The organism is Planifilum fimeticola (assembly GCF_003001905.1).
Taxonomy (GTDB): domain Bacteria; phylum Bacillota; class Bacilli; order Thermoactinomycetales; family DSM-44946; genus Planifilum; species Planifilum fimeticola.
The window spans coordinates 1-115,343 of the sequence record NZ_PVNE01000003.1 but is presented as its reverse complement, the minus strand read 5'-3'; the positions used below and the strand labels follow the sequence as shown (position 1 = coordinate 115,343).

The window sequence follows — 115,343 nt, the reverse complement described above, 5'->3', positions numbered from 1 at the left end:
GATGTTCCGCTCCGCCAAACTGATGAACCAGGCGGCGAGCAACGCCCCGATCAGTCCTCCGCGTCCCGGGACGAGGGCGGTGCCGAACAGGGTGATGTCCGCAATTTCGGGCAGGATGATCAATCCTCCGGCGACGCCTCCCAAGGCCGGCGTTCCGCCGAATTCCCGGGCGGTGTTGATGCCGACGAAGACGGCGAGGTAGGTGAACACCACCTTGCTGATGGCGTTCAACAGCAGGACCAGGGTGCTCTCCTGGTCGAGATCGAAGGAATAGACCACCGTGTTGGTCAGTCCCATGATGATCCCGCCGGCGATGATCGCCGGGATCAGCGGGACGAAAATGTTGGCAAGCTTACGCAGAAAGCGCTGGACCGGCCCGCGGCTGCGATCCTGTTTCTCCGCCTCCGGATCCCGCACTTCCCCGAGTTTGAGCCCCGTTTCCTCGGCCATCTCCCGAGCGACCTGTGCGGCGGTTCCCGGCCCCAGAATGATTTGAAGCTGATTGGATGAGTGCACGATTCCGGCCACTCCGGGAATCGCTCGGATTTCATCTTCCTTCACCCGATCCGGGTCGTGCAGGGTCAACCGGATGCGCGTCATGCAATGTTGGAGTGTGTCGATGTTGGTCACCCCGCCCACTTTCTCCAGAATGGACCGGGCGATTTCCCGCTTCTTTTCGGACAATGCCGTTCCCCCCTCGGAAAAATATTGAAGGCAGTACCCTAAGTACCCGATTTTCGTCTAATTTAATCGTACTATCCTCCTTTTTCATTATATTCCGTCCGGTCGTATTTTTGGGTCATAAATTGAAATATTTTGTCGAAGTGCTTATTCTTAGAAGGAAATTCGGTGCAAACAATGGAAAGATGATGAGAGGGACTTCGACATCGGGGACAAAATTCGGGGTGCTGAGGTGGTGATGCTCGTGTGGGAATTGACGGATCGGCTGGATGCCCTGACCATTCCCCTGACAGCGTTGACCGATCCGTCGACACGTTGGGCCGTGTTCGGCGGTGTCCTTCTCTTTCTGATCCTGTGGCTGTCGCTGTTTCGGAAGCTTCCGGCCTTTCTCTACCTTGCGGGCGCTTTGTGTGCACTCATCCTTCTTCGTGCGCTGTTCACGGACGGATGGCTCCCCCTTCTGTGGGTGTTTCTGCTTACCCAGGCGGTCGTTTCCTTCCGCTTCTCCCGGGAATGCACGTTCCTGGTCACTGCGATGATGTTCCTGGTGTATCAGGGGATGCCCTGGATGGATGACGTGTTGGCGGGCCGCTTCCATGCCGGGCTGATTTACGAAAATTTTCCCGCAATCCTTGAAGTCGGCCTCTATTTTGTCCTCAACGCCTGTCTCATCCGGACCCTCCGGAAAGTCCGGAAGGAGAACTTCCAGTTGAAGCGGGAAAACCGGCAGCTGATCGAACGGGTGAACGAAGCTCATCGATCGCTGCACGAGTACATCGTCCAACTGGAGGAGATGTCCCGGCGCGATTACCTGACGGGGCTCTACAACTTCAGCGGATTTCAGGAGCAGTTGACGCGCAGCTTGGCCCGCTGCGCGCCGGACCAGTCTTATCACGTCATCTGTATCGACCTGGTTGATTTTCAGCAGATCAACCTGCAGGAAGGAACCGATGCCGGGGACCAGCTGTTGGTCACCATCGCCCGACGCCTGAAGCGAAGTCTCCCCTCCTACGCCCAGGTGGCCCGATACGAAGGGGATCAGTTCGCCGTGGGATTGATCGGTGACGATTCGGATCTGCGCCATGCCTTGGAGGCCATCGAGTCGGTGTTTTCCGAACTGCGGGAGGAGCGAAGCTTCATCCATTTCTGCTGGGCGACGGCCAGCTATCCCCGGGAGGCGCAGAGCGCCGCCGAGCTGATTCGCCTGGCCGAACACCGGCTCTCGATTGAACAGCGGCGGATCAGGCACGAAGAGGAAGAGCGGCAGCGCCATCTGGAAAAACTGTCGGCAATCGGTCAACTGGCGGCGGGACTCGCCCACGAGATCCGCAATCCCCTCACCTCCATCCGCGGATTTATCCAGATCTCCATGATGGAATCCGAGGAGATGAAAAAGTGGGAGTCGATCATCCTCCCCGAAATCGACCGGATCAACGATCTTCTGAAGCAATTCCTCGACTTGAGCGATACGAGGCCCTCCCGCTTTGTCCGGTTTGAGTTGGACGGGCTGATCGCCGACGTGCTCCGCCTGCTGGAACCGAAGGCCATTTTGGACGGGCATCAGCTGACGGCCGAGCCTCCCCCCTCCCCCGTCATGATGGAAGGGGATCCGGAAAGGTTGAAGCAGGTGCTGATCAATCTGATCAAAAACGGCCTGGAATCCCTCGGGGAGAAGGGACGGGTGTGGATCCGATGGAAGGAGCTGCGAGACCGGATTCATATTCGCGTGCAGGATAACGGGTGCGGAATCCAGCCGGAACACATGTCCCGGATCTTCGATCCCTTCTTCACCACCAAGGGAGACGGAACGGGAATGGGCCTGTCCATCTGCCACCGCATCATCTCCGATCACGGAGGACAGATCCACGTCACCAGCCAGCCGGGCCGCGGCACGATCTTTAACATCCACCTTCCGATCCAGCAGTTAAACGCATCCCCGGTCGCCATTCCCCCGGTGGCGGGAAAGGAAGAAGGAAATCCCCGGCGGGGCGGGTACGCCGAAGCGGAACCTTCAGCGCGTCGCGGGAAGGAGAAGGAAGAGACGGCCGCCGAGGAAACCATCCTGGCTTTGCGCCCCCCCTTGTTGTGAGATAAAATAGGAGAAACAGGGGGAACGTAGCATGAAAAAGGGAAAAAAGGGTTTCAACATCATCTCTCGTTCCGGTGATTTCACCACCCACGGTGGGTATGTGACGGGGACGCTCAACTTGAGCAACCTCTCCTCCGTGCTGATCCACGGTGACGAGGCCAAGATCGATCTGGGTCTCATCCACGCCAAGAGTTCCGTGGAACGGGGAATCAAATTTTCCACCAACAAGGAGGACGTCCCCAACGGCGAGCTTTATTGGGTGGTTTGGGTGACGGTGGACCAGAATGAAAAGGGTCCGTATTACGCCGGTGTGGCGGCTTGCCCGATGTTGATCGACCGGGAGGCCCGCCGGGGATGGAAGATCCTCGCCCACCACGTGAACCGCATGGATGATGCCCTGAAGCGGCGCATTCGGGTAAGCGAGCTGGGGCAGGTGGAGAAAAAGGCCCTCAGGGATTTGTTGATCAGCCACGATGAAAAAATGTGGGACAATTCATCGGAGGAATTGAAGCAGGCGCTGGCCGTCGACGAAGAAAAATGAACGCTGTGTGAACAATTCACAAGTTGCCTTGTTTCCGCCCACAAGGGGCAGTACACTGGGTATAGGTTGGCGTGGAGTTTCCGTTTTGAAAGCGGAAACCAACCGTTTCAACACAGGCTCCGCCGGGTTCGGCGGGAGCGGAAGCCAAGTGACCGGAACACCATCTAGCTAGGACACCGAAGCGGCGGGCATCGAGCCCGCCGTTTCGGTTTTTTTTTGCGCATATGAGGTTGTCTGATCCGCATGAACGATAAGGAGCGAGGGGGAAGAGACTCTCGCTCTTTCCGGTTGGGTTTTGGCTAATCCGACCCGGGGCGGATGCGAAATCGGGCTGCAGCTCGATGGACCGGGAGGAACGTCCTTGTAAAATGAAGGCGGTAGTCGGCGGAACCCGGTCGATGCAGCGATCCGTGGGTCTGGCGTTGGAAAAGGACCAAGGGCGGTCCCTGACGGCAGAAAGGGACGATGACCGGAAGGTGATGGGGCTTTAGGTCCATGGCGTCGCTCTTTCCGACATGTTCAACTGAAGGAGCCGATGTCCCCATGAATCACAAGCATATATACCTGGTGTTCACGAGGACGGGAACCTGGCTTTCCAGGATGATTGGCATCATCTCGAGCCTGAAATATCCCCATGCCTCCATCAGTTTTGACGACCGTTTTACCAACATGTACTCCTTCGGGCGGCTGAATCCTGACAATCCCTTTGCCGGGGGTTTTGTCGTAGAGGACCTGCGCGATGGAGTCTACAGGAAGTTCCCCGACAGCGAATGCCTGATATACGAAATCGAAGTGAGTGAGGAACAGCATCGCTCCATACGGGAACAGATCGAGGAATTCCTGAAGGAAAAGGAAAAGTACCGGTACAATTTCCTGGGGTTGTTCGGAGTGATCACAAACAGGCCCGTCAAAAGGAAGAACCGCTATTTTTGTTCCCAGTTTGTGGCCCATATTCTGATGAACGCCGGTGTCTTTCACAGCGATAAGGCGCCGGAGCTCGTCCGACCGGATGATCTTTTCGCCGTGGAAAACAAACGGCTGATTTATGAGGGACCTGTAAAGGGGATCAAGCCTGCCTCACCGGGCGGATCCATCGGGAAGATCGCGGCGGTTCCGCTGGGAAAGTGCGGATGACATGTCCTTCCTCCCCCATAAACCGGGGCCTTTTCGCACAACCTAAGGGGGAAAGGAGGGAGGGATCCATGCCGGAACGGCAGGAGCACTTTGCCCGCCACGGGGGCGTTCATTTCTCCAACCGGGTTCCGCCCGAGGAGATCAACCGATTTGTCCGCGAACTTCCGCCCGAAAAGAGGGAAAGCCTGTTTGAAGTGCTGAAGGAGCTGGAACAGGCGGGAATGATCGTCATTCACAACGACGGGGTCTGGGCCGACGGCGAGGGGGAAACCGGCGGCAGCCAAGAGTGCTGAAGCCTCGCCGCAGTCCCGGCTTGCATAGCAAACCCTCGACAAAGTATCAGGGGGCGATTTTCCGCCGAGCGACTTTTGTCGCTGTATGGAGTGAGGCGGAAAATCGCTTCCCGACTCCCGGGATTTGAGTTTATCAGCAGTCTTGCAAACCCTGAGGCAGCGCCGCAGGGTTTGCTTTTTTCAGAGGCCCGGAATCCATTTTCTGATCCAATCCCAGAGGGACCCTCCGCCCTTCTCCTCCGTTTCCGGCGAGGGGTGAACGGGACAGCTCTCTTTCGGCTCGGTGCCGGCGATAAAGTATTCCCAGCGCACCTTGGGGCATCGCTTCGTGGCCAGATGTCCCGTGTCCGGATCCACGTAAACCCCCTTCACCCCGTCCGGGACGGTGAAGGTGCGGGCGGATTTTCCGGAGTGGGACTTCTGCATGAAGGTCCCCCAGATCATTTGGGCGAGCCGTCCCTCTTCATGGGGCAATTTTTTGGCGCGGTCGTATCCCACCCAGACCGTCGCGGCCAGATCGGGCGTGTACCCCGCCAGCCATCCGTCCCAGTCCGTCGAACCGGTTTTGCCGGCGCTCGGATAGGGGAAGATCTGCTTGACCCGGTGACCCGTTCCCCCGGACTCGAAGACGCTTCGAAGCAGATGGGTCAGTACGAAGGTCTCCGCTTCCGAAGCCACGCGCCTTTGTTCCGGACGGCTTTCGGCGATCGTTTTTCCCTCGGCGTCTTCGATCCGCAGGATGCCCACCGGTTCGGTGAGAACGCCCCCGGAGGCCAGGGCGGCGTAGGCCCTGGTCATCTCGTAGGGAGAGACCGGAATGCTGCCCAGGGCGAGGGAGGGAACCGGCTTGAAGGGAGAGGTGAATCCCAACCGGCGTGCCATTTCCACGAGCCGATCCCGCCCGATCAGGAAATGGGTTTGCACGGCGTAAACATTGTCCGAACGGGCGATGGCTTCCCTCAGGGTGATGGGACGGCCCGCGTATCGGTTCCGAAAGTTGGCGGGACGATAGGTTCCCCCTTCATAGGGGAAGGCGGTCGGCTTGCTTTCCAGCTTGGTGACGGGAGTGAACCCCTTTTCCAGGGCGGCCAGGTAAAGAATCGGTTTGAAGGAGGATCCGGGTTGCCGGCGCGCAAAGACCCGGTTATATTGGGATGTTCGGTAATCCTTTCCGCCGACCATCGCTCGGATGTGCCCGTTTTTCGGATCGATCGCCAACAGCGCTCCCTGCAGCCCTTCCCTGTTCCCCAGATACCGCTTCACGGCCTCTTCCGCCTCGCGCTGCATATCCATATCCAGCGTCGTGTAGATGCGGAGTCCGCCGCCCCTCAGCTCCGATTCCTTCAATCCGTAACGGTTGATCGCCGTCTGGATGATGTAATCCCGAAAATACGGGGCCCTCGAGGGAGAGGGTTTCGGTTTTGGGGCCAAGGCGATGTGTTGGGCCTTTGCCCGGGCGGCTTGGGAGGGCGTGATCCAGCCGGACCGGACCATGGTGTCCAGAATGGCGTGTTGCCGCCGCTTGACCCGTTCCATCGACGTATAGGGCGAATACCATTTGGGCCCCCGGGGCAGGCCGGCCAGGAAGGCGCTTTCCGCCAGGGTGAGCTGCTTGGCCGGTTTACCGAAATAGGTTTGCGCAGCCCGCTGGATGCCGTAGGCACCGTTGCCGTAATACACTTCATTCAGGTACATCTCCAGGATTTTGTCCTTGGAGAAATGCAGTTCCAGCTGGACGGCGAGCACCGCCTCCTTCCATTTGCGGGACCAGGTCCGGTCGCTGGTCAAATACAGGTTTCTCGCCAGCTGCTGGGTGATCGTGCTGGCCCCTTGGGCGATACGCATTTCCCGCAGATTGACCAGCGCGGCCCGGGCGATGCCGCGGAGGGAAAGGCCGAAATGGTCGTAAAAGGTTCGGTCTTCGGCGGCGAGGGTGGCCAGGATCAGGTGGCGGGGAACGTCCCGGAGCTGGACGGGATCCCGGTGTTCTCCCCTGTCCATCTGGTCGATCAGGTTTCCGCGGATATCGTAGACCTTGGTGGTCATCGGGATGTCCGGCGGCGGGAGGGGGCGGGACTTCAGGTAAAGGAGGGTCACGAGAAGGATGGCCGCCAGGGACAACAGGATGATTCCCGAAAGTTTCAGCAGGCGTTTTCCCCGAGCCATCCACCGCCAAGCGGGAATCCCCTCCAGCGTCGGATCCGGGGGAAGTTGGTTCATGCCGTCGCCCATCCCGTCACGCTCCCTTTTCGATGTCGGCTCAACCGGTTGTGGATGGTTTGTCAACAGTATGGGAGAAGGGGTGGAAGATTATACCTTTCGGGAAGGTGACGTGTTTTTCGTTGAGGTTGGAGGAGAGTTGCTTTATTCTAAGGATGGTGTTGGAAAAAATATCGGAGACTCTTACTTGAAGGGATGGAAGGAGAGCCTTATGGATAAGCTTCAGATGGAATTGTGGTTTACGGAAAAGCAAACGCCCGATCACGGGATCACCAGCAAGATTGTACGCACTCTTCATCACGAAGAGACCAAATACCAGACTGTCGATGTGATTGAGACCCGGCAATTCGGCAACATGCTTCTGCTCGACGGCATGGTGATGACCACGGACAAGGATGAATTCGTTTATCACGAAATGATCGCTCACGTGGCGATGAACACCCATCCCGAGCCGAAGGACGTGTTGGTGATCGGCGGCGGGGACGGCGGAGCGATCCGCGAAGTGTTGAAATACCCCACGGTGGAGACGGCCACCCTGGTGGAGATCGACGAGCGGGTGATCGAGGTGGCGAAGACCTACTTCCCCGCCATCGCCGGCGCGTTGGACGATCCCCGGGTGCGGGTCCGGATTGAAGACGGCATCCGGCACGTGGAAGAAGTGAAAAATGCCTACGACGTGATTCTGGTGGATTCGACGGAGCCGATCGGACCGGCGGTGGGGCTGTTTCAGCGGGATTTCTACGAGCGGATTTTCCACGCCCTGCGCCGGGACGGCATCATGGTGGCGCAGTCGGAATCCCCGTGGTTCAACCGCGACCTGATCGCCCGCGTCTATCACGATATTGCCGATCTCTTCCCGATCGCCCGGTTGTACACCGCCAGCGTCCCCACCTATCCCAGCGGGCTGTGGAGCTTTACCCTGGGGTCCAAGGTGTACGACCCCCTGGAAGTGGATGAGATCAAGCTGCACCGTCCCGAAACGAAGTACTATACTCCGGAAATGCACAAGGCACTGTTCGCTCTGCCCAAATACGTGGCCGAGCTGACGAAATGAGGTGATCGGATGCGTGCGGAGGAAGCTTATTCCGGCAACGTGTTCATCGCCGCCAAGCCGGAGCTGGAGGAGGCCCGGGCGGTGATTTACGGCATGCCGATGGACTGGACCGCCAGCTTTCGGCCGGGTTCGCGGTTCGGTCCGCGGCGAATCCGCGAGGTTTCCCTGGTCCTGGAGGAATACAGCCCCCATCTCCGACGGGAACTGGCGGAGGTTCCCTTTTATGATGCCGGGGACATCCCCCTCCCCTTCGGGAACCCGGAGCGCAGTCTGGAGGAAATCGGCCGCTTTGTCGCAGAAGTGCTTAAGCGGAACAAAATGCCGATCGGCCTCGGGGGCGAGCATCTGGTCACCTGGCCGGCGGTGCGGGAAGTGTACAAGCATTATCCGGACCTGGCCGTCATCCACATGGACGCCCACGCCGACCTGCGGACGGAATACGAAGGGGAGACCCTCTCCCATGCCACTCCCCTGCGGAAAATCGCCGAGCTGATCGGCCCGGAAAACGTCATCCAGCTGGGAATCCGCTCGGGGACCCGCGAAGAGTTTGAATACGCCGCCTCCTCCGGGATACGCTTTCACCCCTTCGAGGTGCTGAAACCGCTGATGGAAGAACTTCCCGCCTTGGCGGACCGTCCCGTTTACGTGACGGTGGACATTGACGTCCTGGACCCGGCCTTCGCTCCCGGAACCGGAACGCCGGAACCCGCGGGCATCACTTCCCGGGAGCTGATGGAATCGATTCACGCCATCGCCCGCTCCGGAGTGAAGGTGGTGGGGGCCGACCTGGTGGAGGTGGCTCCCGCCTACGATCCGACGGATCAGACGGCGGTGGTGGCCGCCAAGATGGTGCGGGAGATGCTCCTGGGTTTCGTCCCGGCTTGAGGAGAACAAATCGGGAGAAGGGGCGAAGTGCGATGGTTTCGGTCAGAGTGAGCGTTTTCTCCACCATTTTCGGCGAGAACGGGGTGGAGGAAATCCGCCGGGAGGCGCAGGGGCGGTTTGCGGAGAAGCAGGACGAATGGGTGCTCAGATATGTGGAAAGCGGCGAAGCGGATGCGGAAACGCGGACGACGGTGAGGGCGAAGGAGGACTCCATCACCGTCATCCGCAGCGGCGGTCTGGATTTCCGCCACACCTACCGCCCCGGGAAAACGGCCACCAGCCGGGTTCTCACTCCGGCGGGAGAGACCGAAATGGAAGTGAAAACCCTGGATTATCGCCGCCGCAGGTGGGAAAGGGGCGGGGAATTGCGCTTTTCCTACGATCTGCGGATGGGCGGGGAAAACTTGGGAACCTACCAGCTACATATTCAATGGAGGGAGGAGCCGTGAGATGACCGTACTGATGAGGATGCGGGAGGCACTCCGTGAGGAAATCAGAAAGGCGGTGCTCTCCGCCGGACTGGCTACGGAAGATAACATGCCGGAAGTGGAATTGGAGATCCCCCGGGAAAAGGCCCACGGGGATTTGGCCACCAACGTGGCGATGAGGCTGACCCGCATCGCCCGTTCCAATCCCCGGGAGATCGCGGCCCGGATCGTGGAGGGGATCGACCGCGACAGGGCCCGGGTCCGCGATATTCAAGTGGCGGGACCCGGATTCATCAACTTTTTCCTCGACCGCTCCTTTTTGACGGAAGTGCTGGAGGAGATCCGGGCCGCCGGCGCCCGATACGGGCGGTCCGAAGCGGGCGGCGGTCAGCGGGTCAACGTGGAGTTCGTCAGCGCCAACCCCACGGGCAGCCTTCATCTCGGCCACGCCCGCGGGGCCGCCGTCGGGGATGCCCTGTGCAATATCCTGGAAGCCGCCGGATACGATGTAACCAGGGAGTACTACATCAACGATGCGGGCAACCAGATCCGGATGCTCGCCCTTTCCCTGGAGGCCCGCTATCTGGAGGCCCTCGGGAAGGAGAGCCGATTTCCCGAGGACGGATATCGGGGACAGGACATCATCGACATGGCCCGGGAACTGGCGGAACGGGAGGGGGATTCACTCCTTTCCCTCGATCGGGAAGAACGGCTTTCCCGGTTGAAGGAGTACGGGTTGAAGCGGATGCTGGACAAGATTCGCCGGGATCTGGAGCGGTACCGGGTCCGGTTCGACGTGTGGTTCAGCGAGCGATCCCTCTATTCATCCGGCGCGGTCGAGCAGGTGCTGAAGGAGCTGGCCGACCGGGGATACACCTACGAGAAGGACGGTGCGGTGTGGCTGAAATCGACGGCCTTCGGCGACGACAAGGATCGCGTCCTTGTCAAAAGCGACGGTTCCTACACCTACCTCACCCCGGACATCGCCTACCACCGCGACAAACTGAACCGCGGTTTCGACCGCCTCATCAACATCTGGGGCGCCGATCACCACGGATATATCCCCCGCATGAAGGCGGCCATCGCCGCCCAGGGACACGATCCGGAGCGACTGACGGTGCTGGTGACCCAGATGGTCAAGCTGTACCAGGGCGGAGAACTGGTCAAGATGTCCAAACGGACGGGGAAGGCCGTCACCCTGGAAGAGCTGATGGACGAGGTGGGGATTGACGCCGTCCGCTATTTCTTCGTCATGCGCAGCCCCGACAGCCATCTGGACTTCGACATGGACCTGGCGGTCTCCCGGTCCAACGAGAACCCGGTCTATTATGTCCAATACGCCCACGCCCGGATTCAGAGCGTCTTCCGCCAGGCCGGGGAACGGGGGCTTTCCCCCGCCACCGATCCGGAAATCCTCTCCCTGCTCGCGGAGGAACAGGAGTACGATCTGCTGCAGGCCCTGGCCGCTTTTCCCGATGAAGTGGCCGGCGCGGCGCAGCAGCTCACTCCCCACCGGGTGGTACGTTACCTGCATGACCTGGCCGCCCTCTTCCACAGCTATTACAGAGCCTATCGGGTGATCGGCGACGACGAGAACCTGTCGCGGGCGAGACTTGCCCTTCTCTCGGGGGTGGCCCAGGTGCTCAAAAACGGCCTGTCCCTGATCGGCGTAAGTGCTCCGGATCAGATGTGAACGGCCGTTTGTCACGGGATGAGGGCTTGGGCTTTTCATCCCCCATCAATCGTTCGCCCGGGGAGGCGATGCATCGTGAAGCTGATTTTGTTGTCCACTTTGACCGGGTTTGTCGCCGGGTTTGTCTTTTCCCTCTTCCGTTTGCCGATCCCGGCGCCGCCGGCCTTGGCGGGCATTTTCGGCATCATCGGAATCTACCTGGGTTACCAGGCGTATCAGTGGGTGAGCCGGTTGTTCTGAATCGAGCGGGTCTTCTCCCACCGGGAGGAGACCCGCTTTCATTGCTTCATCGAAAAGGCGGTGTTTTCAGTGACCGATTCCAAAGAGGATAAAGCCTTTGCAGGGGCGGTTCGGAAAATCGATCCCCGGATCCGCTTGCTTTCCGTCCGGGAACTTTCGGGGGGCGTTTCGGCGCGGACGGCGCTTTTGGAGACAGAAGGACCGGACGACCGGAGGCGTAAGATGCTCTTCCGTCAGCACGGAGAGGCGGATCTTCGGAGGAATCCCCGCATCGCGGCCGACGAGTACCGCCTCCTGGGCCTCCTCCGCTCCGCCGGATTGCCCGTTCCCGAACCGTATGCCCTGGACACTACCTGCGACCTCTTTTCCACGCCCTATCTGGTGATGGAATTCATCGAAGGCGAGACGGTGGATGATCCGGCGGATCAGAGCGCCTACCTCCACCAGACGGCCTTCCAGCTGTCCCGGATTCACCAAGTGGACGCATCCCGTCACGATTTGTCCTTTTTGCCGAGACAGGACGCGTTGGTCCGCAAAATCCTGGAAAAGCGCCCCGTTTCCCCGAAGGGTGAGTGGAGCGAGGGGAGGATTCGGAGCGCCCTGGAGCGGGCGTGGCCGTTTCCGCAGGTCAATCCGGATGTCCTTCTGCACGGGGACTTTTGGCCGGGCAATCTCCTGTGGAGGGAGGGACGGCTGGTGGCCGTCATCGACTGGGAGGATGCGGCCCTGGGAGATCCGCTCGCCGATGTGGCCAATGCCCGCCTGGAGATCCTGTGGGCCTTCGGGGAGGAAGCGATGCAGCGGTTTACGGAAGAGTATCGATCCATGATGCCGGACGTCGATTTGACCCACCTTCCCCTCTGGGACCTGTATGCGGCGCTGAGGCCGCTATCGTCGATTTCCGGCTGGGGATTGGAACCCGACCGCGAGAACCTTATGCGTAAGCGACATCGTTTGTTCGTCTCCCATGCCCTGGAGAAGTTGGAGCTATAGGGGATGAAGGGAGTTCTTCTTGGTATGTACGGGGGGACCTCCCCAAAAAAAACGGGTGAAGGGAACATCTCCCTTCACCCGATCTTGTTTGTCTACACCCACAGAGTCATCGCCAGGATGCAGACGATGGCGCCGATGATGCCGCAGATCACGAACAGGATGGGGAAAAAGCTCCCCTTTTGATCCAGGTGCATGAAGGTGAACAGCTGCAGCACGACCTGGACGGATGCCAGGAACAGGAGGATCGGAATCACCACGGCGGCGGAGACGGAGCCGGTTCCGACGAGGATGAAGGCGATGGCGGTCAGGATCATCATCCAGACAAAGGCTTTCACGTGCTTGCCGGCGCTCTCCGGCTTCTCTTGCTCCTGCGGTTTGACCGTCGACGGATCGATTTTCGGTTCCACCGACCCAACCTCCCTTTTGAAGGCGCAGGAAACCGCGACGATAATCCAGATGATAGTGAATATTATGACATAAGGGCGGGAATTTGTCAAATTTGTGAACGGGCGCGGTCGCCGTTCAGTTCCGTGTAAAAAGGCAGTTTATACCTTTCGGTCGACCCGTTCAAATTTTTCGTTTAAAATGGGAGTGACGAATTTTCGGCACAATCCGCCGGTTTTTCGGCGGGATGTCCGGGGGGTGGAATCATGGAACAGACTCGCTTTACGGAAGAAATGCTGCAGGAAGTGCTCCGTTCCATCGACGAGGGCATTCATGTGGTGGATGCCGAGGGAATCACCATTTTTTATAACCACGTCGCCGCTTCCCTGGACGGTATGTCGGTGGAGGAAGTGTTGGGAACCCATGTGTTGGAGGCGTTTCCCTCGCTCACCTCCAAGACGAGTACGCTGATTCAGGTGATCCAAACCGGTCAGCCCATCTACAATCAGCGGCAGACCTACACCAACCGGTACGGCAAGCGGATCGTAACCATCAATTCCACCGTTCCCCTCCGGGTGGGCGGCGAATTGGTGGGGGCGTTGGAAGTCTCCAAGGATGTGACCCGCATCCAGGAGCTGGCGGAGCAGGTGATCGATCTGAGGAAACGGATCCGCAAGGGCCGGAAACCCTCTGCGTCGGAGCCGCGCCTGTTCCGTTTCGAGGAGATTCTCACGCGAAATCCGAAGATGATGAAGGCCATCGAGCGGGCGAAAAGGGCCGCCGCCACCCGCTCTCCGGTCTTGGTCGTCGGAGAAACCGGAACGGGTAAGGAACTGATCGTCCAGTCGATCCACAGCGCTTCCCCCCGCCGCGACCAGCCCTTTATCGCCCAGAACTGCGCGGCGATTCCCTCTTCCCTGCTCGAGGGAATCCTGTTCGGGACGGTGAAGGGCGCCTTCACGGGAGCGGAGGATCGGCCGGGTTTGTTTGAATTGGCGGACGGGGGTACCCTGTTCCTGGATGAGATTCACGCCATGCCCTCCGACCTGCAGGCCAAACTGCTGCGGGTGCTGGAAGAGGGAGCGGTCCGGAGGGTGGGGGACGGAAATGCGCGCTGGGTGGACGTGCGCATCCTGTGCGCCACCAATGAGGATCCCGCTCTCTGCGTGAAGGAGGGGCGTCTCCGAAGGGATCTGTTTTACCGCATCCAGGTGGTTCGGATCGATTTGCCTCCCCTCCGGGAGAGGCGGGAAGACATCCCCCTTCTCACCTCCCGTTTCATTCACGAGTACAACTGCCGGCTGGGCAAGCTGGTCTCCGGTCTTCGTCCGGAGGTGGAGGAAATCTTCATGCGCTACGATTGGCCGGGCAATGTCCGGGAATTGAAACACGCCATCGAAGGCGCGATGAATGTGGCGGAGGGGGAAACCCTCGCCCTGGAGGATTTGCCGCCCCATCTGACTTCGGGGGAAAAGGCCCCTCAAGCGGAGCGGGAGGGTCGGCCCCTGCGGGAGGTGCTGGCCGAGGTGGAGGAACGGATGATCCGGGAGGCCCTGGCCGCCTGCGGGGGGAATGTCCGGCAGGCGGCCCGCCGCCTGGGAATTCCGCGGCAAACGCTGCAGTACAAACTGCAAAAATTGGGTCTCAACCGCGGAGCATCGTGAGAGTTGTAGGGGGGTTGCAATGGGATCTGGTTTCCGCCCTCGGAAGGAGGCCCTCCCCGTCCAGGCGGGGTGCGCCGCTCTGCTTCTCGTCTGAAGGGGACTGCCTTGTTTCGGTCCGATAGCCGGGCCGATCAGGCCCCTCCTTTTCCGCCGGCCGATTCTCCGATGCTTTGACTGATCCGGGACGTGCGGCCCTGTTTCGGCCCCCGGAACGGGGAAACGATTTGTCAAGCCACAGGTGTGCCGATTTTTCGGCACGCCTTTTTGTTTTCCGAAAGCGAAAAACCCCGTCAACGCAATTTTTTTGCAGTTGGTACGTTTCTTGCAATGGAAAAGGGGTGAAGCCGCAAGAGGAGGGTGGCCCGATTTGACCACACAGCGATCGTATCCGAGAGGGCACCGGTATGGACTTCACCGGGTGTTGGAGCCGAAAGGGGTGATGCCCCAGCCCGCACACAGGCTGGATGCCAGACCGGTCTGCCATGACAATGAGCTGTTGATCGAGGTCGACTGTCTCAACATCGATTCCGCCTCCTTCACCCAGATGAAGGAGGCGGCCGGGGGCGATCCGGAACGGGTGAAGGAACGGATTCTCGGGATCGTCGCCGAGAGAGGGAAAATGCACAATCCCGTCACCAATTCCGGCGGGATGCTGATCGGCCGGGTTCTCGACATCGGTCCGTCTTTTCCGGATCAAGGGGTGAAGCAGGGGGAGAAGATCGCCACGCTGGTTTCCCTCACCTTGACCCCCCTATGCCTGGAAGCCGTGGAGCGGGTGGATCTGGAGACGGGGCAGGTGAAGGTGCGGGGAAAGGCGGTGTTGTTCGCCAGCGGCCCCTTCGCCCGCCTTCCCGACGATTTGCCGGAATCCGTCGCCCTGGCCGTGCTCGACGTCTGCGGGGCACCGGCGCAGACGGCGCGCCTGGTCCGCCCCGGACAGCGGGTAGCGGTCCTGGGGGCAGGGGGGAAATCGGGGCTTCTCTGCCTCTGGCACGCCAAAAAGAAGGCGGGCCCCGGCGGCCGGGTGATCGCGCTGGAAGCCGGGGAGGAGGCCTGCGAGACGATCCGGAGACTGGGGATCGCCGACGAGGTGATCCGGGCGGACGCCAGGCGGCCCGTCGAGGTGCTGGAAAGGGTGGAACGATCCACCGGCGGGCAGTTGGCGGACGTCACCATCAATTGCGTGAATGTGCCCGATACGGAGCTGTCCAGCATTTTGGCCACCCGGGACGGCGGAACGGTTTACTTTTTCAGCACCGCCGTCCGCTTCACCGCCGCCGCCCTGGGGGCCGAGGGCGTGGGGAAGGATGTGAGCATGATGATCGGCAACGGATACGCCCCCGGCCACGCGGCGCTGGCCCTGGAAACCCTCAGGGAGTTCCCCGCCCTGAGGCGGTTGTTTGAGGAGCGCTACGCCCGAGAAGAGAGGCATCCGACGGTTTGATTCCCGCAGCGGGGAGGATGGCGGCCTTGGGCCGCCGTGGCTGCAAACCGATCTTAAAAGGAAAGGAGCCGCATGCCATGCGCGATTGGCGAGAGATCGAACTGTGGAAGGATGTCACCGAGGAGCAGTGGAATGACTGGCTGTGGCAGTTGACCCACACCATCCGCAAACTGGACGACTTGAAGAAGGTGATCAACCTGACGCCGGAAGAGGAGGAGGGCGTGGGGATTTCCAAGGAGACGATCCCCCTCAACATCACCCCCTACTACGCCCTGCTGATGGATCCCGATGATCCGAAGGATCCCATCCGCATGCAGGCGGTGCCCGTTTCGTCGGAGATCATCCGGACGCCCTACGACATGGAGGACCCCCTCCTGGAAGACACCGATTCGCCGGTTCCGGGACTCACCCACCGTTATCCGGACCGGGTGCTGTTTCTGATCACCAATCAGTGTTCCATGTATTGCCGATACTGCACCCGGCGCCGCTTCTCCGGCCAGATCGGGATGGGCGTCCCGAAGAAGCAGATGGACGCCTGCATCGAGTACATCCGCAACACGCCGACGGTGCGCGACGTGCTTCTCTCCGGCGGAGACGGGCTGTTGGTCAACGACCGGATCCTGGAATACCTGCTGAAAAACCTCCGGGAGATTCCCCACGTGGAGATCATCCGGATCGGAACCCGGGCTCCGGTGGTCTTCCCCCAGAGGATCACGGAGAACCTTTGCAACATCCTGAAAAAGTATCATCCGGTCTGGCTGAACACCCATTTCAACCATCCGAAGGAAATCACCCCCGAAGCGAAACGGGCCTGTGAAATGCTGGCCGACGCCGGCGTTCCCCTGGGGAACCAGTCGGTCATCCTGGCCGGCATCAACGACTGCCCCCATGTGATGAAGAAGCTGGTGCACGAACTGGTGAAGATCCGCGTCCGTCCGTACTACATCTACCAGTGCGATCTGTCCGAGGGCATCGGCCATTTCCGCGCTCCGATCTCCAAGGGGCTGGAAATCATCGAATACCTGCGGGGGCACACCTCGGGCTACGCGGTGCCCACCTTCGTGGTGGACGCTCCGGGAGGCGGCGGCAAAATTCCGCTTGCGCCCAACTACATCCTGTCCCAAAGCCCCACCAAAACGGTGTTGCGAAACTTCGAAGGGGTGATCACCTCTTATCCAGAACCGTCCAATTATCGTCCCCATGATCCGGAATCCTGCGAGTATTGCCGGGCGGCCAAAGGGAAGCAGGAGGGCGTTGCGGCGCTGATGAGCGATGAACGCCTCAACCTGGAGCCGAAGCACCTGCTCCGGGAGAGTCGGCGCGGATCCCGCTCCCCCGAACCGACCCAGGCGTAAGGGCCGTGTTGCCGAAGGACTGGACGGGAAGGGAGATGAAACGCCTCGCGATCGTCGGGCTGTCCAAAAACGCGGGCAAGACGACGGTGTTGAATCACTTGTCGGGGGCGGCCGTCTCCCGCTCCCTTCCCGCGGGGCTGGTCAGCATCGGGGTGGACGGTGAGGAGCGGGACGCCTGGAGCGGCCGGCCCAAACCGCAGGTGCTGGTTCCCGAGGGAGCGGTGGTGGCGACGGCGGGTCCCTGCCTGGATGTGCGCGCCGGCAACTGGGAAGTGTTGGAGGAGTTGCCGGTCCGCTCCCTCCTGGGACAAGTCTTTTTGGCGCGGGCGGTGCGCCCGGGGACGGTGAAGCTGGCGGGGATCTGCTCCGCGGAGGAGGTCGATCGGGTATTGGAGGGGTTCGGTCGGCACGGCGTCCGCCTGGCTCTGGTGGACGGGGCCTATGACCGGAAGGCGGCGGCCCACCCGATCCGCTCCGACGGGGTGATCCTGGTGGTTGGCGCCAGTGCGGGCAAAACGCTGGAAGAGGTGGTGCGACGGACCGAGGAATGGGTGCGGATATTCAGCCTCCCGCCCTGCGGGGATCCGCTGCTGGAAAAGGCGGGGAAGCGGGCCGTGCTCGAGGGGTGGACGATGGGAATTGCGGGGGAAGGAATCGAACCCTTTCCCCTCTCCTCCCTCCTGGTCGACCGGGGGAAGCTGTCGGAGGCGATGGGGAGCCGGCCGTGGACCGCACTGGCCGTCCCCGGCGCCTTGACCGACCGGACTTTGATGCTGCTCGCCCAGTGCGGATGTTCCTTTCCCCTGGTCCTCTCCTCCCCCACCCACGCCTTTTTCTCCCTGCGGACGCTGCGTACCTTTCTGCGTAGCGGGGGAGAGATCCGCTACCTTGAACGCCCCCCTCTGGTCGGCGTCGCCATAAATCCCGTCTCCCCGGAGGGCGGTGCCTTCGATCCCCGGGAGATGAAGCGGCGGATGGCCCGCGTGTGCCGTCCCGTTCCGGTGACGGATGTGATCCGGGACGGGTTTGATGGGTTGCACCTGATGCCGTGGAGGTGGGACGGTGTTCATTGACGAGCAGACCAAACAGCACCTGCTGTGGGCGGATGTCCTCAGGGGATTTCGCCCGCGGACGCCGATGGGACGGAAGGCCTGGGAGCGGTTCTCCCCCTTTCTCCCCGGACAGGAGCGGGAATGGGAGGAGGTTTTGGCGGAACAGGAGCGGCTCCGGAAGGCGGCGGAAGGCGATCCCGACTGGGGGCACCGGATCGATGCCTGTCTGTCCCGGGTTCCCGATGTGCTTCCCCTTTTTCCCCTCCTGCGCGGGAAGCAATCCCCGGGCGTGTCCGGCTGGTTTCAGCTGAAGGGATTTTTGTGGCAGGTGAAGAACCTGGGGGAGCGGCTGCGGGAAAAGGGCCTCCAAACCCTGTTGTCGGAGGTGGAACCGGACCTTTGCCCGACCCTCCTTCGCCGCCTCAATCCCGATTCTCCCCTCACCCCCGCCTTCTCCCTCGTTTCCGCCTTCGATGAACGGCTCGGAATCCTCCGGGGGAGGCTGGAGCGGTTGGATCGCAGGATCCGGGAGGAGCGGGAGGCGCTGACCCGGAGAATCGCGGAGGAATACGGGGTCCGTCCCAACCGGTGGGGGGAATGGGTGGTGGACCGCCGGTCCGATGTCTCCCGCCGGATGGCGGAGGACCGTCGCCTCCGTTTGGTGCGGGAGAGTGCCTTCGACCGCGTCTTCGCCCCGGTGCTGTCCCCGGAAGGGGAAGGACGGATGGAGGAGCGGTCGGAACTGGAAGCCCGCCTCGAAGCGGTGGAAAGGGAGGTTCTGGAGGCGTTGGCGGCGGATTTCGCCCCTCATGTGCCCGCCTTGGAAAGGGCTGCGGAGGCGGTGGCCCGGTTCGATCTGCAGTGGAGCCGGATGGAGGCGGCCCGGAAATGGCAGGGATGCCGTCCCCGGTTGTCCGCCGGCCCGATCCGCGTCGCCGGAGGAGTGCATCCGGCGGTGGCCGAACGGCTACGGGAGGAAGGGAGCCGCTTCACGCCGGTGGATATCCGGGTGGACAAAGGGGTGACGGTGATCATCGGTCCCAACATGGGAGGAAAAACGATGGTCCTCCGGACCCTGGGGCTGATCGTCGCCTTGGCGCAGCACGGGTTTTTCGTCCCCGCCGCCCGCTGCGAATTGCCTCTGGTTTCCTTTGTCTCCGGGGTGATGGGGGACGGCCAGGACGCAAGGGCCGGGCTCAGCACCTTCGGGGCGGAGGTGAAGCGGGTGGCGGAATGGTTCGGGAAAAAAGGGGGGCTTCTCCTGATCGACGAGATCGGCCGCGGAACCAACCCGGTGGAGGGGGCGGCCCTGTCGGCGGCGGTGACCGCCCATCTCGCCCAATCGGACCATTGGGCGGTCCACGTCACCCATTATGCCGAAGTGTTGGAAGTGGCGGGGATCCGCAGGTATCGGACGGCCGGTTTGAGGGATGCAGAGAGGGACCGGGGAAGGGATGACTGGGCATCCCGGATGGACTTTCGCCTGATCCCCCTGGCCGAGGGGGAAGGGGTTCCGCACCAGGCGCTTTTGATCGCCGAGGCGATGGGAATGCCCCGGGGGATCGTGGAGGAAGCCCGGCGATGGATCGCGGGGGCCCCCGGGAGCGCTGCGGCGGAACGGCTCGCCGGGGGCGGGCGGGAAACCGGGAAATGCCGGAAAAGGGGTGGCGTGCTTCCCTGGAGGAGTGGGCCGCGCGGCTGAAAGGGAAGTTTCGGGTTTTTTTCGCCGCCGATGTGATGAGGAAGGACGACATCGCGGGAGGTGGGAATGCGTGGAAGAGAAATTGCGCCTCGATTCCCAAAAGATTGCCCGGGCGCGGAAGGCGGCGGCGGATATCGCCGCCGATGTGGACCGGTTTATCGCCGATCGCACGACGGTCGCCGTGGAGCGGACCGTCCTGCGCCTGATGGGGATTGACGGGGTGGATGCCGAAGGGGTTCCCCTGCCCAATGTCCTGGTGGACCACATCCGGGATTCGGGGGGAATCGGGATCGGAGCGGCACCCTGGGTGATCAACGCCATGCTTCACACCGGGGCGGGTCCCCGGGAAGTGGCGGAAGGGGTGGCGACCGGCTCCCTCGACCTGGCCCGCGTCCCCTGGGCCGGGCTTGACGCGATCCGCCGGAAGGGGAAGGAATTGGCCGAGGCCGGGCTGGGCATCATCGAACGGAACCGCCGGGAGCGGGAGGAGAGGATTCGCCGGCTGGGCGAGGGGAAACAGCCCTACCTTTACGTGATCGTGGCGACCGGTGACATCTACGAGGACGCCGTCCAGGGGAAGGCGGCGGCGCGGCAGGGGGCGGATATCATCGCCGTGATCCGCAGCACGGGGCAGAGTCTGCTCGACTACGTCCCCTACGGGGCGACCCGGGAGGGATACGGCGGAACCTTCGCCACCCAGGAGAACTTCCGGATCATGCGCCGAGCCCTGGATGAAGCCGGCGAAGAGACGGGAAGGTATATCCGCCTCTGCAATTACTGCTCCGGCCTCTGCATGCCGGAGATCGCCGCCATGGGAGCCCTGGAGCGGTTGGACGTGATGCTGAACGACGCCCTTTACGGCATATTGTTCCGGGACATCAACATGCAGCGGACCCTGATCGACCAGGCCTTTTCCCGAATGATCAACGCCTATGCCGGCATCATCATCAACACCGGGGAGGACAACTACCTGACCACCGCCGACGCCGTCGAAGCGGCCCACACGGTGCTGGCCTCCCAGTTCATCAACGAGCAGCTGGCCCTCCTGTCCGGCCTGCCGCCGGAACAGATGGGGCTGGGTCACGCCTTTGAAATGAACCCGGACCTGGAGGACGGGCTGCTGATGGAAATCGCCCAGGCCCAGATGGCGCGGCAGATTTTCCCCGACGCCCCCCTCAAATACATGCCCCCCACCAAACACATGACCGGAAACATCTTCAAGGGGCATGTCCAGGATGCGATGTTCAACCTGGTCAGCATCTTGACGGGTCAGGGGATTCAACTGCTGGGGATGATGACCGAGGCGATGCACACCCCCCATATTCACGACCGGAAACTGGCCATCGAGTCGGCCCAATATATTTTCAACAATGCCCGCCATCTGGGGGAGGAAGTGTGGTTCCGGCCCGGGGGGCGGATCGAAAACCGCGCCCGGGAGGTGCTGGACAAAGCCGTCGCCATGCTGGAGGAAGTTCGGGGGATCGGCCTGTTTCGGGCCATCGAGCGGGGCCTCTTCGCCGACGTGAAGCGGGCCTTCGACGGCGGGCGGGGGCTGGAGGGGGTTGTGGAAAAGGAAGACGAATATTACAACCCCTTTGAGGAGGCGCTCAGGGAGCGGCTCGGACTTCCCGGAAGGGGGGATGAACGGGATGGACGTGGATCTCACCCGCGTGAAACCCTACGGGGATACGATGGATGACGGAGTGGTTCAGCTCAGTTTCTCTCTCCCGGTTCCCTGCGGAGAGGAAGCCCGGGAGGCCGCCCGACGGCTGGCCGCCAAGATGGGCTTGGAGGAGCCTCAGGTGTATCACATGACCGATCTGGGAGAGGGCTTCACCTTCTTCATCGTATACGGCCGATGCATTCATACCGTGGATTTTTCCGCCATCCGCGTGCCCAAGGTGGACGCGCCGACGATGGATTTTTACGAGATCAACCGGTTCATTCGGGAACGGATCGGCCGCAAGGTGGTGGTCCTCGGCGCCTGTACGGGGACCGACGCCCACACGGTGGGCATCGATGCCATCATGAACATGAAGGGGTACAAAGGGGAGTACGGGCTGGAGCGGTATCCGGAGATCGAAGCCGTCAATCTGGGGAGCCAGGTGCCCAACGAGGAGCTGGTGGCCAAGGCCCTGGAACTGAACGCCGATGCGCTTCTCGTCTCCCAGGTGGTGACCCAGAAGGGGGTCCACATCACCAACCTGACGGAACTGGTGGAACTGGTGGAGGCCGAAGGGCTGCGCGATCGGCTGATCCTTGTATGCGGCGGCCCCCGGATCCATCACGAACTGGCCCTGGAGCTGGGATACGACGCCGGTTTCGGACCCGGCACCCTTCCGCCGGAGGTGGCTTCCTTCATCGTTCAGGAGCTGGCTCGGCGGCTCCAGCAGGGGCGGATCGGGGCCTGAAGGCTCCCCGCCTCTTCTTTTATAAGGCGATGCGGCCCTCGTCCGACCAATTCCTTATTCCGCCCTTTTTCGGGGCAGAAAGGCGTGCGCGGGCGATCAAAGAACAGCCGGAGCGGGTTTCCGCTTCGGCTGTTGTTTTTAATACTTTTGAAGGAATTCGAAATATCAACCCCCCTGCGATTCCTCGGGAAAAGGATTGGGAGCCTTGTCTGTCTAGTGTCCAAATTCCGGCGAAGGACATCGAATGTTGAATCCTCGCGGCCTTTGTATTACATTACAATCGAACGGGTTCATGTTAAATCTACAAGGAGAATCCTTTGATATTCAATATCATCCATAAATTTGCAGACTTCGAATCTCTTAGAAATTGGACCGTTTGTTCAGACATCATACAAAAAATTTAGGAGCTGGGGCAGCATTCATGGAGCAGACACTCAACACACCTGTCCGGCTTTCCCGCAAGGAGAAATATCGAAGAAAAACCAACGGGACCTACCATCCGATCGTCTGGTTTTTGATCGTCGGGACCGCCGTAACCCGTGTCGCCTCGTTCATGAGCCTGCCGTTTCTGGCCATCCATCTTTCCGATGATCTCCGGCTCAACTCCTTCACGATCGGCATCATCCTCGGCATGAGCGGTTTGACGGGTGCCATCGGCGGATTCATCGGGGGATACCTATCGGACCGGTGGGGGCGCAGGCCGATCATGCTGATCGCCTTTGCGGCCTGGACCGGGGTTTTTTTCGGTTTCTGGTTTGCGGATAAACCGTTTCACTTTTTGATCCTCAACGGATTGAACGGCCTCTGTCGCGCGTTTTTCGAACCGACCTCCCAAGCCTTGATGGCCGATGTGTCGCGGCCCGAACAGCGTCTCCGCATCTTCAATTTGCGTTACGTCGCCATCAATGTGGGGATGGTGGTCGGTCCGGTGATCGGCTCCTATCTGTACTATCTCGTCAGCACGCAGGTTTTCCTTTATACCGGAGTGGTGTACGCCATTTACCTGTTCTTTCTTTTCAGGATCTCGTCCAGATATCGCCGGGATACGACCAAAGGCGGCGGAGAGCGCATCCGTTTTTCCGAATGCCTGGGCGTGATCCGTCGGGATCAGGCCCTGGGATGTTTCGTGCTGGCCGGCATCCTGTTTTTTACCGTCTACGCCCAAATCGACTCCTCCCTGCCGATTTTCCTCGCGCAATTGGAAAAGGGGCAGCTGTACCCCGCGCTGCTTGCCATCAATGCGGGGATCGTGGTGCTGTTTCAGTATTTCGTTTCCCGGTGGACCGAAAAAAAGAGCATTTTGACGAGCCTGTTGGTCGGGAGCTGCTTTGTGATCCTCGGGTTTTTCAGCTTCGCGGCCGGAGAGGAAGCTTCGACTTTCATCACCGGGATCGTTTTCATCACCTTTGGGGAAATCCTGATTTTTCCCGTATCCAGCCTGTTTATCGACCGCCTGGCGGATGACCGGCTGCGCGGGACCTATTACGGTGCCAACCAGTTTTCGCAGATGGGGCTGTTTTTGGGGCCGCTGGTCGGCGGGTGGCTCCTGGAGGTGGTCGGCGGCCGAAACCTGTGGTGGCTGATGGTGCTGATCACCCTGTACATCATCTGGTTCTACGCGCTGGGATACCGAAAGTATGCGCGAAAAAAGGGTTACAACCTCGTGGATGTCATCCGGCGCGTTCTTGTTGACCTTCGCATGGTTTCGCTGCTCAAATCGGCGGCGAAATCCGTCCCGCTGTTGACGCTGATCGTCCTGTCGGTCCTCCTTTCCTATCGCCTCATTGAGGATCGGCTGGAGGCTCCTCCCCGAACCCAAACGGTCCAAATCCAGATCACTCCGGAAGCCAACCTGTTTGAGATCGGAAAACAATTGGAGAGCAAACAACTGATTCACAATTACATCCTGTTCCCGATCTATTCCACCAGTTATTCGCTTTTCAAGCAGGTATACATACAGCCCGGCGTGTACCAGATTCCGCGGGAGATGGGCCTGGAAGAGATCATGTACACGCTCTCCAGGGGAACCTACCAGGTCGTGATTCCGGAGGGGGCAACGGTTTCCGACATCGCGACAATCCTCTCCTATTACGGCGTACAGAGAGAGGAGTTTTTGCGGGCTGCCAACGGAAAGGATTACCCCTTCGACTTCGTTCAACAGATTCCGGATGACCGTCCCTACCGCCTGGAGGGATACCTGCAGCCGGGGAAGTATGAATTCCGGGTCGATGCGACGGCGAAGGAAATCGTCGAGACCATGCTGTACCGCTTTGACCAAATGCTCGACGAGGAGACCCGCGGGAAATTGAAGAAGGGAAACCTGAGCATCGACCAATGGGTGATCGTCTCCTCCCTGATCGAACAGATCGAACCTCATCCGTCCAACCGCCCCTATGTGGCCCGCCTCATGTATGATCGATTGAATCGGGGACAAAAGTTGGGAATCTGGTCCTTACCCCAGCCCTATTCGCGAATAAAACGCTATTACACGTCTTTGTATCCGGGACTTCCTCCCGGGCCGATCAACAACCCGGGAAAGGATGCCCTGAAATCGGCGATCAATCCCGCGGACAAGTAGATCGCCACGCCCTCCGCTCGATCGGCCGAGAACCATCCGGTTCGCGGCCTTCTTTTTATGGGAGGGAAATCGGCGAAAATATCGAAATCATTATAATAATTTGTCCGGTTTGCTTTTGAAAGAGGCATTTGTCCCGGGATGTTCGCTTTCCGTATGAACGCCTGTCAAAGGAAGTGGGGGTTTCATGAAACGGGAAAAGCTTTGGCGACGCGTCGGCTTGTGGGTGATCATCTTCTTGTTGGCATTCGGACTGGCCGTTCCCGCCGGAATTGCCGGGAATGTGACCGCCCAGCCGGATTCCGTCTCCTCCGGGGATGGAGAGGAGCCCTCCGTCGTCCGGGTTGCCGTGGCGGATCGAGCCTCCCTGGAACGGCTGATCGCCGATGGAATGGATGTGACCGAGTATGCCCGCCGGACGCAGGAAGGGATCGAAGTGGACGTGGTGGTGACGCCCAGCCAGTTGAAAAAGCTGGAGAAGCAAGGGGTGCGCCCGGTCGAAACCCTGTACACTCCCTCCGTATGGCGTGCGCGGGTGAAGGAGAGGGAGGCCGCCCTGGCCGAAAAAAGGGCGGTGACGGCCGCCGCCGACACGGTGAAGATCCTGCGGGCGGATTACTTCGAAAACGACACGGGTGCCTTTCTTTCCGTGGAAGCCAAAACCAGTTCGGGGGAGGTTCCCGATGTGATCCTCACCGCCCGGTGGGACAAGGGTCCCGGCACCCAGCCCGGTTCCGGGGGAGAGGCGACGATGGAGCGGTTTACCGATGCGGGAGCTTACATGTATCACCGGATGCTGGTGCCGGTCTCTCACCGGCCATCGTCCGTGCAGGTGACGAGCAGCCAAGGGGGCGGTGCCGAGGCGAAGGTGAAGGAGTGGCCGGGGAAAGGGCCGAAGAAACCCTCTCCCCACTACGTGAAGGATTTCATCAGCCACTACATGACTCCCACCGAAGCGATGGAGCGGATCGAGCGCCTGGCGCGGGAATATCCGCACTTGGCGGAGATCATCGAACTGCCGTATAAGACGAACGGGTACCGGAGAAAAGCCCAAGCCGTGCTGGGCAGCCAGGATGACGCCAAGGTGGTGATCACCTCCCGGGCGTGGGGGCACGAAGGCGGCAACCGGTTGGCGGTTGAGGCCGTCCATCCCGGGAAGCCCAATCATCCCCTCACCGTCCGGGTGAAGGATCATCTCATCACCGTGGAGCTGGCCACCGACGCCTCCGGCTCACCGGTCAGCAGCGCCGCGGAGGTGGCCGCCGCCCTGAATGACCGGGCGGGCCGGTGGGTGACGGCCCACACCTACCGGGGCAATCCGGGCAGTGGCCGGGTGGAGCCCCAGGAGGCGACGCCCTTGACGGATCACCTGGAGGCTCCGGACCACATTTCCCGGGACCCCTTTACCGTCAAGGCGATCCGCATCGGGAAACACCGCGACGGTTCCCGGACGGGGGTGCTGGCATACGCCCAGGAGCACGCCCGGGAATGGGTGACGCCCTTGGTGGCGGTGGAGACGGCGGAGCGGCTTCTCCGCAATTACGCCCACGACAAGGAAACGCGGAAGCTGGTCGACAACCTCGACATCTTCATCATCCCCTCCGTCAATCCGGACGGCGCCCATTACAGCTTCTACGACTACAACATGCAGCGAAAAAACATGGTGAATCATTGCGGTGAAGAGCGGTCGGATCCCGAGTTGCGCAACCAGTGGGGGGTGGATGTCAATCGGAATTACGCGGTCGGGTCCTTCTTCGACGGATTCGTCGGCGCCTCCGGCGACTGCTTGAGCCAGGTGTACGCCGGCGCGGGCAAGTTGTCCGAACCGGAGAGCCGGAACGTGATCGCGCTCGCCGAGAAGCATGCGAACATCAAGTTTGCCATGAACATCCACAGCTACGGCGGCTATTTCATGTGGTCTCCCGGAGCCTACAAACCGGAAGGGCGGGAGACGCTGAAACGGCCGGACCCGGGTGAAGAGGCCTTCTTCTGGGCCGCTTCGGAGCGCATTTTGGCCGCGATCAAGGAGCACCGGGGCACGGTCATCCTGCCCGGCCAGACGGGTCCGGTGGTGGATGTCCTCTATTCCGCGGCGGGCAATTCGGCGGACCAGCTGTGGTATGAGCGGGGGATTTTCGCCTGGAACTTTGAAGTGGGAGCCGACCGGTGGGATCCGGAAGCCAAGCGTTGGCGGTCCGTCGGTTTCCAGCCGCCGTTCTCCGAAGGACATGAAGAGGCGATGGAATTCAGCGACGGTTTGATCGAACTTTTCCGCGTGGCCAGGGACTACGGGAAGGACAGGAAGCCGCCCCAAACCCGGACGGTTCCCCGCCCCGGAGTCCACAAGGGGCCGGTCGAGGTTCGCTTTGAATCGAGCGAGCCGGTCACCATCTATTACACTCTGGACGGCAGCCGACCCACCTTCCGATCGGCCAAGCTGAAAGCCGCCGGCTTGCGGGAAGGGGCGGAGACCCTCACGATCGACAAGACGACCACCATCCGCTGGTTCGCGGTGGACATGGCCGGAAACATCGAGAACCATTACGATCCGGGCGGAAAAGGGAAGAATGACCGGCGGGCCACCTACATCATCCGAAAATAGAGGGAAACGGGGCGGAATCCATCGATTCCGCCCCGTCGCTTTGAATCAGGGGTTTTCGATCTTTTTCCAGTCGGTGTGGGGATGTTCGTAACTGAGCCGCTCATAGGTTTCGAAGCTGTTGTATCCGCCGCGCTTGAGGCTGTAACTCTGCTTGAAGGAGATCACCCGCCACTTTCCACCGACATTTCTCACTTTCACCATGTAATCCTTTTTGTCCGCCTCGCGGTAGATCAGGTAGGTTTTCAGCCCGGGTTGGATGTGAGGATCCTGGGGCGATTCGGTGATGAAGATGGCGGAATTGGAAGGGCGGATTTTTCGGGTTTCCTCCACGCGCCACCTCAGGTCCTCCGCCTTCTTTTGATCCTTCAGCATGGCTGCGGCCCGTTCCAGGTCCCCCTGGACCCAGACGGCCTTGTAAAACTGGACCGCGGTCTGCTCCGCGTCGGAGAGGTCATTGGACCTGCATCCCGTCCACAGGAAAACCGCCGTTAAGATCAACCAAACAGCAGACCAAGGCTTCCGCAATATAGACCACCTCGCCAAAAAACTCCCGCACCGGGAAGAGCGGCGTCCTGTCTCTGTAGTGTGTGGACCCGGACGGATTTTCATGCGCCGGAGCGCTCGCCGCCGCGGAATCGGACCCATCTCGGGCCGGTCGGGAAATCCCCTTCAAAAGCCTTTTTCTTCCTTCCCCTCGACAAGAACGGCAAATCCGAGTACGATGAAAAGGGTTTCATTTCGGCGGGAGAAAAAAGTGAATGAATGACCACTCATTTTGTGGTATAATTTGTTGCAAACGCGACGTTTTTGAAAACGCAGAACGAAATCCGCAGCAAGGCCCGTTTTCGAAGTGCTCGGGAAACCATGAAAGGAGAGCCGTGCCGCATTGCGCACGAACGGCCCAATCCGTGCGGTCCCGCATAAAGAGTGAAAGGAGTGACACCGGTGACCCTCTTGGAAGTGATCAACCTTATCGCATTTCTCACGGTTGCGGGATATGCCGTTTATCTCTTCGCTCACGTGGTGTACAGCCGGTACACCTTCATCCGTCTCGGAAAGCCGGCCAATCTGAAGAAAGATCTGCAGAACCGGTTGAACGAGGTGTGGGTGAACGTCTTCGGCCAGCGCAAACTGCTCAAGGACAAGAAGAGCGGGATCATGCACGTGGTCATGTTTTACGGTTTTATCATCATCCAATTCGGAGCGATCGACCTGTTCATCAAAGGGTTGGCGCCGGGTTACCATCTGCCGGTTCCCGCTTATCCGGTGTTCACCCTTCTGCAGGAGATCACGGTCTTTGCCGTTCTGCTGGCGGCTTTGTACGCCTATTACCGGCGGTTTATCGAGAAACTTCCGCGGTTGAAGCGGGGATGGAAAGCGGGGCTGGTGATCTGGTTCCTCACCTCCTTGATGCTGTCCATCCTGCTGTCCGCCGCCTTTGAACAGCTGTGGCTGGGGCATACGGCCTCCTGGGCGACGCCGATTTCCTCCCTGATCGCGGCACCCTTTGCCCCCTGGCTGTCCGAGGAAGCGGCGGCGGTGCTGTTCTATGTGTTCTGGTGGGCCCATGCCCTGATCCTGTTCTCCTTCCTGGTGTATGTGCCTCAGTCGAAGCACTTCCACCTGATTGTGGCGCCCGTCAATACCTTCCTGAAACGGCAGGGTCCCCCGGCCAAGCCCTCCCTCATCGACTTCGAGGATGAGTCGGCCACCTCTTACGGCGCGGGCAAGATTGAGGATTTTGACCAGAAGCAACTGATCGATCTGTATGCCTGCGTCGAATGCGGCCGCTGCACCAATGTCTGCCCCGCCTCGGGAACCGGAAAGATGCTGTCGCCGATGGACCTGATCGTGAAGATGCGGAACCATCTGACCGCCAAGGGGGCGGCCATCACCTCCCGTTCTCCCTGGATGCCGGCCTTCGCCTTCAGCGAAGCCAACCAAGCCGCCCTGGGAGTGGAAGTGACCCGGGAGGAGGACGGTTCCTACAACTACCCGATCAATCTGGTCGGCGACGTGATCACCGAGACGGAGCTGTGGGCCTGCACCACCTGCCGGAACTGCGAAGACGCCTGTCCGGTGATGAACGAACACGTGGAAAAGATCATCGACATGCGGCGCTACCTGGTGCTGACGGAGGGGAACATGCCCGCCGAGGCGGCCCGGACCTTCCAGAACATCGAGCGCCAGGGCAATCCCTGGGGAATCAGCAAAAAGGACCGCTACAACTGGACGGAGGAGCTGGATGTACCGGTTCCCACGGTGAAGGAGCAGAAGGATTTCGAATACCTGCTTTGGGTCGGTTCGATGGGCTCCTACGACAACCGGAGCCAGAAGATCACCCGCGCCCTGGTGCGCCTCCTGCACCATGCGGGGGTCAAGTTCGCCACCCTCGGCAAAAAGGAGAAAAACTCCGGAGATACCGCCCGGCGCATGGGGAACGAGTTCCTGTTCCAGCAACTGGCGATGGACAACATCCAGCAGTTTGAAAAGTACAATGTGAAGAAGATCATCACCCTGGATCCCCACGCCTACAATGTCTTTAAGAACGAATACCCCGACCTGGGCTTTGAGGCGGAGGTTTACCATCATACCCAGATTTTGGCGAAATTGATCCGGGAAGGGCGGATCCGTCCGACCAAGGAAGTGAAGGAACGGGTCACCTATCACGATTCCTGCTACCTGGGCCGCTACAACGACGAGTACGACGCGCCCCGGTACATCCTGCAGTCGATTCCCGGCATCGAGCTGGTGGAGATGGAGCGCACCCGCGAAAACGCCATGTGCTGCGGTGCCGGAGGCGGCATGATGTGGATGGAGGAAAGGGAGGGCGTCCGAATCAATACGGCCCGGACGGAACAGGCCCTCGCCGTCCGCCCCAGCCTGATCGGCAGCGCTTGTCCCTACTGCCTCACCATGCTGAGCGACGGCACCAAGGCGAAAGAAGTGGAAGATCAGGTGAAGACGATGGATGTGGCCGAGGTGCTGGAGATGGCCGTCGACTTCGACGACAAAGCGGAACAGGCGGAGGGGGTTCACTGATTGCTCCCTTCCCCCCGCCCGTACAAACTCCCCGAAGGCAGAAGCCTCGGGGAGTTTTTTGATTGTGGTTCGCGTTTTTTCGCATGAACGGTCAGATCTTTTATCCGTTCCGTCCGCAAATAAAGGCGCACGTCCGCCGCGGGAGGTGGGGACGTGCGCTTTTCATTGATTTCTATAAAACAGCGCCATCCGCGATCAGCTGCTTTTGCAGCTCCTTTACGTCAATTTCCTTCGGGATGGTATTTTGCGTCAAGGCGAGGGCTGCGGCGGTTCCGGCGGCTTGACCGGTGGCCATCGCGCTCGGGGTCAGCCGCGTGGCCGCGATCGCTTCGTGGGTCGCCGACATACAGCGGCCGGCGACAAGCAATTGTTTACTTTTTTGGGGACGAGACAGCCGTACGGAATATCGAAGGAGCCGTCTCCCTCCACCCAGGCGATTTGCATCCCTTTTCCGCTGGGGGCATGGATATCGATCGGATAGCCGCTTTTGGCGATCGCTTCCTCAAACTTTCTCCCGTTGATCACATCGTCCTGGGTGAGGATGTACTCGCCCACGATTCGCCGCGATTCGCGAATGCCGATCTGGGCCGCCGTGCTGGAGATCGACGCCCGTTCAAAGCCGGGGATCCGCTTTTTCAGGAAATCCGCCACCATCAACACTTGTTTGCGGCCCTCATATTCCGCTTTTGTCAGGTCATCCACCTTTGTCGCATCCAAATCCTGAACCCGCGTCATGTTGACAAGCACTTCATCTTCGGCGGGGCCGGTGAAGAAAAGGACTTGATCGCGGTTGATGGGCAACCCGGCTTCTTCCCATTCTTTGTAGAAGCCCTGTACGGCGGTGAGGGGCAGATCCCTAAGCTCCGCAATAGGGGTTTTCGGATAAAAGTTGTCCGGATTTTTCAAGATCTGCTCCTTGACTTTGGCTAAATCGACCCCCCGCATTCGAAACTTCATGGTCATCGGCTGGGTTTTTTGATCCCCCTCGCGACCCATGATCGTGGGGGCTCCCGCCAAAAACGCCACATCGGCATCCCCGGTGGCATCGATGAAGATTTTCCCCCGTACTTTTTGACGACCCGATTTGGATGTGATTTCGATCTCTTGGATCTCTCCATCCACTGCGGTGACCGTGTCGACGAAACTGTGGACGAGCAGATCGACTCCCGCTTCCTTGAGCATTTCCACGGCGAGCACCTTGTACACTTCGGGATCGTAAGGGGTGACGCTGTAAACAAATCCGCAGGTGTCACGAAGGTGTCCCGGAGATGCACCGCGTGCCATGAGCCGTTGGACGATCTCCTCCGCGATTCCCTTGATCACCTGTTCCCCGCTTTCCGTGTGAAACGTCATCCACGGGTAAACGCCTGCAATGGTGGACATCCCGCCCAAAAACCCGTAGCGTTCGATCAACAGGACCTTTTTATCCTTACGGCCTGCGGCGATGGCGGCGTTCAGCCCCGCCGGGCCTCCGCCGACCACAACCACGTCATACGGCTTTACCACGAAAATCTCCTCCTCTGCAGCTTCCTCTCCTATCTCATGGTAGCTGAATGCCGTTTCGCTTTTCCACAGCAGAAGAATCGGTTGAAACATGTTTCAACCTTCTTCCGGCGAAGAACCCATCTCTCAAAAACGGCTTGCGGCGGAAAAGCTCTGTAGTAACGAAGTGAAAGCGAAAACGGCGAGAAGCGGAGAATTCAAGGTCAGATGATGCTGTCATGTCCTTGTTTTTTCTGCTGCTGTCTCCGGGAGCCGTGTTGAAAAACCCCCATCTGATTGAAAGGTTCCCCTTTTTAGGGGGCGAATCGGGGATTGTTGTATGCTCACGTCCTGTCATGCCATCGTCGTGAATATCGGGCCGGGATCGGACGAAGCGGAGCTTTTATCAAATTTAATATACTAATATGTTTATTATTTTTGGTTTTTGGGTATCCGATCTATGCCGATAATCCTGTCTTGGAGGGATGATCATGAATACGCTCGGCTTGTATGAGGCCCATCTGGATGTGTCCGATTTGCGCACTTCCATCGATTTTTACACGAAAAAGCTGGGTTTCCGGTTGGCCTTTAGGGATCCGGAGCGGAGAATCGCCTTTCTCTGGGTGAGTCAGGGGAAGCGGCACATGATCGGCCTGTGGGAAAAGGAGGAGATCCATCGCGGGCATGTTGCCTTTTCCGTCACGCCGGAGGAGATCGAAAGGGCGGCGGCTTTTTTGCAGGAACGGGGGATCGCCTCCCGGGACTTTTTCGGCAATCCGGAAGCCGAGCCCTCCGTTCACGCCTGGATGCCCGCCGCATCGGTATATTTCAGGGACCCGGACGGGCACAGCCTCGAGTATATCGCCCTTTTGCCGGATGAACCCCGTCCGGAGCTCGGCGTCGTTCCCCTGAGTCGTTGGAAGGAGTTGCGGCGATCATGAGGGTTTACAATTGGAGGATTCCTGTGTAAAATATGACTATTCCCCAAGAAATCCAAACATATGTTTGTATCCCGGGGGAAGATTTCCCTCGGGATTTCAACTTTTTTGAAGGAAGGGATTCCGTTGCGGGCGTGGTTGAACCGGTACGACCGAACCATCTGGATTCGGGTCATCGGAACGGCATTGACGCAGATCACCAGTTTCATGATTCGTCCCTTTTTGATGTTTTATCTCTACTCCAAGTTGGACGGTCATCTTTTCCTGGCCGCGCTGGTGGTCTCTCTCCAGCCCCTGGCGTCGATGATTGTCGGATTGTTCGCCGGGGAGTGGGCGGACAGGGCGGGGAGAAAGCCGGTGATGGCGGCGTCCCTCGCCATACAGGCCGTCAGCATGGCCGGATTTGTGTGGGCGGATTCCGTTTACGCCTTTGCCGGTTTGACCGCCCTGGGCGGAATCGGCCAGTCCCTCTTCCACCCGGCGGCCAACGCGCAGATCGCCGATCTGGTTCCGGAAAACCGACGGGCGGAGGTATATGCCCTATTGCACATGGCCTTCAATGCAGGGGCCGCGGCGGGGCCCATGCTGGGGCTGTTCCTGTTTCGGGCGAACCCCGCCCTGGTGTTCGGATTGGCTTCCGCATCGCTGTTCCTCTTCTTCGCGGCCGTGGTGGGGCTGATTCCGGAGACGAAACCCGCCGGAAGCGAAGGGGCGAAAAGCGGCGGCGAAGGATGGCGGGAGACCTGGCGCTTTCGGGAACACATCCCCCTTTTTCTCCTGACGCTCCTGTGCGTGCCCATGTCTCTTCTCTACGGTCAGGCGGATACCAATTTGCCCATCCACCTGAAGGATCATTTTGACGATTATCAGAAGGTGTTCGCCGTATTGATGACGGTGAACGGAACGCTGGTCCTGCTGTTCCAGATGGCGGTCGCAGGGTGGACGGAACGCTTCGACTCCGGGAAGGTGTTGACGGTCGCGTTCCTTTTGCTGACGGTGGTGTCGGCGGGATACGGGTGGGCCGGCTCCTTCGCCGTGCTCATCGCGGCGGAGGTCGCCTTCACCCTGGCGGAGATGTTGGGGCTTCCGCACACCAACAAGGTGGTGGCCCGCATCGCGCCGGAGCATCTGCGGGGGCGCTATTTCGCCGTCTTCGGCCTCCAGTGGGGAGTGGGACGGAGCCTGGGGCCCGCCTTCGGTTCGGCCGTCTATGTCGCCTGGGGCGGCGATGTGATGTTTTATCTGATCGGCGCCCTCTGTTTCCTGTCCGCCATCGGCATCCGCAGGGTGGTGGACTTGGGGGCTTTTGGCCGCGAGAGGAGGGAAAAATTTGGTCGCATTGCAGGGTAAGTCAGAAATTGTGAGGCGGAAAGAAGGATCCGGAGTGAGATATCGAAGGAAAGGACGACTCTAACGGAACCGGCAGGACGGTTGCCTTTAAACTCAACACACGGGAGCGGGCACTGGTCCGCTCCTTTTTCATGGAGAACGAGGGAGGTCCTCGTTGTCGGGAATCGCGCGGCGACGTTTTTCCCGGTATGCATCAAGCGGGGGAAACCGCGAACTTGGACGGTAGACGGCCAAAATAATCGTTGCGCAAAGGAATGCGAACAATTATGATGGGAATAGATCCCATTGCATAAGATGGTCTTCTTTGAAAGTTGTCGCGATTCCGGCGATCATTCCATGGGAGGATGAAAAGGTGTTGCATAAACCCTTTTCCGCGTTCATGGCGTTTTTGCTTGTCTTCGCCATGATTCCGACGGCTTTTGCCGAGGACGGCGGGCAAACGGGAGTGAAAGACGCCGCCGGCACTGCGGAAACCGATAAAGAAGGCACCTCGGACGAAGCGGAGGAAGATCTCGAAAACGGCGATGCGACGGATTTCGAAGACGTGATCTTCCCGATCCAGGATGATGACGACACTTCCGAAAGCAAGCGCGGAAACGAAAACATCAAGGATGAGGAAGAACAAAGTGAAAACAAGGATGACGATCAAAAGACAACCGAACCGGAGCTGACAGTCAGCGCGGGTGTTGGTTACACCGGCGTTGACGGCGAACATGATTACTCGGTGAGCATCGGTGCATCTTCCCTACAAAAGGTCAGCCGACGGAACTTTTGAGATCCTTCTCGACGGCAGGAAGCCGGTGGAATTGGATTGGGAGGATGGAGGAAACGGACTGAACGCTTCCGCGTCCTTTGAGGTGGACAAGCCGGGTGCGCACAAAGCTCTCGTCCGGTTTCAAGGAGTGGTGGACGGGAAAGAGGTCACCCTGCAAGCCGAGAAGGCTGTCCAATTCCCCGGCAAGGGGTATCGGTTTGAAGTCACCTATGACGGGAAGCGGGCCTTTGGCGGGAAGCTGTTGGGCGTGAAGGATGCGAAAGGAACCTGGTTCATCGGAATTTATGACCATCACAAGGAGGACCGGTTGCTTGAGGAACATTATTCCGGTTCGATCGCGTCCCTTGAGTATACACACCATTTCAAGGATTTGACGCCGGGAACCTATGATGTGATCGTGACTTTTGGCGGCGTGGTTGACGGAGTCGGGGCAGGCGCCACCGGCATCCTGCGGGGAGTGACGATCAAGGCGGACGGCTCGGGAGAGGTCCGGGATCCGGACAAGGACAAGCCGCCGGTGGCTGTCGGTCCCGGTGAAGGGAAAAAAACCATCAAAAACGCCAAGGGAGGCAGACTGCCCGAGACGGCCACCCCGCACCCCGGTTTCGTCCTTCTGGGAGGGCTGGTGTGGTTGTCCGGCTGGGTGCTGTGGAAACTCCAAACCATCGTGGGGTGAACAACGGAAACAAGGAGCGGGCGCTTGTCCGCCCTTTTTCAGGGGGGCCTTTCAAGTGTTTGTCTGCGCTTCGTCTTGGAAATCGCAAACTTTGGCGAAATCCGTCCAAAAGACCCGTTGCGCAGGAAAACGGGAACGAATTATGATGGGAATAGGTCCCATTCCATAAGAATGGGAGGCGGGGAAAAGGAATTTTCCCAAAAGCCGTGCAGATCTGTCGTTGAAACGAGGAATTTGAACGTTGCAGCGATTCTGTCCATCTATTCTACGGGAGGCTGAAAAGCTTGTTGAATCGATTCTTTTCCGTGTTCATGGTGTTTCTGCTCGTGTTTGCCATGGTTCCGACGGCTTTTGCCGGGGACAGCGGGCAATCGGCGGAGCAAGGCGTCGCCCCGGGAAGTGAGAAGGCCGACCGGGGGAACGGAAAAGACGAAGGCCGTGACGACGGGGAGACGGACGGCAAGCCCGAAATGATCGTCCGCCCGAGTGTGGGTTACACCGTCGTCGACAATGAACAGGTGTCAGGTTACGTGAAGGTTTATGCCCATGTCGTCTTTGAGGAATCGGCCACGGGGAAATTTGAGATGTCTCTGGACGGCGAAGATCCGTCGGAATTGGATTGGGAGGAAGGGGTCGACAAGCTGATCGCTGACGGGATTTTCAGGGTAAAAAAACCGGGAACGCATAAGCTCCTCGTCAGGTTCGCGGGAGACGTAGACGGGGAAGAGGTTAGCCTGGAAGAAGAGCAGGCCGTCCAATTCCCCGGCGATCCCTTCAATTTTGAAGTCACCCATGACGGCAAGGGAACCATCGGCGGAAAGCTGTCAGGGGTGAAGAACGCCGAAGGGCGTTGGGTCATCAGCGTATTTGACCCCCATGAGGAAGAAGGGCTGCTGGAGGAACATGAATCCGACACCACCTCCGCCCTGGAGTATTCTCACACCTTCAAGGGCTTGAAGCCGGGAACCTATGAGGTGAGAGTCTCCTATTCCGGGACAATGGACGGGGTGAAGGCAACCGCGGACGGCCTCCTGACCGTGAAAATCGGAGAGGACGCATCGGGAGGCGTCAAGGATCCGGGCAAAGGGGAGCCTCCGGTGAAGGAGGATCCCGATAAAAAAGGAGATGTCATCAAAAACCCCAAGGGAGGCAAACTGCCCGAAACGAGCACCCCTTATCCCGCCTTCGCCCTTTTGGGATCGCTGATGCTGCTGGGCGGGTTGGCCCTGCTGAAATTCCGATTGACCGGGGAATCCTGATCGAAAGCGGCGTTTTTGTCGGCGCGTCAACCTTTGCGGGAGTCCCGACCGGCTCCCGCTTCCTTTTCTTGAATGGTTGCGGAATTCCTCCGAACCCTATATGATGAAGATAAATTCCCGGACTCGGCCGTTTGCGTACGGAGATGGAAGCAGGAAATTCCGCATGGGCAGGAGGGAATGGGAGATGGTTGTCCGTTCGGTCGCCATCGCGCTGATCGTCATCGGGGCATCGATGCTCCTGTACAACGGCTATCAATGGTGGGATCAGATCCGCGTGGCGGTGCATGATCCGAAATTGGCGATGTCGATTGCGGACAACTGGGACGATAGAAGCAAGCAATCGCCGCTGAAGAAGGGGGTTGACACGGACTGGAAGCCGAAGATCGGCGAGGAGATCGGCCAGTTGATCATTCCCCGGATCGGTGCGATTCTTCCCATCATCGAGGGGACCGACGAGGATGAGTTGGCCAAAGGGGTCGGCCATTACGTGGGCTGGGGGACGGTGCTCCCCGGAGAGACGGGTCATGCGGTCCTCTCCGGACACCGGGACACGGTTTTTCGCCGGGCCGGTGAATTGAAGGACGGTGACCGGCTGTACGTGAGGATGAAGGACGGGAACGTCTACACCTATCAGATTCGCAAGCGCTGGATCACCCACGCGGAGGACCGGACGGTGATCGTGCCCAAAAAGGAGCCGATTTTGACCTTGACCACCTGCTATCCCTTCGATTACGTCGGGAATGCTCCGGACCGTTACATCATCCAGTCCGAATTGATCGAGGTGCGCACACCCGAGACGGATCAACGCGTCGAATAGAAAAAACATTCCTTTGTGACAGGAGCGGGCGAATCGCTCCTGTTTGCGTGATCGGAAGAGAAGCGGTTTTCCGATCATTCTTTTCTGATGAATGCCAAAAATAACCTTGTTGTCAAAAAAGACCCTAAAGGATATGCTAAAAGAGAAGGGAAAGCGTTTTCTTTTTGCATGGAAATCGAGCGAGCGCTCGATAAGATTTTCGTGCCAACATGTTCGGAGGTGACAGCCTGTGGCTGAAACGGTGGTTTTGGGCGGCGCCCGCACCCCCTTTGGCAAGTTCGGCGGAGCACTGAAGGATCTGCCCGCCGTGGAGCTGGGCGGAATCGCCATCCGGGAGGCCCTGAACCGGTCCGGTGTCCCGGACGATCAGGTGGACGAAGTGATCATGGGAATGGTGCTGCAGGGCGGGGCCGGTCAGATTCCTTCCCGTCAGGCGGCCCGCAGGGCAGGCCTCCCCTGGGAGGTTCAGACGGAAACGATCAACAAGGTGTGCGCCTCGGGATTGAGAAGCGCCACCCTCGCCGATCAGGTGATTCGCGCCGGCGATGCGGACGTGGTGGTGGCCGGCGGGATGGAGAGCATGAGCAACGCTCCCTATATTGTTCCCGGAGCGCGCTGGGGACAGCGGATGGGGGACGGGAAGTTCATCGACCTGATGATCCACGACGGGTTGTGGTGCGCCTTTGACGGAGTGCACATGGTGGTGCACGGAAGCAATGTGGCGGCCGAGTACGCGGTGAGCCGGGAGGAGCAGGACGAGTGGGCCCTCCGCAGCCATCAGCGGGCCATCGCCGCCATCGATTCGGGGAAATTGGCGGAAGAGATCGTCCCGGTGACGGTGAAGTCCCGCAAGAAGGAGATCGTGGTGGATCAGGACGAATCCCCCCGCCGGGATACGAGTTTGGAAAAGCTGGCGTCCCTTCCCCCGGTTTTCCTGAAGGACGGATCGATCACCGCCGGCAACGCCCCGGGGGTGAACGACGGGGCGGCGGCCTTGGTGCTCTCCTCCGCCCGAAAAGCGGAAGAGCTGGGCGTCAGGCCGATGGCGCGGATTCTCGGACATGCCGCGGTGGGAATGGAGGCCCGCTATTTCCCGATCACCCCGGCCTATGCGGTGCAAAAGCTCCTGAAAAAGCACGGTTTGACGATCGATGACATCGATCTGTTCGAGGTGAACGAAGCCTTCGCCGCGGTTACCCTGTCCAACGGGAAAATCCTCGGTTGGGATCAAGAGAAGGTGAACGTGAACGGCGGTGCGGTGGCCCTGGGTCACCCGATCGGAGCCAGCGGGGCCCGGATTTTGCTGACGCTCATCTATGAGCTGCGTCGTCGCGGCGGCGGGCTGGGAGTGGCCGCCATCTGCAGCGGGGCCGCCCAGGGAGACGCCGTCCTGGTCCGTGTGGATTGAACATTTCCCGGGAAATGGGGCATGACCTTTTTGAGACAGGTTCCGGGATTTTTTTGCTGAGGAGGTTGATCCGATGGAAATTCGTCGATTCAGCGTCATCGGCGCCGGACAAATGGGAAGCGGAATCGCTCAGGTGGCCGCCCAGTCCGGACTGGAAGTGGCGCTCCACGATCTGGAGGAGGACCGGGTGCAAAAGGGACTCCGCGGAATCGAGAAAAACCTGAAGCGGTCGGTGGACAAGGGCCGGATCACGGCGGAGGAAATGGCGCAGGTCCTGGGACGGATCCGCACGACGACGGATCTGAAGGAAGCGGCCGAACATGCGGACATCGTGGTGGAGGCCGTCGTCGAAAACATGTCGGTCAAGCAGGAGGTTTTCCGCAAGCTGGACGAGTGGTGTCCGGAGCACGCCATCCTGGCCAGCAACACCTCCTCCCTTCCGATCACGGAGATCGCCGCCGTGACGAAACGGCCGGAAAAGGTGATCGGAATGCACTTCATGAATCCGGTGCCGGTGATGAAGCTGGTGGAAGTGATCCGGGGACTGGCCACCGCCGATGAGGTGTACGCCGAAGTGGAGGCCCTGGCGCGGAAGATGGGCAAGACCCCGGTGGAAGTGAAGGATTTCCCCGGCTTTGTCTCCAACCGGGTCCTGATGCCGATGATCAACGAAGCCGTTTATGCGGTCTACGAAGGGGTGGCCACCCCGGAGGCGGTGGATGAGGTGATGAAGCTGGGGATGAATCATCCGATGGGGCCCCTCACCCTGGCCGATTTCATCGGGCTGGATACCTGCCTCTACATTATGGAGACCCTCTACGAAGGGTTCGGCGATCCCAAGTACCGGCCCTGCCCCCTGCTCCGCAAGTATGTGAAGGCGGGCTGGTTGGGCCGCAAGACGGGGCGCGGATTTTACGTGTATGATTCGTGATCCCATCGTTCGCCGCTTCGGGAGACGGCCAGGGCGGCGGGCGGGATGAGGAGGATGTTCCATGGAATTCACCTTTACCCATGAGCAGGAAATGATGCGCCGGATGGTCCGAGATTTCGCCCGGGACCGGATCGCCCCGGCCGTCAGGGAGATGGATGAGGAAGACAAGTTTCCCCGGGCGGTCATCGACGAGATGGGCCGGCTCGGTTTGATGGGCATCCCCATTCCGGAAGAGTGGGGCGGAGCGGGGGCCGATTTCATCTCCTACATCCTGGCTTTGGAGGAGATCTCCCGCGTCAGCGCCACGGTGGGGGTGATCGTCGCCGTCCACACCTCCGTGGGAACGTTTCCCATCCTGCGCTACGGGACCGAAGAGCAGAAGAAGAAATACGTCACCCGCTTGGCCCGCGGGGAGTATCTCGGGGCCTTCGCCCTGACGGAACCCCATGCCGGCTCCAATGCGGCGGCAATCCGGACCCGGGCCACAAGGGTCGGAGACAAGTACATTTTGGACGGAAGCAAAATTTTCATCACCAATGCAAAAGAGGCGGACGTCTACATCACCTTCGCCGTCACCGATCCCGACAAGGGGCCGAAGGGAATCACCGCCTTCATCGTGGAGAAGGACACCCCCGGATTTACCGTCGGAAAGAAAGAGAAGAAGATGGGGCTCGGCGGCTCCAACACCTCCGAGTTGATTTTCGAGCGGGCGGAGGTTCCCGTTGAAAACCGCCTGGGGGAGGAAGGTCAGGGCTATGAAATCGCCCTGTCCAACCTGGCCGGCGGGCGAATCGGCATCGGGGCCCAGGCCCTCGGCATTGCGACGGCGGCGCTGGAACACGCCACGGCCTATGCCAAGGAGCGTGAGCAGTTCGGAAAACCGATCGCCGCGCAGCAGGCCATCCAGTTTAAACTGGCGGACATGGCCACGCGGGTGGAGGCGGCCCGCCTCCTGGTCTACCGGGCCGCCTGGCTCAGACAACAGGGACAGCCCTGCAAGAAGGAGGCGGCGATGGCCAAGATGTTTGCCTCCGACACGGCCATGGCCGCCGCCATCGAGGCGGTTCAGGTCTTCGGCGGGTACGGATACACCCGGGAATACCCGGTGGAGCGGCTCTTCCGCGACGCCAAGATCACCCAGATCTATGAGGGAACCAACGAGATCCAGCGCATTGTCGTCGCCGGAGAGCTGCTGAAGGAACGCGGAGAGAAAGGGAAAGCGACACTGGTGAGCACCGGTGTCCGGGAGCGGAGAGAGACCAGCGACGAACGGAAAATCATCCCCCGGTCCTAGAGGGCCGGGGAAAAGGCGATCCCCGGCCGGGGGAGCCGGAGAGGAGCGGAGATCTGTTCCCGACTCCTCCCGGACCAGGGATCTTTCGCGAAAAACCTTGTGACGGGAGCGATGGCCATGGAGTTTCGATTGAGCGAAGAACACGAGATGATGCGGAAGATGGTCCGGGAGTTCGCGGAGAAAGAAGTGGCTCCCACCGCCGCAGAACGGGACGAAAAGGAGGAATTCGACCGGTCCCTCTTCGAAAAGATGGCGGAACTGGGGCTGACGGGGATTCCCTGGCCGGAGGAGGAGGGGGGCGTCGGCGCCGACTATCTGAGCTATGTGATCGCGGTGGAGGAATTGTCCCGGGTGGATGCTTCCGTCGGCGTCACCCTCTCCGCCCACATCTCCCTCGCCAGCTGGCCGATCCACAAGTTCGGGACGCCGGAGCAGAAAGAGCGGTTCCTGCGTCCCCTGGCGGAGGGGAAAAAATTGGGCGCCTACGGCCTGACGGAGCCGGGGTCCGGTTCCGATGCGGCCGGGATGCGGACCACCGCCGTTCGGGACGGGGATTCCTACGTGTTGAACGGCAGCAAAATCTTCATCACCAACGGCGGGGAAGCGGAAATCTACGTCGTCTTCGCCCTCACCGATCCGGAAAAGAGACACCGCGGCGTCACCGCCTTCATCGTGGAGAAGGGAACGCCGGGATTCTCCTTCGGCAAAAAGGAGCAGAAGCTGGGCATCCGGTCCTCTCCCACGCTGGAAATCCTCTTTGACAACTGCCGGATTCCCGCTGAAAACCGCTTGGGGGAAGAGGGAGAAGGATTCAAGATCGCCATGATGACCCTGGACGGCGGACGGAACGGCATTGCCGCCCAGGCGGTGGGGATCGCGCAGGGAGCCCTCGATGCGGCCCTCGCCTACGCCAGGGAGCGGGAGCAATTCGGCAAGCCGATTGCCGCGCAACAGGCGATCCAGTTCAAACTGGCCGACATGGCGACCCGTATCGAAGCGTCCCGTCTGCTCACCTACCAGGCGGCGTGGCTGGAGAGCCAGGGTCTCCCCTACGGCAAGGCTTCCGCGATGGCGAAGCTGTTCGCCGGGGATACCGCCATGGATGTGACCGTCGAGGCGGTTCAGATCTTCGGCGGTTACGGATACACCCGGGAGTATCCGGTGGAGCGGATGATGCGGGATGCCAAGATCACGCAGATCTACGAAGGCACCAACGAGATCCAGCGGCTGGTGATCGCCCGCCATCTGCTGAAGGATTGAGGGGGTGTCGCCTTGGAGGACCTGATCAAGGGTGTCCGGCATAGAGACCGACGGAGCATCGCCCGTGCCATCACCCTGATCGAAGGGGCTTCCGACGAGGCGGAGGCGCTGGCGGAAGCCCTGTACCCCCATACGGGAAAGGCATATGTCGTGGGCGTTACCGGACCTCCGGGCGCCGGAAAAAGCACGCTGCTGAACCGGCTGATCACCCATTTGCGGGGCGAGGGATTGACGGTGGGGGTGATCGCCGTCGATCCCACCAGCCCCTTCTCCGGCGGAGCTCTGCTGGGAGACCGGGTGCGGATGACGGAACACGCCCTGGACGAGGGCGTCTTCATCCGCAGCATGGGCACCCGCGGCCACCTGGGCGGGCTGGCGGCGGCCACCCAGGATGCGGTGCGGGTGTTGGACGCCGCCGGTTTTGACATCATCCTGGTGGAGACGGTGGGTGTCGGCCAGACGGAACTGACGATCATGGAGCTGGCGGATACGGTGGTTCTGGTGCTCACGCCGGGGGCGGGAGATATCGTGCAGGTGTGGAAAGCGGGAATCATGGAAATCGCCGATCTGTTTCTGGTGAACAAAGCCGACCGGGACGGAGCGCGGAAATTGATCGCCGATCTGGAGGAGATGCTGGATCTGGCCGGAAAGAAAGCCTGGCGTCCGCCGGTGATTCCCACCGTCGCCACCGAACGGCGGGGCATCGACGAGCTGTGGCGACAGCTTCAGAGGCACCGGACCCACCTGAGGGAGAGCGGGGAAGGGGCGACCCGGCGCCTGCGCCATCTGCGCCGGGAGGTGCGGGGGCGGATGGAATACCGGCTGCGGCAGCGGCTTTCGGAACTGATGCTTGAACCCGCCTTCCGGGAGGATCTGGACCGGCTCCACCGGAGGGAAGAGGTGCCCCACCGGCTGGTTCGCAAATGGCTCTCCCGCCTGTTTGTCGGGGAAGGGGGGGAATCGTCGTGAAACACCGAAGCAAACCGATTCCGTCCTTCATCAAGAACCAGCGTCTGGTCGAACAGCGGCGGAGGCAGATCGTCCAGGGGGCCGTCGACCTGTTCGTCCGCAAGGGCTTTCACAAGACGACCACCCGGGAGATCGCCCGGGCCTGCGGCCTCAGCATCGGCACGATGTACGAATATATCCAGACCAAGGAGGACGTTCTCTACCTGGTCTGTGACTATATCCATTCCGAACTGGAAAGGCGGCTGACCGAGGCGATCCGCGAAGAGGATTCCGGCCGGGAGAGCCTGAAAAAGGCGATATCCCAGCTGTTCCGGGTCATGGGGGAGATGTCCGACTACGTCCTTCTGATTTACCAGGAGACCAAATCGCTCCCGAAGGAGACGATGAAATACGTCCTGCAGAAGGAAGAGGAGATCACCGGCCACTTTGAGCGGATCCTGGAAAAGGGGATTCGAGACGGCACTCTATCCCTCTCCCCCTCCTCGGTCAAGCTGATGGCCCACAACATCATGGTGATGGGGCAGATGTGGACCTTCCGCCGCTGGGTCCTGGCACGACACTACAGCCTGGAGGAATATACGCGGCTTCAGACGGCGCTGTTGCTGCGCGATCTGAGTCTGGACGAAGGAGGCGGATGAGTGTGGAGACGGACATTTACCGAACGAAGCACACGGTGCGCTTCGTGACCGCCGCCAGTCTGTTCGACGGGCACGACGCATCGATCAATCTGTTCCGGCGCCTGCTGCAGGCTTCGGGCGCCGAGGTGATTCACCTGGGACATAACCGCTCCGTGGACGAAATCGTCGAAGCGGCCATCCAGGAGGATGTTCAGGGAATCGCCGTCTCCTCCTACCAAGGGGGGCACATGGAGTTTTTCAAATACATGATCGACCTGCTGAAGGAGCGGGGAGCCGCCCATATCAAGGTCTTCGGCGGAGGGGGAGGCGTCATCGTTCCCCGGGAAATCCGCGAGCTGGAGGCCTACGGCGTGGCCAAGATCTTCTCGCCGGAGGACGGGCGCAAGATGGGGCTCCAGGGGATGATCAACCACATGCTCCGGGAGGCCGATTTCCCCACCATCAGTGAGATCACCTGGGAAGCGGACCGCCTCGGCGAAGGGGACCGGCGCGCCATCGCCCGGCTGATCACCTTGGCGGAGCGGGCGGCCGGCGGCGATCTCCCGGAAAAGGTCGACGTCCTGGGGGCCTTGTCGGAGCGGTACCCGGAAAAGGAAAGCGTGCCGGTGTTGGGGATTACCGGTACCGGGGGCGCGGGCAAGAGCTCCCTGACCGATGAGCTGGTCCTCCGCTTCCTGGAGGATTTTGCGGACAAAAAGGTGGCGGTCCTCTCGGTGGACCCCTCCAAGCAGAAGACCGGCGGGGCCCTGCTGGGAGACCGCATCCGGATGAACGCCGTGCATCATCCCCGGGTATACATGCGCAGTCTGGCCACCCGGCGCAACCGATCCGAACTGAGCGCGGGGATTCGCGAAGCCATCTCGATCGTGAAGCGGGCCGGCTACGATTTCATCATCGTGGAGACCAGCGGAATCGGCCAGGGGGATGCCGAGATCGTGGAGGTGAGCGATCTCTCCCTCTACGTGATGACTGCCGAATTCGGCGCCCCCTCTCAGCTGGAAAAGATCGAGATGCTGGACTTTGCCGACCTGGTGGCGATCAACAAGTTTGACCGGAAGGGTTCCGAAGACGCGCTCCGGGACGTGCGCAAGCAGTACAAGCGGAATCACCGGCTCTTCGACGTCCCCGATGAGCAGCTTCCGATCTACGGGACGATGGCCAACCGCTTCCACGACCCCGGGGTGAACCGGCTGTATCGGGCGCTGATCGACAAAGTGAATGAGAAGATGGGACTCGGATGGGAATCCTCCCTTCCGGAGGAGAAGCGTTCCCCGGGCATCCATCACATCATCCCGCCGGAGCGTTCCCACTATCTGCGGGAGATCGCCCAGACGGTCCGGGAATACCGCCGGGAGGCGGAGGAGCAGGCCCGGGTCGCCCGTCGGCTGTATCAGCTGAAGGGAGCCCGCGAAGCCCTTGAGGATTCCGCTCCGCAAGAGGCGATCGAGTCGCTGGATCGGGAGATTGAAAGGCGTTCCGCACAGCTTGCCCCCGAAAACAAAAAGATCCTGGAAGGGTGGCCCGAGCTGAGGAAGCGGTATGCGCAGGACGAGTACGTATACAAGGTGCGGGACCGGGAAATCCGCATGCCCCTCTTCACCGAGACCCTGGCCGGCAGCCGGATTCCCAAGGTGGCCCTTCCCCGCTTCGAGGACTGGGGCGACATTCTGCGCTGGTCCCTGTTGGAGAACGTGCCCGGTCAATTCCCCTACACCGCCGGGGTTTACCCCCTGAAACGGGCGGATGAGGATCCCAAGCGCCAATTTGCCGGAGAAGGCACGCCGGAGCGGACCAACCGACGCTTCCACTATCTGTCCAAGAACGATCCGGCCAAGCGCCTGTCCACCGCCTTCGATTCGGTGACCCTCTACGGGGAAGACCCCGATGAACGGCCCGACATCTACGGGAAGGTGGGGGAATCCGGCGTCAGCATCTGTACGCTGGACGACATGAAAAAGCTGTTTGACGGCTTTGATCTGTGCGCGCCGAACACCAGCGTTTCGATGACGATCAACGGACCGGCTCCCATCATCCTGGCCATGTATTTCAACACCGCCATCGAGCAGCAGGTGGACAAATTCCGGGAGGAACACGGCCGGGAACCCTCGGATGAGGAATACGCGGAGATCAAGGAGCGCACCCTGCGCTCGGTGCGCGGTACGGTTCAGGCGGACATCCTGAAGGAGGATCAGGGGCAGAACACCTGTATCTTCTCCACGGAGTTCGCCCTGAAGATGATGGGGGACATCCAGGAATACTTCATCGAGCACGGCATCCGGAATTACTATTCCGTCAGCATTTCCGGATACCACATCGCCGAGGCCGGGGCCAATCCCATCACCCAGCTGGCCTTTACCCTGGCCAATGCCTTCACCTATGTGGAGTATTACCGGAGCCGCGGGATGAAGGTGGACGATTTCGCTCCCAACCTCTCCTTCTTCTTCAGCAACGGGATGGATGCCGAGTACGCCGTGATCGGCCGGGTGGCCCGCAGGATCTGGGCGATCGCGATGAAGCGGCTCTACGGGGCGAACGAGCGGAGTCAGAAGCTGAAGTACCACATCCAGACCTCGGGACGCTCCCTCCACGCCCAGGAGGTGGACTTCAACGACATCCGCACCACCCTGCAGGCGCTGATGGCCATTTACGATCAGTGCAACTCCCTGCACACCAATGCCTATGACGAGGCGATCACCACCCCCACCGAGGAGTCGGTCCGCCGCGCGATGGCCATCCAGATGATCATCACCAAAGAGCTGGGACTGGCCAAAAACGAGAACCCGCTGCAGGGATCCTTCATCATCGAGGAATTGACCGACCTGGTGGAGGAGGCCGTGCTCCGGGAGTTCGAGCGGATCAGCGACCGCGGGGGAGTGCTCGGGGCGATGGAAACCATGTACCAGCGGAGCAAGATCCAGGAGGAATCGCTCCTCTACGAGACGAAAAAGCATTCCGGGGAGCTGCCGATCATCGGCGTCAACACCTTCCTCAATCCCAATCCGCCGGAGGATGTGGAACTGCCCCTCACCCGGGCCTCCAAGGAGGAGAAGGATGCGCAGATCCGAAACCTGCGGGCGTTCCAGGAACGCAACCGGGACAAGGCGCCGGCGGCCCTGGCCCGGCTGAAGCAGGTGGCCCGGGAGGGCGGGAACCTGTTTGCGGAACTGATGGAGACCGTCAAGGTGGCCAGCCTGGGGCAGATCACCTCCGCCCTCTACGAAGTGGGCGGCCAGTACCGGAGAAACATGTGATAAAACGGGGAAAAAACGGATTGTCGGCTGAGGCGCCCTTCTCGGCAGAGGTTCCTCAGCCTCTTTTTTTATGAGATCCTATCCGGTTTTCCCGAATCGCTTCTCCCCGCGAAGGGAACCGGAGTCCCGCCTTGAGCAATCGATTGCCGAGATGGTTGACTTCCCACTTTTTTTGGATAAAATAGACCTACGTGAAACCGTTTGATCCAGGGTGAACCGGGTCATATAGGAAGGGGATGTGTCCGGCGTGAGCGAAAATCTGGCTGCCCAACTGACCGAAGAGGAATTGCGGGAGATGCCCATGGTGGATCTGGTCCACAAAATCCTGCAGAGCAAGGGAGAGCCGATGCTCTACCGGGATCTCCTTCAGGAGGTCGCCCGGTTGAAGGGATTCTCCGAAGAGGAATCGATGCGTTACATCGCGCAGCTGTTCACGGAGATCAACATCGACGGCCGTTTTGTCTGCGTCGGCAGAAGCCTGTGGGGGTTGAAGCATTGGTATCCCACCGAGCAGACCACCGATTCGGCCGTTGCCGGGAATATCAAGGACGACTATGACGATGAAGATCTGGACGAGGAATTGTACGAGGAAGAAGAGGAAGAAGTGCTGGATCAGGATGAATACGGAGAAAGCGCCTTCGAGGACTTTGACGGAGACGATGATTTCCCCGATGATGAAGAGGATACCATGGTGAATGCCGACATGGAGGACGAGGAGGACAATATCTGACGCTTTTGTCGCGATGGGAGCGCCTCCCGAATCCTCCCTTGACATGTACCCGCTCCTCGGGGTAAACTACGAATTGGGCTAAAAGTGGATTCAGGATAATGGGTTAAAAAATGGGAGCCCCCATTTGAAAAGGGGCTCTTTTCGTTTTGCCATCATTCGGGGAATCCTGTTTGTAGGGGGGTCTTTCATGACCAAGTTCATCTTTGTGACCGGCGGGGTTGTTTCCTCCTTGGGCAAGGGAATCACCGCCGCTTCCTTGGGACGGCTGCTGAAAAACCGCAATCTGAAGGTGACCATCCAGAAATTCGATCCCTATATCAATGTGGACCCGGGAACCATGAGCCCTTATCAGCACGGTGAGGTTTTCGTCACCGACGACGGGGCGGAAACCGATCTGGACCTGGGTCACTACGAGCGGTTCATCGATATCAATCTGACCAAGAACAGCAACGTGACCACCGGCAAGATCTATTCGGCGGTGATCAACAAGGAGCGGCGCGGCGATTATCTGGGGGCGACGGTACAGGTGATCCCCCACATTACCAACGAAATCAAGGACCGGGTGTTCCGGGCGGCCCGGGAAACCCATCCCGATGTGGTGATCACCGAGATCGGCGGAACCGTCGGCGACATCGAAAGCCTGCCCTTTCTGGAAGCGATCCGTCAGATCAAAAGCGACGTGGGGCGGGACCACGTCATGTACATCCATTGCACCCTGATACCGAAATTGTCCGCCAGCGGAGAGCTGAAGACCAAGCCGACCCAGCACAGCGTCAAGGAACTGCGCAGCATCGGCATCCAGCCCAACGTGATCGTCTGCCGGACCGAGCATCCCCTTTCGGAAGAATTGAAGCGCAAGGTCGCCCTTTTCTGCGACATCGATCCGGAAGCGGTGATCGAGCTGAGGGATGCGGAGACGCTGTATGAAGTTCCCCTCATGTTGCAGCGGGAAGGGCTGGACCGGATCGTGGTGAACCACCTGGGGCTGGAATGCGGCGAGGCGGACATGACCGAGTGGCAGGCCCTGGTGAACAAGGTGAAAAACCTGTCCCAGAAGACGACGATCGCGTTGGTCGGCAAATACGTTTCCCTTCCCGACGCCTACATGAGCGTGGTGGAATCCCTGAAACACGCCGGTTTTGCCAACGACACCGACGTGGAGATCCGATGGGTCAACTCGGAGGATGTGTCCGATGAAAACGCCGACGAATGGCTCCGGGAAGCCGACGGGATTCTTGTTCCCGGCGGATTCGGCGATCGGGGCATCGAGGGGAAAATTTCGGCCATCCGATATGCCAGGGAACGGCGTATTCCCTTCCTGGGCATCTGCCTCGGCATGCAGATGACCTGTGTCGAAGGGGCGCGCCATCTGCTGGGACTGGATGGCGCCAACAGTTCGGAGTTTGATGCGGACACGCCCCACCCCGTCATCGACATCCTGCCGGAGCAGAGGGAAATCGAGGACATGGGAGGGACGATGCGCCTCGGCCTGTTCCCCTGCAAACTGCTGCCGGGAAGTGTGGCCCAGCGGGCCTACGGAAACGGTCTGGTTTACGAGCGGCATCGCCACCGGTATGAATTTAACAACGAGTATCGCGAACAGCTGGAACGGGTGGGCTACCGCTTTTCGGGGACGTCGCCGGACGGCCGTCTGATGGAGATTGTCGAACTGGAGGACCATCCGTGGTTTGTGGCCACCCAGTTCCACCCCGAATTCCGCTCCCGCCCGAACCGGCCGCATCCGCTGTTCCGCGATTTCATCGCCGCCGCCCTCAGACAGCGTTCGGGTGTGGTCCGGGATGCCGACAATCCGATCAAGGCATGAAAGGAGAGAACGATCCAAGGAGGGCGTCACACCCGGGGGAAAACGGACCCCGTATTTTCCCGAGTTCCCTCCGCTTTGTCCCCGCGGAAACATCCGCGGGGCGTTTTTGTGCCCGAAAAAACTCGGATTTCTCCCATGCAGGAAAACGTTGGTCAAACTCGAAGTATACAGATATAAGGCTTGTTCGGCCGCTTTTTCTTTTCCGCGTGGACTGACGCACGGACGGAAAATACCCCGTTCCGCCTGGATTCGGCACGGTGCAGCAAGGCGGCGGCTCCGGGGAGAAGTCGATCGGAGTTTGAGACCTTCTTCTTTTTAAAGGAGGGGTGAAGATGTCGCTGCAGGATAAAAAAGTTCTGGTGGTGGATGACCAGTACGGTATTCGCGTCCTGCTGAAAGAGGTGTTTTCAAAGGACGGTTTTTGTGTCTACCAGGCGGAAAACGGGCAAGTGGCTCTGGAGATGATCCAAAAAATCCATCCGGATCTGATTCTGTTGGACATGAAGATGCCGGGGATGGACGGAATCGAGTTTCTTCGCCGGCTTCAGGGCGTCCAACCGATGCCCAAGGTGATCATGATGACGGCCTACGGAGAGCTGGATATGGTTCAGGAAGCGACGAAACTGGGCGCTTTGGCCCATTTGACCAAACCCTTTGACATTGTGGAGTTGCGTTCGGAAGTGCTCAAGCAGCTGGTGTCGTAGCGCCGGTTTTTCAGGAGATGGAGAGGGGGAACGGGATGACCCGGTTGGAAGCGAAGATCCGCATTCGGCTCAGTCAGTCGGACGCCCATTACGGGGGGAATCTGGTGGACGGAGCGCGCATTTTGGCTCTGTTCGGCGATGTGGCCACCGAGCTCTTGATCCGTCACGACGGAGATGAAGGGCTTTTTGTCGCCTACGATTCCGTCGAATTCTGCGCGCCGGTCTACGCCGGAGATTTTATCGAAGCCGTCGGTTGGCTGGAGAAAGTGGGCAACACCTCCCGCCGGATGCGTTTTGCCGCCTACAAGGTGATCGAGGCGGGCATCGATCCAAAGGTGCCCTCGGCCGCCCGCGTTCTGGAGGAGCCGATCCTGGTGACACGGGCCTCGGGAACCTGTGTCGTGCCCAAGGATCGTCAACGTCGTTCGGGTGGAGGGGACTGAGATGGACAAGCTGATCATCACCGCGGCGCTGGTGGGAGCGGAGGTGACCCGGGAGGACACCCCCCATCTGCCCGTCACTCCGGAAGAGATCGGGGAGGCGGCGGCGGAGGCCCGGGAGGCGGGGGCGGCGATCGCCCACATCCACGTCCGGGACGCCGAGGGAAAGCCCAGTCAAGACCGGGAGCTTTACCGCCGGGCGATCGAGGAGATTCGCAAGCGGTGCGACATCATCATACAGGTGTCTACAGGGGGAGCCGTCGGCATGACCGCCGAGGAGCGGCTTCAGCCCGTCGCGTTGCGCCCGGAGATGGCCACCCTGACGACGGGAACGGTCAATTTCGGTGACGGGGTGTTCCTCAACCCGCCGCAGGAAATCGAACATTTTGCGAAAGTGATGCAGGAATGCGGGGTCCGTCCCGAATTCGAAATCTTCGATGTGGGGATGATCCAGAACGCCCTTCGCCTGGTGAAAAAGGGGCTGGTGACGGGTCACCTCCATTTCGACTTCGTCCTGGGCGTGCCGGGAGGCATCCCGGCCACGGCGCAAAACCTGCTCCATCTGGTGGGACAGCTGCCGGAGGAGGCGACGTGGACGGTGGCCGGCGTCGGGCGGGCGCAGCTGCCCATGGCGGTGTTGGGCATCGTCCTGGGCGGACACGTCCGGGTCGGGCTGGAGGACAACATCTGGTACCGGAAGGGTCAGCTGGCCACCAATGCCCAGCTGGTGGCCCGCATCGTCCGCATCGCCCGGGAGATGGACCGGGACATCGCCACGCCCGGGGAGGCGCGCCGCCTGTTGGGCCTTAGCGGGTGAAAAGGGTCGGAGAGGCGTCATTGGACCTTGCCTTCTCCAGTGATATAATGCAATGGGAAGATCCCGCACACATACCAACAGGGAGGTTTTTTGGATGCCGCTCGTACCGATGTCCCATTTTCTCCCACGCGCCAAACAAGAGGGATATGCCGTCGGACAGTTCAATATGAATAACCTGGAATTCACCCAGGCGATCATCGAGGCGGCCAAGGAAGAGCGCTCCCCGCTCATTTTCGGGGCGAGTGAAGGAGCCATCAAGTACATGGGGCTGAACAACGTGGTCGCGCTGGCCCGGGTGGCCGCCGAGGAATCGGGGCTGCCCGTCGCGCTGCACCTGGACCACGGAAGCAGCTTTGAAATGGTGATGAAATGCATCCGGGCCGGATTTTCGTCGGTGATGTTCGACGGGTCCCATTACCCTTATGAGGAGAATATCCGCCTGACGAAAAAAGTGGTGGAAGCCGCTCACGCCGTCGGCGTCTCCGTGGAAGGGGAGCTGGGTACCATCGGCGGTGTGGAGGACGATCTGCAGGTGGACGATGAGGATGCCCACCTCGCCGATCCGGAGGAGGCGATTCGCTTCTGGGAGGAGACCCGCGTCGACGCCTTGGCCATCGCGGTGGGGACCGCCCACGGCATGTACAAGGGCGAACCGAAAATCCGCTTTGACATCATCGAGAAGGTGGCCCAAAACATCGAGGCGCCGATCGTTCTTCACGGCGGATCCGGCGTGCCGGATGAATCGATTCGCCGATCGATTTCCCTCGGAGTGGGCAAAATCAATGTGAACACGGAAAATCAGGTTGCCTTCACCCAAAAGGTTCGGGGGCTGTTGGCGGAAAAGCCGGATCTGATCGATCCCCGGAAATACCTGGGTCCCGCCCGGGAAGCGATCAAGGAAGTAGTCAAGGAGAAGATTCGCCTTTTCGGCAGTTCCGGAAAGGCCTGAGCCGCACCCGGAGCGGGGAAAAGCCTTCACCCCTTTGTCCCGGGCAGAGGCGGAAGCGTGAAACCATATCACCGAAACCAGGATAGCGGAGGTGTCAGCGTGAAGCTTTTCATCGATTCCGCAGATGTAAACGAAATCCGCGAAGCGCAGTCCCTGGGGATCCTGTCGGGAGTCACCACCAACCCGACCCTGGTGGCCAAGACGGGCCGTTCCTTCGTCGAGCTGCTCAAGGAGATTCTGGAGATCACCGAAGGTCCCGTCAGCGCCGAGGTGCTCTCCACGGACGCCGACGGCATGGTGAAGGAAGCGGAGCCCCTGGCCGCCCTGTCGGATCGGGTGACCATCAAGATTCCGATGACCTGGGAGGGGCTGAAGGCGGTTCATCGCTTGGCCCAGAAAGGGATTCCCACCAACGTGACGCTGGTGTTTTCCGCCAACCAGGCGCTGATGGCGGCCCGGGCGGGGGCGACCTTCGTCAGTCCCTTCGTCGGTCGGCTCGATGACATCAGCCACGACGGAACCCAGTTGATCCAACAAGTCGCCCACATCTTCTCCCTTCACGGAATTGACACGGAGATCATTGCCGCCAGCATCCGGCATCCCGTTCACGTCATCCAGGCGGCGGAAAGCGGCGCCCACATCGCGACGCTTCCCTTCAAGGTGATCAAGCAGATGGTGAACCATCCGCTGACCGACAAGGGTGTGGAACGGTTTTTGGCCGACTGGGAAAACGCCAAGCGCGAGGCGGCCAAGGTTTGATGTCGGGCAAAAGGGAATGAGCGAAAGGAAGGGCGTCAATGGAAATCTTGAAGATCAAGGGTGGTCGTCCCTTGATCGGATCCATCCCGGTCAGCGGGGCCAAAAACAGTGCGCTCGCCCTTCTTCCGGCCACACTGCTCGCCGAGACCCCCTGCACCATCGAGAATGTACCGGCGATCCGCGATGTGAGGGTCTTCGTGAAACTTCTGCGCCGGATGGGTGCCGAGGTCGTGGTGGAGGGTTCGACCCTCAGCGTGGATGCAGCCCGGGTGACCAACCGTCCGATGATCGACGGCGGCGTGCGGAGCCTGCGCGCCTCCTGTTACCTGATGGGGGCCCTGCTCGGCCGTTTCGGGGAAGCCGTCGTCGGTCTGCCGGGCGGATGCCATCTCGGCCCCCGACCGATCGACCAGCACATCAAGGGCTTTGAAGCCCTGGGAGCGACCGTATCCCAGCGGGACGGGGCGATCCACCTGAAAGCGCCTCGGCTAAAAGGCGCCCGCATCTATTTGGACGTGGTCAGCGTCGGCGCGACGATCAACATCATGTTGGCGGCGGTCTTTGCCGAAGGTTTGACCGTGATCGAAAATGCGGCGAAGGAGCCGGAGATCGTCGATGTGGCCACCTTTTTGAATGGGATGGGTGCCCGGATCAAAGGGGCGGGTACCGACGTGATACGCATTCGCGGTACGTCCCGTCTGAACGGATGCCGCCATGCGATCATCCCCGATCGCATCGAGGCGGGAACCTATATGATCGCCGCCGCCGCGACGGGTGGGGAAGTGCGCGTGGATCAGGTGATCCCCCTTCATCTGGAGCCGATCTCCGCCAAGCTGCGGGAGATGGGAATTCCCGTGACGGAAGGGGATGAGTCGGTCACGGTCAAAGGACCGAAGTCCCTTCTCCCCGTGGACATCAAAACGCATCCGTATCCGGGGTTCCCCACGGATCTACAACCACCCTTCACCACCCTCCTGACCCAGGCCGCGGGTACCAGCCTGGTCATTGAAAACGTCTCTGAAGGACGGCTGAGGCACGTCCTGGAACTGAACCGAATGGGCGCCCGGATCCGCACCGACGGTCGGATGGCGATGATCGAGGGAGGCACGCCCCTTACCGGGATACAGGTGAGGGCGGTGGACCTTCGGGCGGGAGCCGCCCTGGTGGTGGCCGGGCTGATTGCGGAAGGAGAAACCGTCATCACCGACATCCATCACATCGACCGCGGCTACGAGCAGATCGACGGGAAACTGAGGCAGCTCGGCGCCGACGTACGGCGGGAATAATCCCCTTCCATCCCTCCGCTTCTGTTTAATCCGCCATTCTTTACTCGCCACTTCCCCCGAATTGGTGTAACATATTAAAAGAATGTGCCGCATTAAATAGCGCGTGATTCAAAATGCAATCCAGTTTTTCCGGGGACCGTATATTCTCTGTGGTGTACGTGAAAGGCTCAAGAGCGGAGGGATGCCAAAATGGACCGGAGTCTGACCATGGAATTGGTGCGGGTGACGGAAGCCGCCGCCGTCTCTTCCGCCCGTTGGATGGGATTCGGGAAGAAGGACGAGGCGGATCAGGCGGCCACCACCGCGATGCGGAAGGTGTTCGATACCATTCCCATGAAGGGTACCGTGGTGATCGGTGAAGGGGAGATGGATGAAGCGCCGATGCTGTACATCGGCGAGCAGCTGGGGTCGGGATCGCCCCCCGAGGTGGATGTGGCCGTCGATCCCCTGGAGGGGACCAATATCGTGGCGAAGGGGCTGTGGAACGCCCTTGCCGTCGTGGCGGTCGCCGACCGGGGCAACCTGTTGCACGCCCCCGACATGTACATGGAGAAGCTGGCCGTGGGTCCCGGCGCGGCGGGACAGGTGGATCTCAACGCGCCGGTGGAGGAGAATCTGAAATCCGTGGCCCGGGCACTGGGGAAGGATATGGACGATCTGGTGGTGGTGATCCTCGACCGCCCGCGCCATCACAAGTTGATTGAGGAAGTCAGGCGATGCGGCGCCCGGATCAAGCTGATTCCCGACGGCGACGTGGCTGCGGCGGTCAACACGGGATTTCCCGACACGGGTGTGGATATCCTGTACGGGATCGGCGGGGCTCCCGAAGGCGTGCTGGCGGCGGTGGCTCTGAAATGCCTGGGTGGTGAAATCCAGGGCCGGTTGGTTCCCGAAAACGAGGAGCAGTGGTCCCGCTGCCGCAAGATGGGGATCGACGATCCCAAAAGGGTGCTGTTCATGGAGGACCTCGTCAAGGGGGATGATGCCATCTTCGCGGCCACCGGAGTGACCGACGGGGAACTGCTCCGGGGAGTTCGCTACCGGGGCGATCTGGCGACCACCCACTCCTTGGTGATGAGGGCCAAGACGGGAACGGTCCGCTTCATCGAAGGGACCCACCGGCTGAAGAAAAAACCCAATTTGGTCATGGAATGACGGCAAGAATAAGCCTTCGCACATCAGGATATGATGGATGTGAACTGATTCTGCAAGGATAGCGTGGTGAGTCAGCGATGGAGATGACGCTCAGCGATCTGGAAAACCGCCGTTTAACCGATTTGTACAAGTTGGCGAAGGAATACCAGATTCCCTATTACAGTCAAATGAAAAAGAAAGAATTGATTTTCGCAATTCTGAAGGCCCGGGCGGAACGGGACGGACTTCTGTTCATGGAAGGGGTTCTGGACATTCTGCCCGAGGGCTACGGCTTTTTGCGGCCGATCAACTATCTTCCCTCCTCGGAGGACATTTACATCTCGGCTTCCCAAATCCGCCGGTTTGACCTTCGACCCGGCGATCTGGTATCCGGGAAGGTGCGTCCGCCGAAGGAGAATGAACGCTATTTCGGCCTGCTTCACGTCGAGGCGGTCAACGGGGAAGACCCCAATCAGGCTGCCGAACGGCTTCATTTCCCCGCCCTTACACCCTTGTACCCCCAGAAGAAGTTGACCCTGGAAACCACGCCGGACCGATTGTCCACCCGCATCATGGATCTGATCGCCCCCGTCGGGCTGGGGCAGCGGGGCCTGATCGTCGCCCAGCCGAAGGCGGGAAAAACGATGCTTCTGAAGGAGATTGCCAACAGCATCGCCGAAAATTATCCCGAGATCGAGCTGTTCGTCCTCCTGATCGACGAGCGTCCGGAAGAAGTGACCGACATGCAGCGTTCGGTCAAGGCGGAAGTGGTCAGTTCGACCTTCGACGAGCTGCCGGAGAATCACATCAAGGTGGCCGAGCTGGTGCTGGAGCGGGCCCAGCGGCTGGTGGAGCACAAGCGGGATGTGGTGATTCTGCTGGACAGCATCACCCGGCTGGCCCGGGCCTACAACCTGGTGATCCCCCCGAGCGGACGGACCCTTTCCGGCGGGATCGATCCCACCGCCTTTCACCGGCCGAAGCGTTTCTTCGGAGCGGCCCGAAACATCGAAGAGGGGGGAAGTCTCACCATTTTGGCCACGGCGCTGGTGGAGACGGGTTCCCGGATGGACGACGTGATTTACGAGGAATTCAAGGGAACCGGCAACCTGGAGGTTCATCTGGACCGTCGGTTGGCGGAGCGGAGGATCTTTCCGGCGATTGATATCCGCCGCTCCGGCACGCGCCGGGAGGAGTTGCTCCTGTCCAAGGAGGAATTGGAAAAGCTGTGGATGCTCCGCCGGTCGATGACGGATTCTCCGGAATATATCGAGGCTTTCATCAACAAACTGGCCGGCACCAAAACCAATGCGGAGTTTCTGGCTACGCTCGAGGCCCGACCCCGGCGATCCAGCACCGCTTCCTGATTTTTCGCAAGTTGTGGGCATAGGGTGTCTCCCCCCCGCATAGAAATGGGAAGTGGAACGGAATTTCCGTTTCGTTCCGTCATTTTTACCGTGCGGGGTGGTGAGATGGCAAGCAAGAAGGCGTTGGTCGCGTCGTCCCTGTCGCTGTGCACCGCTTCATGGCTGGTAAGCGGGCAGGGACAAGCGGTCCATGCTGCCGACGACATCCGTGGGATGAACCCGTCCGAATGGGAAGACGAGCGGGTGGCTCAGGCGGTCCTGTATCAGTACCTCAGCCCCATCTCCAGCGTGGCGGAAGGCAACTTGGCGACCAAAAAGGAGTCCAATCCGCTGACCTACAAGGTGAAGCGGGGAGATACCTTGTACGGGATCGGAAAGGTGTACGGAGTCGATTACCGGAAATTGGCGGCCTTCAACCGCATCAAGAATCCGAGGCTGCTACAGGTGGGCAAGGTGCTGAAACTGCCCTTGAAACGGAAATGGGTTCGGGTCAAAGAGGGGGAGACGCTGGAATCCCTGGCCAAAACCTATAAGACCAGCGAAAAGTTGCTGAAAAAATTGAATCCGGGTGTGGCCGCCGCCGGCTCGGTCTACACGGGGCAGGTGATCGCCGTTCCCAGTCCCATCAAGGTGAAGATGCCGAAGATGGGCCGGGAAAACGGGTCGAAACGGAAGGTGTTGCGCCACGCTTCTGCGGCTGCCGGTGCGTCTTCCTTCAGCTGGCCGGTCTGGGGGCAGATCACCAGCCGGTACGGATGGAGAAACGGACGCATGCACAACGGGATCGACATATGGAACGAGAAGCGGACCAGCAACGTCATCCGCGCCGCCCTGGGCGGACGGGTCATCAAGGCCGGGTATTCGAACGGGTACGGCAATCTGGTCGTGGTGGACCACGGAAACGGCTGGGTGACCTATTACGCCCATCTGAGCCGGATCACCGTCAGCAAGGGGCAGGTGGTGGGCAAGGGCCAATCCCTGGGATACATGGGCCAAACGGGCAATGCGACGGGGGTTCACCTCCATTTTGAAGTGCATCGGAACGGTCGGCCCGTCAATCCGCTGTCCGTTCTTCCCTGAGGGAGGAATGTGCCGGATTTTGATCCCGTCAGGCGGTTTGCTTCAGCCCGTTGCACAACGACCTCTCTTTTCCGGTTGCGGTGGGATTGTCTTCGTGCTATAATACTTTAGCGTGTCATGCAGGAGTTATTCCCCTTGAGCTGCTGGAAAGAGGTGAATTGCGATGAAGGCGGCCATTCATCCCGAATACAAACTGACAACGGTTACCTGCGCCTGCGGGAATACTTTTGAAACGGGATCGACCAAAGAAAACATCCGCGTTGACATTTGTTCCGCCTGCCATCCCTTCTTTACCGGGGAGCAGAAAACGGTGCACAAGGGCGGACGGGTCGACCGGTTCAAGAAAAAGTACAATCTCAAATGAACGTACGTTGTCTTGGGCAAGCCTTAAAGGCTTGTTTTTTTATGCGCAAAAAGGATTAGCAGCCATGATTTTCCTCGTGCGCCTGTGCTACAATACCTGCGGGTGCGTTGCCCAGAGAGTATGGGAGGGGATGAGATGGCGCAAGCACCGGTGCATATGCAGAAGCAGGGATGGATTGAAGTGATCTGCGGCGGCATGTTTTCCGGAAAGAGCGAGGAACTCATCCGTCGAGTCCGCCGGGCCCGGATCGCAAAGCAGCGGGTCTCGGTATTCAAGCCGGCGATCGATGACCGTTACCACAGCGAGGCGATCGCTTCCCACAACGGCGAGCTGATGGAAGCGCAACCCGTCCAGAGGGCCGAAGAGATTTTGGACGCCGTATCTGCCGATTGCCAGGTGGTGGCCATCGATGAGGTGCAGTTTTTTGACGGGGTCATCGTCGAGGTTTGTCAGCGCTTGGCCGACCAGGGAATGCGGGTGATCTGCGCCGGGTTGGACCAGGACTTCAGGGGGCGCCCGTTCGGGCCGACTCCGACGCTGCTGGCCGTAGCCGAATTTGTGACCAAGTTGCAGGCCATCTGTGTCCGCTGCGGAGGGCCGGCCAGCCGGACCCAGCGGATCGTCGACGGCAGGCCGGTCAGGGAAGATGACCCGGTGATCCGCGTCGGGGCTTCCGAGCAATATGAAGCACGTTGTCGCCATTGCCACGAAGTGCTCCGTCGGGAAACATTTCCGAGCAGCTTTTCCACCTCCTGAAGCACACTAAGTGCAGGGAGGTGTTTGCCTTGAGGCAGCGGGTGTGGCTTGTGGCATTTTGTACCTTTTTCCTTTTCGGGACGGCGGCGTGCCAACCGGCCGATCAAGGGCAGGCCGAGCGAAGTCCGCAGACGACCGCCCACCGCTTCAACCGGAATGACGGGTACAACGGGATCACCAACGCCAATCCCAACATGTGGGTGGGTGACTGGTACGCACCCACCAAGAGCGACGACGCCCGCCGGATGAAGCGAATCGTTCGCGGCATCCCGGGGGTGAGGGATGCGGCGGTGGACATCTCCGGCGGGCGGGCGTTTTTGGGGATCGTTCCGGATCCGGCAATCAAAGCGGACCGTTATGCCGCCCTGGAGCAGGAAGTGCGGGACCGACTCGTGGCCGCCTTCCCCCGATATGACTTCACCGTCACCATCGATCCCCGTTCGCGGTTTCACTTGCCGATGCGAGGGAGATGAACAGGAAAAGGGGGCCGTTTTCGGCCCCCGAAAAGGTACTTTTTCATGATGGCGGCGGTGTCTAAAAGTCCGGCAGTACGTTGGCGAGCACGCCCAGGGTGATATTGTAGGTGGCGTGCACCACCATGGAGGTGGAAGTGTTGAACCGCAGGCGAACCGCCCCCAGGGCGAGGCCCACCAGGAAAACGATCAGGGTGGAGAGGCTGAAGCCGTAATTGCTGTGCATCAGGGCGAAGAGAATGGAGGTGAGCAGCAGGCCGAAGCGCGGCTGAAGCGCTCCCCGAAACACGGTTTCCTCGCCGAGGGCGGCGGCGAGGCCCAGGGTGAGAATCCCGGGAACCGTTGTAAACAAAGAGCCGAGCAATTGCTTTGTCAACTCTTCCACTTCCGGATCGGCCGAAATTCCGAAAAAGGCAGCCACGTATTCCAAACCGAAGGCGAGCGCCACCAGCAACAAGCCGATGCCCAGGCCAAAGGCGATTTCCCGGACGGAGGGCTTGACGATTCCCAGGCGGGCGAGGGATTCACCGAATTTCCTGCGGGACAGCCACCCCACTCCGATCAAACCGAGCAGCAGCATCGCGATATCCTGGGTCCACAGTTCGGATATGGAGACGCTGAGGTTTTCCGATTCTCCAATGGCGGCGAGATTTTCCAAACCGATTCCCAGAATCATCAGCAGTTCAAGAATAATCAGCATCGACATGGAGAGGGAAATCACGTGTACCGGGTTCTCCGGATCGATGGGAATGGCCCGGGCGATCCATCGCCTCACCCGGGGGATGAAAAATAAAAGCCCCACCAGGGATGGCGCCCAAATTCCGATTCCCAACAGCCGGACATTGACTTCCGGTTCCGGTTCCAAAATTTCTGCAGGCAACAGGGATAGTGTGAGCAGAAACAATCCGCCCAAAAAAAACATAACATAAATCAGCCCGAGCATCAGATAGCTGGCGATGGCGAATCCCCTTCCCAGTTGGGGCGCTTCGGGATATCGCCGGTCCTCGGCCATGTTAGCCAGCCACAAGATCAAGATAAAGGGCAAAAATTGCAGCAGCATCGAAATCATGGATCGTATCTCCCTTTGATTTAATTTGCTTACGAATTTGCATACGGAAGGGTCCCTCTGTCCGGGATTCCTTATGGTATTATAATTAAATGAGTGTCTTCGTGAAAACCGGGATCCGGGATTCTTTGAAAATCACAGGTGTATCGCACGGGAGTGACCCTGGTGTTAGAGCGATTGAATTCAATTTGCGAGCGATATGAGGAGCTGAGTCGTCTGCTCTGCGATCCCGAGGTGATCGGGGATCCCGAGCGGCTTCGCAAGGTTTCCAAGGAACAGGCGGATCTGGAGGAAATCTACCGGGCCGCCTGCGAATACCGGAAAGTATTGGATCAATTGGACGAGGCGCGCTCCATGCTGGAGGAAAAGCTGGACAGCGAAATGCGCGAGTGGGTCCGGGAAGAGATCGACGGGCTGTCCGGCCGGAAGGAACAGTTGGAGGAGCGAATTCGTCTCTTGCTGCTTCCCAAGGATCCCAATGACGAGAAAAACGTGATCGTGGAGATCCGGGCGGCGGCGGGCGGGGAGGAGGCGGCCCTATTTGCCGCGGACCTTTTTCGGATGTATACCCGCTATGCCGAAAGGCAAGGTTGGAAAACGGAGATCATGGATTTGAACTCCACGGGTCTGGGCGGATTCAAGGAAGTGATTTTCTCCGTCCAGGGAAGGGGGGCTTACAGCCGGCTCAAGTTTGAGAGCGGTGCCCACCGGGTGCAGCGGGTGCCCGCCACCGAGTCCGGCGGACGGATCCACACGTCGACGGCGACGGTGGCCGTGCTTCCCGAGGCGGAAGAGGTGGATGTGGAGATCAACGAGAAGGACATCCGCATCGATACCTTCTGCTCCAGCGGACCGGGGGGGCAGAGCGTCAACACCACCAAGTCCGCCGTCCGCATCACCCATCTGCCGACGGGCATTGTCGTCTCCTGTCAGGATGAAAAATCCCAGATCAAGAACCGGGAAAAGGCGATGCGCGTCCTCCGCGCCCGGCTTCTGGACAAGAAGCGTCGGGAGGAGCAGGCCAAAGTGGCGGATGCCCGCAAGAGCCAGGTGGGAACGGGGGACCGCAGCGAACGGATCCGAACCTATAATTTCCCCCAAAGCCGGGTGACGGACCACCGCATCGGCCTCACGCTGCACAAACTGGATCTGGTGTTGGACGGAGAACTGGATGAGATCATCGACGCCCTGACCATGAACGAACAGGCGGAACTTTTGAAACAGGCGGAGTGATTCTGTCCGGGGGTGAACAGCCATATCTCGTCGGGAAATGGGGCAGTCCATGGAAACCGGGCCGTTGAAGACCGTGGAAGAAGCCTACCGCTGGGCTTTTTCTTTTTTGCAGAAGCGGGGGTGCGATCAGGCCCTCTTTGAGGCGGAACTGCTCTTGCGCCGCCTTTTGGGAAGGGATCGGACCCGCCTGTTTGCCGGAATGGGGGATCCCTTTCCGGAAGATCGGTTGCCGAAATTGCAGGAGTGGTTGAATCGACGGGCAAACGGGGAACCGATCCAATACATTCTCCGGGAACAGGAGTTTTACGGCCGCTCCTTTCGGGTGTCCCCCGCCGTCTTGATCCCCCGCCCCGAGACGGAGATTTTGGCGGAGAACGTGATGCGCGAGGCAGATCGGATCGGGGGTGACCGTCCCCTGTCCGTCTGCGATGTGGGGACGGGCAGCGGGGCCTTGGCCGTCACCCTGGCGGCGGAACGCCCCCGTTGGAGCGTATGGGCGACAGACATCTCCCCCGCGGCGCTGGAGGTGGCCCGCGACAACGCCCGGCGAAACGGCGTGGAGGGGCGGATCCGCTTTGTCCGTGGGGAGTGGCTGAACCCTCTTCGGCATCGCGGTGTCCGGGTCGATGTGGTGGTTTCCAATCCTCCCTACATTCCCTCGAAGGAGATCGCCGCCCTGCAGCGGCAAGTGAGGGATTTCGAGCCGCGCCTCTCCCTGGATGGGGGCGAAGACGGACTGGATGCCTATCGCCGGATCATCGAACAAATCCCGGATGTGCTCCGTTTGCCCGGCCTGGTCGCCTTTGAAGTGGGGGCAGGACAGAGCCGGCGAGTCGCCGAGATGTTGGAAAGGATGCCGCTGCCGGTTTCCGTCGCCATCCTTCCCGATCTGGCGGGAATCGAGCGGGTGGTCCTGGGGAGGATCGGTCAGGCCTCGAAATCTTGACGCGAAATGATTAAACCTCCGGCGGCATGTCCATACTGGTGGATGAGATTTCATTTTTGGGACTGCCGCTAGGAGGGTGACCGATGAGGGTTCGCACTTATCTGTTGGTTATAGCCGCCGCCGTCAGCCTGATTGGAATCCGGACGATGAACGGGGACGATCTGCCGATCGCCGCCACCGCTCAAGCGACGCCTTCATCCCCGTCCGTTCAGCTGGAGATTCCGGAGGAGGCGATCCGCCTGCGAATCCTGGCGAACAGCGATGCTCCCCGGGACCAATGGCTGAAACGGCAGGTGAGGGATGCCGTCCTTCAGGAGATGGAGAGTTGGGCGCAACAACCGGAGAACATCGGAGAAGCCCGCAGGCTGATCAAGAGCCGCTTGCCGCAATTTCAGGCGATCGCCGATGAGACCGTGCGCCGGAACGGATTTGATTATCCCGTCAGGGTGGATTACGGCAAGGTGCCCTTTCCGACGAAATTGTACGGAAACCGGGTGTATCCCGCCGGGGAGTACGAGGCCCTCCGCATCGTGATCGGTAAGGGGGAGGGGGGAAATTGGTGGTGTGTGCTGTTTCCGCCCCTCTGCTTCATCGACATGGAGAGCGGCGATGCCCTTCCCGCCCGGGAAGGAGGCAGGATGACCGCCAGTGCGTACGCGGCGCCGGCCGCTTCGTCGGAAAAACCGTTGGAAGTGAGATTTTTCATCCTGGATACCCTGGAAAAGGTGTTTTCCGGATGGAAGGACTGAGAGCGGAGATTTCCCCACACTCTTCCCATGGGACAAGCCTGTCCCCTTCGATCCCCGCGGACCGGAGGGGACTTTTTTTGCGGTCGGACATTTCGCGGACGGATGGGGCTTGTGGGTTTTTCACCCCAAACGTGATAGAATGGTTTTCGGTTACTTTCGGGGAAAGGAGAAGCTGAACGGGCATGAGCGGAGAGAAAAAAGCGAAGCCGCCCAGTCCAAACCGCGCCTGGGCCTATGTGTTGATCGGCGGGGCGCTGGAAATCGTTTGGGCGTCGGGATTCAAATATGATGCCGTGCCGGACCTCGTCGTCCTCGTTTCCCTCCTGGTCAGCTTCGACTTGATCATCCGGGCCACCAAGGTCCTTCCGGTGGGAACCACCTACGCCGTTTTCACCGCGATCGGCACCGTCGGAACCGTGGTGGTTGAGGCGGTTTCCGAGGGACGGATCGGGCCGCTGAAAGTGATCCTGGTTCTTCTTCTGCTCCTGTGCATCGTGGGATTGAAGGTGACCAGCGGGGAGGAGGGAAGATGATGGACTGGTGGATGCTGGTGGCGGCGGGTCTGTTTGAAGTGGTCGGCGTGATCGGCATCAAGCGGGTATCCGAACGGGACAACTGGACGAACAACATCCTCATGATCGGCGGCTTCCTCATCAGCTTTCGATTGCTCCTGCAGGCGATGGAAACCATCTCCCTCTCCACCGCGTACGCCGTGTGGACGGGGATCGGAACCGTAGGCGGGGCCGTGGTGGGCATGATCTTCTTCAAAGAGTCGAAAAACCCCCTCCGCATTCTGTGCATCCTGGGGATCGTCGCTTGCGTGGCCGCGCTGAGGTTCGTGGAACAGTGACCGCCCCGGATCCGCTCGACCGGACCGCTCCGGGCGGGCTTTTTCTTTTTAAAAAATTTCTCTCCGCAGTTCTGCCCCCTTCCTTCGCCTCATATCATAAAGGGACGAAGCCGAAAGGGGGGCATGTCCCATGTTTGTGATCCGGACAGCCGGCAGCGGGGATGTTCCCGCCATCCTCCGACTGCTTCAGGGAGCGGGCGTGCGGCAGGATGGGGTGGACAAGCACCCGGAACACTTTTGGGTGTTGGAGGAGATCGGGGACCCTCCCCGCATCGCGGGGACCCTCGGGATGGAGATATACGGGAGGGCGGGGCTCCTCCGCTCCTTCGTCGTGGAACGGGAGAGATGGAATCCGCAAGTGGGCGTCAAGTTCTTCCTCCTGGCTCTGTCCGCCGCCCGGGAGAGGGGGATCGACGAACTGTATCTGGCCGCCCCCGGTTTCCTTCCCCTGTTTGAGGCGATCGGCTTTTCCGAGGTGGACGATGCCGAACTACCCGAGCCGATCCGCGGTTCGGAGCACCTGCGGGAAGCGGCGGGGAGCGGGGAAACAAGGCTGATGCGATGCCGCCTTTCCCAGGTGCTCGCGGGAGATGAAGGGGCGACCTCCGTTCCGCGGGAGCACGGGAATGGGGATGAATTCCCGGGCGGAGGCGGGCCATAAGAGCCGGATGCTTTTGATCCCGAGCCGAAGGGTATGGCGGAGAGCCCCCGGCGGACCGGTCCCGCCTTCCCTGTGGTATGATAAAGGGAAAAGGCTTTGGGAAGGGTGAGGACAAGTGGGCAAGGCGGCGCTTCGGTGGCGGATCGGGCAGCATGAGGATGCGGAGACGCTGAGGGAACACCCGGCGATTCGGGAAGCGGCCCGCATGCTCCGGGAGGGGAAGCTGGTGGCCTTTCCGACGGAGACGGTGTACGGATTGGGGGCCGATGCCCGGTCGGAAGAGGCCGTTTCCAGGATTTTCACCGCGAAGGGAAGGCCCGGGGACAATCCCCTCATCGTGCATATCGGCCACGTTTCCCGCCTGCAGGATCTGGTCGCGGAGCTCCCTACGAAGGGGGAGTTGCTGGTCCGCCGCTTTTGGCCGGGCCCGCTCACGTTGGTCCTTCCCCACAAGGGAACGGTGGCCCCAAAGGTGACCGCCGGACTGGATACGGTGGGGGTGCGAATGCCCTCCCATCCGGTGGCGCTGGCGTTGCTTCAGGAGAGCGGATTGCCGGTGGCCGCGCCCAGCGCCAACCGTTCTGGCCGACCCAGCCCGACGGAGGCGGAACACGTTTGGGAAGATCTGGGGGGAGAAATCGACGGCCTTCTGGACGCGGGTCCCACCGGCGTGGGCCTGGAATCCACGGTGGTGGACGTCACCGGTTCGGTCCCCCTGTTGCTTCGGCCGGGGGGCGTCACCCTGGAGGAGCTGCGTGAGACGGTGGGAGAGGTGCGGGTGGATCCGGCGCTGGAGGGGGATGCGCATCCGCCCCGCTCACCGGGGATGAAATACCGCCATTACGCCCCCAAAGGGGAGATGTGGCTGGTGGAGGGAAGCGGAGAAGCGCTGGTCCACCGCATTCGAGAGTTGGCGGATCACGCCCGGAAGGCCGGCCGGCGGGTGGGCATTCTCACCACGGAGGAAAACCGCTTCCGTTATAAAGCGGACCGGGTGGTGGCCTGCGGCCGGAGGGCCGAACCGGAAAGCGTCGCCCGCGACCTGTACCGGGCTCTCCGGGAGATGGACCGGGCGGGTGTCGACTACATACTGGCGGAAACCTTTCCTGCAGAAGGGCTTTTCCGCCCGGTGATGAACCGCCTTTACAAGGCGGCCGGCGGAAGGGTTTTCCGCGCCGACGATCAGTGTCCGAAGGGATCTTCCTCGTGAGACCATCGCGGCGAAAATGGCGCTCCCCGAACGGAGCGGTCTTTCCGGAAGGAAAGGCCGTTTTTTTGTGCGGAGGGGATGCGGCCGGGCGCCGGCCCGACTCTTTTTCGCACCTCCGGCATATCCTGATGAAAAAAGGACCAAAATAAAGTCAAAAAAACGGTTTTTATTTTGTTCCAAAAAAGGTATCATCATGATAGGAGGAATTCGCGTTGGGAAAGGGGCGATTTCGGTTGAGTGCGCTGAGCGCCTCCTTCAGTCCGGAGGAAATCGTCCGAGCGGGTGAGCTCAAGAAGTTGAATCAGACGGAACTTCTGAAGCGGATTCACCGTCACGATAAAATTGCTCTCGATTTCAGCAAAGGAAAGGGAATCGAAGGGGTCGTATTGAGCTATGAGACGTACAAGGCGCTGCTGGAACGGATCGCGGAACTGGAGGAAGAACTGGAGGAGACGATGATCCGCCTGAAATACGGACATCGGGCCGACACCCCCGAGGAAGAATGGATCGAGGTTCCGGAAGGCGTGAGCACGATGGAATTTCTGGAGAGGAAGGCCCGAAAAAAGAAGTAATCGGGGGATCCGATGAAGAAGAAGTTTCACCCGGAGTTTTTTGACGACTTTTTGCGGATCCGCGCCCGCATCGCCGACCCGGATGGCTGGGAGGAATTCAAATTTCAATACGAAAAGGCCGAACGGACCGTCATCCTTCATCCGGAAGAGCAGTCGAAGCGCCTTCGCAAACCGCCGCTCGCCGGATACCGCTGTCACAAATTTAAGAGCAGCCGGCGCTTGAAGGGGAAGGCCGATATGCGCCTGGTCTTCCGCGTCGATCGGGAGCAACAAACGATTTTTTTGCTCGGATTGGGGTTTCGCTTTCCGGAAGAGAATCATGAAGGCGTCTACGATTACGTCGGCCGCCGGGCGAAAAAAGGGACCCCGACGGGGGATGGGGATTGATCTTCCGCCGGACCGAAACGACATTCCACCGATCAGCCTGCCTGACAGGGCGGGCTTTTTTCATGGTTGGATTGACAGGGGCGGCGGGATCGGTTAATATATCGTTACGATATATTGAAAGGATAGGTGGACATGTCGGTAGAACATATCTTGCTCGGCGTTTTAAGCTGGATGCCCAATTCCGGTTACGGGATCAAGAAGGAAGTGGAGATCAGCGGCAGGGAACTGGGGTGGGGCCGCCTCAGTTACGGGAGCATCTATCCCAAATTGAAAAAGCTGGAGGAGGAGGGTTTCATCCGTGCCGTGACGGCCGAACGGGAGGGTAGAATGACCAAAATCTACGAGTTGACGGCGAAAGGGTGGAGGGAGCTGGCCGATTGGTTGAGGTGTCCCCCGGCTCCGCCGGAGATTCGGGACGAATTGGTCATGAAAATCAGCTTTTGGGAAACCGGCCTACCGGAGGACCGGGAAACCTTGATCGAGCACCTGGAACTTCGGCGGAGGGAGGCGGAGGAAATGATGAGACACCTGGAGGAGTGGTCCCGGAACGGCTATTCCGCCATCGGCGAACTCGGTGGCCTGGCGATGGATTATTGGTTAGACCATCTGCGGCTCAGCATCGAGTGGTATGGGAGGGTCATCCGCTACCTGGAAGGTCCCCCCGCCCCGCCCCGCCAGGATCCCCATGGTTTGTACGAGAAGGCCCGCCGGCGCAGGCAGGACGCCCTCGGCCCGGAAGAAAGCGACCTGCCGAAACATCCGCGACGGTGAGACGCCATGCGCACCCTTTTTGCTCCCCTCACCCACCGTTCCTACCGCCTTTTGTGGATCGCCCAGGTGTTTTCCGATTTCGGCAATTTTTTTGATTTGGTGGCCCTGGAGGCGCTGATCGTCTATGAGTGGGGACTGGGTGCCGGCGCACTGGCCGCCTTTGCCTTTGCGGCTGGCCTTCCCTGGATTCTGATCGGTCCCTGGGTCGCCCTGCTGGTGGATCGCATGTCCAAGAAGCGGCTGATGTTGATTTGTTGCATATTGCGCATTCCCTTCGTGATCGGCTTTATTCTGGCACCCGACCTTTACTGGCTTCTTCCGCTCGTTTTCTTAAAAGAAATCCTCGATGTCCTTTTTGATCCCGCCCGGCAAGCGTCCTTGCGGTGGCTCGTCCCCCGGGACCGGCTGGAGCAAGCCAACGCCCTGGGTCAGTTGTCCCTGAACACATCGAAAATTGCGGCCCCGGCATTCGGCGGGCTCGTTTTCGCCGTTTCCGGTTCGGAAACGGTTTTTTACTGGAAGCGGGGGGATTTTTGCTGGCCGCCATCCTTCTGCTGAGACTTCCTGCGGATGAAAAGGTTTCCGGAGCTGCCTCCGCCCGACTCCTGAGCCTGAGGGATTTGACGGCGGGGGTCCATGATCCGTTCCAACCGGATCCTGACCTTTGTGATCGGAACGGCTACCGTTTCGATGTTGATCATCTGGATGTACGATAAGTTGATCATCCTTTGGGCCAAATCCCTGGGAATGGGGGTGGAAGCCTTCGGGCTGATTCCGGGGATGATCGCGGCCGGCAGCATCCTGGGGACATTTCTTGTGGCTCCGCTGCATCGCCGCTTTCGGAATCCGCTGGTCTTGATGAGCACATCCATTTTCCCGGTGGGTATTCTCATGATCGTCATCGGCATGGGTGGCCTGAAGTGGTTTGCGCTCCCGTTTCCCCTGTGGCTGGCGGTGTGGTTTGCCGGCGGCATCGTCGCCCCTTTGTTCCACGTTCCCTATGCCACACTGCTGCAGTCGGAATCGCCCCGGGAGATGGTGGGACGGGTGGTTGCGGCGGCCAACGCGCTGCAAAACGCAACGATGCTGTTCTCCCCGATGTTGGGGGCCGTCCTTGCCGGGCGGATCGGGGTCGGGGGCGTCTTTCTCCTGGCGGGAATCGTTTATTGGCTGTTTTCGTTGTTCTGCATGTGGTACGTTCGAAGGGTTCTCCTCGGAACGGAGAAATCTCTTCAGCAAAGCAAACCGGCTTCTTGAAGTGGAAAGAGAGGCGTCAATTCCCCCATCCCGCTGCCGGATGAGGGAGATCAGCCGGGCGGCGGAACACATCGTGAAGACAGGATGACCCGGATCAACTGATCAAGCTGTTTTGATCGCGCAACCCCATTTAAGTGCGGACTTTCGGTAAATTCCGGATGCGGGATGCGATTTTCCGATCGGCTCCATGCGGTGGCAAGTCGTTCGGCGGAAAATCGATCCCTTCCAGATCGCCCGCTTGAAGGCGCGGTTCTTTTTTCCCCTTCCGGAGCATATCCATATGCAGACAAGCCGGATGAGGGGGAAGGGTCATGGAGTTCTCATTGCCCCAGTGGGGACAGTTGATCACCTTCATCATGATTGCTTTCGCGCTCGGCATGGATGCCTTCTCCCTCGGAATCGGCCTGGGAATGAGAGGAATGGTGACGCAACAATTGTTTGCGATGAGCGGCACGATCGGCATCATGCACATTCTGATGCCTTTGGCGGGGATGACCCTCGGGCGGCACATGAACGAATGGGTCGGGGATATAGCGGTATGGGTCGGCGGGGGTTTGCTTTGTTTCTTGGGTGGGAATATGTTGTGGAGCAGCCTGAAGGAGGCAAGCGCGTCGTCAATCGGTTCCGTCACCACCTTCTGGGGGATGCTGGTCTCCTCCTTCAGCGTCAGTTTGGATTCCCTGTCGGCGGGTTTTTCCCTCGGCATTCTGTCCACGGATGCCCCCTTGGCATTGGGACTGATCGGTTTCTTCGGTGGATTGATGGGAGGATTGGGCATGCTGCTGGGAAAGTTTCTGGGAAGCTGGGCGGGCAACTACGGAGAGGCGTTGGGCGGATTGATCCTGTTGCTCTTGGGCTTCAAAATCCTGATGTGAGGTCCGGCCGATGAGTGAAGCGATTGTATTCAGCGCCCTTTCCGGAATGTCCACCCTGCTCGGGGCCCTCGTCGTGCTGAGGTTCGGCTCCCTGTCCGAGAGGGGGATCTCCTTTTCCCTGGGGATGTCGATGGGCGTCATGCTGGTGGTTTCCCTAGGGAGCCTCCTTTCCACCGCTGTCCGCTACGGCACCTGGGTCCATGTGGTGTTGGGCATGTCCGCCGGCCTGTTGCTGATGATTCTCCTTCATCAGATCGAAACGGCGAACGGGGGAGGCGGAAAGCGCCCCACCTTCGCCCGCCTGGGATTTCTCATGGTTTTGGCGATGGCGGCCCACAACGCGCCGGAGGGGGTGGCCATCGGGATCGGCTTTCACACCGAACACCAGCTGGGAATTCTTCTGGCCCTGTCGATGGCGGTGCACAACGTGCCCGAGGGAATCGGGATGGCGGCCCCGCTGAGGGTTTCCGGCCACTCTCCCCTTCGCATTCTCCTCATCGCCGCCGCCACGGGAGGGATGCTTCCCCTGGGCGCCTGGATCGGCGAGGTGTTTTTGGCGGACAAACCCGATGTGGTGTCGGCCGGATTGGTGTTCGCCACCACGACGATCCTCTGGGTGACCACCCAGGAGGTGGGTCCCAGGGCCTGGGAGATGGACCGGCGCGCGGCATCCGCCGGGGCGATTTCGGGGGTGCTTTTCATGTATATCATCGAGAAAATTCACGGATAATGGAGGAGCAAAGGAGGAGATGGACCCGGTGAAAAACGTCCTGCTGGTCTGTACCGGCAACACCTGTCGCAGCCCGATGGCCGAAGCGATACTGACGCGCCTGGCGGGGAAGGAGGGGCTGAAGGTGTCCGTCCGTTCCGCGGGGTTGTTTGCGATGGATGGAGCGGAGGTGTCGGAAAACACCCGCAAGGTGCTCGGGGAACGGGGGATCCGTCATTCCCACCGCGCCCGGTCCGTCAATCCGGAATTGATCGAATGGGCCGATCTCATTTTGACGATGACGCTGGATCATAAACGCCGCTTGATCTCGATGAATCCCGACAGCGTCGGAAAGGTATACACCTTGAAGGAATACGCGCTGACCGACGGCGAGACGAGGGAACGGATCAGGCGGTTGGAGCAAATGACCGCGGAGTTGGAGGCGCGCAGGGCGTTGGGCGGAGGAAAGGAGGAAGATGTTCGGTCCCTGGAGGAGTCGATCCGTCGGGAGCGGAAAGCCCTCGAACAGGATGGCGTTCCGCTGGAGGATCTGGATATTCCCGATCCCTTCGGAGGAGATGTGGACACCTACCGTCGCTGTGCCGACCGGTTGGAGGAGCTTTTGCGCCGGATCGTCGAGCGGTGGCGGCGGGAGGAGGGGAGGCGGAAGGCTGGAAATTGAAGTGATTTATTTCCATGATCGCGTGATCCGCAACCGTTTGACATCCCCCTTCGGCTGGGGTATCCTAGGTGCGAAACGGAAGACGCAGGTTGTGCGTTGCGACACCCCGGGAGGCGTTCACAGGCTCCATGACGGGTTCCCCCGAAAAGGGGGCACATTATTTTTGATCGGTTTCAGGGGGGCTGAGGGATGCGCGTCATCATCGGATCCGATCACGGTGGGTTTCGTCTGAAGCAGGAAATCCGTAATCTGTTGGAGGAAATGGGCATCGCCTACGAGGACGTGGGCTGTGACTGTTCCGATTCGGTGGATTATCCCGACTACGCCCTTCCCGTGGCAGAGCGGGTGGCGAAGGGGGAGTTCGATCGGGGGATCCTCGTCTGCGGAACCGGCATCGGGATGTCCATTGCCGCCAACAAGGTGAAGGGGATTCGCTGCGCCGTGGTGAGCGACGAGTTTTCGGCGCGGATGAGCCGGGAACACAACGATGCCAACGTGTTGGCACTGGGTGAGCGCGTCGTCGGGCCGGGACTGGCCCGGGAGATCGTCCGCATCTGGCTGACGACGGATTTCGCCGGCGGCCGCCACGGACGGCGGGTGGCCAAAATCGGAGCGATTGAGGGCGGGGATGCATGATGACTCCGGTGGATCTCGACGCCCTTCGGAGGGATGCGGCCCGGGTGGTCGAGGATCTGCTTGCGGAGATGCCTCTGTCGGACCGCCATCTGCTGGTGGTGGGTGTGAGCACCAGCGAGGTGGTCGGCCGACGGATCGGCACGTCGGGCAGCGATGAGGTGGCGAAGGCCATCTACGACGGGATTGTCCGCGTGCAGGAAAGAGAGGGGTTTCACCTCGCCTTTCAATGCTGCGAACACCTGAACCGCGCCCTGGTGGTGACCCGCGCCGCGTTGGAGCGGTTCGGCCTGGAAGAGGTATCGGCGATTCCGGTTCCGAAGGCCGGGGGGGCGATGGCCGCCCACGCCTACCGGCGGATGGAAGAGCCCGTCCTGGTGGAGCGGGTGGTCGCCGATGCGGGGATCGATATCGGCGATACCCTGATCGGAATGCACCTTCGTCCGGTGGCCGTCCCCGTTCGCCCTTCGATCCGTCAAATCGGCCAAGCCCACGTGACGGCGGCCAAGACGCGTCCCAAACTGATCGGAGGAGCCCGGGCGGTTTACACTCCCGAGGACGCGGAGGCCTGCAGGTGATCGCCGGGGAAGGCGGACGCTCACGCCCTGCTCGGACGGAGCGCCCATTCGATCCAGCGCAAAGGAGGAGAAGCGGTTGGAACACTTGCGAAAAACGGATCCCGAAACGGCTCGGGCCATTGCGGACGAATTGAACCGGCAGAAGCGAAAAATTGAATTGATCGCCTCGGAAAACTTCGTGAGCCGCGCGGTGCTGGAAGCCATGGGAACCGTTCTGACCAACAAGTATGCGGAGGGCTATCCCGGCAAGAGGTACTACGGCGGCTGCGAACACGTCGATCGGGTGGAGGAGTTGGCCAGGGAGCGCGCCAAAAAGCTGTTCGGGGCGGAACACGCCAACGTGCAGCCCCATTCCGGCGCCCAGGCCAACATGGGGGTTTATTTCGCCGTGCTGGAGCCGGGAGATACCGTGCTGGGCATGAATTTGGCCCACGGCGGCCACCTGACCCACGGCAGCCCGGTCAACTTTTCCGGAACCCTCTACAAATTTGTCTCGTACGGGGTGGACGAAAAGACCCACCGCATCGATTACGACGAGGTTCGCCGACTGGCCCTGGAGCACCGCCCCAAGCTGTTGGTGGCCGGTGCCAGCGCTTATCCGCGGGTGATCGATTTCGCCCGGTTGAAGGAGATCGCCGACGAGGCGGGTTGCCTGCTGATGGTGGATATGGCCCACATCGCCGGGCTGGTGGCCACCGGGCATCATCCCAACCCGGTGCCCTATGCGGACTTCGTGACCACCACCACCCACAAGACCCTGCGCGGGCCCCGGGGCGGCATGATCCTGTGCAAGGAGGAGTACGCCAAGAAGATCGACAAGGCGATCTTCCCCGGCATTCAGGGAGGACCCCTGATGCACGTCATCGCGGCCAAGGCGGTGGCGCTGGCGGAGGCCCTGACGGAGGACTTCAAGGAGTATTCGCGCCGCGTGGTGGAAAATGCCGCCCGCCTGGCCGAAGCCCTGTCGGAAAGAGGGTTTAACCTGATTTCCGGCGGGACGGACAATCATCTGATTCTCATCGATGTCCGCAACCTGAATCTGACCGGCAAGAAGGCGGAGCACCTCTTGGACGAGGTGGGGATCACCGTCAACAAAAACGCCATCCCCTTCGATCCGGAAAGCCCCTTCATCACAAGCGGCATCCGGATCGGCACCCCGGCGGTCACCACCCGGGGCATGGATCCCGAAGCGATGGAGGAGATCGCCGACATCATGGCCCTCACGCTGAAGAATCCGGAGGGTGAGGGTGTGCGGGAGGAAGCCCGGCGCCGCGTTGCCGCGCTGACCGAACGGTATCCGCTGTATGCGGACATGACCCTGGAAGCGTAAGAAATTCTGAAAAAGAAAAAGTGAAGGGGAGCCGCCCGACTCCTTGCAGCGGCTCCCCTTCCTGCGGTAAGGGATCCCGATTCCGCCTTTGGAGGAGAAGCACGCCCTGCCGGCCGATGCGGCGGGGTTTTCTTTTCGGCCCCGCGGAGGCATGCTCCCCCGACCCGTCTCATATGTTAGAAGCAGATGTGGCGGATCCGGCTGATTTCCCTTTTCTGGAATCGCAATCGCATGGACATCCGGACTCAGGAACAGTACAATGTTCTTCGGAACAGGAAGGGAGGATACGCCATGGGGAACGTGTACGTCTTTGACCATCCCCTGATCCAGCACAAATTGACCCATATCCGCGACAAGCGGACCGGCACCAAGGAGTTCCGGGAATTGGTGGAGGAAGTCTCCGCCCTGATGGCTTACGAGATCACCCGGGACATGCCCCTCCGGGAAGTGACGGTGGAGACCCCGGTCGCTCCCGCCCGGTGCAAGGTGCTGGCGGGGAAGAAGCTGGGATTGGTGCCCATCCTGCGGGCGGGACTGGGGATGGTGGACGGCATTCTTCGGTTGATCCCGGCGGCCAAGGTGGGTCACATCGGCTTGTACCGGGATCCGGAGACGCTGGAGCCCGTCAAGTACTACGCCAAAATGCCCTCGGACATCGAGGAGAGGGATCTGATCGTCATCGACCCGATGCTGGCCACGGGCGGGTCCGCTGCGGCCGCCATCCAGATGATCAAGGAGATGGGAGGCCGGAGCATCAAGCTGATGTGTCTCATCGCCGCCCCAGAGGGGATCAAAAGGGTTCACGGGGAGCACGACGATGTGGATATCTACGCCGCCGCCGTGGATGAGAGGCTCAATGAAAAGAGCTACATCGTGCCGGGTCTGGGGGACGCCGGCGACCGGCTGTTCGGAACCCGGTGAGTCTTTGATCAATTTGTGACAAAGTGTTCATAATAACTGAAGTGAAAAAGTTGACAACCCCCGGAGGCTTCGGTAGTATTAGTCGGAGAGACGATGGGTACGACAGGGTATCGATCCGGAGCTTTTCGACCGGTCCGATTTGCCCCGTCGGATGATCTCACTCCACCCGGCTTAAGGGGACGGTATTTGTGAAGAAAAATACAGACAGCCCCTGGCGCATGATCGGTTTGGTCGGGACGCTCGGCCTGGAAGTGGTCACATTCATCGTGGCGGGAGTGTGGATCGGCCGCGGCTTGGACGCCAAGTGGGGGACGGATCCTCTCTTCCTGGCGGCAGGGATTCTGGCCGGACTGATGATGGGGCTGATCAGCGCCGCGTTTACCCTGCGCACCTTTTTGAAGGGTTGAACGCGAGGTCAGTAGGCGACCGCCGGTTTCCCAAGCCGGAGTGCGGATCGAGCTGAGAAGCGGTATCCCGGCCGGCCGATCCCAGTCTGTCAAAGGGTGGCTTCGTATGGAGGCCTTGCGCATCAGACAACGTCGGGTGACGATCCTGACGTTTGTTGTCCTCGCCCTATTCTTTCTTTTATGGTTGACCACACCGATGAAGGCGGTTTTTGCCGGGCTGCTTCTCGGGGGATTGGCCAGCCTGTACAATGTTCTCCATCTGGCACGCAGGATCCGCCTTGTGAGGGAATCGATCCGAACCGGTTCCGGTCGGGTGGGTACGGGCCTCGGAAACCGTCTGATCATGGCCGCCGCCGCGGTCATCATTGCCGCGAAATACCCGGATTTCTTCAACTTGGCGGCGGTCGGTCTCGGCTTGGGCCTTTCCTACGTGCAGGTTGTCATCGTCGAGGTGTGGATTCTGACACAGTCCTCATCCTCCCAGGGAAAGGGGTGAAATGCGCTCCAATGGAAATCACGCCAAAGGTGCAGTTTTTGGGGTTGACCTTCGACGTGACGGTCATGATTGGAACCCTCGTCGCGTCTCTCCTCGTGCTCCTGATCACCATCCCCGCAGCCCGTCGGCTAGCCCTCCGACCTTCCGGAATGCAGACCGTGATGGAAATGGTCATCGATTTTCTCCGCGGTGTGCTGCAGCTGAGCTTTGACAAAAAATCCGCCGACAAATACATCGGCTTTGTCGTGACGCTGTTCCTCTTCATCTTCTTTGCCAATCAGCTCGGCGTCATGATGATGGTCCCCTCCGAGGCTCACCATCCCATACCGGAATGGGGGCTTTCCGGGGAAGCCTTTGAAAACGCCGAAGGAGAGGTGGTCTGGTTCCGCTCTCCGACCGCGGACATGAACGTCACCTTCGCCATGGCCTTTGCCATCGCGCTGTTTGCCCACTTCATGGGAATCCGCAAGCATCCGAGGCAATATCTCGCTCACTACTTCCAACCGTTCAAGGGGTTTGTGTTTCTCCATATCATCGACGAACTGGCCAAACCGACCACCCACGCGATGCGTCTTTGGGCAAACATCTTCGCCGGTGAGGTGTTGATCGTCATCATGTTGAAAGCCTCACCGCTGCTCACCGGAGCTCCGCTTTTGGTCTGGCTCGGTTACTCCATTTTCGTCGGAACGGTGCAGGCATACATTTTCACCGTCTTGGCAACCGTTTACATTTCCCAAAAGGTGAACATCGACCATCATTGATGGATCATGCAACAATCGAGATGAATGAAGGAGGAATAACACATGGATATGGGTTTGCTCGCTGGAGGTATCATGATTGCTTTTGCGGCGGTCGCTGCCGGATTGGGGAACGCGATGCTGTTCAGCAAGTACATTGAAGGGATCACCCGCCAGCCGGAAGCCCAAGGGAAGCTGCTCGGTCAATCCTTCATCGCGCTGGGGATCGTCGAAGCGCTGCCGATTATTTCCGTGGCTTTCGGCATCATGGTCCTGCTGGGCGTTTTCTAAGGGGGTCGCGTGACAGCACCGCTGCCCGGAAGGGGAAGAGGATATTGCCTCTGTTGCCGGCGGCGCAGCGTGAGAGCTTTTCAGGAAGACGGATCATGCGGCGGGGTCGGCGGTTTTCCCCGCCTTCCTTGCTGTTGATGCGGCGGTGACGGATTTTGAAGGGAGGGACTCGGGTTGCTGGAATTCCACCTGGGGACGATTCTTTTCCAACTGGTGACCTTTTTGATCCTGATGCTCCTGGTCTCCCGTTTTGCCGTTCGTCCCTTGCTGGGCGTGATGAAGAAGCGCCAGGATTACATCGACGAACAGATTACCGCGGCGGAGAAGAACCGCGAAGAGGCCGAGAAGCTGGTGGCCGAACAGCGGGAAGCCCTTGAGACCGCCCGTCGGGAGGCGCGGGAGATCATCGATCGGGCCAAAAAGCAAAAGGAGCGGGAAGCGGAGGAGATCATCCGGCAGGCCCAGGAACGGGCGGAACGGATGATCAACGAAGCGACGGCGCAAATTACCCGGGAGAAGGAAAAGGCCTTGGCCGACCTGCGCGACGAAGTGGGCCGGCTGTCCGTCCTTCTCGCGGCCAAGGTGTTGGAAAAGGAACTGGACGCCGAAGAGCAGTCCAAATTGGTTGGCCGTTATCTTGAACAGGTAGGCGAGCTGCAATGAGCCGGACAGTGATCGCCCGACGCTATGCCAACGCCCTGTTCGAGCTGGCCCGGGAAAAGGGCGAACTGGACAGGGTGGAGCAGGAACTGAACCAGGTTGTGGAGACGCTCGAACGGACTCCTGAGCTGCAGGAGTGGTTGGCGGCTCCCGCCGTAGACGTGGAACGGAAAAAAGCCCTCGTCGCCGAGCAGTTTCAAGCGCTTTCCGATTGGACGAAAAACCTTTTCTTCCTTCTCCTCGACCGGGGGAGACAGGGATTGATTTCCCGGATCGCCGAGGAATATAAACATCTGGCGGATGAGGCCCGGGGCGTGGCGGAAGCGGTGGTCACCTCCGCGTTTCCGCTGACGGAGAAGGAGAAGGAAGAGCTGGCCGCCGTCTTCCAGGATCGTCTCGGGAAGAAATTGCGCATCACCAACGTCGTCGATTCCGATCTCCTCGGGGGATTGATCGTCCAAATCGGCGACCGCCTGTATGACGGCAGTCTGAAGACGAAACTGATCCGATTCCGGCAGAAGCTGACGGGATCGCGCGTGGGGTAGATCGGGATTTTTGGGAATAGACAGGGGTGAAAAGCGGAATGAGCATTAAGCCGGAAGAGATCAGCTCGCTGATCAAACAGCAGATCGAGCAGTATCAGGCTGAAATGGAAGTCTCCGACGTCGGCACCGTGATCCAGGTCGGGGACGGGATCGCCCGGGTGTTCGGCCTGACCGAGGTGATGGCCGGCGAGCTGTTGGAGTTTGAAAACGGCGTGATGGGCATGGCCCTCAACTTGGAAGAAGACCAAGTCGGTGTGGTGATCTTGGGTCCGTACACGGAGATCCGCGAAGGGGACCAGGTGAAGCGGACGGGCCGGATCATGGAAGTCCCCGTGGGGGAAGCGCTCCTGGGCCGGGTGGTCAACCCGCTGGGGCAACCCCTGGACGGCAAGGGGCCCATTGAAACGGATCAATACCGGCCGGTGGAATCTCCCGCGCCCGGGGTGATCGACCGGAAATCGGTGCACGAGCCCCTTCAGACCGGAATCAAGGCCATCGATTCGATGATCCCGATCGGCCGGGGGCAGCGGGAGCTGATCATCGGCGACCGGCAGACCGGGAAGACGACCATCGCCATCGACACGATCATCAACCAAAAGAACGAAGACGTCATCTGCATTTACGTGGCCATCGGTCAGAAGCAGTCGACGGTGGCCGGCGTGGTGGAGAAGCTGCGCCGCTTCGGCGCCATGGACTACACCATCGTGGTGAGCGCCAGCGCCTCCGATCCGGCTCCGCTGCTGTTCCTGGCGCCCTACGCCGGTTGTGCGATGGGCGAGTACTTCATGTACAAGGGACGGCACGTGCTGGTCGTCTACGACGATCTCTCCAAACAGGCGGCCGCCTACCGGGAGCTCTCGCTGCTGCTTCGCCGCCCGCCGGGCCGGGAAGCTTTCCCGGGGGATGTGTTCTACCTGCACTCCCGCCTGTTGGAGCGGGCCGCCAAGCTGAACGACGAAAAGGGCGGCGGATCGCTGACGGCGCTTCCCTTCATCGAGACTCAGGCCGGGGACGTGTCGGCCTACATCCCGACCAACGTGATCTCCATCACCGACGGGCAGATCTTCCTGGAGTCGGATCTGTTCTATTCCGGGGTTCGCCCGGCGGTCAACGTCGGTCTTTCGGTTTCCCGGGTCGGGGGGGCCGCGCAGATCAAGGCGATGAAAAAGGTGGCCGGGGGTCTCCGCCTCGACTTGGCCCAGTACCGGGAGCTGGCCGCCTTCGCCCAGTTCGGCTCCGATCTGGATAAGACGACCCAGGCCCGTCTGGCTCGCGGTGAACGGACGACGGAACTCTTGAAGCAGGATGAAAACCAACCGATGCCCGTGGAGAAACAGGTGGTATCCCTTTACACCGCGACCAAAGGATATCTGGACGATATTCCGGTGGCGGACGTGCGCCGGTTCGAGCGGGAGTTCCTCGCCTTCATCGAGGCGGAACACGCCGATATCCTGAAGGATATCAAGGAGAAGAAGGACCTCACCGAAGAGATCGAGAACCGGCTGAAGCAGGCCATCGAATCCTTCAAAAAGGGCTTTGCCGTATCGGAAGGGAAGTAAGGTGTTTCATCCTGCCGCATTCGGGAACCACTCCGACCGGAGTTGCGGCGGAAGGAAAGGCGGTGAATGAGCGTGGGCCAAAATCTGCGGGACATCAAGCGACGCATCCGTTCCTTTCAAAATACGAAGCAGATCACGAAGGCGATGGAGATGGTGGCGGCGGCCAAACTGCGACGGGCCCAGGAGCGGGCCGAGGCCGCCCGCCCCTATGCCGAAAAGATGCGGGAAGTGATCGAATCCATCGCTTCCGGCACCCGGGGGATTCGCCATCCGATGTTGGAGACCCGGCCGGTTCGGAAAACCGGTTACCTGGTCATCACCTCCGACCGGGGATTGGCCGGCGGCTACAACTCCAACCTGCTGCGGACGCTGACCAAAACCCTCAGGGAGCGGCACCAAAACAGTGATGAGTACGTGATCTTCGCCGTAGGCCGGAAAGGCCGGGATTTCCTGAAGAAGCGGGGATATCCGGTGATCGACGAGATTACCGGTCTGGCCGATTCCCCGCAGTTCCTGGACATCAAACCGATCGCTTCGCGGGCTGTCGGTTTTTACGCCGAGGAAAAGGTGGACCAGCTGTATCTGGTTTACAACGAATTTATCAACCCCGTCACCCAGCGGCCGGTGGAAAAGCGGCTGCTCCCGCTGGCTTCCTCCGAAGCGGATGAGGGGGACAAGACCCTGTACGAATACGAACCGTCCGAAGAAGAGGTGCTGGCGGAACTGTTGCCCCGCTATGCCGAAACCTTGATTTACAGCGCCCTTCTGGAAGCGAAGGCGGGCGAATTCGGAGCGCGGATGGCGGCGATGGGGAATGCCACGGACAATGCGACGGAGCTGATCCAACAGCTCACCCTGCAGTACAACCGGGCCCGGCAAGCGTCGATCACCCAGGAGATCAACGAGATCGTCGCCGGCGCCAACGCGCTGAGCTGAGGAGAGAGCCTTCCCAAATGGGGAACGGGAAGGCCCCGATTCTTGCAACGGAATCATCGCATTTCGTCTGTGTCGAAGTCCGGCCAACAGTCGGGTGAGGTTTGAAATAGGGAGGGAAATTGATGAGCACTGGACGCGTCGTTCAGGTGATGGGCCCCGTTGTGGACATCCAGTTCGAGCGTGGCCATCTGCCTGAAATCTACAACGCGATTCGCATTACGCACAAGGCCCGTAATTCCGGTGAGCGGGACATCGATTTGGTGGTGGAAGCGGCGCTGCACCTGGGAGACAACATCGTCCGCTGCGTGGCGATGGCTTCCACCGACGGACTGGTCCGCGGAATGGAAGCGGTGGACACGGGTGCGCCGATTTCCGTGCCCGTGGGCGAAGCCACCCTGGGCCGCGTGTTCAACGTGTTGGGTGAACCGATCGACGAAGCCGGGGAAGTCAAGGCGGATCAAAAGTACCCGATCCACCGGCCGGCCCCCAGCTTTGAAGATCAGGCCACGGAAGAGCAAATCCTCGAGACCGGTATCAAGGTCGTCGATCTTTTGGCTCCCTACGCCAAGGGGGGTAAGATCGGTCTCTTCGGCGGTGCGGGCGTCGGCAAAACCGTGCTGATCCAGGAGCTGATTCACAACATCGCCCAGGAACACGGGGGAATCTCCGTCTTCGCCGGCGTGGGGGAACGGACCCGGGAAGGGAACGACCTGTACCACGAAATGAAGGATTCCGGGGTTATCTCCAAGACTGCGATGGTCTTCGGTCAGATGAACGAACCGCCGGGGGCCCGTCTGCGCGTCGGGCTGACCGGTCTGACGATGGCCGAGTATTTCCGGGATGAGCACGGACAGGACGTGCTTCTCTTCATCGACAACATCTTCCGCTTCACCCAGGCGGGATCCGAGGTGTCCGCGCTGTTGGGTCGGATGCCCTCCGCCGTGGGTTATCAGCCGACCCTGGCCACGGAGATGGGTCAGCTGCAGGAGCGGATCACCTCCACCAAAAAGGGATCGGTCACCTCGATCCAGGCGATCTACGTTCCGGCGGACGACTACACCGATCCGGCTCCGGCAACCACCTTCGCCCACCTGGACGCCACCACCAACCTGGAGCGGCGGATCGCCGACAAGGGGATCTATCCCGCGGTGGACCCCCTGGCTTCCACATCCCGCATCCTGAGCCCCTCGGTGGTGGGGCAGGAACATTATGAGACGGCCCGGGGCGTTCAGCAGATTCTGCAGCGGTACAAGGAACTGCAGGACATCATCGCCATCCTGGGGATGGATGAACTGTCCGACGAAGACAAGCTGGTCGTTCACAGGGCGCGGCGGATTGAACGCTTCCTGTCCCAGCCCTTCCACGTCGCGGAAGCCTTTACCGGAAAGCCGGGCCGCTACGTACCCGTCAAGGAAACGGTCCGCGGCTTCAAGGAAATCCTGGAAGGGAAACATGACGACCTTCCGGAGGACGCCTTCTACATGGTCGGTACCATCGACGAGGCCGTGGAGAGGGCGAAGGAACTGGCCGGGGTCTAAAGGAGAGGACGTCATTTGAGTACGATGCGTTTGGACATCGTGACGCCGGAACGGAAGGTTTTTTCCGAGGATGTGGAAATGGTGATCACCCGGGCGGCGGAAGGGGAGATCGGGATTTTGCCCCGTCACGCTCCCTTCGTCAGCCCCCTGGGAATCACCGCTGTTCGGATCAAAAAGGACGGCGAGGAGAGGCTGGCCGCCGTCAGCGGCGGTTTTATGGAAGTGCGCCCCGATACGGTGACGATTCTGGCCGAAGCGGCGGAGATGTCCGACGAAATCGATGTGGAGCGGGCATTGGCCGCCAAGAAGCGGGCCGAAGAGCGCCTGTCCCAGGCTCATCGGGACGACATCGATTTCAAGCGGGCGGAACTGGCTCTCCGCCGGGCGATGAACCGGTTGCAGGTGGTAAACCACGGCGGGCAGTGAAGGGATTCGAGCGGTTTCCTTCGGGAAGCCGCTCGTTTTCCGTAAACAGCCAATTCCGGTTTCTTTTTCTTCCGCGATCGGCCCGGCCTGTTAGACACTTTTGCGGAGGATTTGTTATAATTGACTCGAATTGAAGATGAGGGATGGGGCTCTGATCGGACGGAGCGTTTTTCTTTGCAAAGAAAAGGGCGTTCAATCCGAATCCCCGTCCGGCATATGACACCCCCGTGCACAATGGAGGTCGGAGGGACAGCCGATGACGTATTCCGAAAGCTACTTGATGGTTGCCTTGTTTTTCATCGTAGGGCTGGCCCTGCCGGTGGTCGCCCTGTCCATCGGCCGGCTGCTCAGGCCGCACAACCCGACTCCCGCCAAGGAGGTCACCTACGAAAGCGGGATCGATCCGGTGGGCGGCAGTTGGGTGCAGTACAACATCCGATACTATCTGTTTGCCCTGTTGTTTGTCCTGTTTGATGTCGAAACCGTTTTCTTGTATCCCTGGGCCGTTGCTTACGACACCCTTCGGAATGGGATCGGCCTTTTTGTGTTGGTGGAGATGTTGATCTTCGTGGTGCTGCTCGTGATCGGTCTCATTTACGCGTGGAAGAAGAAGGTGTTAGAATGGAAGTGAATTTGGAAGAACTCACCTTTGAGGAGCAGGAGCAGCTGAAGCGGAACGTCTTTTTGACCACGCTGGAAGAGATCAAGGCGTGGGCCCGGAGCAGTTCGCTGTGGCCGATGCAGTTCGGCTTGGCCTGTTGTGCCATCGAGATGATGGGAACGGGGGGTTCCCATTATGATTTTGACCGTTTCGGCGTGATCTTCCGCGCTTCTCCCCGGCAGTCCGACGTGATGATCGTGGCCGGTACCGTGACCAAGAAGATGGGGCCGATTCTTCGCCGTCTGTACGACCAGATGCCGGAACCCAAATGGGTGGTCGCCATGGGTTCCTGCGCGACGGCGGGGGGACCCTATGTCAAGTCGTACTCCGTGATCAAAGGCGTGGATCAGATCGTTCCGGTGGACGTGTACATTCCCGGATGTCCGCCCAACCCGGCTGCATTGATCTACGGAATCAACAAGTTGCAGGAGAAGATCCGTTATGAGGCGAAAACGGGAAAGAGGGTGACCGGTTCGTGACGGATTCGAAGGATCGCAAGGAAAGCGGCGGCGCATCCGAAAAGGAGCCGACCGAATTGAAGCAAGGCGGTGAAAAGGCGGAGGCCGCGCCGGCCGAAGGCGCGGAAAAGAAAGCGGCCGCCAAGGGAGAAACCCCCGAAAAGAAAGCGGGAAAGGAAGAAGCCGCAAAGCCGGTTGAAGCCCGTGCGAAGGGCGAAGGGAAGAAACCTCCGGCCCGGCCGGCGGCGAGGGGAGCGCGGGCAGCCGCGCGCAGAAAAAAGGTGGAGGAGCCCCAGGAGCCGTCGCCGAAGCAGCCGCTTCTGGATGCCTTTGTGAAACGGATCACGGATGTGGTGGGAAAGGAGGCCGTTGAGGAATCCTACATCAACCGTCCCAACGGTCACCTGCCGACGATCGTCGTCAAAAACGAGAAGTGGCGCGATGTGGCCCGGTTGCTCCGGGAGGATGAGAGCTTTTCCTTCGATTATCTCGTAAACGTGTCGGGGGTGGATTATGAAGACCACATGGAGGTGGTCTATCATTTCGAGTCCCTCAGTCATAAGCATCGCCTGTGTGTTCGGGTGAAGGCGGACCGGCAAGACCCTTCCGTGGCATCCGTCACCGATATCTGGAGCGGAGCCAACTGGGATGAACGGGAGATCTACGACCTGCTGGGGATTCAATTTCCGGGGCACCCCAACCTGAAGCGGATCCTCATGCCGGAGAACTGGGTGGGTCACCCGTTGAGGAAGGATTACGAACCCGCCGATCCGGACATCTGATGGGAAAGCAGCTTGAGGGTCCTTGCCTTCGATGGTTTTCCCGGCATTGGCACCCCTCCGCAGACATGACCGGATAGGAGAAATCGGAAATGTCTGAGGAGAGGGTGTTCGACTGGATGGGGCCTTCCGCCGTCGAGGGGTATGCAAGGGCTTGACGATGTAAATTCTTGTTTACAAATGATTCGATTCCCGGCGGAATCGAACAGAACCGTCTCGCGAGGTGGACGCCGAAAATGGACCCGTTGAAGTTCATCGCACCCGTGATCATGTTGTTGATTATCCTCGGGTTTGTCACCTATGCCATCCTGTTTGAGCGAAAGGTGCTCGGATGGATGCAGAACCGTCCGGGTCCCGTTCGCACGGGGCCGTGGGGGCTTCTGCAGACAGTGGCCGATGTGTTGAAGCTGCTCATCAAGGAGGACGTGATCCCGAACAAGGCGGACAGGACGCTGTTCAAGATCGCACCCGCCATCGCCTTTGTGCCGTCCTTTGCCGTCGTTGCCGTCCTCCCCTTTACCGACAGCCTGTTTTTCGCGGACATCGCCGTCGGTCTCCTGTATTATGTCGCCATCTCCAGCATCACCATCATCGGGATCCTCGTCGGAAGCTGGGCTTCCAACAACAAATACGCCCTCATGGGGGGAATGCGTTCCGCCGCCCAGATGATCAGCTACGAGATCCCACTGGTGATGGCGGTGGTCGGCGTGATCCTGAGCGCCGGCTCCCTCAACCTGCGGCAAATCGTAAGCGCCCAGGAGGATGTCTGGTTTATCATCCCGCAGTTTCTCGGTTTTATCGTCTTTTTGGTCGCTGCCATCGCCGAACTGAACCGGACCCCCTTCGACCTTCCGGAAGCGGAGTCGGAGTTGGTGGCCGGTTATCACGTGGAGTACAGCGGATTCCGCTTCGCCTTCTTCATGCTGGCGGAATACGTGTATGTCTTCGCCATGTCCGCCCTGACGACCATCCTGTTCCTCGGCGGCTGGCTTCCGCTGTTCGGGCTTGACTTTATTCCTCCCCTGGTCTGGTTCGTGCTGAAGATGTTGGCGGTGGTATTTTTCATTTTCTGGCTTCGGGCGACCTTTCCCCGGATTCGGGTGGATCAGCTGATGCAGTTGGGTTGGAAGGTGCTCTTGCCGCTGGCCTTGGTGAACATTTTCCTTTCCGCGCTGCTCAAGGAAGTGCCCGTCATCGGGAATTGGTTTTAGGCATTGGCAGGGAGCGGGAGGAGGCGGCCCGATGCTTCCCGCTTCTCCGGCAGGCTGGCGTCCACACGCCGAAAAACGGAGGGATAACCATGCTCGGACTGGTAAAGGGTTTGGGCATCACGCTCAAAAACCTCACGAAAAAACGAGTGACCTATCGATATCCGGATGAACCCCTGGAAATGCCCGATCGTTTCCGCGGGATCCAGTATTTCGATCCGGACAAATGCATCGTCTGTTATCAGTGCGCCCGGATTTGCCCGACGGATTGCATCAGCTTGACCGGCAAGAAAAATCCGGACCCCGAAAAAAAGGGAAAAGTCATCGAAACCTACGACATCAACTTTGAAATCTGCATCCTTTGCGACCTGTGCACCGAAGTTTGTCCGACGGAAGCGGTGGTCATGACCGGGAACTATGAGTTGGCCACCTACAGCCGGGACGAACTGTTCAAGGATATGGAATGGCTCAAGAACAACAACACGAATGTCCGGAAGGAGAACCACCCATGAACCTGAGCGGTGAGTTTTTCGCCTTTCTGATCTTTTCGCTGATGGCCATCGGCGGGGCGGTGTTCATGATCAGTTTCACCCGGGTGGTGCATATGGCTCTGGCCATGGCTTTCACCTTTCTGAGCCTGGCCGGGATGTACGTCCTGTTGAACGCGGAGTTTGTGGCCGTCGTTCAGGTGCTGATCTACACCGGCGCGGTCACCATCCTGATGCTGTACGGGATCATGCTGACGCGCCACCGGGACGAGGATCAAGCGGAAGGACGCCGCTGGCACCGCCTGCTGAGCTTTGTCGGAGTAACTGCTTTCGGATTGATTCTGCTTTTGACCATCTGGCGGCTGCCGCTTCCGGAAAGCGAAGCGGATACCGCTTCCTACACCGTTCAACGCCTGGGGGAGATCGTCTTCCGCCACTACGTCATCCCCTTTGAGCTGACGTCGGTTCTTCTCCTGGTGGCCTTGGTGGGAGCGGTCATCCTGGCGAAAAGGGAGGGTCAGTCCTGATGCCTGCAACCTCTTATCTGGCACTGGCGGCCATTCTCTTTTGCATCGGCCTGTATGGGGTCCTCACCAAGCGGAACGCGGTGATCGTCCTCTTTTCCATCGAGCTGATGCTGAACGCGGCCAACCTGAATCTGGTGGCCTTCTCCAAATTCGGCCTGTTTGCGGACATTGCGGGTCAGGTATTCTCCCTCTTTTCCATCACGGTAGCCGCGGCGGAAGCGGCGGTGGGAATCGCCATCCTGATCACCCTGTACCGCCGGCGCCAAACGGTGGACGTGGACCGGTTCGACACGATGAAGGGTTGAATTCCTGCACCTTCGGCGCAGAATTTGTGAAGGGCCGTGCAAACCGAAATTTGTCACGTCGTCGGAGTGACGCAGCGCTTAATTCACCCTGGGAACCTCACAGTTGAAGGACGGATGATCCATGAATTCATTAATCGTATGGATGATTCCCCTCTTTCCCTTGATATCCTTTGTGTTGCTCATCGCCTTCGGACGCAGGTGGAAGGAATCGGTGTCGGTCTTCACCGGGTCGCTTGCCGCGTTTCTTTCCCTGGTTCTGTCCCTCTGGGTGTTTGCGGATCAATGGGGAGGGGGAGCGGAGCGGCTCGCGGTGTTTCCCTGGCTCACGCTCGGGGACACGACGATCTCCATGGGCATGGAAATCACCCGGCTGAACGCGCTGATGCTGTTGATCGTCAGCCTGGTCAGCTTCCTGGTTCAGGTCTATTCCGCCGGGTACATGCGCGATGATTCGAGGTTCGGCGTGTTTTACACCTATCTGTCCCTGTTCACCTTTTCCATGTTGGGCCTGGTGATCGCCCCCAACCTGCTCCAGCTCTATATCTTCTGGGAGCTGGTCGGGGTGTGTTCCTTCCTCTTGATCGGTTTCTGGTACTGGAAGCCGGAAGCAAAGGCGGCCGCCAAGAAGGCCTTTATCGTCACCCGGATCGGGGATATCGGTCTCTTCGTCGCCATCGCCCTGATCTTCTGGCAGGTGGGCAGCTTCGATTTCCGGGAGATCTTCGCCGCCGTGGAGGCGGGGAAAGTGGCTCCGGAGATGGTGACGCTGGTCGCCCTGCTCATCTTTGTCGGTGCGGTGGGTAAATCGGGTCAGTTTCCGCTGCACACCTGGTTGCCTGACGCGATGGAGGGGCCGACACCGGTCAGCGCCCTGATCCACGCGGCGACGATGGTGGCGGCCGGGGTTTACCTGGTGGCCCGGTCCTTCCCGCTGTTTGCCGCATCGGAGACGGCGATGGACGCGGTGGCTTATGTCGGCGCCTTCACCGCCCTCTTCGCCGCCACGATCGCCCTGGTGCAGAACGACATCAAACGGGTGCTGGCCTACTCCACGGTAAGCCAATTGGGCTACATGATGCTGGCCCTCGGTTCGGCGGGATACGTGGCCGGCGTGTTCCACCTGTTTACCCACGCCTTTTTCAAGGCCCTGCTCTTCCTTGCCGCGGGGGCGGTGATCGTCGCCCTTCACCACGAGCAGGATATCCGGCGCATGGGCGGTTTGTGGAAACAGCACCCCGTCGTCGGCTGGCTCTTTTTGATCGGCTGTCTGGCCATCGCGGGAGTTCCTCCCCTTTCCGGCTTCTTCTCCAAGGATGAGATTCTGCTCGCCGCCTACGCGGACGGACGGCTCGGAGTCTTCTGGCTGGGCGTGCTGACCGCCTTTTTCACCGCCTTCTATATGTTCCGCCTCTTTTTCAAGGTGTTTTTCGGGACATACCGAGGAGAGGGCTCGGTCGGTTCCGTTCCCGGCGTGATGGTTTGGCCCATGGCGGTTCTCGCGGTCCTGTCGGTTCTGGCCGGCTTCGTCCAATTCCCTTCCCACGCCCTGGGTGACTGGCTGGCGCAGGGGGCGGGGCTGTCCGCCGACGGAGGAGGTTCACCGGTTTGGATTCCGGTGCTGGCGACGGCCGTTTCCCTGGCCGGGATTGCCCTGGCCTGGTTGATCTACTACAAGGGATCGCTGGCGACCGAAACCTTTTCCCGCCCGATGCCCTGGCTCTACAATCTTCTGTACCGCAAATACTACGTGGACGAAGCATACGATTTCGTCTTCGTCAGGTCCCTCAGGGGCTTGGGACTCTTCCTGCGCGGCTTTGACCGCTGGGTGGTTGACGGCCTGGTCGGCTTGAGCGCCTGGATTGCGCAGCTTTTCGGCCGGGTCGGATCCAGACTGCAGAACGGTCAGGTGCAAACCTACGCCCTGATCAGCCTGATCGGCCTGGTGCTTCTCTTGATCGGCCTGACGGCGGGGAGGTGGATCGGATCATGAATCTGTTGATGAACCATTTGCCCACCCTTCTCACCTTCTCCCCCCTGCTGGGAGTGATCGTGCTCTTTGCCTTGCCGGGGAAACATGTCCGATGGGTTCGGGCGGTGGGCATGTTGGCCACGTTGCCCCCGCTGCTCCTGGCGCTCCTGATGTACGCCCGGTTTGATCCGGAGGCCAAAGGGGTCCAATTCGCCCAGTCGGTGCCCTGGTTCTCCATCCCGGCCGGGATGGAATCCCTGGAGTTCTTCTACAGCATGGGAGCGGACGGGTTGTCGATGCCCCTGGCGGTGATGACGGCGGTGATTGCCGCTTTGGCCGCCGTGGCTTCGATGTATATCCGGAAGAGGGTGAAATTGTATTTTATCCTTTTCCTCCTGTTGGAAATGGGAATGCTCGGCGTCTTTCTGGCACGCAACCTTCTGCTGTTCTTCCTGTTTTTCGAAGTCACCCTGGTGACTACCTTCATCCTGATCGGCTATTGGGGATACGTGCACCGGGAACGGGCCGCCAACTGGTTCCTGCTGTATAACGGGCTGGGGTCGGCGGTGATGCTCCTTTCCTTCATCGGCATGCTGATCCTGTTTAGGACCCCCGAATTTTCCAAGATGCAGGAGATGGCGGAATTGCTGGCGGGGCAGGGCGCCGCTGCCGCCCAAATCCAATGGTTGATCTTTGCGGGAATCGTCATCGCCTTCGGCATCAAATTGCCCCTCTTTCCCTTCCATTCCTGGATGGTCCGGGTGCACGCCGAAGCGGCCCCGTCGGTGGTCATGATCCATGCCGGCGTTTTGCTCAAGATGGGGGCGTACGGCCTGATCCGCTTTGGTGCGGAGCTGTTTCCCGTCCAAGTGAGGGAAGCGGCGGTGCTGCTGGCGGTCATCGGGCTGGTCAACATCCTGTACGGAGCGGTCCTCGCCTTTGTTCAGCGGGATTTGAAGCGGGTGCTGGCCTACTCCAGCGTCAGCCACATGGGGATCGTGCTCCTGGGAATCGCTTCCCTCAACGTTGCGGGACTGACGGGAGCCTTGTTCCAGACGGTTTCCCACGGGTTTATCGCCGCTCTGTTGTTCTTCCTCATCTTTAGCCTGACGGAGAGGACCGGGACCACCCGGATCGACGAGCTGGGCGGCATGGCCAAGGCGATGCCGGTGCTTTCTGGCCTCCTCCTCGCCGCGGGGCTGGCCCTGCTCGGGCTGCCGGGAATGTCCGGCTTCATCAGCGAATTCCTGGCGTTCCTGGGATTGTTCAAGAGTGAGCCCGTGCTGGCGGCGGTGGGGGTGTTGGGCTTGATTCTCGCCGCAGCCTACACGCTGCGGGCCGTCCTGCGGACCACCTTCGGCCCCCTGAGCGGGCACTGGGAGAAGCTGACGGATGTCCGTCCGGCCGAATCCGCCGCGATGCTGGTGCTGTTGGGCTTGATCATCCTCATCGGCGTTTACCCCGCCGTGTTGGGAGAACCGATGCAGACGACACTGCACGCGATCGTTGCAAGGATGGGAGGGTAGGGGGAGATGGAAAAATCGATCATCCATTACGACTGGACCGTTATGGCCCCCGAACTGATCCTCGTCGCCGCAGCCGCGCTGATGACGCTGATCGACCTGGTCATGAAGGAGCGCTGGGACCGGCGCTGGCTTGGCGCTTTGGGACTGGTGGCGGTACTGGCCGCCGGCGCCTTCGTCGTGACGAGCTTCGGCGGCAAACCCTACGAAATTTTGGGAAACACCTACCGGGTGGACGATTTCGCCCTGACCTTCAAGGCGCTCATCCTGGGGGGGACCGCGTTGGTCCTGCTCCTCTCCTTCGCCCACCTCGGCCGGGAGGAGGTCCAAGATCAAGGGGAATATTACTACCTGCTCCTATCCGCCGCCCTCGGCGGGATGATCATGGCCTCCTCCGCCGACCTGATCACGCTGTTTGTCGGGTTGGAACTGCTGAGCATTTCTTCGTACATCCTGGTGGGTGTGCGCAAAAAACGGACCGAGTCGGGAGAGGCGGCCTGGAAATACGTGATCCTGGGAGGGGCTTCCTCCGCCTTCATCCTGTACGGGATGTCCTTCCTCTACGGAATGGCGGGGAGTACCAACCTGTTCGTCGTCCAACAGCGTTTGGCCGAGGCCTATCTCCAGGGCTACGAATCCTTCGTCTACCTGTCGCTCTTTTTGATGATCGTCGGATTCGGTTTCAAGGTCGCATCGGCCCCCTTCCACACTTGGGCGCCTGATGTGTACCAGGGGGCGCCGACGCCGGTGACCGGCTTCTTGGCGGTCGTCTCCAAAATAGCGGCCTTTGCCTTTGTTTTCCGCATCCTGATCGTCGCCTATCTGCAGCCCTTCCAGATGGGGATGTGGCTGGAGATCGCCGGCCCCCTTCTGCTGATTCTGGCAGGGACATCGATGATTGTCGGCAACGCGGTGGCTCTCCGCCAGACCAACGCCAAACGGCTGCTCGCCTACTCGAGCATCGCCCATGCGGGATATTTGCTCGTGCCGCTGGCCGTGTGGGGATTCTCCTTTTTTGAGAGCACCTTGTATTACCTTTTGGCGTACCTGCTCATGACGATCGGCGCCTTCGCCGTGTTGATGATCGTCGAGAAAAATGAAAAGAGCGAGGATATCGCCGCCTTTGCCGGGCTTTACCAGCGGTCTCCCCTGCTCGCGGTGGCGATGACCATCCTCCTCGTCTCCCTGGCGGGCATTCCGGTGACGGCGGGATTCTTCGGCAAATTTTACATCCTGGTCAACGCCCTCTCCAGCCAGAAACTGTGGATCGCGTTGATCATGATCGCCACTACCGTCGTCTCCTACTTCTACTACTTCGAGTTTATCCGGCAGATGTATTTCCGGCCTTCGCCCCGCGGGGAGAAGTTGGCGATCCCCGGTTTGACGGCCGCGGTCGTCCTGTTGGCCGTCCTGGGTACCGTCGGTCTCGGCGTTTTTCCGCAAAATGTCCTCCAGTTCCTGGGCGGAATTCAATGGGACAGCGCCTTTGTCCAGATGGGTCCGACCCAGTGAAAGAAAAACCCTGCCTTTACGGCGGGGTTTTTTTTGATTTCCGCTGAGGGTTAAATGTTTTGCGTTTTTTGCCATGATCGGGTACGATGAAATGGAACGTGTCGTCGAAGGGGTGCATATCATGGATGGTGCGGTGAGCCTGGGGCTGACGGGGCTGATCAACGTCGTGATGACCCTTGCCGGCATCGGGTTCAGCTGGTGGATCCTGATGAATGTGAGGCTCGATGTGTTCATGAGGCAGCCGAAGGGGCCCCAAGCGAAGGCGTTGATGATCGTGCTGTCCATCGTGCTGGGACACGGCCTGGCCACCTTCGTGTCCGACTATCTGGGATGGTCCCGACTCATCAGCCAGCTGTTCTGATCCGCGCTGACATCGATCCTGTGTTCGCGTATACCTCCTTTCCCCATTGCCGAAAATGGATGATGAAAAAACGGGGGAAGGGACGGACCTTTCATGGATCGGAAACGGCTTGTCAGCGGAATTCTTTTTTTCTTCATCCTTTTTTTATCCGTCGGATCGGTGTCTCCACCGGATGATACGGAGCAGCTGATCGACGCCTTCCGCCGGGCGGGGGGACAGCCGGAAAAGATCGTGCTGCACCACGGAAACCGGACCCAAACCCCTTTGCTCCGGGAGGAAGTCGACGATTTGGCCCGGCGGCTGAGCCGGGAACTCGGCCTGGGACCGGCCCGTCGGACGGAGGATCGGCACGGTCATCGATGGACAGCCACGGGCAAATGGGGGCGAAACCTGCAGGCCCGATTGAACGTTATCAACGATAGGGTCGATTTGCGAAAAAACCGTCCTTATATATCCGTTCAGTTGACCGGCCGCGGGCATCCGGACGGAGAGTGGCCCCGCTTCCGGGAACGGCTGGAGAAGGTTCTCACCGGAAACGGCATCGATCCGCACCTTCAATTCTCCATCCAGGGAAGCCGTCCGGGGATGGGTTCCGATCCGGAGGAGACGGTACGCCGGGTGCTCCAGCGGCTGAATGCGCGGGAAATCGAAGGGATGCGGACGGACCGAACCACCAGCATTTCGGCTTTCACACCGGCCTTGCGAGGCGGGTTGGAGACAAAAGGTGGTATGATGAACGTACAGGTCGCCGCCCGGATGGACCGCAGTGGTGAACGATTGATCCTGACCCTGGGCACACCCATTATCACCATCGAATATTAGACAACGCGGAGGGAAGGCATTTGGAAAAAATCGTTGTTCGCGGTGGCAAGCGGTTGAAAGGCAGGGTGAAGGTACACGGCGCGAAAAATGCCGTCCTGCCGATCATCGCTGCTTCCATCCTGGCCTCGCGCGGGGAGCATGTGATCGATGAGATCCCGCTGTTGGAAGATGTGAAGACGATTACCGAGTTGCTGCAAAGCCTGGGGGTAACCGCGGAGCTGAGAGAGGACAGCGTCCGAATCTGCGCGGAAAAGGTGGCTCAAACCGAAGCCCCCTACGAACTGGTCAGGAAAATGCGCGCTTCCTTTCTCGTGATGGGGCCGCTGCTGGCCCGGAAGAAACACGCCCGCATTCCCCTGCCCGGCGGGTGCGCCATCGGGAGCCGTCCCATCGATCAGCACCTCAAGGGTTTGGAGGCGATGGGAGCCGTCTTCGAAGTGGGCAAAGGGATCATCGAAGGGCGGGTTCCCGACCGGTTGAAGGGTGCCCGCATTTATCTGGATGTGGCCAGCGTCGGGGCGACGGAAAACATCATGATGGCCGCCACCCTGGCGAAGGGAAGAACGGTGATTGAAAACGCGGCCCGCGAGCCGGAAATCGTCGATTTGGCCAACTTCCTCAACGCGATGGGAGCCAAGGTGCGCGGGGCCGGGACCGGAACCATCCGGATCGAGGGCGTCGACTTTCTCCGGGGCACCTCGTACACGGTGATTCCCGACCGGATCGAAGCGGGAACCTATATGGTGGCTGCCGCGATCACCCGCGGGGAAGTCTTCGTCGAGGGCGCCATCAGCGATCACCTGGGACCGGTGATCGCCAAGATGCGTGAGATGGGCATCCACGTGCTGGAAGGGGAAAACGGCGTACACGTGCGGGCGGAAGGCGACCTCCGTCCGGTGGATGTCAAAACCCTGCCGTACCCCGGTTTCCCTACGGACATGCAGGCTCAATTCATGGCTTTGCTTGCGACCGTCAAGGGAACCAGCGTCGTCACCGAGACGGTTTTTGAAAACCGGTTTATGCACGTGGAAGAATTGAAGCGGATGGGCGCCCAGATCAAAATCGATGCCCGGACCGCCATCATCGATGGAGGTCAGCCCCTGTCCGGCGCCCAGGTGAAAGCCACCGACCTGCGTTCGGGTGCCGCCCTCGTCCTGGCCGGGTTGGCCGCCGAAGGGGAGACGGAAGTCACCGAGCTGCATCACATTGATCGCGGATATGTCCAGTTGGTGGAAAAATTGAAGGCCCTGGGAGCCGACATCGAGCGTCTGCCGGTGGATACCGAGAAGTCCATGACGGAGCCCTCATACGCTTAATCTCTTCGGCGGAGGCCGCAGCCAAAACGAGGCTGCGGCCTCCGTTTTTTTGTGGAACCTTCCGGATCCGCGCCGGTTCTAAAGGAAGTTGTCCCCTCATATTCTGAAAGGGAAGGTTGTCCCAGACCGAGGATCAAAGGATGTTTTGTAGCGCCCTCTGTCGAGGGGGAAGGGGCGGTTTTTCGAGCACGGTCATACCTGATCTTAGAAGGACTGGAGGGCGTTATCCTTGCGCAAAGGATTGTGGCTGTTTGTCCCGATTTTCTTCTTCCTCTTGGTGATGTTGGCCGTTCCGGCGCTGTTGGTCAGCTATCCTTCTGCCACCCCGCAGGAAAAGGCGCCGGCGCCCCAAGAGCTTCCGAGGGATCCCGATGAACCGGTCATCCGGGTGTTTTTGAGTGAGGAAAAGCGGGTGGTTCGCGTTCCACTGGAGCAATACGTGCGGGGGGTTGTGGCCGCCGAAATGCCCGCCGATTTTCATATGGAGGCGTTGAAGGCCCAGGCGCTCGCCGCGCGGACCTACATCGTGGACCGGTTGAGGGGCGGCGATTTTTCCGACATGGAGACGATGGGAACGGAGGCCAAGGGGGCTCACGTGTCCGATTCCGTGTTGCATCAGGCTTATCGCACGGACGAGCAGTTGAAAAAATCGTGGGGAGACCGCTACGCCGCCTATTCTTCACGGATCAATAGGGCGGTGCTCGACACCCGAGGACAAGTCATTTTGTACGAGGGGGAACCGATCTACGCCGCCTTTTTCTCCACCAGCAACGGGCGAACGGAAAATTCGGAGGATGTCTTTTCCAAATCGTTCCCCTATCTCCGAAGCGTCCCCTCCCCCTGGGATGAAAAATCGCCGAGGTTTCTCAACGAAAAGACGTTGACCCTGGATGATTTCGTCCGGCGGATGGAGAAGGCGACGGGAAAGCGGGTTGCCGTCGCGGCTTCCTCCGGGGGAGACTGGATCCGCGTCCTGGAACGCACCTCCGGACGGCGGATCAAGACGCTACGGATCGGGGACCAAACCTTTACGGGGCGGCAGGTGCGTGAAGCCCTCGGATTGTCCTCCACCGATTTTACCTGGACGATCGAAAACGGCAGGATCCGGTTTCAATCCAAGGGTTACGGACACGGTGTCGGCATGAGCCAGTGGGGGGCCAATCTGCTGGCGCACCAGGGAAAAAGCGCCGAGGAAATCGTCCGTCACTATTACCGGGGAGTGGACATCGGGTCCTTGAACGCCGTGTTGAGCCAAGCTTCGAAGAAAAACTAAGAACGGGGTCTGAAAAGATGGGGTAACGGGCTCCCTTCGGAGGGCGAGGGGGACGCGGTCACCCCTTTTTTTTGGATGTGCAACCCGCTTGGAACGGCTTCGATTCGAAAGCCTGCTCCCGGAACGGCGCGCGCCTCAGGATCCGTCGTCGTACCATTGCTGATCACTGTCCTCACGTTGTGGGGAATTCAAATCCCCCTCGCCTATTACTGGGGAGGTCAATATGGTCTGGAAAAGCTGTGGTGGAGCTTTCCTTCCGCTTTTATCCTTTCCATCGTTCTCCATTCCATTTACTATTTGTCCGGCAGATGGATCAACCCGAGCAACGCGAAATGAATTCCCGGTCAAGCAGCTTAAGGGTCTGCACGCTTTGCCGGGCAGACCCTTCGTTGTGCTGCTCGAGATGGAATGTGGAAGTGAACAAAGAAAAAGCACATGTTCAAAGAAGGGGATAATGTCCCCGATTTTTTGTTGTGTAGCTTCTTTTTCGCGTCTCGGTCCCGGTGCTGCAGCTTCTTGCGACTGATGGAGGAAATCAGGACGGTTCCGGGATGTCCGTCCGTCTTTCAATAGAGCACGCGGCTCAGGGTGACCGCCCTTTATCCTTTCTACTCCCTCCGGAAAAAATGATGGAGATGACGACGGCCGTCGGAAGAGGCATCCCGGCCCCGCGGTTGATCGGGCTTGATAAGGAAGGGATGAGAGCTCAAAAAATACTAAAAAAGTTGTCACCTCAGGTATAAAAAGGTTTTACCCTGTCCAAAATGTTTCCTGAGGTGATAGCCAAATGAAACCCGAGCAACCGAATAACAATGTGCAACCCATAAACAAGATGAAATGGCGACTCCGATGGAAGCGCCTGTTTTCGAAAAAATGGGCTTTCCCGGCAATCTATCTCGCAGCGGCTGCACTCATCCTAAGCCTGGTATGGTGGTACTCAACCAGCCAGGAACCCGGTCAAAAACCGACGACCGGGTTGGAGGAAGTACTGAAGCAGGAACCGGTGGAAAACATCAACGCGCCGAAGGAGATGATTCTCCCCGTCGCTGAGAATGCTCAGGCGAAAGCGAAAATGGGATACTACAACGATGCCGGATCCGATCAGTCCAAAGAGACTTCCCTGGTGAAATACGAGAACACCTATTGGCCACACTCCGGGGTGGACTTTGCCAGGGAAGACGGCAAGAGCTTCGATGTGGTCGCGGCTCTGGACGGGAAAGTGATCCGGGTCGAAGAGAATCCCATCGTCGGCCATCTGGTGGAGATTCAGCATGACAACGGATTGGTCACCGTATACCAGAGCTTGTCCGACGTGAAAGTGAAAGAGGGGCAAGCCGTTTCCCAGGGCGATTTGATCGCCCGGGCCGGTGAAAACAGTTTCGAGAAGGATGCCGGCGTGCATCTTCACTTCGAAGTTCGCAAGGATGGGCAGCCGCTCAACCCTGAACAGTATCTGGATTGACGATTTCGGAAGACCGCCCCGGCCCGGGGCGGTCTTTTTCTCCAACAGAGCCCGCAGGGGCATTTCGGGGGTTGACTCAAAAAGTCGCCGTTTTTGGCTTGTCACTGCTTGTAACATGCGAATAACCGTCAAAACGGCTCATATAATGTACCAAACGTTCCGAGGAGGGAGGCGAGGGGGAGTGCATGATTACATCAAGGAGCGGACGATTAAGATCGGTCGATATTTTGTCGAGACACAGCATACGGTTCGCGCCATCGCCAAGGAATTCGGAGTTTCCAAAAGCACGGTCCATAAAGATTTGACGGAACGTCTTCCGGAGATCAATCCCGAACTTGCCAATAAGGTGAAGGAGATATTGGAATATCATAAATCGATCCGCCATCTCAGAGGCGGTGAGGCAACCCGCATCAAATACAAGCGGCAACGGCCGAAAGTGGAAGAGAAGAGACGGGAAACCACCACCACGATCTGACGGAAGGCGAAGAGTCACGGGATTCATCGATTCCTTTGGCAGATCAAGGGGATACATATTCGGAAACGGATCACGGAATCAGAAGGATATGAGGCATCGGGACAGCTGACGGTGAAAGCCATTTTTTTGCAGAAAGCCGCCTACCCCCTTTCCATCCCCTTTCAACAGGAGTGGACTTGGGAAAACAATTGCGTTATATTCTCTATAGATACGGTGTCGCAGGTGGAAACTGACACCCGGCGCCGCTCCGCCCCGTTTATTGGGTGGACGGGCTGTCCGGCAGGGACCGCCGGCACGAACCCTTTTATGGAGAGGATAACATGGTGGATCGTGATCATCGCATTCCATCCGACGCCGTGGTTCAGGAAAGTTCTCACACCGCAGGCGGCAAAGTGAGCGAGGACGGCGGCACCACGACGGTGATGTGGAAAAAAAATACATCTATGGATGGTTTAAGAGATTCTGGGGGGGAGGATCAACCCGCCCCCTCCTTAAACAAATCGGTTGCGGCGCAACAAGGGGATGATAAGGCGGGGGATCGGAACCATTCCTCACCGCCTCTGAAAACGAAAAAGGAAACCTCGGAGCCTCCCCCTCGTTTGCCCGTCGGAAAGATGAAATGGAGCCAATCGCAGGAACGGGAGCCGAACTCCGGCGGAAGCCCTCAACCGGACGGGGAATCCCGGTTCGGAACCGGTGACATTCCGGAAGAAGGGAAGGCGGATCGGAAATCCGCCTCCGGGAAGGAGACGGCACCTCCGGAGAAGGGGAGAGGGACGGGCAGGTCCGAAAAGGAATCCCCGGAACCGCCTCGAAAGAAGAAGATTCCCGTCGGTGTCCTCAAATGGCGAAAAGATGAGGAAACGGACGGGGCCGAAAAGGGGAATTTCCCGGGAAATGCGAAACTCTTCCGCTTACCCGAATTCCTTCCCGGCAGGGGGGAGAAGGAACCGGGGGAAGAGCTGACGGACGCACAGCGCCGTCTGAGGAAGGCGGTCAAGATATTGTGGATTCCTTCGCTGCTGTTCGGTTCGCTCCTGATCGGACTGATCATCGGATATGCAGGATTGGGTGATCAATCGCCCCTGGAAGTGTTCGACCTCGACCTGTGGAGGCACATTTATCAACTGGTCTACGGATGAGAAGAACCCGCCATGCCGGAGAGAGCGGCAGAGCGGGGTCTTTCACGTTTTTTGCTGTTTCCGTTCGGCATTTAGGGTATAATACAAAAGGGAATCCGTGAGGAGGGACCCCGCGTGAATCTGCCCAACACACTGACTCTGATCCGATTTCTTTTCATTCCGCTGTATCTGTTTCTGTACTTTTCGGAGATCCCGGGGAGGATCTATTGGGCATTCGGGGTACTGCTCCTGGCCGGTTTGACCGATGTGATAGACGGATATCTGGCACGGCGCAACAAGCAGGTGACGCAGCTGGGAATCATGCTGGATCCGTTGGCGGACAAGTTGATGATGCTGGCGGTTTTTCTCTCTTTGCTGATCTCCCAGCGTATCAGCCTGTGGGCGGCACTGGCCATATTCGCCCGCGACTTGGGAATGATTTTCGGATCAGCCTTTTTTCACTTTCGCGGGAAAAAGACGGTTCCCGCCAATCTGTTGGGCAAGCTGACCACATTCCTTTTTTACGTGGCTCTGTTCCTCCTCCTCTTCGACTATCCCAATGCCGAGAATTTCCTGTGGATCGTCATCGCTCTCTCCTTTATCACCTTCTTTATCTATCTCTTCCAGTTCAAAATGCTGAACCAACGGACCATGTGACGGAGAACAAAGGGTGCCGATCCAGCGACCGGCACCCTTCTATCTTAAACCCCTGCCCCGATGAGGCGGGGGCTTTTATTAGTTTAAAGAAAAAGAGTGAAAATCATACGCGAATCCCCCTGAATAGAAATTTGCCGGGTCTTTCGCTATAATGGGAGCAGCGACAGGAATGAAAGGAGCGACGACATGGAACTGGACATAAAGGGAATCCAGGAGATTATCCCGCACCGTTATCCCTTCTTGCTCGTCGACCGGATCGTCGAGTGGGAGGCCGGAAAGCGCGCCGTGGGGATTAAAAATGTTACCGTCAATGAACCGTTTTTTCAAGGCCATTTTCCTGAGTACCCGGTCATGCCCGGCGTGCTGATCGTGGAGGCGCTGGCCCAGGTGGGGGCGGTCGCGGTGCTGGGGATGGAGGAAAACCGCGGCAAACTGGCTTTTTTTGCGGGGATTGACAAGTTTCGCTTTCGCGGACAGGTGAAACCGGGAGATGTCCTCCGGCTGGAAGTGGAGCTCCTCCGGCTGAAAGGAGCGGTGGGAAAAGGGAAGGCCGTCGCCCGGGTCGGTGATCGCACCGTCGCGGAAGGTGAACTGATGTTTGCCATCGGGCAGGGATGAGCGGGTCGGCCGGGATCCCTCCTTTCCGGTTCCGGGCCGCCAAATTAGCACATTTTGGAGGGAACCTCTCTTCTTTCGAAGAAGAAAAAAATGTATGATCAGCTCAGCAGTGGTTCGGGGAAGGTGGTTCGCCGATATTTTTTTCGTTTATCTGACTTTTCGTCGCAGGTATGTTTAAAGTAGGAGGGTTCCCGAATTGAGAGTGGTTACCGTTGTCGGTGCTCGTCCCCAGTTTATCAAGGCGGCGCCGGTGCACCGCGTTCTCCGGCGAAGGGCGCAGGAAATCCTCGTACATACGGGTCAGCACTATGATCCGAGTTTGTCGAAGGTGTTTTTCGACGAGCTGAACATCCCCCAACCGGATTACCATCTGGGCGTCGGCTCAAAAAGCCACGGTGCCCAGACCGGGGAGATGCTCCTCAAAGTGGAAGAAGTGCTGGAGAAGGTGCGTCCCGATTTGCTCCTCGTATACGGGGACACCAACTCTACGCTGGCCGGGGCTTTGGCCGCCGCCAAGATGCACATTCCGATCGCCCATGTGGAGGCGGGGCTGCGCAGCTTCAACCGGCGGATGCCGGAGGAGATCAACCGGGTGCTGACCGATCATCTGTCCCGATGGCTGTTCTGCCCGACGCGGACAGCGGTCCAAAATCTCGAGCGGGAAGGGATTTCAAAGGGTGTGCACTTGACGGGGGACGTCATGCTGGACGCGGTTCTGTACAACCGGAAACTGGCGGAGGATCGGTCCCGCATCCTGGAGCAGCTGGAGCTTGAACCGGGCCAATATTTGCTGATCACCCTGCACCGGGCGGAGAACACCGACGATCTCCGGCGGATGAAATCCATTGTTGACGCCTTCAACGAATTGTCCGTTCCCGCAGTCCTTCCCATGCACCCGCGGACGAGGAACCGGCTGAATCAGATGGAACTCTCCCTCTCCAATCCCCTGGTCAAAGTGATCGAACCGGTGGGATACCTGGACATGCTCCAACTGGAGGCGAACGCCAGGAAAATCCTGACGGATTCGGGAGGCGTTCAGAAGGAAGCCTTTTTTCTCCAAGTGCCGGTGATCACGATGCGCGATGAAACCGAGTGGGTCGAGACGGTGGAACAAGGAGCCAACCGCTTGACGGGGGCGAACAAGGCAGCCATTCTGGAGGCTGTGGAACGGTTTGAGGTGGATTTCACCCGGGTTTCTTCCGTTTTCGGGGATGGCCGGGCGGCTGAACGGATCGTGGATCACCTCATGCGCGATTTAGAGCTCTGAACCGTTCGGAGAGCCAAGGCGTGAGGCGAGGTGAAAAAATTAGCGATGAGTTTAAAAGTGCTTGTCATATCCCACATGTATCCCAATCCGGCCAATCCCATGTCCGGAATATTCGTGCATAATCAGGTAAAAGCCCTCAAGCAGGCCGGAGTGGAATGCCGAGTGCTTTCCCCCATTCCCCGCTTTCCCCTGTATCCCAAGTGGCGGGTGTATCGACGGTTTCCCGCCCAGGCCGTGATGGACGGGATTCCGATTCATTATCTGCCGACGTGGATGTTTCCCGGCGGGATGTTTTTTTCTTCCTACGGCAGGTTGTATTATATGGCCCTGTCGTCGGTTCTGCCGTCGATCCGGGAGCGCTTTCCCTTCGATCTGATTCATTGTCATACCATTTACCCGGACGGATATGCCGGCGGGATGTTGAAGGAGAAGTTTTCCGTCCCCGTGGTCAGCACGATCCACGGATCGGACATCCTCCTGTATCCCCATCGGAGCCGTGGCGTCTTTCGCCACACGGAGCAGGCGCTCCGGATGAACGATCACATCATCGCGGTGAGCAATCTCTTGATGAAAGAGGCCCAGCAGGTGGTGGCCGGGGTGGATGTGTCCACCATCTACAACGGCTTCGATCCGAGCCGCTTTTATCCCATGGATTCCAAGGCGGCGCGGAAGAAGCTGGAGATTTCGCCGGAGGAAAAAGTGGCGCTGTTTGTCGGCAACCTGAAACCCGTCAAGGGGCTCCAGGTGCTCCTGGAGGCGTTTTGCCGGGTGGTGAAGCAGGTGCCGCAGGCCCGCCTGGTTTTGGTGGGAGACGGTCCGCTCCGTTCGGCGCTGAAGCGGCAGGTGCGCGAGTGCGATCTGGAAGAGAGAGTGACCTTTGCCGGGCGCCGGCCTCACGATGAAATCCCTCTTTGGATCAACGGAAGCGATGTGGTGGTCCTGCCCAGCCTGAGCGAGGGATTCGGCGGAGTCGTGCTGGAGGCGATGGGTTGCGGGAAGCCGGTTGTGGCGACCGATGTCGCGGGGGCTTCGGAGATCGTGCAGCACCGCAAGACCGGCTATCTGGTGAAGCCGGAGGATTCCGAAGGCCTGGCCCAGTATTTGACCATTTTGCTGAAGGACGAGGGCGGGCTGATCGGTGACATGGGCGAGCGGGCCTATGCCGCCTCCGGCAGCTACACCTGGAAGCAGAACGCCTCCCAGGTCATCGAACTGTATCACCGATTGTTAAGTCGACGATAAGTTTTTGTGGGAGTTTGTTGAAGGGGATACAAAAAAGGGACTGTTTATGTTACAGTGGAGGGTGAGGTTTGTAATCTTTTTGTAACATAAGAGTAATACGGGATCATCATCCACGGCTGAAAGAGGGGGGTCAGGGTGGTACGATACGGGATCGTGGGATGCGGCCACATCGCCAAAAAACATGTGGATGCCATCGCCGCGACGGACGGAGCGGAACTGGTGGCCGTCTGCGACACGAATCCGGACCGAATGGCTCCCATTGCCAGAGAGGGCATCCGGGGCTACACCGATTTGGAGCAGATGCTGAAAGACAGCCCGGTGGATGTGGTATCCATCTGCACCCCCAGCGGTCTGCACGCGGAATTGGCCATCCGGGCGGCGGAGGCCGGAAAGCACCTGGTGGTTGAGAAACCGATGGCCATGACCCTGGACGAGGCGGACCGCATGATTGATGCCTGTGAAAAAAACGGCGTGTTGATGACGGTGGTTCACCCCAACCGCTTCCGTCCCGCCGTGATCGAACTCAAGCGCCGGATGGAGGAAGGGGCGTTCGGGACCATCGGTCACGCCAATGCCACCGTTCGTTGGAACCGGAACCAGTCCTACTATGACCAGGCGCCCTGGCGCGGGACCCGGTCCATGGACGGCGGGGTGCTGATGAACCAGGCCATTCACAATCTGGATCTGCTCCTGTGGCTGATGGGCGACGTGGAGGAAGTCGCCTCCTATCAGGCGACCCGGATTCGCCGGATCGAGGCGGAGGACACCTCCGTATCGGTGCTCCGCTTCAAGAGCGGAGCACTCGGTGTGATCGAGGCGGCGGTCACGGTCTACCCCCGGAATTTGGAAGAGTCCCTCGCCATTTTTGGTGAGAAGGGGACGGCGGTGATCGGCGGACCGACGGCCAACTGGGTCAAAACCTGGCGGTTTGCCGATTTGACGGAAGAAGAAGCGCAAGCAACCATTGCCCGAGTGGAAGAAGATCCGTACGGGGTGCCCGGCCACCAATGCATCATCGAGGACATGACCGAGGCGATCCGGACCGGCAGGCAGCCGAAAATCACCGGGGAGGACGGACGGCGCGCCCTGGGGCTGGCGGTTGCCTGCAATCGGGCGGCGGCTGACGGCCGGCCCGTGCGGCTCGATTCACTCAGATCTTCATTTCCAAAAAAGGCGGGTGGCAACCACCGATGAATATCCCCTTGATGGATCTGAAGGCACAATACCGGTCGATCCGTGAAGAAGTGCTGAGGGCCGTGGAAGGGGTGTTGGAGGGCGGCCGGTATATCCTCGGTCCGGAGGTGAAAGCTCTGGAAGAGGAAGTGGCCGCCCTTTGCGGTGTGGACCACGGAGTCGGAGTCGCCAACGGTACCGATGCCCTGGTGTTGACGCTGGATGCGCTGGGGATCGGGCCGGGGGATGAGGTGATCACGACTCCTTTCACCTTTTTCGCCACGGCGGAGTCGATTTCGCGAGTGGGGGCAACGCCGGTTTTTGTCGACATCGATCCCGGCACCTTCAACCTGGACGTTTCGGAGGTCAAAAAGAGGATCACCCCCCGAACCAAGGCGATCATGCCGGTTCACATCTTCGGGCAGCCCGCCGACATGGACGAAGTGACGGCGATCGCCCGGGAGCACGGCCTGTGGGTCGTCGAGGACGCCTGCCAGGCGATCGGGGCGGAGTACCGGGGCCGCAAAGTGGGCTCCCTGGGCCATGCCGCCTGTTTCTCCTTTTTTCCCACCAAAAACCTGGGCGGATACGGCGACGGCGGCATGGTCGTCACCGACGACGAATCCCTGGCCCGGAAGTTGCGCAGCCTCCGGGTGCACGGCCGCACGCCGGACTCCAAATACGTCAACACCACGATCGGGTACAACAGCCGGCTCGATGAACTGCAGGCGGCCGTTCTTCGGGTCAAGCTGCGCCGTCTGGAGGAGTGGAACGAAGCCCGCCGGCGGAAAGCCCGCCTCTACAGTGAACGGCTGCGGGACGTGCCGGTGGAAACCCCTGTGGAAGCGGCGGATCGATCCCACGTATACCACCTTTATATCATCCAGACCGAGGAACGGGATGCCCTGATCGATCACCTGGAGCGGCACGGGATCGCTTCCGGCGTTTACTACCCGATCCCCCTCCACCTGCAAGAGGCATACCGCTCTTTGGGATACGGGGAAGGCAGCCTGCCCCGGGCGGAGAAGGCGGCGGGACGGACGTTGGCCCTGCCCCTCTATCCGGAGCTGCCGGAGGAGAAGGTTCGCCACGTGGCGGAGGTCGTACGCCGGTTCTTCGAGCGGGGCTGACGACGGAAACTTTTTTTCCGGGGGCACCGTTTTGTACGGAAGGCGGAACGGGTGTGGGGAGATGCGTGGCGGTCGATTTCGCGAACAAAGGGATGAGCGATATGAGCACCGATGAGCTGCTCAGGAAAATCGAAGAGAAGCGTGCCTTGATCGGGGTGGTCGGCCTCGGCTACGTGGGACTTCCCCTGGCGGTGGAAAAGGCCAAGGCGGGCTATCCGGTCATCGGGTTCGACATACAGCAGAAGCGGGTCGACATGGTGAATCAAGGCGTCAATTACATCGGGGATGTGGTGGATGAGGATCTGAAGGAGCTGGTGCAACAGGGGCGACTCCGGGCGACCAGCGATTATTCCCACATTCGGGAAGTGGATGCGGTCGCCATTTGCGTTCCCACCCCGCTGGATAAGTACCAGCAGCCCAACATCTCCTACGTGAAGGGATCGACCCGGGAAATCGCCAAATACCTCCACCCGGGGATGCTGGTGGTCCTCGAAAGCACGACGTATCCGGGGACGACCGAGGAGGTGGTCCGGCCGATTTTGGAGGAGACCGGCCTCAAGGTGGGGCGGGACTTCCATCTCGCCTATTCACCGGAGCGGGTGGACCCCGGCAATAAGGAGTACAACACGAAGAACACGCCCAAGGTGGTGGGGGGTGTCACGCCGGCCTGCACCCGGGTGGCGGCCATGCTGTACCGTCAGGTGCTGGAGGGGGAAGTGTTTGAGGTATCCAGCCCGGCGGTCGCGGAGATGGAGAAGATTCTGGAGAACACCTTCCGCAACATCAACATCGCCCTGGCGAACGAGATGGCCATCCTGTGCCACAAGATGGGGATCGACATCTGGGAAGTGATCGAGGCGGCCAAAACCAAGCCCTACGGGTTCATGGCCTTTTATCCCGGTCCGGGGCTGGGCGGCCACTGCATTCCCATCGATCCCTTCTACCTCACCTGGAAGGCGCGGGAATACAAGTACCACACCCGCCTGATCGAGCTGGCGGGGGAAATCAACAATTACATGCCGGAGTTCGTCATCGAGCGGTTGATGAAGATCCTCAACCGCCACGGAAAGCCGTTGAACGGTTCCCGGGTGCTCCTTCTCGGAGTCGCCTACAAGAGGGATATCGATGATATGCGGGAATCGCCGGTGCTGGAGATCATCCGGCTCCTCGAGGAATACGGAGCGAACGTGAAGGTGTCCGATCCGCACATTCCCTCCTTCCGCGTCGGGGATCGGGACTACCACAGCGAACCGCTCACCCCGGAGCTGATCGAACGGGCCGACGCGGTGGTGATCACCACGGACCACAGCGCTTTCGACTACAGGATGATCGCCGACCGCGCCCGGGTGATCTTCGACACGCGCAACGCGATGAGGGGGATCGGCGACATCCGCGGCGATTACGAAAAGCTGTGAGGTTGGTTTTGATGAACGTGATACACGATTCCGTTCGCATGGGTGAAAACGTGAAGGTAGGCCCCTTCGCGGTCATCGAAGAGGGTGTGGTTCTGGGATCCGATGTGATCGTCGGCCCTCACGTGGTGATCCATGCGGGAACGTTGATCGGATCGGGAGTCACCATTTACGCCGGGGCCGTGCTGGGTCGCTGGCCGAAGCCGGCCAAAACCAGCACCGTGAAAGTGGATCCCGATTTGTCTCCCCTCCGGCTCGGGGACGGGGTGACGGTCGGGGCCGCTGCGGTTCTCTATCGGGGAAGCCGGATCGGACGAAACGTCATGATCGGCGATGCGGCCACCATTCGGGAAAAATGCACCGTCGGGGACGATGTCGTCATCGGACGGGGAGTGGCCGTGGAGAACCAGGTGATGATCGGCGATCGAACCAAGATCCAGACCAATGCGTACATCACCGCCTACACCGTCCTGGAGGAGCATGTGTTCATCGCTCCGGGAGTGACCACCACCAATGACAACTTCATGGGCCGAACCGAGGAACGCTTCAAGCACATCTCGGGACCGAGGGTGAAGCGGGGGGCCCGCGTCGGAGGAGGAGCCGTTCTCCTGCCGGGAGTGACGGTGGCGGAAGAGAGCTTTATCGCCGCCGGTGCGGTGGTCAACCGGGACACGGAACCGGGAATGGTGTACGTGGGCGTTCCGGCCCGCCCTCTGCGCAAAGTGCCGGATGGGGAGAAACTGGAGCATCAAGATTAGAAAGAAAGGTTCAGGGTGCGGATATGCTGGCCAAACTGAAACAGCTGTTTTCTGATTCTGCCGCCTTCGCCATCGCCCAGATGGGAAACAAGCTGGTGGCCTTTCTGCTGATTCCAGTCTACACGAGCTATCTGAATCCAGGCCAATATGCCGACTGGGGTTTGACCAACACGATCACGATGATCGTCTCCTACTTGTCCATTTTGGGCACGGATGCCGCCCTCGCCTTTTATTATTTCGATGCCAAGGAGAAGCAGGAACGGCGTGCCTATTTCACGGCGGCGACGCTGTTCTCCGCGGGGATCTGCACGCTCTTCCTCATCGTCGCTCTGGGATTGGGCTCTCCCCTCGCACAGCTCTTATACGGCCGCCCGACGGGCTATGAATATCTCCTGACGTTGGCTATGCTTGCGACGGTGGCGTCCATCGTCATCCAGATGAATCTGGCATACGCACGCTACAGCCGGAAAGTGTGGACCTTCAACGCGATGAGCATGAGCTATGTCATCGGCTCGGCGCTGTTGAACGTGCTCTTTCTGAAATACACCGATTGGGGAGTCAACGCGATCTTTGTCGGCCAAGTGGTGGCCGGAGCCGCCGTTGCACTGATTCTGGTCTGGATGTTTCGAAGAGAGTTTACCCGGAGGGTGCGCTGGGATCATTTGAAGCACCTGCTCCGCTACGGAGCTCCGCTCTTGCCGACGCTCCTCGCCTTTTGGATGATGAACATGCTGAACCGGCCGATGATCATCTATTTCGCCTCCCGCGAAGAGGCGGGGCTGTTCGAGGCGGCCTTCCGCTTCGCCAGCGTCATCGCTCTGATCACCGCCGCCTTTCAGCTGGCTTGGCGTCCCTTCGCGATGTCGGTCAAGGAGCGGGCGGATGCCCCGCGCATCTACAGTCTGGTGGGGAGAGCCTTCATCGTCGTCGCCGCCCTGGCCATCATGGGTCTCAGCTTTGTCATCCAACCCTTGATGGAACTGGCCACCGGCCAGCCGGAGTTTGCTGAGGCTTACCCTTACGTGTGGATGCTCTCCCTGGCGACGGTGCTCAACACCTTTCACCTGATCGTCGGGGTGGGCCTGCTGATCCACAAGAAGACGCAGGTGATCTCCCAAATCTTCATCCTCGCGGCGATCTTTTACGTGCTGGGCAATTTTGTGGCCATCCCCCTCTTCCGCAATTGGGGGGCGTCGGCCATGGCGATGCTCGCATATCTATTTATCGTGATCCTCATCCACCGTCGCTCCCGGGCCACGTATCCCGTCGACTTTCGCATGGGTTCCATTCTTCTGTTCCTGGCGGTCTATTTGGCCGTGATGGCGGGAATAACTTGGATCCAGGTGGATGATTGGTCCAATAAGTGGATTTATTACTTTCTCGGGCTGGTTGTTGTGGTTGCGTCCGTCTTTGCGACCGGCATTTTCCGGCTCCAGTCCTTCTTCGGGGCCCTGCAACGGTTGCCGGAGCTGCTGAAAGGGAGGTGAACCGATGCGTCTGTTTCCCTATTCCGAAAAAGAACGTCTTCAGACCCTGTTCGTGGTCATGGTGGCCTTCGCCCTGCTGGGACCCACTTTTGGGATACCGGTGACGCCCAACTTCAAACTGACTCTGTTTCGCGTGACCTTTTTTGTGCTCCTGGGACTCCTTCTGTTTCAGTGGGCTTTTCGGCACCGTCTGGATATCGTGCACATGAACCGAATCCGGTCCCATTTGGGTTTCTTCGGCTTTTGGCTGGCCTACAGCATCGTTTCCCTGACCTGGGCCATGGATCCCGGCATGGGCATCCGCTACACGATCTTCCTGTTCATGATGGTCACCCTCTGTCTGACCTTTCCCTTTTTCATCCGTTCGGAAGAGTCGCTGTGGAGGATCTCCAGGGCGGTGTTTTGGACCTTCTTCGTCATCGTCGTCTACGGGGTCTTTGAATCGGTCACCCATATCCACCTGCCCTCCTCCAGGTATTGGGGACAGAACGTGGCATCGATCACCTCCGTTTTCACCAACCAGAACGATCTGGCGACCGCCATCACCCTGCTCCTTCCTTTCCTGGGGATTGCCCTGTACGGCCTGCGGGGAAGTCTGCGGCTGAAGGGGCTGGTCTACCTGACGATCGTCTTCGCTCTGTACTGCCTGCTGGTTACGGGATCCAGGGGCAACACCTTTTTCGCGTTGCCCCTGATGATCATCGTCTGGTTCATGACGCTTCCTTTCACCGTGCCCCGGGAGAAGCTTGTAAACTGGCGCAATTGGCTGAAGGGCGCCGGGGTGGTGATTTCCATCGCGGTGATCGTGGGATTCATGTACATGCTCCTTTTCAATGGAGCCACTCGCTACAAACTGGCCACCTCCTTCGGCATCTTTCTGGACATTCAGGGTACCACCTGGAATGTGGATGAATGGAACGGGCAGCTGGAGGCGGGAGCCGGCACCCAGGGTATGAGCATCATTATCCGCTGGTATTTGCTGATGTACGGCCTGCGCTTTTTGAGAGAGAGCCACTTCATGGGGGTTGGAGCCGGCAATGTGGAAGCCCACATGGAGGCTTACCGGGAGCTGCTGGACAACAAGGTGAACATCCACAACTGGTGGGCCGAGGTTTTGGTCAACTTCGGCGTGATCGTCTTTGCCCTGTATGTGATCTTTTATGCGGTGCTCCTGTGGCGCCTGTGGAAGCTGGCGCGGCTGAAAACCTCCCCCCAAGTCAGCCCGTTGGTCCGTTGGGGCGCCCATTCCAGCATGTTGGCCTTAATCGGCTACCTGTTCGGAGGAATGGTTCCCAGCACGGCCATTCACTTCACCCCGATGTGGATCGTGTACGGGATCGCCCTGGCTGTCGTGGTGGTGGGTGAACTTCAGAAGGCGCGCCGGAAAGGAACCGTTGGCGGCCCTGCGATGTTTCCCGATCATTGAAGGGAAGGGCCCCTGAAAGGGGAGTGAAGGATGGTCCGCAAAGTGATGATTTTCAGCTCCGTTCATCGGCACGATGATTCACGGATCTATCACAAACAGGCCGCCTCGCTGGCCCGGGCGGGCTATCGGGTGGAACTCCATGCCGTCGCCGATTTTGACGAGCGGGTGGAAAACGGAATTCGCATTGTCGGCCTTCCTTCGCACCGGAGCCGTTTGCGGCGGCTTTTGGCCGGCTGGCTGTTGTTTCGGAGGGCGCTTCAGTCAAAGGCGGACGTGTACCATTTTCACGATCCGGAATTGCTCCCCTGGGGGCTGCTGCTCAAGTGGGTGACCCGTCGGCCCGTGGTGTACGACTCCCACGAGGATTTGCCGAAACAGATCCACACCAAACCGTGGATTCCCCCCCGTCTGCGCGGGATCGTCTCCCGATTGGTTCACCGGATTGAAAAGGGAATTGCCCGTCGGCTCTCCGCCGTCATCGCCGCGACGGAGGCGATCGGAGAGCAGTTTGCCGGGGCGCGGAAAGTGGCGGTGATCAAGAATTACCCGCTTCCGATGCCTGAGATGGACGGGGAGGATCGGGAGGAAGGCAACCGGCTCCTGTATGTGGGGGGAATCTCCTATTTGCGTGGATATCGGGAGATGATCGCCATGATGGATCATCTTCCCCCCGAGCTGAAAGCCGAGCTCCACCTCATCGGACCGCTCCAACATATCGATGAGGAGGATCGGGATCCCGAACGGCTCAAGGAGAAGGGAGTTCATCTTCACGGCACCATCCCCTTTCGGGAGGTTCCCGGATGGCTGTCCAAGGGCAAAGTGGGGCTGGTCTGCCTTCACCCCGTGGAAAATTACCGCGAATCGCTTCCGATCAAGATGTTTGAATACATGGCGGCGGGAATTCCGGTGGTTGCCACCGATTTTCCCTTGTGGCGGGAGATCTTGGAGGAGAATGAATGCGGCCTGACCGTCAACCCCCTCGATCCGGCGGAAATGGCGGAGAAGGTCGCGGCTTTGCTCAGGGATGACCGGCTGCGCCGCCGCATGGGGGAGAACGGACGGCGGGCCCATTTGGAAAAATACAACTGGGGGGCGGAGGAAGCCAAGCTGCTGGATCTTTACCGGGAATTGACCGCGGAACGGGGGAAATCCATGGAAAGAAAACCCTTCAGGATTTGGCTTGCCAACCATTATGCCGTGCCGCCCAACATCGAAGGGATCACCCGCCACTTCGAACTGGCCAGGGAGTGGGTGGAGAAGGAACATGCGGAAGTGACCCTGTGGATGTCCCGGTTCCTTCACCCGCGGCGATCCTTTATCACGGAAAGCGAAAGGCGGCAGGTGCAAAGGATTCCGGGCCTTCAGCTGGAGTGGCTGTGGTCGTTTCCCCACCGGCGCAACGATCTCCGGCGCATCATCAACATGGTCAGCTTTTCCGTGTTGTTCTTCTTCGCCGGATTGTTCCGGAAAAGGCCCGATGTGCTGGTGGCCTCTTCCCCCCATCTGCTGACGGGATTGGCCGGCTGGCTGCTCGCCCGGCTGAAGGGATGCTCCTTCGTGCTGGAGGTCCGAGATCTCTGGCCGGATTCCCTCTTGCATATGGGAAGGCTCAACAATCCGGTGGTGATCCGGCTGCTCCGCTGGCTGGAATCCTTTTTGTACAACCACTCCGACCGGATCGTGGTGTTGACCGAATACCAGCGGAAGTTTATCATCGCCAAGGGAATCGATCCCGACCGCATCACCCTGATTCCCAACGGAGTGGTGGTCGGTTCCTGGAAGCCCGACCCCTCGCGGCGGGAGGAAATCCGCCGGCGGTGGGGAATGCCGCCGGATCGGTTCGTGGCCATCTACACCGGCGCCCACGGGCCTGCCAACGCCTTGGATGTCGTCGTAAAGGCGGGGGCGCATCTGGAGCCCGGGATCTCCATCGTTCTGATCGGGGACGGGCCGGAGAAGGATAAGCTGATCCGGTTGAAGGAAGAGATGGGACTTAGCAATGTCCGTCTGCTGGATCCGGTTCCCAAGCAGGAAGTGTACGATTACATCCACGCCGCCGACTGCAGCATCATCAGTCTCGCGGACAACGAGATCTTCCGCGGCGCCCGGTCCAACAAGCTTTACGATTACATGTTCGTGGGGCTTCCGATCGTGACGACCGTGGACGGGGAACTTAGGGAAATCATCGAGGGAAACGGTGTCGGGTTGTTTGCCGGGGCGGAAGACCCGGAAGGATTGGCAAAAGCGATCGCCCGAATCCGAAGCTTCCCGCCGGAAGAGCGGGAGCGGATCGCCCAAAGGGGGATGGATTACGTCCAACGGGAAGGAAACCGAAGGACGCTGGCGCACCGGTATTTTCTTCTGCTGAAGCAGTTGTGGGATCAGGAGCGCTTTGTCGATTCATCGATCCCGGAACGTCGTTAAAGGCGGTGGAGAAGGCCGTTTCTTGACCTGGGGGCGGTTTTTTCCGGGTCCGTGTTCAGATTGCACTGTTTTTTCACGATCTCAACCATGGCATCGGATGGATGCGGGGAGGATGTACGATGAAGGTAATGGTAACGGGCGGCGCCGGTTTTATCGGCTCTCACATTGTGGACCGCTTGATCGACCTCGGGCATGAAGTGATCATTCTGGACAATCTCAGCACGGGAAAGAAGGCCTTCATCCACCCGGAGGCATCCTTTTACCAAACGGACCTCCGGGATCGACGGATCGGAGAAATTCTGGAGGCGGAGCGGCCGGAGGCAGTGATTCACCAGGCGGCGCAGATCGACGTGCCGACTTCGGTGAAGGATCCCCTGTTCGACGCGGAGACGAACATCCTGGGAACTTTGCGGTTGCTTGAAGCGTGCCGCCGCTCGGGGGTGCGAAAGATCGTATACGCCTCATCGGCGGCGGTCTACGGGGAACCGGCCTTTTTGCCCATCGATGAGGAACACCCGGTGGATCCCCTTTCCAATTACGGAATCTCCAAGTACACGCCGGAAAGTTATCTGAAAGTGTACAAGCAATTGTACGGGCTGGATTACACGATTCTCCGCTACGCCAACGTCTACGGGATCCGTCAGGACCCGAGGGGGGAGGGCGGCGTGATCGCCATCTTCCTCGACCGGGTGCTCCGAGAAGAGGCCCTGACGATCTTCGGCGACGGAAAACAAACCCGCGATTTTGTCTATGTGGGGGATATCGCCGACGCCAACATCCGCGCCCTGCATCGCGGAAGCGGCATGATTTTCAACCTGGGTACGGGGGTTCCCACCTCCCTCGAGGAGCTCGTCCGGATTTTGATGGAGGTGACGGAGAAGGAGATTCGGGTGGAATACGGTCCCGAGCGGCCGGGGGACATCAAGCACAGCCACTTTGACAACCGACTGGCGGGAAAATGGCTGGATTGGACTCCCCGGATCGATCTTAAGACGGGACTCCGGATGACTTACGAATATTACCTTGAAGCCGCCCAGCGCCTTTCCTGAACCGGGCTGTAAAGAAGATGAAACATATTCGCAACAAAACACGTCTATATCTATAGAGAGACATCCAGAGGCGGGACAATGGGCCGAAAGGCTGATCTGCCCCTGCCGGATGGAGACGAAGCCGTGGCTCCTTTGTGAAAGGATGCTCGAAGACTATTGTCAACGGTGAGCAACTGAAGTATACTTGATACAGTAAACGCCTTGTAATCTTCGTGTAACATTTTCCGGAAGTCATCATGACCCGGGGCGGATGGGAGCCTTCACCATTTGGAAGCAGGAGTGGTTGCGGATGCGTTCACGAATGGTCTGCGATTACGATGCGTACGCATTTGCCGAAAGGATGCCGGAAAGCGTATCTCCCTTGTACCCCACGATCAAGCGGGTTTTTGAAATCGTCTTTTCCATTGTCTTTTTGATCGTCACCTTTCCGGTGCTTCTCCTGACCGCGATCGCCATCAAACTGGAGTCGAAGGGGCCCATCTTCTATCGCCAGGAGCGGCTGGGGCTTCACGGAAAAACCTTCTATGTGCTGAAACTCCGCTCGATGCGCACGGATGCCGAGAAAAACGGCCCGCAATGGGCTGAAAAAAATGACCCCCGGGTTACCCGAGTCGGCCGGTTCATCCGGAAGACCCGGATTGACGAGCTTCCTCAGTTGATCAACATCCTTCGTGGAGACATGAGCCTGATCGGTCCCCGTCCGGAACGCCCGTGTTTCACGGAGCAATTTGCTCGGGAGATCCCCGGTTTCAAAAATCGGCTGACGGTAAAACCCGGGTTGACGGGCTGGGCTCAGGTGAACGGGGGCTATGAAGCGACCCCGCGGGAGAAATTTGAAATGGATATGTACTACATTCGAAATCAGTCCCTGGCGCTGGATATGAAGATTCTCCTGCGCACGGTGTGGGTGGTTCTTTCGGGAAGCGGGGCCCGCTGACGGTCAATTCCCTTTGAAGCGGTATACGAAAGCAACAGCCGGCCGATCGGCCGGCTTTCGTTATGAGTACGGAATATTTTCCGCCTCTTTTTATGCTCCGTCCGAAGAGGGGATGGAGGAAACGGGTATTGAAGGAAATCAAAAATCGACCGCTTTAGGCGGTCGATTTGAGGCTGTTGACAAAGAAGGGTCAACAGCCTTTTTTGTTGAATTCGGAATAAAACAATTCCGAAGGAAGGTTTTTATATGTTCAGGACGAACCCA

113 protein-coding genes and 1 pseudogene (1 of these 114 running past the window's edge) are annotated in these 115,343 nt (G+C 59.7%); 108 read left to right on the top strand and 6 right to left on the bottom strand.

The annotated features are described in order from the left end of the window. A protein-coding gene (locus CLV97_RS03105; RefSeq protein WP_106344055.1) for a PTS transporter subunit EIIC crosses the window boundary here: on the bottom strand, positions 1 to 684 show its beginning. Its footprint begins 684 nt before the window's first position; only the first 684 of its 1,368 coding nucleotides appear in the window; it begins with the start codon at positions 682 to 684; its stop codon lies off the left edge, out of view. 235 nt (positions 685 to 919) lie between these two features. Here CLV97_RS03105 and CLV97_RS03100 point away from each other — a divergent pair, with 235 nt between their 5' ends. The 5 genes from CLV97_RS03100 to CLV97_RS03085 all read left to right on the top strand — a co-directional run bounded on the left by CLV97_RS03100 (position 920) and on the right by CLV97_RS03085 (position 4,738). Beyond that, positions 920 to 2,770 (top strand): sensor histidine kinase, encoded by a 1,851-nt coding sequence (locus tag CLV97_RS03100; protein WP_106344054.1) that lies wholly within the window; start codon positions 920 to 922, stop codon positions 2,768 to 2,770. A 31-nt stretch (positions 2,771 to 2,801) separates the two neighbouring features. Next, positions 2,802 to 3,311 (top strand): YwhD family protein, encoded by a 510-nt coding sequence (locus CLV97_RS03095; RefSeq protein WP_106344053.1) that lies wholly within the window; start codon positions 2,802 to 2,804, stop codon positions 3,309 to 3,311. A gap of 368 nt (positions 3,312 to 3,679) precedes the next feature. Next, complete coding sequence (locus tag CLV97_RS18725) at positions 3,680 to 3,802, top strand: hypothetical protein (RefSeq protein WP_281257573.1); 123 nt, start codon at positions 3,680 to 3,682, stop codon at positions 3,800 to 3,802. Positions 3,803 to 3,854: 52 nt separating this feature from the next. Further along, complete coding sequence (locus CLV97_RS03090; RefSeq protein WP_211295665.1) at positions 3,855 to 4,445, top strand: C40 family peptidase; 591 nt, start codon at positions 3,855 to 3,857, stop codon at positions 4,443 to 4,445. Between the two features lie 68 nt (positions 4,446 to 4,513). Continuing rightward, the gene (locus CLV97_RS03085; protein WP_106344052.1) at positions 4,514 to 4,738 is read left to right on the top strand and encodes a hypothetical protein; all 225 of its coding nucleotides are present in this window, start codon (positions 4,514 to 4,516) and stop codon (positions 4,736 to 4,738) included. Positions 4,739 to 4,918: 180 nt separating this feature from the next. On the opposite strand, the gene CLV97_RS03080 is transcribed toward CLV97_RS03085, so the two are convergent. Next, entirely contained in the window at positions 4,919 to 6,970 is a 2,052-nt protein-coding gene (locus tag CLV97_RS03080) for a transglycosylase domain-containing protein (RefSeq protein ID WP_106344051.1), read from the bottom strand. Between the two features lie 214 nt (positions 6,971 to 7,184). Here CLV97_RS03080 and speE point away from each other — a divergent pair, with 214 nt between their 5' ends. From speE to CLV97_RS03050, 6 genes are all read left to right on the top strand, one after another. Continuing rightward, positions 7,185 to 8,012, top strand: a complete 828-nt coding sequence (speE, locus tag CLV97_RS03075) for a polyamine aminopropyltransferase (RefSeq protein ID WP_106344148.1) — start codon at positions 7,185 to 7,187, stop codon at positions 8,010 to 8,012. A gap of 9 nt (positions 8,013 to 8,021) precedes the next feature. Then, positions 8,022 to 8,897: an agmatinase gene (gene speB, locus CLV97_RS03070; RefSeq protein ID WP_106344050.1), complete on the top strand. Its 876-nt coding sequence runs from the start codon at positions 8,022 to 8,024 to the stop codon at positions 8,895 to 8,897. 32 nt (positions 8,898 to 8,929) lie between these two features. Beyond that, the gene (locus CLV97_RS03065) at positions 8,930 to 9,346 is read left to right on the top strand and encodes a YwiB family protein (protein ID WP_106344049.1); all 417 of its coding nucleotides are present in this window, start codon (positions 8,930 to 8,932) and stop codon (positions 9,344 to 9,346) included. 1 nt (position 9,347) lies between these two features. After that, positions 9,348 to 11,018 carry an arginine--tRNA ligase gene (gene argS / locus CLV97_RS03060; protein ID WP_106344048.1) on the top strand — a complete coding sequence of 557 codons (1,671 nt, stop codon included), beginning with the start codon at positions 9,348 to 9,350 and terminating at the stop codon, positions 11,016 to 11,018. Positions 11,019 to 11,093: 75 nt separating this feature from the next. Further along, complete coding sequence (locus CLV97_RS03055; RefSeq protein ID WP_106344047.1) at positions 11,094 to 11,258, top strand: XapX domain-containing protein; 165 nt, start codon at positions 11,094 to 11,096, stop codon at positions 11,256 to 11,258. A 69-nt stretch (positions 11,259 to 11,327) separates the two neighbouring features. Next, positions 11,328 to 12,251 (top strand): phosphotransferase family protein, encoded by a 924-nt coding sequence (locus tag CLV97_RS03050; protein WP_211295664.1) that lies wholly within the window; start codon positions 11,328 to 11,330, stop codon positions 12,249 to 12,251. A gap of 92 nt (positions 12,252 to 12,343) precedes the next feature. Here the strand turns inward: CLV97_RS03050 and CLV97_RS03045 are convergent, their stop codons facing one another. After that, on the bottom strand, positions 12,344 to 12,658 hold the full coding sequence (locus tag CLV97_RS03045) for a cytochrome C oxidase subunit IV family protein (protein WP_106344046.1): 315 nt from the start codon (positions 12,656 to 12,658) through the stop codon (positions 12,344 to 12,346). Positions 12,659 to 12,901: 243 nt separating this feature from the next. Here CLV97_RS03045 and CLV97_RS03040 point away from each other — a divergent pair, with 243 nt between their 5' ends. The 9 genes from CLV97_RS03040 to CLV97_RS03000 all read left to right on the top strand — a co-directional run bounded on the left by CLV97_RS03040 (position 12,902) and on the right by CLV97_RS03000 (position 27,440). Beyond that, the gene (locus CLV97_RS03040; RefSeq protein WP_245891347.1) at positions 12,902 to 14,299 is read left to right on the top strand and encodes a sigma-54 interaction domain-containing protein; all 1,398 of its coding nucleotides are present in this window, start codon (positions 12,902 to 12,904) and stop codon (positions 14,297 to 14,299) included. A gap of 367 nt (positions 14,300 to 14,666) precedes the next feature. Further along, positions 14,667 to 15,743 carry an L-erythro-3,5-diaminohexanoate dehydrogenase gene (gene kdd, locus CLV97_RS03035; RefSeq protein ID WP_245891346.1) on the top strand — a complete coding sequence of 359 codons (1,077 nt, stop codon included), beginning with the start codon at positions 14,667 to 14,669 and terminating at the stop codon, positions 15,741 to 15,743. Between the two features lie 77 nt (positions 15,744 to 15,820). Further along, a complete protein-coding gene (kamA, locus tag CLV97_RS03030) occupies positions 15,821 to 17,098 on the top strand; it encodes a lysine 2,3-aminomutase (protein ID WP_106344144.1) in 1,278 nt (425 codons plus the stop codon). A gap of 5 nt (positions 17,099 to 17,103) precedes the next feature. Next, positions 17,104 to 18,171 (top strand): lysine 5,6-aminomutase reactivase subunit KamB, encoded by a 1,068-nt coding sequence (kamB, locus tag CLV97_RS03025; protein WP_146130392.1) that lies wholly within the window; start codon positions 17,104 to 17,106, stop codon positions 18,169 to 18,171. Next, entirely contained in the window at positions 18,161 to 19,852 is a 1,692-nt protein-coding gene (gene kamC / locus CLV97_RS03020; protein ID WP_106344044.1) for a lysine 5,6-aminomutase reactivase ATPase KamC, read from the top strand. Before kamB ends, kamC begins: the two co-directional genes overlap by 11 nt. A gap of 70 nt (positions 19,853 to 19,922) precedes the next feature. Beyond that, a complete protein-coding gene (gene kamD, locus CLV97_RS03015) occupies positions 19,923 to 21,551 on the top strand; it encodes a lysine 5,6-aminomutase subunit alpha (RefSeq protein ID WP_106344143.1) in 1,629 nt (542 codons plus the stop codon). Further along, a complete protein-coding gene (gene kamE / locus CLV97_RS03010) occupies positions 21,502 to 22,263 on the top strand; it encodes a lysine 5,6-aminomutase subunit beta (RefSeq protein WP_106344043.1) in 762 nt (253 codons plus the stop codon). The genes kamD and kamE overlap by 50 nt, the downstream gene beginning before the upstream one ends. A gap of 421 nt (positions 22,264 to 22,684) precedes the next feature. Continuing rightward, positions 22,685 to 24,841 carry an endolytic transglycosylase MltG gene (locus CLV97_RS03005; RefSeq protein ID WP_106344042.1) on the top strand — a complete coding sequence of 719 codons (2,157 nt, stop codon included), beginning with the start codon at positions 22,685 to 22,687 and terminating at the stop codon, positions 24,839 to 24,841. Positions 24,842 to 25,025: 184 nt separating this feature from the next. Beyond that, entirely contained in the window at positions 25,026 to 27,440 is a 2,415-nt protein-coding gene (locus CLV97_RS03000; protein WP_106344041.1) for a M14 family zinc carboxypeptidase, read from the top strand. Between the two features lie 45 nt (positions 27,441 to 27,485). On the opposite strand, the gene CLV97_RS02995 is transcribed toward CLV97_RS03000, so the two are convergent. Beyond that, positions 27,486 to 27,965 carry a hypothetical protein gene (locus CLV97_RS02995; protein ID WP_146130391.1) on the bottom strand — a complete coding sequence of 160 codons (480 nt, stop codon included), beginning with the start codon at positions 27,963 to 27,965 and terminating at the stop codon, positions 27,486 to 27,488. Between the two features lie 420 nt (positions 27,966 to 28,385). Between CLV97_RS02995 and CLV97_RS02990 the strand changes: the two genes are divergently transcribed. Further along, entirely contained in the window at positions 28,386 to 30,482 is a 2,097-nt protein-coding gene (locus CLV97_RS02990; protein ID WP_106344039.1) for a (Fe-S)-binding protein, read from the top strand. A 172-nt stretch (positions 30,483 to 30,654) separates the two neighbouring features. On the opposite strand, the pseudogene CLV97_RS02985 reads toward CLV97_RS02990, so the two are convergent. After that, positions 30,655 to 31,994 (bottom strand): annotated as a pseudogene (locus CLV97_RS02985) (FAD-dependent oxidoreductase). Positions 31,995 to 32,455: 461 nt separating this feature from the next. Here CLV97_RS02985 and CLV97_RS02980 point away from each other — a divergent pair. The 27 genes from CLV97_RS02980 (at position 32,456) to CLV97_RS02850 (ending at position 60,214) form a co-directional block, all read left to right on the top strand. Continuing rightward, positions 32,456 to 32,905 (top strand): VOC family protein, encoded by a 450-nt coding sequence (locus tag CLV97_RS02980; protein ID WP_245891345.1) that lies wholly within the window; start codon positions 32,456 to 32,458, stop codon positions 32,903 to 32,905. A gap of 123 nt (positions 32,906 to 33,028) precedes the next feature. Beyond that, complete coding sequence (locus CLV97_RS02975; RefSeq protein WP_170070338.1) at positions 33,029 to 34,252, top strand: MDR family MFS transporter; 1,224 nt, start codon at positions 33,029 to 33,031, stop codon at positions 34,250 to 34,252. Positions 34,253 to 34,556: 304 nt separating this feature from the next. Beyond that, on the top strand, positions 34,557 to 35,027 hold the full coding sequence (locus tag CLV97_RS02970; RefSeq protein WP_106344036.1) for a hypothetical protein: 471 nt from the start codon (positions 34,557 to 34,559) through the stop codon (positions 35,025 to 35,027). A gap of 25 nt (positions 35,028 to 35,052) precedes the next feature. Next, positions 35,053 to 35,703 (top strand): hypothetical protein, encoded by a 651-nt coding sequence (locus CLV97_RS02965; RefSeq protein WP_146130390.1) that lies wholly within the window; start codon positions 35,053 to 35,055, stop codon positions 35,701 to 35,703. 284 nt (positions 35,704 to 35,987) lie between these two features. Further along, the gene (locus CLV97_RS02960) at positions 35,988 to 36,962 is read left to right on the top strand and encodes a hypothetical protein (protein WP_106344034.1); all 975 of its coding nucleotides are present in this window, start codon (positions 35,988 to 35,990) and stop codon (positions 36,960 to 36,962) included. Positions 36,963 to 37,146: 184 nt separating this feature from the next. After that, on the top strand, positions 37,147 to 37,779 hold the full coding sequence (locus CLV97_RS02955; RefSeq protein WP_106344033.1) for a class D sortase: 633 nt from the start codon (positions 37,147 to 37,149) through the stop codon (positions 37,777 to 37,779). 229 nt (positions 37,780 to 38,008) lie between these two features. Then, the gene (locus tag CLV97_RS02950; RefSeq protein WP_106344032.1) at positions 38,009 to 39,187 is read left to right on the top strand and encodes an acetyl-CoA C-acetyltransferase; all 1,179 of its coding nucleotides are present in this window, start codon (positions 38,009 to 38,011) and stop codon (positions 39,185 to 39,187) included. Positions 39,188 to 39,260: 73 nt separating this feature from the next. After that, a complete protein-coding gene (locus CLV97_RS02945) occupies positions 39,261 to 40,118 on the top strand; it encodes a 3-hydroxybutyryl-CoA dehydrogenase (protein ID WP_106344031.1) in 858 nt (285 codons plus the stop codon). A 61-nt stretch (positions 40,119 to 40,179) separates the two neighbouring features. Next, positions 40,180 to 41,412, top strand: a complete 1,233-nt coding sequence (locus tag CLV97_RS02940) for an acyl-CoA dehydrogenase (protein ID WP_106344030.1) — start codon at positions 40,180 to 40,182, stop codon at positions 41,410 to 41,412. A gap of 117 nt (positions 41,413 to 41,529) precedes the next feature. Then, on the top strand, positions 41,530 to 42,672 hold the full coding sequence (locus CLV97_RS02935; RefSeq protein ID WP_106344029.1) for an acyl-CoA dehydrogenase: 1,143 nt from the start codon (positions 41,530 to 41,532) through the stop codon (positions 42,670 to 42,672). 12 nt (positions 42,673 to 42,684) lie between these two features. Beyond that, on the top strand, positions 42,685 to 43,641 hold the full coding sequence (gene meaB / locus CLV97_RS02930; RefSeq protein WP_106344028.1) for a methylmalonyl Co-A mutase-associated GTPase MeaB: 957 nt from the start codon (positions 42,685 to 42,687) through the stop codon (positions 43,639 to 43,641). Continuing rightward, a complete protein-coding gene (locus tag CLV97_RS02925) occupies positions 43,638 to 44,279 on the top strand; it encodes a TetR/AcrR family transcriptional regulator (protein WP_106344027.1) in 642 nt (213 codons plus the stop codon). Before meaB ends, CLV97_RS02925 begins: the two co-directional genes overlap by 4 nt. Before the next feature lie 2 nt (positions 44,280 to 44,281). Beyond that, a complete protein-coding gene (icmF, locus tag CLV97_RS02920; protein ID WP_245891344.1) occupies positions 44,282 to 47,530 on the top strand; it encodes a fused isobutyryl-CoA mutase/GTPase IcmF in 3,249 nt (1,082 codons plus the stop codon). A 247-nt stretch (positions 47,531 to 47,777) separates the two neighbouring features. After that, positions 47,778 to 48,260, top strand: a complete 483-nt coding sequence (gene rpoE, locus CLV97_RS02915) for a DNA-directed RNA polymerase subunit delta (RefSeq protein ID WP_245891343.1) — start codon at positions 47,778 to 47,780, stop codon at positions 48,258 to 48,260. Positions 48,261 to 48,447: 187 nt separating this feature from the next. Continuing rightward, a complete protein-coding gene (locus CLV97_RS02910) occupies positions 48,448 to 50,085 on the top strand; it encodes a CTP synthase (protein WP_106344025.1) in 1,638 nt (545 codons plus the stop codon). Positions 50,086 to 50,423: 338 nt separating this feature from the next. After that, positions 50,424 to 50,789, top strand: coding sequence for a response regulator (locus CLV97_RS02905; RefSeq protein ID WP_281257576.1), 366 nt, complete (start codon positions 50,424 to 50,426; stop codon positions 50,787 to 50,789). Positions 50,790 to 50,824: 35 nt separating this feature from the next. Beyond that, positions 50,825 to 51,232: a 3-aminobutyryl-CoA ammonia lyase gene (gene kal / locus CLV97_RS02900; RefSeq protein ID WP_211295663.1), complete on the top strand. Its 408-nt coding sequence runs from the start codon at positions 50,825 to 50,827 to the stop codon at positions 51,230 to 51,232. Position 51,233: 1 nt separating this feature from the next. Beyond that, positions 51,234 to 52,046 carry a 3-keto-5-aminohexanoate cleavage enzyme gene (gene kce, locus CLV97_RS02895; RefSeq protein WP_106344023.1) on the top strand — a complete coding sequence of 271 codons (813 nt, stop codon included), beginning with the start codon at positions 51,234 to 51,236 and terminating at the stop codon, positions 52,044 to 52,046. Positions 52,047 to 52,140: 94 nt separating this feature from the next. Next, on the top strand, positions 52,141 to 52,995 hold the full coding sequence (locus tag CLV97_RS02890; protein WP_106344022.1) for a class II fructose-1,6-bisphosphate aldolase: 855 nt from the start codon (positions 52,141 to 52,143) through the stop codon (positions 52,993 to 52,995). A 99-nt stretch (positions 52,996 to 53,094) separates the two neighbouring features. Next, complete coding sequence (gene fsa / locus CLV97_RS02885; RefSeq protein ID WP_106344021.1) at positions 53,095 to 53,754, top strand: fructose-6-phosphate aldolase; 660 nt, start codon at positions 53,095 to 53,097, stop codon at positions 53,752 to 53,754. Between the two features lie 38 nt (positions 53,755 to 53,792). After that, positions 53,793 to 55,040 (top strand): UDP-N-acetylglucosamine 1-carboxyvinyltransferase, encoded by a 1,248-nt coding sequence (locus tag CLV97_RS02880; RefSeq protein WP_106344020.1) that lies wholly within the window; start codon positions 53,793 to 53,795, stop codon positions 55,038 to 55,040. 189 nt (positions 55,041 to 55,229) lie between these two features. Next, positions 55,230 to 56,195: a class II fructose-bisphosphatase gene (glpX, locus tag CLV97_RS02875; RefSeq protein WP_106344019.1), complete on the top strand. Its 966-nt coding sequence runs from the start codon at positions 55,230 to 55,232 to the stop codon at positions 56,193 to 56,195. A gap of 83 nt (positions 56,196 to 56,278) precedes the next feature. Next, positions 56,279 to 57,541: a transcription termination factor Rho gene (gene rho, locus CLV97_RS02870; protein WP_106344140.1), complete on the top strand. Its 1,263-nt coding sequence runs from the start codon at positions 56,279 to 56,281 to the stop codon at positions 57,539 to 57,541. 105 nt (positions 57,542 to 57,646) lie between these two features. Beyond that, positions 57,647 to 58,621 (top strand): M23 family metallopeptidase, encoded by a 975-nt coding sequence (locus CLV97_RS02865; protein ID WP_170070337.1) that lies wholly within the window; start codon positions 57,647 to 57,649, stop codon positions 58,619 to 58,621. 163 nt (positions 58,622 to 58,784) lie between these two features. Beyond that, entirely contained in the window at positions 58,785 to 58,985 is a 201-nt protein-coding gene (gene rpmE / locus CLV97_RS02860; RefSeq protein ID WP_106344017.1) for a 50S ribosomal protein L31, read from the top strand. A 135-nt stretch (positions 58,986 to 59,120) separates the two neighbouring features. Beyond that, a complete protein-coding gene (locus CLV97_RS02855) occupies positions 59,121 to 59,741 on the top strand; it encodes a thymidine kinase (protein WP_245891342.1) in 621 nt (206 codons plus the stop codon). Positions 59,742 to 59,770: 29 nt separating this feature from the next. Beyond that, on the top strand, positions 59,771 to 60,214 hold the full coding sequence (locus CLV97_RS02850; RefSeq protein ID WP_106344016.1) for a hypothetical protein: 444 nt from the start codon (positions 59,771 to 59,773) through the stop codon (positions 60,212 to 60,214). A 61-nt stretch (positions 60,215 to 60,275) separates the two neighbouring features. On the opposite strand, the gene CLV97_RS02845 is transcribed toward CLV97_RS02850, so the two are convergent. After that, positions 60,276 to 61,283 carry a CPBP family intramembrane glutamic endopeptidase gene (locus CLV97_RS02845; protein ID WP_106344015.1) on the bottom strand — a complete coding sequence of 336 codons (1,008 nt, stop codon included), beginning with the start codon at positions 61,281 to 61,283 and terminating at the stop codon, positions 60,276 to 60,278. Positions 61,284 to 61,445: 162 nt separating this feature from the next. On the opposite strand from CLV97_RS02845, the gene prfA reads away from it, so the two are divergent. The 60 genes from prfA to CLV97_RS02535 all read left to right on the top strand — a co-directional run bounded on the left by prfA (position 61,446) and on the right by CLV97_RS02535 (position 115,079). Further along, a complete protein-coding gene (gene prfA, locus CLV97_RS02840) occupies positions 61,446 to 62,513 on the top strand; it encodes a peptide chain release factor 1 (RefSeq protein ID WP_106344138.1) in 1,068 nt (355 codons plus the stop codon). Between the two features lie 49 nt (positions 62,514 to 62,562). Continuing rightward, positions 62,563 to 63,459 carry a peptide chain release factor N(5)-glutamine methyltransferase gene (prmC, locus tag CLV97_RS02835; RefSeq protein WP_245891341.1) on the top strand — a complete coding sequence of 299 codons (897 nt, stop codon included), beginning with the start codon at positions 62,563 to 62,565 and terminating at the stop codon, positions 63,457 to 63,459. Between the two features lie 83 nt (positions 63,460 to 63,542). Beyond that, on the top strand, positions 63,543 to 64,208 hold the full coding sequence (gene spoIIR, locus CLV97_RS02830; protein ID WP_106344013.1) for a stage II sporulation protein R: 666 nt from the start codon (positions 63,543 to 63,545) through the stop codon (positions 64,206 to 64,208). A 182-nt stretch (positions 64,209 to 64,390) separates the two neighbouring features. Beyond that, the gene (locus CLV97_RS02825) at positions 64,391 to 64,741 is read left to right on the top strand and encodes a DMT family transporter (protein WP_106344012.1); all 351 of its coding nucleotides are present in this window, start codon (positions 64,391 to 64,393) and stop codon (positions 64,739 to 64,741) included. Then, positions 64,741 to 65,058: a DMT family transporter gene (locus tag CLV97_RS02820; protein WP_106344137.1), complete on the top strand. Its 318-nt coding sequence runs from the start codon at positions 64,741 to 64,743 to the stop codon at positions 65,056 to 65,058. Before CLV97_RS02825 ends, CLV97_RS02820 begins: the two co-directional genes overlap by 1 nt. Before the next feature lie 130 nt (positions 65,059 to 65,188). After that, positions 65,189 to 65,719, top strand: coding sequence for a GNAT family N-acetyltransferase (locus tag CLV97_RS02815; protein ID WP_106344011.1), 531 nt, complete (start codon positions 65,189 to 65,191; stop codon positions 65,717 to 65,719). A 115-nt stretch (positions 65,720 to 65,834) separates the two neighbouring features. After that, positions 65,835 to 66,929: an L-threonylcarbamoyladenylate synthase gene (locus CLV97_RS02810; protein ID WP_425440538.1), complete on the top strand. Its 1,095-nt coding sequence runs from the start codon at positions 65,835 to 65,837 to the stop codon at positions 66,927 to 66,929. Positions 66,930 to 67,141: 212 nt separating this feature from the next. Further along, positions 67,142 to 67,501: a hypothetical protein gene (locus CLV97_RS02805; RefSeq protein WP_106344010.1), complete on the top strand. Its 360-nt coding sequence runs from the start codon at positions 67,142 to 67,144 to the stop codon at positions 67,499 to 67,501. A gap of 12 nt (positions 67,502 to 67,513) precedes the next feature. Beyond that, positions 67,514 to 67,888, top strand: coding sequence for a type II toxin-antitoxin system RelE/ParE family toxin (locus CLV97_RS02800; RefSeq protein WP_106344009.1), 375 nt, complete (start codon positions 67,514 to 67,516; stop codon positions 67,886 to 67,888). 132 nt (positions 67,889 to 68,020) lie between these two features. Next, positions 68,021 to 68,659, top strand: coding sequence for a PadR family transcriptional regulator (locus tag CLV97_RS02795; RefSeq protein ID WP_106344008.1), 639 nt, complete (start codon positions 68,021 to 68,023; stop codon positions 68,657 to 68,659). Positions 68,660 to 68,665: 6 nt separating this feature from the next. After that, positions 68,666 to 69,217, top strand: a complete 552-nt coding sequence (locus CLV97_RS02790; protein WP_106344007.1) for an MFS transporter — start codon at positions 68,666 to 68,668, stop codon at positions 69,215 to 69,217. A 78-nt stretch (positions 69,218 to 69,295) separates the two neighbouring features. Further along, positions 69,296 to 69,916: an MFS transporter gene (locus tag CLV97_RS02785; RefSeq protein ID WP_106344006.1), complete on the top strand. Its 621-nt coding sequence runs from the start codon at positions 69,296 to 69,298 to the stop codon at positions 69,914 to 69,916. Between the two features lie 311 nt (positions 69,917 to 70,227). Further along, positions 70,228 to 70,791: a manganese efflux pump MntP gene (locus tag CLV97_RS02775; RefSeq protein WP_106344004.1), complete on the top strand. Its 564-nt coding sequence runs from the start codon at positions 70,228 to 70,230 to the stop codon at positions 70,789 to 70,791. A gap of 10 nt (positions 70,792 to 70,801) precedes the next feature. Continuing rightward, positions 70,802 to 71,521, top strand: coding sequence for a ZIP family metal transporter (locus CLV97_RS02770; RefSeq protein ID WP_106344003.1), 720 nt, complete (start codon positions 70,802 to 70,804; stop codon positions 71,519 to 71,521). A gap of 28 nt (positions 71,522 to 71,549) precedes the next feature. Further along, the gene (locus CLV97_RS02765; protein ID WP_211295662.1) at positions 71,550 to 72,182 is read left to right on the top strand and encodes a low molecular weight protein arginine phosphatase; all 633 of its coding nucleotides are present in this window, start codon (positions 71,550 to 71,552) and stop codon (positions 72,180 to 72,182) included. Positions 72,183 to 72,371: 189 nt separating this feature from the next. Beyond that, entirely contained in the window at positions 72,372 to 72,818 is a 447-nt protein-coding gene (gene rpiB, locus CLV97_RS02760; RefSeq protein ID WP_106344001.1) for a ribose 5-phosphate isomerase B, read from the top strand. After that, positions 72,818 to 73,393, top strand: coding sequence for a TIGR01440 family protein (locus CLV97_RS02755; protein WP_106344135.1), 576 nt, complete (start codon positions 72,818 to 72,820; stop codon positions 73,391 to 73,393). Before rpiB ends, CLV97_RS02755 begins: the two co-directional genes overlap by 1 nt. A 76-nt stretch (positions 73,394 to 73,469) precedes the next feature. Beyond that, positions 73,470 to 74,723, top strand: a complete 1,254-nt coding sequence (locus CLV97_RS02750) for a serine hydroxymethyltransferase (protein ID WP_106344000.1) — start codon at positions 73,470 to 73,472, stop codon at positions 74,721 to 74,723. Positions 74,724 to 75,014: 291 nt separating this feature from the next. After that, the gene (upp, locus tag CLV97_RS02745; protein WP_106344134.1) at positions 75,015 to 75,644 is read left to right on the top strand and encodes a uracil phosphoribosyltransferase; all 630 of its coding nucleotides are present in this window, start codon (positions 75,015 to 75,017) and stop codon (positions 75,642 to 75,644) included. A 188-nt stretch (positions 75,645 to 75,832) separates the two neighbouring features. Beyond that, the gene (locus CLV97_RS02740; RefSeq protein ID WP_106343999.1) at positions 75,833 to 76,051 is read left to right on the top strand and encodes an AtpZ/AtpI family protein; all 219 of its coding nucleotides are present in this window, start codon (positions 75,833 to 75,835) and stop codon (positions 76,049 to 76,051) included. A gap of 106 nt (positions 76,052 to 76,157) precedes the next feature. Further along, the gene (locus tag CLV97_RS02735) at positions 76,158 to 76,547 is read left to right on the top strand and encodes an ATP synthase subunit I (RefSeq protein ID WP_106343998.1); all 390 of its coding nucleotides are present in this window, start codon (positions 76,158 to 76,160) and stop codon (positions 76,545 to 76,547) included. An 11-nt stretch (positions 76,548 to 76,558) separates the two neighbouring features. Continuing rightward, positions 76,559 to 77,308: a F0F1 ATP synthase subunit A gene (atpB, locus tag CLV97_RS02730; protein ID WP_106343997.1), complete on the top strand. Its 750-nt coding sequence runs from the start codon at positions 76,559 to 76,561 to the stop codon at positions 77,306 to 77,308. Between the two features lie 42 nt (positions 77,309 to 77,350). Beyond that, positions 77,351 to 77,575 (top strand): F0F1 ATP synthase subunit C, encoded by a 225-nt coding sequence (gene atpE / locus CLV97_RS02725; protein ID WP_106343996.1) that lies wholly within the window; start codon positions 77,351 to 77,353, stop codon positions 77,573 to 77,575. A gap of 174 nt (positions 77,576 to 77,749) precedes the next feature. Next, positions 77,750 to 78,238, top strand: coding sequence for a F0F1 ATP synthase subunit B (gene atpF / locus CLV97_RS02720; protein ID WP_106343995.1), 489 nt, complete (start codon positions 77,750 to 77,752; stop codon positions 78,236 to 78,238). After that, on the top strand, positions 78,235 to 78,780 hold the full coding sequence (locus tag CLV97_RS02715; RefSeq protein ID WP_106343994.1) for a F0F1 ATP synthase subunit delta: 546 nt from the start codon (positions 78,235 to 78,237) through the stop codon (positions 78,778 to 78,780). Before atpF ends, CLV97_RS02715 begins: the two co-directional genes overlap by 4 nt. A gap of 38 nt (positions 78,781 to 78,818) precedes the next feature. Next, positions 78,819 to 80,339 (top strand): F0F1 ATP synthase subunit alpha, encoded by a 1,521-nt coding sequence (gene atpA / locus CLV97_RS02710; protein ID WP_106343993.1) that lies wholly within the window; start codon positions 78,819 to 78,821, stop codon positions 80,337 to 80,339. A gap of 72 nt (positions 80,340 to 80,411) precedes the next feature. After that, positions 80,412 to 81,275 carry an ATP synthase F1 subunit gamma gene (atpG, locus tag CLV97_RS02705; protein ID WP_106344133.1) on the top strand — a complete coding sequence of 288 codons (864 nt, stop codon included), beginning with the start codon at positions 80,412 to 80,414 and terminating at the stop codon, positions 81,273 to 81,275. Between the two features lie 122 nt (positions 81,276 to 81,397). Next, the gene (atpD, locus tag CLV97_RS02700) at positions 81,398 to 82,813 is read left to right on the top strand and encodes a F0F1 ATP synthase subunit beta (protein ID WP_106343992.1); all 1,416 of its coding nucleotides are present in this window, start codon (positions 81,398 to 81,400) and stop codon (positions 82,811 to 82,813) included. Positions 82,814 to 82,828: 15 nt separating this feature from the next. After that, positions 82,829 to 83,239 carry a F0F1 ATP synthase subunit epsilon gene (locus CLV97_RS02695; protein ID WP_146130388.1) on the top strand — a complete coding sequence of 137 codons (411 nt, stop codon included), beginning with the start codon at positions 82,829 to 82,831 and terminating at the stop codon, positions 83,237 to 83,239. Positions 83,240 to 83,495: 256 nt separating this feature from the next. After that, the gene (locus tag CLV97_RS02690; protein WP_106343990.1) at positions 83,496 to 83,870 is read left to right on the top strand and encodes an NADH-quinone oxidoreductase subunit A; all 375 of its coding nucleotides are present in this window, start codon (positions 83,496 to 83,498) and stop codon (positions 83,868 to 83,870) included. Further along, entirely contained in the window at positions 83,861 to 84,379 is a 519-nt protein-coding gene (locus CLV97_RS02685; RefSeq protein WP_106343989.1) for a NuoB/complex I 20 kDa subunit family protein, read from the top strand. The genes CLV97_RS02690 and CLV97_RS02685 overlap by 10 nt, the downstream gene beginning before the upstream one ends. Continuing rightward, positions 84,376 to 85,140, top strand: a complete 765-nt coding sequence (locus tag CLV97_RS02680) for an NADH-quinone oxidoreductase subunit C (RefSeq protein ID WP_281257569.1) — start codon at positions 84,376 to 84,378, stop codon at positions 85,138 to 85,140. The genes CLV97_RS02685 and CLV97_RS02680 overlap by 4 nt, the downstream gene beginning before the upstream one ends. Positions 85,141 to 85,373: 233 nt before the next feature. Beyond that, the gene (gene nuoH / locus CLV97_RS02675) at positions 85,374 to 86,348 is read left to right on the top strand and encodes an NADH-quinone oxidoreductase subunit NuoH (protein WP_106343988.1); all 975 of its coding nucleotides are present in this window, start codon (positions 85,374 to 85,376) and stop codon (positions 86,346 to 86,348) included. A gap of 89 nt (positions 86,349 to 86,437) precedes the next feature. Further along, positions 86,438 to 86,857 carry an NADH-quinone oxidoreductase subunit NuoI gene (gene nuoI, locus CLV97_RS02670; RefSeq protein ID WP_106343987.1) on the top strand — a complete coding sequence of 140 codons (420 nt, stop codon included), beginning with the start codon at positions 86,438 to 86,440 and terminating at the stop codon, positions 86,855 to 86,857. Then, complete coding sequence (locus CLV97_RS02665; protein ID WP_342749761.1) at positions 86,854 to 87,360, top strand: NADH-quinone oxidoreductase subunit J; 507 nt, start codon at positions 86,854 to 86,856, stop codon at positions 87,358 to 87,360. The genes nuoI and CLV97_RS02665 overlap by 4 nt, the downstream gene beginning before the upstream one ends. After that, on the top strand, positions 87,360 to 87,665 hold the full coding sequence (nuoK, locus tag CLV97_RS02660) for an NADH-quinone oxidoreductase subunit NuoK (protein ID WP_106343986.1): 306 nt from the start codon (positions 87,360 to 87,362) through the stop codon (positions 87,663 to 87,665). Before CLV97_RS02665 ends, nuoK begins: the two co-directional genes overlap by 1 nt. A 121-nt stretch (positions 87,666 to 87,786) precedes the next feature. Then, complete coding sequence (gene nuoL, locus CLV97_RS02655) at positions 87,787 to 89,655, top strand: NADH-quinone oxidoreductase subunit L (protein WP_106343985.1); 1,869 nt, start codon at positions 87,787 to 87,789, stop codon at positions 89,653 to 89,655. Then, positions 89,652 to 91,160: a complex I subunit 4 family protein gene (locus CLV97_RS02650; protein ID WP_245891340.1), complete on the top strand. Its 1,509-nt coding sequence runs from the start codon at positions 89,652 to 89,654 to the stop codon at positions 91,158 to 91,160. Before nuoL ends, CLV97_RS02650 begins: the two co-directional genes overlap by 4 nt. A 6-nt stretch (positions 91,161 to 91,166) precedes the next feature. After that, positions 91,167 to 92,669: an NADH-quinone oxidoreductase subunit N gene (locus CLV97_RS02645; RefSeq protein ID WP_106343984.1), complete on the top strand. Its 1,503-nt coding sequence runs from the start codon at positions 91,167 to 91,169 to the stop codon at positions 92,667 to 92,669. A 121-nt stretch (positions 92,670 to 92,790) separates the two neighbouring features. Beyond that, positions 92,791 to 93,030, top strand: a complete 240-nt coding sequence (locus tag CLV97_RS02640) for a DUF1146 domain-containing protein (protein ID WP_106344129.1) — start codon at positions 92,791 to 92,793, stop codon at positions 93,028 to 93,030. A 93-nt stretch (positions 93,031 to 93,123) separates the two neighbouring features. Then, a complete protein-coding gene (locus CLV97_RS02635; protein ID WP_106343983.1) occupies positions 93,124 to 93,852 on the top strand; it encodes a YwmB family TATA-box binding protein in 729 nt (242 codons plus the stop codon). A 20-nt stretch (positions 93,853 to 93,872) separates the two neighbouring features. Beyond that, a complete protein-coding gene (gene murA / locus CLV97_RS02630) occupies positions 93,873 to 95,168 on the top strand; it encodes a UDP-N-acetylglucosamine 1-carboxyvinyltransferase (RefSeq protein ID WP_106343982.1) in 1,296 nt (431 codons plus the stop codon). Positions 95,169 to 95,397: 229 nt separating this feature from the next. Next, positions 95,398 to 96,441, top strand: a complete 1,044-nt coding sequence (spoIID, locus tag CLV97_RS02625; protein WP_245891339.1) for a stage II sporulation protein D — start codon at positions 95,398 to 95,400, stop codon at positions 96,439 to 96,441. 156 nt (positions 96,442 to 96,597) lie between these two features. After that, positions 96,598 to 96,777, top strand: coding sequence for a hypothetical protein (locus tag CLV97_RS02620; protein ID WP_146130387.1), 180 nt, complete (start codon positions 96,598 to 96,600; stop codon positions 96,775 to 96,777). 451 nt (positions 96,778 to 97,228) lie between these two features. Continuing rightward, positions 97,229 to 97,903 (top strand): M23 family metallopeptidase, encoded by a 675-nt coding sequence (locus CLV97_RS02610; protein WP_245891338.1) that lies wholly within the window; start codon positions 97,229 to 97,231, stop codon positions 97,901 to 97,903. 181 nt (positions 97,904 to 98,084) lie between these two features. Then, the gene (spoIIID, locus tag CLV97_RS02605) at positions 98,085 to 98,378 is read left to right on the top strand and encodes a sporulation transcriptional regulator SpoIIID (RefSeq protein WP_106343979.1); all 294 of its coding nucleotides are present in this window, start codon (positions 98,085 to 98,087) and stop codon (positions 98,376 to 98,378) included. A gap of 614 nt (positions 98,379 to 98,992) precedes the next feature. Next, entirely contained in the window at positions 98,993 to 99,520 is a 528-nt protein-coding gene (locus CLV97_RS18310) for a DNA-directed RNA polymerase subunit beta (protein ID WP_211295660.1), read from the top strand. A 114-nt stretch (positions 99,521 to 99,634) separates the two neighbouring features. Then, entirely contained in the window at positions 99,635 to 100,156 is a 522-nt protein-coding gene (pgsA, locus tag CLV97_RS02595) for a CDP-diacylglycerol--glycerol-3-phosphate 3-phosphatidyltransferase (protein ID WP_106343978.1), read from the top strand. A gap of 186 nt (positions 100,157 to 100,342) precedes the next feature. Further along, positions 100,343 to 100,774, top strand: coding sequence for a 3-hydroxyacyl-ACP dehydratase FabZ (gene fabZ, locus CLV97_RS02590; protein ID WP_106343977.1), 432 nt, complete (start codon positions 100,343 to 100,345; stop codon positions 100,772 to 100,774). Between the two features lie 196 nt (positions 100,775 to 100,970). After that, positions 100,971 to 102,041, top strand: a complete 1,071-nt coding sequence (wecB, locus tag CLV97_RS02585; RefSeq protein ID WP_106343976.1) for a non-hydrolyzing UDP-N-acetylglucosamine 2-epimerase — start codon at positions 100,971 to 100,973, stop codon at positions 102,039 to 102,041. Positions 102,042 to 102,086: 45 nt separating this feature from the next. Then, positions 102,087 to 103,283, top strand: coding sequence for a glycosyltransferase family 4 protein (locus CLV97_RS02580; protein WP_106343975.1), 1,197 nt, complete (start codon positions 102,087 to 102,089; stop codon positions 103,281 to 103,283). A gap of 135 nt (positions 103,284 to 103,418) precedes the next feature. Further along, positions 103,419 to 104,477, top strand: coding sequence for a Gfo/Idh/MocA family protein (locus tag CLV97_RS02575; protein WP_106343974.1), 1,059 nt, complete (start codon positions 103,419 to 103,421; stop codon positions 104,475 to 104,477). Then, the gene (locus CLV97_RS02570; protein WP_106343973.1) at positions 104,474 to 105,586 is read left to right on the top strand and encodes a DegT/DnrJ/EryC1/StrS family aminotransferase; all 1,113 of its coding nucleotides are present in this window, start codon (positions 104,474 to 104,476) and stop codon (positions 105,584 to 105,586) included. Before CLV97_RS02575 ends, CLV97_RS02570 begins: the two co-directional genes overlap by 4 nt. 101 nt (positions 105,587 to 105,687) lie before the next feature. Beyond that, positions 105,688 to 107,001 (top strand): nucleotide sugar dehydrogenase, encoded by a 1,314-nt coding sequence (locus CLV97_RS02565; protein WP_281257568.1) that lies wholly within the window; start codon positions 105,688 to 105,690, stop codon positions 106,999 to 107,001. Between the two features lie 11 nt (positions 107,002 to 107,012). After that, positions 107,013 to 107,756 (top strand): N-acetyltransferase, encoded by a 744-nt coding sequence (locus CLV97_RS02560; protein ID WP_106344124.1) that lies wholly within the window; start codon positions 107,013 to 107,015, stop codon positions 107,754 to 107,756. A 23-nt stretch (positions 107,757 to 107,779) separates the two neighbouring features. Then, positions 107,780 to 109,243 (top strand): lipopolysaccharide biosynthesis protein, encoded by a 1,464-nt coding sequence (locus tag CLV97_RS02555; protein ID WP_106343972.1) that lies wholly within the window; start codon positions 107,780 to 107,782, stop codon positions 109,241 to 109,243. Between the two features lie 4 nt (positions 109,244 to 109,247). Then, complete coding sequence (locus CLV97_RS02550; RefSeq protein ID WP_106343971.1) at positions 109,248 to 110,669, top strand: O-antigen ligase family protein; 1,422 nt, start codon at positions 109,248 to 109,250, stop codon at positions 110,667 to 110,669. A 30-nt stretch (positions 110,670 to 110,699) separates the two neighbouring features. Then, positions 110,700 to 113,093, top strand: coding sequence for a glycosyltransferase family 4 protein (locus tag CLV97_RS02545; protein ID WP_106343970.1), 2,394 nt, complete (start codon positions 110,700 to 110,702; stop codon positions 113,091 to 113,093). A 119-nt stretch (positions 113,094 to 113,212) separates the two neighbouring features. Then, complete coding sequence (locus tag CLV97_RS02540; protein ID WP_106343969.1) at positions 113,213 to 114,142, top strand: SDR family oxidoreductase; 930 nt, start codon at positions 113,213 to 113,215, stop codon at positions 114,140 to 114,142. Between the two features lie 340 nt (positions 114,143 to 114,482). Continuing rightward, entirely contained in the window at positions 114,483 to 115,079 is a 597-nt protein-coding gene (locus CLV97_RS02535) for a sugar transferase (protein WP_245891350.1), read from the top strand. Positions 115,080 to 115,343: the final 264 nt, after the last annotated feature.

Bases quoted from the DNA above. Each gene is read 5' to 3' on its own strand.
- CLV97_RS02955 (WP_106344033.1), top strand. From the start codon at position 37,147: ATGGTTGTCCGTTCGGTCGCCATCGCGCTGATCGTCATCGGGGCATCG.
- nuoK (WP_106343986.1), top strand. From the start codon at position 87,360: ATGCCTGCAACCTCTTATCTGGCACTGGCGGCCATTCTCTTTTGCATC.
- CLV97_RS03000 (WP_106344041.1), top strand. From the start codon at position 25,026: ATGAAACGGGAAAAGCTTTGGCGACGCGTCGGCTTGTGGGTGATCATC.
- CLV97_RS02910 (WP_106344025.1), top strand. From the start codon at position 48,448: ATGACCAAGTTCATCTTTGTGACCGGCGGGGTTGTTTCCTCCTTGGGC.
- CLV97_RS03085 (WP_106344052.1), top strand. From the start codon at position 4,514: ATGCCGGAACGGCAGGAGCACTTTGCCCGCCACGGGGGCGTTCATTTC.
- CLV97_RS02820 (WP_106344137.1), top strand. From the start codon at position 64,741: ATGGACTGGTGGATGCTGGTGGCGGCGGGTCTGTTTGAAGTGGTCGGC.
- CLV97_RS02845 (WP_106344015.1), bottom strand. From the start codon at position 61,283: ATGATTTCGATGCTGCTGCAATTTTTGCCCTTTATCTTGATCTTGTGG.
- CLV97_RS02635 (WP_106343983.1), top strand. From the start codon at position 93,124: ATGGATCGGAAACGGCTTGTCAGCGGAATTCTTTTTTTCTTCATCCTT.
- CLV97_RS03080 (WP_106344051.1), bottom strand. From the start codon at position 6,970: ATGGGCGACGGCATGAACCAACTTCCCCCGGATCCGACGCTGGAGGGG.
- atpE (WP_106343996.1), top strand. From the start codon at position 77,351: ATGGATATGGGTTTGCTCGCTGGAGGTATCATGATTGCTTTTGCGGCG.
- CLV97_RS02560 (WP_106344124.1), top strand. From the start codon at position 107,013: ATGAACGTGATACACGATTCCGTTCGCATGGGTGAAAACGTGAAGGTA.
- prmC (WP_245891341.1), top strand. From the start codon at position 62,563: ATGGAAACCGGGCCGTTGAAGACCGTGGAAGAAGCCTACCGCTGGGCT.
- CLV97_RS02935 (WP_106344029.1), top strand. From the start codon at position 41,530: ATGGAGTTTCGATTGAGCGAAGAACACGAGATGATGCGGAAGATGGTC.
- CLV97_RS03095 (WP_106344053.1), top strand. From the start codon at position 2,802: ATGAAAAAGGGAAAAAAGGGTTTCAACATCATCTCTCGTTCCGGTGAT.
- CLV97_RS02690 (WP_106343990.1), top strand. From the start codon at position 83,496: ATGACGTATTCCGAAAGCTACTTGATGGTTGCCTTGTTTTTCATCGTA.
- nuoL (WP_106343985.1), top strand. From the start codon at position 87,787: ATGAATTCATTAATCGTATGGATGATTCCCCTCTTTCCCTTGATATCC.
- CLV97_RS18725 (WP_281257573.1), top strand. From the start codon at position 3,680: ATGAAGGCGGTAGTCGGCGGAACCCGGTCGATGCAGCGATCCGTGGGT.
- CLV97_RS02940 (WP_106344030.1), top strand. From the start codon at position 40,180: ATGGAATTCACCTTTACCCATGAGCAGGAAATGATGCGCCGGATGGTC.
- CLV97_RS02550 (WP_106343971.1), top strand. From the start codon at position 109,248: ATGCGTCTGTTTCCCTATTCCGAAAAAGAACGTCTTCAGACCCTGTTC.
- CLV97_RS02580 (WP_106343975.1), top strand. From the start codon at position 102,087: ATGAGTTTAAAAGTGCTTGTCATATCCCACATGTATCCCAATCCGGCC.
- kce (WP_106344023.1), top strand. From the start codon at position 51,234: ATGGACAAGCTGATCATCACCGCGGCGCTGGTGGGAGCGGAGGTGACC.
- CLV97_RS02715 (WP_106343994.1), top strand. From the start codon at position 78,235: ATGAGCCGGACAGTGATCGCCCGACGCTATGCCAACGCCCTGTTCGAG.
- rpiB (WP_106344001.1), top strand. From the start codon at position 72,372: ATGCGCGTCATCATCGGATCCGATCACGGTGGGTTTCGTCTGAAGCAG.
- CLV97_RS03005 (WP_106344042.1), top strand. From the start codon at position 22,685: ATGGAGCAGACACTCAACACACCTGTCCGGCTTTCCCGCAAGGAGAAA.
- CLV97_RS02645 (WP_106343984.1), top strand. From the start codon at position 91,167: ATGGAAAAATCGATCATCCATTACGACTGGACCGTTATGGCCCCCGAA.
- CLV97_RS02640 (WP_106344129.1), top strand. From the start codon at position 92,791: ATGGATGGTGCGGTGAGCCTGGGGCTGACGGGGCTGATCAACGTCGTG.
- CLV97_RS02855 (WP_245891342.1), top strand. From the start codon at position 59,121: ATGGCGCAAGCACCGGTGCATATGCAGAAGCAGGGATGGATTGAAGTG.
- rpmE (WP_106344017.1), top strand. From the start codon at position 58,785: ATGAAGGCGGCCATTCATCCCGAATACAAACTGACAACGGTTACCTGC.
- atpB (WP_106343997.1), top strand. From the start codon at position 76,559: ATGGAAATCACGCCAAAGGTGCAGTTTTTGGGGTTGACCTTCGACGTG.
- CLV97_RS02650 (WP_245891340.1), top strand. From the start codon at position 89,652: ATGAATCTGTTGATGAACCATTTGCCCACCCTTCTCACCTTCTCCCCC.
- CLV97_RS02945 (WP_106344031.1), top strand. From the start codon at position 39,261: ATGGAAATTCGTCGATTCAGCGTCATCGGCGCCGGACAAATGGGAAGC.
- CLV97_RS02665 (WP_342749761.1), top strand. From the start codon at position 86,854: ATGAACCTGAGCGGTGAGTTTTTCGCCTTTCTGATCTTTTCGCTGATG.
- CLV97_RS03065 (WP_106344049.1), top strand. From the start codon at position 8,930: ATGGTTTCGGTCAGAGTGAGCGTTTTCTCCACCATTTTCGGCGAGAAC.
- CLV97_RS02800 (WP_106344009.1), top strand. From the start codon at position 67,514: ATGAAGAAGAAGTTTCACCCGGAGTTTTTTGACGACTTTTTGCGGATC.
- kamE (WP_106344043.1), top strand. From the start codon at position 21,502: ATGGACGTGGATCTCACCCGCGTGAAACCCTACGGGGATACGATGGAT.
- CLV97_RS02790 (WP_106344007.1), top strand. From the start codon at position 68,666: ATGCGCACCCTTTTTGCTCCCCTCACCCACCGTTCCTACCGCCTTTTG.
- CLV97_RS02865 (WP_170070337.1), top strand. From the start codon at position 57,647: ATGGCAAGCAAGAAGGCGTTGGTCGCGTCGTCCCTGTCGCTGTGCACC.
- spoIIR (WP_106344013.1), top strand. From the start codon at position 63,543: ATGAGGGTTCGCACTTATCTGTTGGTTATAGCCGCCGCCGTCAGCCTG.
- CLV97_RS02610 (WP_245891338.1), top strand. From the start codon at position 97,229: ATGAAACCCGAGCAACCGAATAACAATGTGCAACCCATAAACAAGATG.
- CLV97_RS02735 (WP_106343998.1), top strand. From the start codon at position 76,158: ATGGAGGCCTTGCGCATCAGACAACGTCGGGTGACGATCCTGACGTTT.
- CLV97_RS02770 (WP_106344003.1), top strand. From the start codon at position 70,802: ATGAGTGAAGCGATTGTATTCAGCGCCCTTTCCGGAATGTCCACCCTG.
- atpD (WP_106343992.1), top strand. From the start codon at position 81,398: ATGAGCACTGGACGCGTCGTTCAGGTGATGGGCCCCGTTGTGGACATC.
- upp (WP_106344134.1), top strand. From the start codon at position 75,015: ATGGGGAACGTGTACGTCTTTGACCATCCCCTGATCCAGCACAAATTG.
- nuoH (WP_106343988.1), top strand. From the start codon at position 85,374: ATGGACCCGTTGAAGTTCATCGCACCCGTGATCATGTTGTTGATTATC.
- CLV97_RS02775 (WP_106344004.1), top strand. From the start codon at position 70,228: ATGGAGTTCTCATTGCCCCAGTGGGGACAGTTGATCACCTTCATCATG.
- CLV97_RS02555 (WP_106343972.1), top strand. From the start codon at position 107,780: ATGCTGGCCAAACTGAAACAGCTGTTTTCTGATTCTGCCGCCTTCGCC.
- CLV97_RS02570 (WP_106343973.1), top strand. From the start codon at position 104,474: ATGAATATCCCCTTGATGGATCTGAAGGCACAATACCGGTCGATCCGT.
- CLV97_RS03090 (WP_211295665.1), top strand. From the start codon at position 3,855: ATGAATCACAAGCATATATACCTGGTGTTCACGAGGACGGGAACCTGG.
- CLV97_RS02685 (WP_106343989.1), top strand. From the start codon at position 83,861: ATGGAAGTGAATTTGGAAGAACTCACCTTTGAGGAGCAGGAGCAGCTG.
- CLV97_RS02540 (WP_106343969.1), top strand. From the start codon at position 113,213: ATGAAGGTAATGGTAACGGGCGGCGCCGGTTTTATCGGCTCTCACATT.
- CLV97_RS02980 (WP_245891345.1), top strand. From the start codon at position 32,456: ATGAATACGCTCGGCTTGTATGAGGCCCATCTGGATGTGTCCGATTTG.
- CLV97_RS02785 (WP_106344006.1), top strand. From the start codon at position 69,296: ATGATCCGTTCCAACCGGATCCTGACCTTTGTGATCGGAACGGCTACC.
- argS (WP_106344048.1), top strand. From the start codon at position 9,348: ATGACCGTACTGATGAGGATGCGGGAGGCACTCCGTGAGGAAATCAGA.
- speE (WP_106344148.1), top strand. From the start codon at position 7,185: ATGGAATTGTGGTTTACGGAAAAGCAAACGCCCGATCACGGGATCACC.
- CLV97_RS02755 (WP_106344135.1), top strand. From the start codon at position 72,818: ATGACTCCGGTGGATCTCGACGCCCTTCGGAGGGATGCGGCCCGGGTG.
- fabZ (WP_106343977.1), top strand. From the start codon at position 100,343: ATGGAACTGGACATAAAGGGAATCCAGGAGATTATCCCGCACCGTTAT.
- CLV97_RS02565 (WP_281257568.1), top strand. From the start codon at position 105,688: ATGAGCACCGATGAGCTGCTCAGGAAAATCGAAGAGAAGCGTGCCTTG.
- CLV97_RS02815 (WP_106344011.1), top strand. From the start codon at position 65,189: ATGTTTGTGATCCGGACAGCCGGCAGCGGGGATGTTCCCGCCATCCTC.
- kamA (WP_106344144.1), top strand. From the start codon at position 15,821: ATGCGCGATTGGCGAGAGATCGAACTGTGGAAGGATGTCACCGAGGAG.
- CLV97_RS02825 (WP_106344012.1), top strand. From the start codon at position 64,391: ATGAGCGGAGAGAAAAAAGCGAAGCCGCCCAGTCCAAACCGCGCCTGG.
- CLV97_RS02890 (WP_106344022.1), top strand. From the start codon at position 52,141: ATGCCGCTCGTACCGATGTCCCATTTTCTCCCACGCGCCAAACAAGAG.
- nuoI (WP_106343987.1), top strand. From the start codon at position 86,438: ATGCTCGGACTGGTAAAGGGTTTGGGCATCACGCTCAAAAACCTCACG.
- glpX (WP_106344019.1), top strand. From the start codon at position 55,230: ATGGACCGGAGTCTGACCATGGAATTGGTGCGGGTGACGGAAGCCGCC.
- CLV97_RS02545 (WP_106343970.1), top strand. From the start codon at position 110,700: ATGGTCCGCAAAGTGATGATTTTCAGCTCCGTTCATCGGCACGATGAT.
- kal (WP_211295663.1), top strand. From the start codon at position 50,825: ATGACCCGGTTGGAAGCGAAGATCCGCATTCGGCTCAGTCAGTCGGAC.
- CLV97_RS03040 (WP_245891347.1), top strand. From the start codon at position 12,902: ATGGAACAGACTCGCTTTACGGAAGAAATGCTGCAGGAAGTGCTCCGT.
- CLV97_RS02795 (WP_106344008.1), top strand. From the start codon at position 68,021: ATGTCGGTAGAACATATCTTGCTCGGCGTTTTAAGCTGGATGCCCAAT.
- CLV97_RS18310 (WP_211295660.1), top strand. From the start codon at position 98,993: ATGAAATGGAGCCAATCGCAGGAACGGGAGCCGAACTCCGGCGGAAGC.
- CLV97_RS03100 (WP_106344054.1), top strand. From the start codon at position 920: ATGCTCGTGTGGGAATTGACGGATCGGCTGGATGCCCTGACCATTCCC.
- atpA (WP_106343993.1), top strand. From the start codon at position 78,819: ATGAGCATTAAGCCGGAAGAGATCAGCTCGCTGATCAAACAGCAGATC.
- rho (WP_106344140.1), top strand. From the start codon at position 56,279: ATGACGCTCAGCGATCTGGAAAACCGCCGTTTAACCGATTTGTACAAG.
- CLV97_RS02535 (WP_245891350.1), top strand. From the start codon at position 114,483: ATGCCGGAAAGCGTATCTCCCTTGTACCCCACGATCAAGCGGGTTTTT.
- speB (WP_106344050.1), top strand. From the start codon at position 8,022: ATGCGTGCGGAGGAAGCTTATTCCGGCAACGTGTTCATCGCCGCCAAG.
- CLV97_RS02880 (WP_106344020.1), top strand. From the start codon at position 53,793: ATGGAAATCTTGAAGATCAAGGGTGGTCGTCCCTTGATCGGATCCATC.